Annotated in this window: 110 protein-coding genes, 4 tRNA genes, 6 pseudogenes and 1 riboswitch (1 of these 121 only partly in view); of the genes and pseudogenes, 66 read left to right on the plus strand and 54 right to left on the minus strand. The window is 64.4% G+C overall.

What is annotated here, in order from left to right; genetic code table 11:
• Positions 1 to 2,564, plus strand: a 2,564-nt coding sequence (gene fdhF / locus HDG37_RS27680) for a formate dehydrogenase subunit alpha (RefSeq protein ID WP_184052982.1), incomplete at its 5' end; no start/stop codon positions are given.
• A gap of 8 nt (positions 2,565 to 2,572) precedes the next feature.
• Positions 2,573 to 2,833, plus strand: coding sequence for a formate dehydrogenase subunit delta (locus tag HDG37_RS27685; RefSeq protein WP_184027626.1), 261 nt, complete (start codon positions 2,573 to 2,575; stop codon positions 2,831 to 2,833).
• Between the two features lie 86 nt (positions 2,834 to 2,919).
• Here HDG37_RS27685 and HDG37_RS27690 read toward each other — a convergent pair whose 3' ends face one another.
• Positions 2,920 to 4,644: an FAD-dependent monooxygenase gene (locus HDG37_RS27690; protein WP_184052984.1), complete on the minus strand. Its 1,725-nt coding sequence runs from the start codon at positions 4,642 to 4,644 to the stop codon at positions 2,920 to 2,922.
• Between the two features lie 211 nt (positions 4,645 to 4,855).
• Here HDG37_RS27690 and HDG37_RS27695 point away from each other — a divergent pair, with 211 nt between their 5' ends.
• Positions 4,856 to 6,703 carry a tetratricopeptide repeat protein gene (locus tag HDG37_RS27695; protein ID WP_184052986.1) on the plus strand — a complete coding sequence of 616 codons (1,848 nt, stop codon included), beginning with the start codon at positions 4,856 to 4,858 and terminating at the stop codon, positions 6,701 to 6,703.
• A gap of 74 nt (positions 6,704 to 6,777) precedes the next feature.
• Here HDG37_RS27695 and HDG37_RS27700 read toward each other — a convergent pair whose 3' ends face one another.
• The gene (locus HDG37_RS27700; protein ID WP_184052988.1) at positions 6,778 to 8,079 is read right to left on the minus strand and encodes an MFS transporter; all 1,302 of its coding nucleotides are present in this window, start codon (positions 8,077 to 8,079) and stop codon (positions 6,778 to 6,780) included.
• Positions 8,080 to 8,402: 323 nt separating this feature from the next.
• Here HDG37_RS27700 and HDG37_RS27705 point away from each other — a divergent pair, with 323 nt between their 5' ends.
• Positions 8,403 to 8,927, plus strand: coding sequence for a GNAT family N-acetyltransferase (locus HDG37_RS27705; protein ID WP_184052990.1), 525 nt, complete (start codon positions 8,403 to 8,405; stop codon positions 8,925 to 8,927).
• A gap of 200 nt (positions 8,928 to 9,127) precedes the next feature.
• Positions 9,128 to 10,153 (plus strand): hypothetical protein, encoded by a 1,026-nt coding sequence (locus tag HDG37_RS27710; protein WP_184052992.1) that lies wholly within the window; start codon positions 9,128 to 9,130, stop codon positions 10,151 to 10,153.
• 9 nt (positions 10,154 to 10,162) lie between these two features.
• Here HDG37_RS27710 and HDG37_RS27715 read toward each other — a convergent pair whose 3' ends face one another.
• The 3 genes from HDG37_RS27715 to HDG37_RS27725 form a co-directional block, all read right to left on the minus strand.
• The gene (locus tag HDG37_RS27715; RefSeq protein WP_184052994.1) at positions 10,163 to 10,876 is read right to left on the minus strand and encodes a DUF2968 domain-containing protein; all 714 of its coding nucleotides are present in this window, start codon (positions 10,874 to 10,876) and stop codon (positions 10,163 to 10,165) included.
• A gap of 345 nt (positions 10,877 to 11,221) precedes the next feature.
• A complete protein-coding gene (locus HDG37_RS27720) occupies positions 11,222 to 12,673 on the minus strand; it encodes a gamma-glutamyl-gamma-aminobutyrate hydrolase family protein (protein WP_184052997.1) in 1,452 nt (483 codons plus the stop codon).
• A gap of 128 nt (positions 12,674 to 12,801) precedes the next feature.
• Complete coding sequence (locus HDG37_RS27725; protein ID WP_184053000.1) at positions 12,802 to 14,559, minus strand: cation:proton antiporter; 1,758 nt, start codon at positions 14,557 to 14,559, stop codon at positions 12,802 to 12,804.
• A gap of 214 nt (positions 14,560 to 14,773) precedes the next feature.
• On the opposite strand from HDG37_RS27725, the gene HDG37_RS27730 reads away from it, so the two are divergent.
• The 7 genes from HDG37_RS27730 (at position 14,774) to guaD (ending at position 24,834) form a co-directional block, all read left to right on the plus strand.
• Complete coding sequence (locus tag HDG37_RS27730) at positions 14,774 to 16,153, plus strand: amidase (RefSeq protein WP_184053003.1); 1,380 nt, start codon at positions 14,774 to 14,776, stop codon at positions 16,151 to 16,153.
• Between the two features lie 128 nt (positions 16,154 to 16,281).
• The gene (locus tag HDG37_RS27735; protein ID WP_184053006.1) at positions 16,282 to 16,791 is read left to right on the plus strand and encodes a disulfide bond formation protein B; all 510 of its coding nucleotides are present in this window, start codon (positions 16,282 to 16,284) and stop codon (positions 16,789 to 16,791) included.
• Between the two features lie 385 nt (positions 16,792 to 17,176).
• Complete coding sequence (gene xdhA, locus HDG37_RS27740; protein ID WP_184053009.1) at positions 17,177 to 18,721, plus strand: xanthine dehydrogenase small subunit; 1,545 nt, start codon at positions 17,177 to 17,179, stop codon at positions 18,719 to 18,721.
• Complete coding sequence (gene xdhB / locus HDG37_RS27745; RefSeq protein WP_184053012.1) at positions 18,721 to 21,210, plus strand: xanthine dehydrogenase molybdopterin binding subunit; 2,490 nt, start codon at positions 18,721 to 18,723, stop codon at positions 21,208 to 21,210. Before xdhA ends, xdhB begins: the two co-directional genes overlap by 1 nt.
• Positions 21,191 to 22,207, plus strand: a complete 1,017-nt coding sequence (xdhC, locus tag HDG37_RS27750; RefSeq protein ID WP_184053015.1) for a xanthine dehydrogenase accessory protein XdhC — start codon at positions 21,191 to 21,193, stop codon at positions 22,205 to 22,207. Before xdhB ends, xdhC begins: the two co-directional genes overlap by 20 nt.
• Before the next feature lie 47 nt (positions 22,208 to 22,254).
• The gene (locus tag HDG37_RS27755; protein WP_184053018.1) at positions 22,255 to 23,304 is read left to right on the plus strand and encodes an adenosine deaminase; all 1,050 of its coding nucleotides are present in this window, start codon (positions 22,255 to 22,257) and stop codon (positions 23,302 to 23,304) included.
• Between the two features lie 165 nt (positions 23,305 to 23,469).
• A complete protein-coding gene (gene guaD / locus HDG37_RS27760) occupies positions 23,470 to 24,834 on the plus strand; it encodes a guanine deaminase (protein ID WP_184053021.1) in 1,365 nt (454 codons plus the stop codon).
• Positions 24,835 to 24,880: 46 nt separating this feature from the next.
• Here the strand turns inward: guaD and HDG37_RS27765 are convergent, their stop codons facing one another.
• From HDG37_RS27765 to HDG37_RS27845, 17 genes are read right to left on the minus strand one after another with little or no spacing between them, the layout of a single operon-like run.
• Positions 24,881 to 26,125, minus strand: a complete 1,245-nt coding sequence (locus tag HDG37_RS27765) for an NAD(P)/FAD-dependent oxidoreductase (protein ID WP_184053024.1) — start codon at positions 26,123 to 26,125, stop codon at positions 24,881 to 24,883.
• Positions 26,122 to 27,402, minus strand: a complete 1,281-nt coding sequence (locus HDG37_RS27770; protein ID WP_184053027.1) for a beta-ketoacyl synthase — start codon at positions 27,400 to 27,402, stop codon at positions 26,122 to 26,124. The genes HDG37_RS27765 and HDG37_RS27770 overlap by 4 nt, the downstream gene beginning before the upstream one ends.
• Positions 27,399 to 28,625, minus strand: coding sequence for a beta-ketoacyl-ACP synthase (locus HDG37_RS27775; RefSeq protein ID WP_184053031.1), 1,227 nt, complete (start codon positions 28,623 to 28,625; stop codon positions 27,399 to 27,401). The genes HDG37_RS27770 and HDG37_RS27775 overlap by 4 nt, the downstream gene beginning before the upstream one ends.
• Positions 28,625 to 29,350, minus strand: coding sequence for a 3-ketoacyl-ACP reductase FabG2 (locus HDG37_RS27780; RefSeq protein WP_090801376.1), 726 nt, complete (start codon positions 29,348 to 29,350; stop codon positions 28,625 to 28,627). The genes HDG37_RS27775 and HDG37_RS27780 overlap by 1 nt, the downstream gene beginning before the upstream one ends.
• Positions 29,347 to 29,835, minus strand: a complete 489-nt coding sequence (locus HDG37_RS27785; protein ID WP_184053034.1) for a hotdog family protein — start codon at positions 29,833 to 29,835, stop codon at positions 29,347 to 29,349. The genes HDG37_RS27780 and HDG37_RS27785 overlap by 4 nt, the downstream gene beginning before the upstream one ends.
• Before the next feature lie 5 nt (positions 29,836 to 29,840).
• Entirely contained in the window at positions 29,841 to 31,025 is a 1,185-nt protein-coding gene (locus tag HDG37_RS27790; protein WP_184053037.1) for a beta-ketoacyl-[acyl-carrier-protein] synthase family protein, read from the minus strand.
• Entirely contained in the window at positions 31,022 to 33,481 is a 2,460-nt protein-coding gene (locus HDG37_RS27795) for an MMPL family transporter (protein ID WP_184053040.1), read from the minus strand. Before HDG37_RS27795 ends, HDG37_RS27790 begins: the two co-directional genes overlap by 4 nt.
• Positions 33,481 to 34,191, minus strand: a complete 711-nt coding sequence (locus tag HDG37_RS27800) for an outer membrane lipoprotein carrier protein LolA (RefSeq protein ID WP_184053043.1) — start codon at positions 34,189 to 34,191, stop codon at positions 33,481 to 33,483. Before HDG37_RS27800 ends, HDG37_RS27795 begins: the two co-directional genes overlap by 1 nt.
• Complete coding sequence (locus HDG37_RS27805) at positions 34,179 to 34,619, minus strand: thioesterase family protein (protein WP_184053046.1); 441 nt, start codon at positions 34,617 to 34,619, stop codon at positions 34,179 to 34,181. The genes HDG37_RS27800 and HDG37_RS27805 overlap by 13 nt, the downstream gene beginning before the upstream one ends.
• Positions 34,616 to 36,253: a histidine ammonia-lyase gene (gene hutH, locus HDG37_RS27810; protein ID WP_184053049.1), complete on the minus strand. Its 1,638-nt coding sequence runs from the start codon at positions 36,251 to 36,253 to the stop codon at positions 34,616 to 34,618. Before hutH ends, HDG37_RS27805 begins: the two co-directional genes overlap by 4 nt.
• A complete protein-coding gene (locus HDG37_RS27815) occupies positions 36,240 to 37,964 on the minus strand; it encodes a glycosyltransferase (RefSeq protein WP_184053052.1) in 1,725 nt (574 codons plus the stop codon). Before HDG37_RS27815 ends, hutH begins: the two co-directional genes overlap by 14 nt.
• Complete coding sequence (locus HDG37_RS27820; protein ID WP_184053056.1) at positions 37,964 to 39,688, minus strand: AMP-binding protein; 1,725 nt, start codon at positions 39,686 to 39,688, stop codon at positions 37,964 to 37,966. The genes HDG37_RS27815 and HDG37_RS27820 overlap by 1 nt, the downstream gene beginning before the upstream one ends.
• Complete coding sequence (locus tag HDG37_RS27825; RefSeq protein ID WP_184053058.1) at positions 39,688 to 40,356, minus strand: hypothetical protein; 669 nt, start codon at positions 40,354 to 40,356, stop codon at positions 39,688 to 39,690. The genes HDG37_RS27820 and HDG37_RS27825 overlap by 1 nt, the downstream gene beginning before the upstream one ends.
• Positions 40,356 to 40,607, minus strand: a complete 252-nt coding sequence (locus tag HDG37_RS27830; protein ID WP_184053061.1) for an acyl carrier protein — start codon at positions 40,605 to 40,607, stop codon at positions 40,356 to 40,358. Before HDG37_RS27830 ends, HDG37_RS27825 begins: the two co-directional genes overlap by 1 nt.
• A 2-nt stretch (positions 40,608 to 40,609) precedes the next feature.
• Positions 40,610 to 40,909, minus strand: coding sequence for a phosphopantetheine-binding protein (locus HDG37_RS27835; RefSeq protein ID WP_184053064.1), 300 nt, complete (start codon positions 40,907 to 40,909; stop codon positions 40,610 to 40,612).
• Positions 40,884 to 41,678: a 1-acyl-sn-glycerol-3-phosphate acyltransferase gene (locus HDG37_RS27840; RefSeq protein ID WP_184053066.1), complete on the minus strand. Its 795-nt coding sequence runs from the start codon at positions 41,676 to 41,678 to the stop codon at positions 40,884 to 40,886. Before HDG37_RS27840 ends, HDG37_RS27835 begins: the two co-directional genes overlap by 26 nt.
• The gene (locus HDG37_RS27845; RefSeq protein ID WP_184053069.1) at positions 41,662 to 42,387 is read right to left on the minus strand and encodes a beta-ketoacyl synthase chain length factor; all 726 of its coding nucleotides are present in this window, start codon (positions 42,385 to 42,387) and stop codon (positions 41,662 to 41,664) included. Before HDG37_RS27845 ends, HDG37_RS27840 begins: the two co-directional genes overlap by 17 nt.
• A 493-nt stretch (positions 42,388 to 42,880) precedes the next feature.
• A riboswitch (yybP-ykoY riboswitch) is annotated at positions 42,881 to 43,093 on the plus strand.
• A gap of 11 nt (positions 43,094 to 43,104) precedes the next feature.
• Here HDG37_RS27845 and HDG37_RS27850 point away from each other — a divergent pair.
• Positions 43,105 to 43,677: a TMEM165/GDT1 family protein gene (locus HDG37_RS27850; protein WP_184053072.1), complete on the plus strand. Its 573-nt coding sequence runs from the start codon at positions 43,105 to 43,107 to the stop codon at positions 43,675 to 43,677.
• A 1-nt stretch (position 43,678) separates the two neighbouring features.
• Here the strand turns inward: HDG37_RS27850 and HDG37_RS27855 are convergent, their stop codons facing one another.
• Positions 43,679 to 44,374 carry a DUF4136 domain-containing protein gene (locus HDG37_RS27855; RefSeq protein WP_184053075.1) on the minus strand — a complete coding sequence of 232 codons (696 nt, stop codon included), beginning with the start codon at positions 44,372 to 44,374 and terminating at the stop codon, positions 43,679 to 43,681.
• 323 nt (positions 44,375 to 44,697) lie between these two features.
• Here HDG37_RS27855 and pepN point away from each other — a divergent pair, with 323 nt between their 5' ends.
• The 5 genes from pepN to HDG37_RS27880 all read left to right on the plus strand — a co-directional run bounded on the left by pepN (position 44,698) and on the right by HDG37_RS27880 (position 49,593).
• Complete coding sequence (pepN, locus tag HDG37_RS27860; protein WP_184053078.1) at positions 44,698 to 47,394, plus strand: aminopeptidase N; 2,697 nt, start codon at positions 44,698 to 44,700, stop codon at positions 47,392 to 47,394.
• Positions 47,395 to 47,591: 197 nt separating this feature from the next.
• Positions 47,592 to 47,873, plus strand: a complete 282-nt coding sequence (locus HDG37_RS27865) for a type II toxin-antitoxin system RelE/ParE family toxin (protein WP_184053081.1) — start codon at positions 47,592 to 47,594, stop codon at positions 47,871 to 47,873.
• A 16-nt stretch (positions 47,874 to 47,889) separates the two neighbouring features.
• Positions 47,890 to 48,342, plus strand: coding sequence for a HigA family addiction module antitoxin (locus HDG37_RS27870; RefSeq protein ID WP_090801406.1), 453 nt, complete (start codon positions 47,890 to 47,892; stop codon positions 48,340 to 48,342).
• A gap of 85 nt (positions 48,343 to 48,427) precedes the next feature.
• Positions 48,428 to 49,444, plus strand: a complete 1,017-nt coding sequence (locus HDG37_RS27875; RefSeq protein WP_184053084.1) for a class 1 fructose-bisphosphatase — start codon at positions 48,428 to 48,430, stop codon at positions 49,442 to 49,444.
• 73 nt (positions 49,445 to 49,517) lie between these two features.
• Positions 49,518 to 49,593 (plus strand) — tRNA-Thr (locus tag HDG37_RS27880).
• An 831-nt stretch (positions 49,594 to 50,424) separates the two neighbouring features.
• On the opposite strand, the pseudogene HDG37_RS27885 reads toward HDG37_RS27880, so the two are convergent.
• A pseudogene (locus HDG37_RS27885) lies at positions 50,425 to 50,964 on the minus strand (short chain dehydrogenase); the annotation flags it as partial.
• A 65-nt stretch (positions 50,965 to 51,029) separates the two neighbouring features.
• On the opposite strand from HDG37_RS27885, the gene HDG37_RS27890 reads away from it, so the two are divergent.
• Positions 51,030 to 51,692, plus strand: a complete 663-nt coding sequence (locus tag HDG37_RS27890) for a LysR substrate-binding domain-containing protein (protein ID WP_311541608.1) — start codon at positions 51,030 to 51,032, stop codon at positions 51,690 to 51,692.
• 309 nt (positions 51,693 to 52,001) lie between these two features.
• On the opposite strand, the gene HDG37_RS27895 is transcribed toward HDG37_RS27890, so the two are convergent.
• Complete coding sequence (locus tag HDG37_RS27895; protein WP_184053090.1) at positions 52,002 to 53,207, minus strand: hypothetical protein; 1,206 nt, start codon at positions 53,205 to 53,207, stop codon at positions 52,002 to 52,004.
• Between the two features lie 513 nt (positions 53,208 to 53,720).
• Between HDG37_RS27895 and HDG37_RS27900 the strand changes: the two genes are divergently transcribed.
• Positions 53,721 to 54,404: an ureidoglycolate lyase gene (locus tag HDG37_RS27900; RefSeq protein ID WP_184053093.1), complete on the plus strand. Its 684-nt coding sequence runs from the start codon at positions 53,721 to 53,723 to the stop codon at positions 54,402 to 54,404.
• A 198-nt stretch (positions 54,405 to 54,602) separates the two neighbouring features.
• Here the strand turns inward: HDG37_RS27900 and HDG37_RS27905 are convergent, their stop codons facing one another.
• From HDG37_RS27905 to HDG37_RS40435, 3 genes and pseudogenes are all read right to left on the minus strand, one after another.
• The gene (locus tag HDG37_RS27905) at positions 54,603 to 55,634 is read right to left on the minus strand and encodes an AI-2E family transporter (RefSeq protein ID WP_184053096.1); all 1,032 of its coding nucleotides are present in this window, start codon (positions 55,632 to 55,634) and stop codon (positions 54,603 to 54,605) included.
• A gap of 47 nt (positions 55,635 to 55,681) precedes the next feature.
• The gene (locus HDG37_RS27910) at positions 55,682 to 56,353 is read right to left on the minus strand and encodes a DedA family protein (protein ID WP_184053099.1); all 672 of its coding nucleotides are present in this window, start codon (positions 56,351 to 56,353) and stop codon (positions 55,682 to 55,684) included.
• Positions 56,354 to 57,001: 648 nt separating this feature from the next.
• Positions 57,002 to 57,865: pseudogene (locus HDG37_RS40435) on the minus strand (pseudouridine-5'-phosphate glycosidase).
• Positions 57,866 to 57,929: 64 nt separating this feature from the next.
• Here HDG37_RS40435 and HDG37_RS27920 point away from each other — a divergent pair.
• The 3 genes and pseudogenes from HDG37_RS27920 to HDG37_RS27930 all read left to right on the plus strand — a co-directional run bounded on the left by HDG37_RS27920 (position 57,930) and on the right by HDG37_RS27930 (position 58,994).
• Positions 57,930 to 58,094 carry a hypothetical protein gene (locus HDG37_RS27920; protein ID WP_184053102.1) on the plus strand — a complete coding sequence of 55 codons (165 nt, stop codon included), beginning with the start codon at positions 57,930 to 57,932 and terminating at the stop codon, positions 58,092 to 58,094.
• A gap of 45 nt (positions 58,095 to 58,139) precedes the next feature.
• Positions 58,140 to 58,391: pseudogene (locus HDG37_RS27925) on the plus strand (hypothetical protein); the annotation flags it as partial.
• Positions 58,392 to 58,535: 144 nt separating this feature from the next.
• Positions 58,536 to 58,994, plus strand: coding sequence for a hypothetical protein (locus tag HDG37_RS27930; RefSeq protein ID WP_184053105.1), 459 nt, complete (start codon positions 58,536 to 58,538; stop codon positions 58,992 to 58,994).
• Positions 58,995 to 59,219: 225 nt separating this feature from the next.
• On the opposite strand, the gene HDG37_RS27935 is transcribed toward HDG37_RS27930, so the two are convergent.
• The 5 genes and pseudogenes from HDG37_RS27935 to HDG37_RS27945 form a co-directional block, all read right to left on the minus strand.
• Positions 59,220 to 59,603 (minus strand): hypothetical protein, encoded by a 384-nt coding sequence (locus HDG37_RS27935; protein ID WP_184053107.1) that lies wholly within the window; start codon positions 59,601 to 59,603, stop codon positions 59,220 to 59,222.
• Positions 59,604 to 59,775: 172 nt separating this feature from the next.
• Positions 59,776 to 60,016 (minus strand): annotated as a pseudogene (locus HDG37_RS39565) (nitrate reductase); the annotation flags it as partial.
• A gap of 87 nt (positions 60,017 to 60,103) precedes the next feature.
• Positions 60,104 to 60,520, minus strand: coding sequence for a hypothetical protein (locus HDG37_RS27940; RefSeq protein ID WP_311541609.1), 417 nt, complete (start codon positions 60,518 to 60,520; stop codon positions 60,104 to 60,106).
• Entirely contained in the window at positions 60,517 to 60,732 is a 216-nt protein-coding gene (locus HDG37_RS39570) for an autotransporter outer membrane beta-barrel domain-containing protein (RefSeq protein WP_260335080.1), read from the minus strand. Before HDG37_RS39570 ends, HDG37_RS27940 begins: the two co-directional genes overlap by 4 nt.
• Positions 60,733 to 61,951: 1,219 nt before the next feature.
• Entirely contained in the window at positions 61,952 to 62,203 is a 252-nt protein-coding gene (locus HDG37_RS27945) for a hypothetical protein (protein WP_184053110.1), read from the minus strand.
• A gap of 665 nt (positions 62,204 to 62,868) precedes the next feature.
• On the opposite strand from HDG37_RS27945, the gene HDG37_RS27950 reads away from it, so the two are divergent.
• Positions 62,869 to 63,018 carry a hypothetical protein gene (locus HDG37_RS27950; RefSeq protein WP_018421453.1) on the plus strand — a complete coding sequence of 50 codons (150 nt, stop codon included), beginning with the start codon at positions 62,869 to 62,871 and terminating at the stop codon, positions 63,016 to 63,018.
• A 279-nt stretch (positions 63,019 to 63,297) separates the two neighbouring features.
• Positions 63,298 to 63,894, plus strand: coding sequence for a chorismate mutase (locus HDG37_RS27955; RefSeq protein WP_184023301.1), 597 nt, complete (start codon positions 63,298 to 63,300; stop codon positions 63,892 to 63,894).
• Between the two features lie 38 nt (positions 63,895 to 63,932).
• On the opposite strand, the gene HDG37_RS27960 is transcribed toward HDG37_RS27955, so the two are convergent.
• Both HDG37_RS27960 and HDG37_RS27965 read right to left on the minus strand, forming a co-directional pair.
• On the minus strand, positions 63,933 to 65,081 hold the full coding sequence (locus tag HDG37_RS27960; protein ID WP_184053113.1) for an exonuclease domain-containing protein: 1,149 nt from the start codon (positions 65,079 to 65,081) through the stop codon (positions 63,933 to 63,935).
• A gap of 331 nt (positions 65,082 to 65,412) precedes the next feature.
• Entirely contained in the window at positions 65,413 to 65,616 is a 204-nt protein-coding gene (locus HDG37_RS27965) for a cold-shock protein (protein ID WP_018421456.1), read from the minus strand.
• Between the two features lie 408 nt (positions 65,617 to 66,024).
• Here HDG37_RS27965 and HDG37_RS27970 point away from each other — a divergent pair, with 408 nt between their 5' ends.
• On the plus strand, positions 66,025 to 66,273 hold the full coding sequence (locus tag HDG37_RS27970; RefSeq protein WP_184053116.1) for a hypothetical protein: 249 nt from the start codon (positions 66,025 to 66,027) through the stop codon (positions 66,271 to 66,273).
• A 525-nt stretch (positions 66,274 to 66,798) separates the two neighbouring features.
• The gene (locus HDG37_RS27975) at positions 66,799 to 67,968 is read left to right on the plus strand and encodes a porin (RefSeq protein WP_184011084.1); all 1,170 of its coding nucleotides are present in this window, start codon (positions 66,799 to 66,801) and stop codon (positions 67,966 to 67,968) included.
• Between the two features lie 133 nt (positions 67,969 to 68,101).
• On the opposite strand, the gene greB is transcribed toward HDG37_RS27975, so the two are convergent.
• Positions 68,102 to 68,671, minus strand: a complete 570-nt coding sequence (greB, locus tag HDG37_RS27980; RefSeq protein WP_184053119.1) for a transcription elongation factor GreB — start codon at positions 68,669 to 68,671, stop codon at positions 68,102 to 68,104.
• Between the two features lie 125 nt (positions 68,672 to 68,796).
• On the opposite strand from greB, the gene HDG37_RS27985 reads away from it, so the two are divergent.
• Positions 68,797 to 68,873: transfer RNA gene (locus HDG37_RS27985), tRNA-Arg, on the plus strand.
• Positions 68,874 to 68,947: 74 nt separating this feature from the next.
• Positions 68,948 to 69,024: transfer RNA gene (locus tag HDG37_RS27990), tRNA-Arg, on the plus strand.
• Positions 69,025 to 69,098: 74 nt separating this feature from the next.
• Here HDG37_RS27990 and HDG37_RS27995 read toward each other — a convergent pair.
• The 5 genes from HDG37_RS27995 to HDG37_RS28015 all read right to left on the minus strand — a co-directional run bounded on the left by HDG37_RS27995 (position 69,099) and on the right by HDG37_RS28015 (position 74,057).
• Complete coding sequence (locus HDG37_RS27995; protein WP_184053122.1) at positions 69,099 to 69,584, minus strand: phage protein NinX family protein; 486 nt, start codon at positions 69,582 to 69,584, stop codon at positions 69,099 to 69,101.
• A gap of 123 nt (positions 69,585 to 69,707) precedes the next feature.
• Positions 69,708 to 72,068, minus strand: coding sequence for a bifunctional (p)ppGpp synthetase/guanosine-3',5'-bis(diphosphate) 3'-pyrophosphohydrolase (locus tag HDG37_RS28000; RefSeq protein WP_184053126.1), 2,361 nt, complete (start codon positions 72,066 to 72,068; stop codon positions 69,708 to 69,710).
• A 98-nt stretch (positions 72,069 to 72,166) separates the two neighbouring features.
• The gene (rpoZ, locus tag HDG37_RS28005) at positions 72,167 to 72,370 is read right to left on the minus strand and encodes a DNA-directed RNA polymerase subunit omega (protein WP_008921215.1); all 204 of its coding nucleotides are present in this window, start codon (positions 72,368 to 72,370) and stop codon (positions 72,167 to 72,169) included.
• 60 nt (positions 72,371 to 72,430) lie between these two features.
• A complete protein-coding gene (gene gmk / locus HDG37_RS28010) occupies positions 72,431 to 73,114 on the minus strand; it encodes a guanylate kinase (RefSeq protein ID WP_184053129.1) in 684 nt (227 codons plus the stop codon).
• Between the two features lie 19 nt (positions 73,115 to 73,133).
• Positions 73,134 to 74,057 carry a YicC/YloC family endoribonuclease gene (locus HDG37_RS28015; RefSeq protein WP_184053132.1) on the minus strand — a complete coding sequence of 308 codons (924 nt, stop codon included), beginning with the start codon at positions 74,055 to 74,057 and terminating at the stop codon, positions 73,134 to 73,136.
• Positions 74,058 to 74,257: 200 nt separating this feature from the next.
• Here HDG37_RS28015 and rph point away from each other — a divergent pair, with 200 nt between their 5' ends.
• From rph to HDG37_RS28150, 27 genes are all read left to right on the plus strand, one after another.
• Positions 74,258 to 74,995, plus strand: coding sequence for a ribonuclease PH (gene rph, locus HDG37_RS28020; protein ID WP_090801456.1), 738 nt, complete (start codon positions 74,258 to 74,260; stop codon positions 74,993 to 74,995).
• Complete coding sequence (rdgB, locus tag HDG37_RS28025; RefSeq protein WP_409260251.1) at positions 74,992 to 75,654, plus strand: RdgB/HAM1 family non-canonical purine NTP pyrophosphatase; 663 nt, start codon at positions 74,992 to 74,994, stop codon at positions 75,652 to 75,654. The genes rph and rdgB overlap by 4 nt, the downstream gene beginning before the upstream one ends.
• On the plus strand, positions 75,651 to 76,880 hold the full coding sequence (hemW, locus tag HDG37_RS28030; protein ID WP_184053138.1) for a radical SAM family heme chaperone HemW: 1,230 nt from the start codon (positions 75,651 to 75,653) through the stop codon (positions 76,878 to 76,880). The genes rdgB and hemW overlap by 4 nt, the downstream gene beginning before the upstream one ends.
• Before the next feature lie 54 nt (positions 76,881 to 76,934).
• Positions 76,935 to 77,024: transfer RNA gene (locus HDG37_RS28035), tRNA-Ser, on the plus strand.
• Positions 77,025 to 77,236: 212 nt separating this feature from the next.
• Positions 77,237 to 78,490 (plus strand): site-specific integrase, encoded by a 1,254-nt coding sequence (locus HDG37_RS28040; protein ID WP_184053141.1) that lies wholly within the window; start codon positions 77,237 to 77,239, stop codon positions 78,488 to 78,490.
• Positions 78,487 to 79,137 (plus strand): hypothetical protein, encoded by a 651-nt coding sequence (locus HDG37_RS28045; RefSeq protein WP_184053144.1) that lies wholly within the window; start codon positions 78,487 to 78,489, stop codon positions 79,135 to 79,137. Before HDG37_RS28040 ends, HDG37_RS28045 begins: the two co-directional genes overlap by 4 nt.
• A 110-nt stretch (positions 79,138 to 79,247) precedes the next feature.
• Positions 79,248 to 79,511 (plus strand): AlpA family transcriptional regulator, encoded by a 264-nt coding sequence (locus HDG37_RS28050; RefSeq protein WP_184053147.1) that lies wholly within the window; start codon positions 79,248 to 79,250, stop codon positions 79,509 to 79,511.
• 3 nt (positions 79,512 to 79,514) lie between these two features.
• Positions 79,515 to 80,249 carry a KilA-N domain-containing protein gene (locus HDG37_RS28055; protein WP_184053150.1) on the plus strand — a complete coding sequence of 245 codons (735 nt, stop codon included), beginning with the start codon at positions 79,515 to 79,517 and terminating at the stop codon, positions 80,247 to 80,249.
• Entirely contained in the window at positions 80,246 to 80,482 is a 237-nt protein-coding gene (locus HDG37_RS28060; protein ID WP_184053153.1) for a transcriptional coactivator p15/PC4 family protein, read from the plus strand. Before HDG37_RS28055 ends, HDG37_RS28060 begins: the two co-directional genes overlap by 4 nt.
• A 171-nt stretch (positions 80,483 to 80,653) precedes the next feature.
• Positions 80,654 to 80,920, plus strand: a complete 267-nt coding sequence (locus HDG37_RS28065; protein WP_184053157.1) for an XRE family transcriptional regulator — start codon at positions 80,654 to 80,656, stop codon at positions 80,918 to 80,920.
• Positions 80,921 to 81,148: 228 nt separating this feature from the next.
• On the plus strand, positions 81,149 to 81,370 hold the full coding sequence (locus HDG37_RS28070) for a hypothetical protein (protein WP_184053160.1): 222 nt from the start codon (positions 81,149 to 81,151) through the stop codon (positions 81,368 to 81,370).
• Positions 81,363 to 81,596 (plus strand): hypothetical protein, encoded by a 234-nt coding sequence (locus HDG37_RS28075; RefSeq protein ID WP_184053163.1) that lies wholly within the window; start codon positions 81,363 to 81,365, stop codon positions 81,594 to 81,596. Before HDG37_RS28070 ends, HDG37_RS28075 begins: the two co-directional genes overlap by 8 nt.
• On the plus strand, positions 81,589 to 81,876 hold the full coding sequence (locus tag HDG37_RS28080; protein ID WP_184053165.1) for a hypothetical protein: 288 nt from the start codon (positions 81,589 to 81,591) through the stop codon (positions 81,874 to 81,876). The genes HDG37_RS28075 and HDG37_RS28080 overlap by 8 nt, the downstream gene beginning before the upstream one ends.
• On the plus strand, positions 81,869 to 82,054 hold the full coding sequence (locus HDG37_RS28085; protein ID WP_184053168.1) for a hypothetical protein: 186 nt from the start codon (positions 81,869 to 81,871) through the stop codon (positions 82,052 to 82,054). The genes HDG37_RS28080 and HDG37_RS28085 overlap by 8 nt, the downstream gene beginning before the upstream one ends.
• Positions 82,044 to 82,316, plus strand: a complete 273-nt coding sequence (locus HDG37_RS28090) for a hypothetical protein (RefSeq protein WP_184053171.1) — start codon at positions 82,044 to 82,046, stop codon at positions 82,314 to 82,316. The genes HDG37_RS28085 and HDG37_RS28090 overlap by 11 nt, the downstream gene beginning before the upstream one ends.
• A complete protein-coding gene (locus HDG37_RS28095; RefSeq protein WP_184053174.1) occupies positions 82,306 to 82,701 on the plus strand; it encodes a hypothetical protein in 396 nt (131 codons plus the stop codon). Before HDG37_RS28090 ends, HDG37_RS28095 begins: the two co-directional genes overlap by 11 nt.
• Positions 82,698 to 83,045 carry a hypothetical protein gene (locus HDG37_RS28100; protein ID WP_184053177.1) on the plus strand — a complete coding sequence of 116 codons (348 nt, stop codon included), beginning with the start codon at positions 82,698 to 82,700 and terminating at the stop codon, positions 83,043 to 83,045. The genes HDG37_RS28095 and HDG37_RS28100 overlap by 4 nt, the downstream gene beginning before the upstream one ends.
• Positions 83,042 to 84,967: a DUF927 domain-containing protein gene (locus tag HDG37_RS40105; protein WP_184053180.1), complete on the plus strand. Its 1,926-nt coding sequence runs from the start codon at positions 83,042 to 83,044 to the stop codon at positions 84,965 to 84,967. Before HDG37_RS28100 ends, HDG37_RS40105 begins: the two co-directional genes overlap by 4 nt.
• Positions 84,939 to 85,274 (plus strand): hypothetical protein, encoded by a 336-nt coding sequence (locus HDG37_RS28110; RefSeq protein WP_184053183.1) that lies wholly within the window; start codon positions 84,939 to 84,941, stop codon positions 85,272 to 85,274. Before HDG37_RS40105 ends, HDG37_RS28110 begins: the two co-directional genes overlap by 29 nt.
• Positions 85,267 to 85,578, plus strand: a complete 312-nt coding sequence (locus HDG37_RS28115; protein WP_184053186.1) for a hypothetical protein — start codon at positions 85,267 to 85,269, stop codon at positions 85,576 to 85,578. The genes HDG37_RS28110 and HDG37_RS28115 overlap by 8 nt, the downstream gene beginning before the upstream one ends.
• A 303-nt stretch (positions 85,579 to 85,881) precedes the next feature.
• On the plus strand, positions 85,882 to 86,727 hold the full coding sequence (locus HDG37_RS28120; protein ID WP_184053189.1) for a hypothetical protein: 846 nt from the start codon (positions 85,882 to 85,884) through the stop codon (positions 86,725 to 86,727).
• Between the two features lie 160 nt (positions 86,728 to 86,887).
• Positions 86,888 to 87,388: a hypothetical protein gene (locus tag HDG37_RS28125; RefSeq protein WP_184053190.1), complete on the plus strand. Its 501-nt coding sequence runs from the start codon at positions 86,888 to 86,890 to the stop codon at positions 87,386 to 87,388.
• 850 nt (positions 87,389 to 88,238) lie between these two features.
• Positions 88,239 to 89,195, plus strand: a complete 957-nt coding sequence (locus tag HDG37_RS28130) for a HipA domain-containing protein (protein WP_184053193.1) — start codon at positions 88,239 to 88,241, stop codon at positions 89,193 to 89,195.
• Entirely contained in the window at positions 89,192 to 89,893 is a 702-nt protein-coding gene (locus tag HDG37_RS28135) for a hypothetical protein (protein WP_184053196.1), read from the plus strand. Before HDG37_RS28130 ends, HDG37_RS28135 begins: the two co-directional genes overlap by 4 nt.
• Positions 89,894 to 90,142: 249 nt before the next feature.
• Positions 90,143 to 90,907: a hypothetical protein gene (locus HDG37_RS28140; protein WP_184053199.1), complete on the plus strand. Its 765-nt coding sequence runs from the start codon at positions 90,143 to 90,145 to the stop codon at positions 90,905 to 90,907.
• 211 nt (positions 90,908 to 91,118) lie between these two features.
• The gene (locus HDG37_RS28145) at positions 91,119 to 91,571 is read left to right on the plus strand and encodes a hypothetical protein (protein WP_184053202.1); all 453 of its coding nucleotides are present in this window, start codon (positions 91,119 to 91,121) and stop codon (positions 91,569 to 91,571) included.
• Between the two features lie 481 nt (positions 91,572 to 92,052).
• Complete coding sequence (locus HDG37_RS28150) at positions 92,053 to 92,430, plus strand: Ltp family lipoprotein (protein WP_184053205.1); 378 nt, start codon at positions 92,053 to 92,055, stop codon at positions 92,428 to 92,430.
• Positions 92,431 to 92,778: 348 nt separating this feature from the next.
• Here HDG37_RS28150 and HDG37_RS28155 read toward each other — a convergent pair whose 3' ends face one another.
• Complete coding sequence (locus HDG37_RS28155) at positions 92,779 to 93,096, minus strand: hypothetical protein (protein ID WP_184053208.1); 318 nt, start codon at positions 93,094 to 93,096, stop codon at positions 92,779 to 92,781.
• 362 nt (positions 93,097 to 93,458) lie between these two features.
• Between HDG37_RS28155 and HDG37_RS28160 the strand changes: the two genes are divergently transcribed.
• Both HDG37_RS28160 and HDG37_RS28165 read left to right on the plus strand, forming a co-directional pair.
• Positions 93,459 to 93,680, plus strand: coding sequence for a hypothetical protein (locus HDG37_RS28160; RefSeq protein WP_221312157.1), 222 nt, complete (start codon positions 93,459 to 93,461; stop codon positions 93,678 to 93,680).
• A 324-nt stretch (positions 93,681 to 94,004) separates the two neighbouring features.
• Positions 94,005 to 94,646 carry a hypothetical protein gene (locus tag HDG37_RS28165; protein WP_184053211.1) on the plus strand — a complete coding sequence of 214 codons (642 nt, stop codon included), beginning with the start codon at positions 94,005 to 94,007 and terminating at the stop codon, positions 94,644 to 94,646.
• Between the two features lie 17 nt (positions 94,647 to 94,663).
• Here the strand turns inward: HDG37_RS28165 and HDG37_RS28170 are convergent, their stop codons facing one another.
• Positions 94,664 to 95,032: a hypothetical protein gene (locus HDG37_RS28170; RefSeq protein WP_184053213.1), complete on the minus strand. Its 369-nt coding sequence runs from the start codon at positions 95,030 to 95,032 to the stop codon at positions 94,664 to 94,666.
• Positions 95,033 to 95,291: 259 nt separating this feature from the next.
• Between HDG37_RS28170 and HDG37_RS28175 the strand changes: the two genes are divergently transcribed.
• Both HDG37_RS28175 and HDG37_RS28180 read left to right on the plus strand, forming a co-directional pair.
• On the plus strand, positions 95,292 to 95,615 hold the full coding sequence (locus tag HDG37_RS28175) for a L,D-transpeptidase (protein ID WP_184053216.1): 324 nt from the start codon (positions 95,292 to 95,294) through the stop codon (positions 95,613 to 95,615).
• Positions 95,608 to 96,057: a hypothetical protein gene (locus HDG37_RS28180; RefSeq protein ID WP_221312158.1), complete on the plus strand. Its 450-nt coding sequence runs from the start codon at positions 95,608 to 95,610 to the stop codon at positions 96,055 to 96,057. The genes HDG37_RS28175 and HDG37_RS28180 overlap by 8 nt, the downstream gene beginning before the upstream one ends.
• 25 nt (positions 96,058 to 96,082) lie before the next feature.
• Here HDG37_RS28180 and HDG37_RS28185 read toward each other — a convergent pair whose 3' ends face one another.
• From HDG37_RS28185 to HDG37_RS28195, 3 genes are all read right to left on the minus strand, one after another.
• On the minus strand, positions 96,083 to 96,487 hold the full coding sequence (locus tag HDG37_RS28185) for a RidA family protein (RefSeq protein ID WP_090801464.1): 405 nt from the start codon (positions 96,485 to 96,487) through the stop codon (positions 96,083 to 96,085).
• 82 nt (positions 96,488 to 96,569) lie between these two features.
• Positions 96,570 to 96,800 (minus strand): hypothetical protein, encoded by a 231-nt coding sequence (locus HDG37_RS28190; protein ID WP_184053220.1) that lies wholly within the window; start codon positions 96,798 to 96,800, stop codon positions 96,570 to 96,572.
• Between the two features lie 214 nt (positions 96,801 to 97,014).
• Entirely contained in the window at positions 97,015 to 98,235 is a 1,221-nt protein-coding gene (locus tag HDG37_RS28195; RefSeq protein ID WP_184053223.1) for a Bcr/CflA family multidrug efflux MFS transporter, read from the minus strand.
• Between the two features lie 283 nt (positions 98,236 to 98,518).
• On the opposite strand from HDG37_RS28195, the gene HDG37_RS28200 reads away from it, so the two are divergent.
• The 5 genes and pseudogenes from HDG37_RS28200 to HDG37_RS40440 form a co-directional block, all read left to right on the plus strand.
• Positions 98,519 to 98,989 (plus strand): hypothetical protein, encoded by a 471-nt coding sequence (locus HDG37_RS28200; protein ID WP_090801467.1) that lies wholly within the window; start codon positions 98,519 to 98,521, stop codon positions 98,987 to 98,989.
• Between the two features lie 161 nt (positions 98,990 to 99,150).
• Positions 99,151 to 100,434 (plus strand): glutamate-1-semialdehyde 2,1-aminomutase, encoded by a 1,284-nt coding sequence (gene hemL / locus HDG37_RS28205; RefSeq protein ID WP_184053226.1) that lies wholly within the window; start codon positions 99,151 to 99,153, stop codon positions 100,432 to 100,434.
• 63 nt (positions 100,435 to 100,497) lie between these two features.
• Positions 100,498 to 101,649 (plus strand): bifunctional diaminohydroxyphosphoribosylaminopyrimidine deaminase/5-amino-6-(5-phosphoribosylamino)uracil reductase RibD, encoded by a 1,152-nt coding sequence (ribD, locus tag HDG37_RS28210; RefSeq protein WP_184053230.1) that lies wholly within the window; start codon positions 100,498 to 100,500, stop codon positions 101,647 to 101,649.
• Positions 101,650 to 101,664: 15 nt separating this feature from the next.
• Positions 101,665 to 102,300, plus strand: coding sequence for a riboflavin synthase (locus tag HDG37_RS28215; RefSeq protein WP_184053233.1), 636 nt, complete (start codon positions 101,665 to 101,667; stop codon positions 102,298 to 102,300).
• 216 nt (positions 102,301 to 102,516) lie between these two features.
• Positions 102,517 to 102,633: pseudogene (locus HDG37_RS40440) on the plus strand (energy transducer TonB); the annotation flags it as partial.
• Positions 102,634 to 102,804: 171 nt separating this feature from the next.
• Here HDG37_RS40440 and HDG37_RS39585 read toward each other — a convergent pair.
• The 8 genes and pseudogenes from HDG37_RS39585 to HDG37_RS28255 form a co-directional block, all read right to left on the minus strand.
• Positions 102,805 to 103,380, minus strand: a pseudogene (locus HDG37_RS39585) (hypothetical protein); the annotation flags it as partial.
• A gap of 94 nt (positions 103,381 to 103,474) precedes the next feature.
• Positions 103,475 to 104,410 (minus strand): catechol 1,2-dioxygenase, encoded by a 936-nt coding sequence (catA, locus tag HDG37_RS28225; protein WP_184053239.1) that lies wholly within the window; start codon positions 104,408 to 104,410, stop codon positions 103,475 to 103,477.
• 78 nt (positions 104,411 to 104,488) lie between these two features.
• Positions 104,489 to 104,779: a muconolactone Delta-isomerase gene (catC, locus tag HDG37_RS28230; RefSeq protein WP_026225988.1), complete on the minus strand. Its 291-nt coding sequence runs from the start codon at positions 104,777 to 104,779 to the stop codon at positions 104,489 to 104,491.
• A gap of 27 nt (positions 104,780 to 104,806) precedes the next feature.
• Complete coding sequence (locus HDG37_RS28235; protein WP_184053242.1) at positions 104,807 to 105,943, minus strand: muconate/chloromuconate family cycloisomerase; 1,137 nt, start codon at positions 105,941 to 105,943, stop codon at positions 104,807 to 104,809.
• A gap of 305 nt (positions 105,944 to 106,248) precedes the next feature.
• Positions 106,249 to 107,892, minus strand: coding sequence for a GMC family oxidoreductase (locus HDG37_RS28240; protein ID WP_184053245.1), 1,644 nt, complete (start codon positions 107,890 to 107,892; stop codon positions 106,249 to 106,251).
• Complete coding sequence (locus tag HDG37_RS28245) at positions 107,882 to 108,547, minus strand: gluconate 2-dehydrogenase subunit 3 family protein (protein ID WP_184053248.1); 666 nt, start codon at positions 108,545 to 108,547, stop codon at positions 107,882 to 107,884. The genes HDG37_RS28240 and HDG37_RS28245 overlap by 11 nt, the downstream gene beginning before the upstream one ends.
• Complete coding sequence (locus tag HDG37_RS28250; protein ID WP_184053251.1) at positions 108,544 to 109,581, minus strand: hypothetical protein; 1,038 nt, start codon at positions 109,579 to 109,581, stop codon at positions 108,544 to 108,546. Before HDG37_RS28250 ends, HDG37_RS28245 begins: the two co-directional genes overlap by 4 nt.
• A 28-nt stretch (positions 109,582 to 109,609) precedes the next feature.
• Positions 109,610 to 110,731 carry an enolase C-terminal domain-like protein gene (locus HDG37_RS28255; RefSeq protein ID WP_184053254.1) on the minus strand — a complete coding sequence of 374 codons (1,122 nt, stop codon included), beginning with the start codon at positions 110,729 to 110,731 and terminating at the stop codon, positions 109,610 to 109,612.
• Between the two features lie 328 nt (positions 110,732 to 111,059).
• Here HDG37_RS28255 and ribBA point away from each other — a divergent pair, with 328 nt between their 5' ends.
• A protein-coding gene (gene ribBA, locus HDG37_RS28260) for a bifunctional 3,4-dihydroxy-2-butanone-4-phosphate synthase/GTP cyclohydrolase II (protein WP_184053257.1) crosses the window boundary here: on the plus strand, positions 111,060 to 111,657 show its 5' portion. The gene runs 536 nt beyond the window's last position; 598 of the gene's 1,134 nt are visible here — the first part of the coding sequence; its start codon is at positions 111,060 to 111,062; its stop codon lies off the right edge, out of view.

Consider the following 111,657-nt stretch of genomic DNA (forward strand, 5'->3'; position numbering starts at 1 on the left):
TGATGGAGCTGTACATCTCCGACCATCCGCTCGATTGCCTGACCTGCCCCGCCAACGGCGACTGCGAACTGCAGGACATGGCGGGCGTGACCGGCCTGCGCGAAGTGCGCTACGGCTTCGACGGCGCGAATCATCTGAAGGACCAGAAGGACGAATCGAATCCGTACTTCACGTACGACCCGGCGAAGTGCATCGTCTGCAATCGCTGCGTGCGCGCGTGCGAGGAAACCCAGGGCACGTTCGCGCTGACGATCACCGGACGCGGCTTCGAATCTCGCGTCGCGGCCAGCGAGAACCAGCCGTTCATGGAGTCGGAGTGCGTGTCGTGCGGCGCCTGCGTGGCCGCGTGCCCGACCGCGACGCTGCAGGAAAAGTCCGTCGTGATGCTCGGCCAGCCCGAGCACTCGGTCGTCACCACCTGTGCGTATTGCGGCGTCGGCTGCTCGTTCAAGGCAGAGATGAAGGGCAACCAGGTCGTGCGGATGGTGCCGCACAAGAACGGCCAGGCCAACGAAGGTCATGCATGCGTGAAGGGCCGCTTCGCGTGGGGCTATGCGACGCACAAGGACCGCATCACGAAACCGATGATCCGCGCGACGATCACCGACCCGTGGCGCGAAGTCAGCTGGGACGAGGCGATCTCGTACGCGGCATCGGAATTCCGTCGCATCCAGGCGAAGCATGGGCGCGATTCGATCGGCGGCATCACGTCGTCGCGCTGCACGAACGAAGAGACTTACCTCGTGCAGAAGCTCGTGCGCGCCGCGTTCGGCAACAACAACGTCGACACCTGCGCGCGCGTGTGCCATTCGCCGACCGGCTACGGTCTGAAAACCACGATCGGCGAATCGGCGGGCACCCAGACGTTCGCATCGGTCGATAAGGCCGACGTCATCATGGTGATCGGCGCGAATCCGACCGATGGCCACCCGGTGTTCGCCTCGCGTCTGAAGCGACGCGTGCGCGAGGGTGCGAAGCTGATCGTCGTCGATCCGCGCCGGATCGACATCGTCGATACGCCGCACGTGAAGGCGTCGCATCACCTGCAATTGCGGCCCGGCACCAACGTCGCGATCGTCAACGCGCTCGCGCATGTGATCGTCACCGAAGGCCTGCTCGACGCAGCGTTCGTCGCCGAGCGCTGCGAAACCCGCGCGTTCGAACAGTGGCGCGATTTCGTCGCGCTGCCGGAGAACTCGCCGGAAGCGACCGAAGCGGCGACCGGCGTGCCCGCGCAACAGGTACGCGAAGCCGCGCGCATCTACGCGAGCGCCGGCAACGCCGCGATCTACTACGGCCTCGGCGTCACCGAACACGCGCAAGGCTCGACGATGGTGATCGGCATCGCGAACCTGGCGATGGCGACCGGCAACATCGGCCGCGAAGGTGTCGGCGTGAATCCGCTGCGCGGCCAGAACAACGTGCAGGGTTCGTGCGACATGGGCTCGTTCCCGCACGAGCTGCCCGGTTATCGTCACATCGGCGATCCGCTCGTGCGCACGCAGTTCGAAAACGCCTGGGCCGTCACACTGCAACCGGAACCTGGCCTGCGCATTCCGAACATGTTCGACGCCGCGCTGCACGGCAGTTTCAAGGGTCTGTACTGCCAGGGCGAGGACATCGTGCAGTCGGACCCGAACACGCATCATGTGGCGGCGGCGCTGTCGTCGATGGAATGCATCGTCGTGCAGGACATCTTCCTGAACGAGACCGCCAAGTATGCACACGTGCTGCTGCCCGGCTCGTCGTTCCTCGAAAAGGACGGCACCTTCACCAACGCGGAGCGCCGCATCTCGCGCGTGCGCAAGGTGATGCCGCCGCTTGGCGGCTACGCGGACTGGGAAGTCACGTTGCTGCTGTCGCGCGCGCTCGGCTACGAGATGGACTACACGCATCCGTCCGAGATCATGGACGAAATCGCGCGGCTCACACCGACCTTCCACGGCGTGTCGTACCAGAAGATCGACGAAATGGGCAGCATCCAGTGGCCATGCAACGAGGACGCACCCGACGGCACGCCGACGATGCACGTCGACACCTTCGTGCGCGGCAAGGGCAGGTTCGTGATCACGAAGTTCATCGCATCGCCGGAGAAGGTCACGCGCAAGTATCCGTTGCTGCTGACGACCGGGCGCATTCTGACGCAATACAACGTCGGCGCGCAGACACGCCGCACCGAGAACTCGCGCTGGCATGACGAAGACCGGCTCGAACTGCATCCGCACGATGCCGAGGAACGCGGCATCAAAACCGGCGACTGGGTCGGCATCGAATCGCGCGCGGGGCAGACCGTGTTGCGCGCGAAGGTGACGGAGCGGATGCAGCCGGGCGTCGTCTATACGACGTTCCACTTCCCCGAATCGGGCGCGAACGTGATCACGACCGACAGCTCCGACTGGGCGACCAACTGCCCCGAATACAAGGTGACCGCGGTGCAGGTGATGCCGGTCGAGCAGCCGTCGCAATGGCAGAAGGACTATTCGCGCTTCAATAGCGAACAGCTCGAACTGCTGAAGCAGCGCGAGCTGGCCAATGCGGCCGCGGCCGTCACCGCGGGCAAGTGAGGCGAGCCATGGACAATCGGAATCTGATCGACATGGCGAACCGGATCGGCGACTTCTTCGAGTCGATGCCCGACCACGAGGAAGCGCTGACCGGCGTCGCCGAACACATCCGCCGCTTCTGGGAGCCGCGCATGCGGCGCGCGCTGCTCGCGACGCTCGACGAAGCGCCGGACACGTATGACATCGCGCTATCGGACTTCACGCGCGAGGCGATCGTCAGGTATCGCGAGAAGTTGACGCCGGCGCCGGCCCAGGCGCCGGCGGCTTAGGCTCGGGCGGTTTCCCCAATCAACCAGGCGCGGCGGCGCGATCCGCTGCCGCGTGCGTGCCCATGCCACGCAACAGGCGGCGCCAATCACAACGTCGCCTGTTCCGATATCTCTCCCCCAACCGTAAACCACACTTCGCAGTGCCGTACGAGACCGTGCAGGTCCGAGCCGGTGCGTCCGCGCGCGCTGATGTAGCCGTCGGGCCGCACCAGATAAAACGACGGCCGCGTGCGCCCATACGATTCGGACAACGCCGGGCCGCCGTCGCCGCTCGTATCGGTGACGCGCCAGATCCGCACCGCGTTCGGCAGCAGCCGCTCGACCTCGGCGGCGAGCTTTTCTACTTCGGGGTCCGGCGGCGGCGCATGTTTCGCGGCGGGATCGAGCGGCGTGCCATCGACGGGCAGCGGCGGCAACAGCAGAAACAGCGAGAAGAACGCCGGATCGTGCAGATCGAAAATGCAGCCGACGCCCGGCGCGCGCCCGAGCGGACCGTCGACGACGTGCACGAGCGCATCGGGTGCGCGCTCGCCCGCGCGCGGGCCGCCGTCGAGCACGCGTTCGAGCGTCAGCGGACTGCGCCGGTACTGGATCGACAGCTCGCTGATCGTCTCGCGTGCGGCATCGCGCAGCGGACCGAACGCGGCCAGCACCGGCATCACGCGCTCGCGCAGCAGCTTCATCGGTCCGTGATCGGCCTCGGCCATCTGCGTGATGAAACCGGTCTGCCGCAGCACCTCGCGCTCGATCGGATGTCGCTCGGCGTGATACGTGTCGAGCAGACGATCCGGCGCCGCGCCGCCGATTACGCGCGCGAGCTTCCAGCCGAGATTGAGCGCTTCCTGGATGCCGGTGTTCATGCCTTGCGCGGCCGCGGGGCTGTGTACGTGCGCGGCATCGCCGGCGAGGAAGATGCGGCCCACGCGCAGCCGATCGACCATCCGGCTGTTCACGTGGAAGTACGCCGACCACGCCAGATCCGACACGTCGACGCGCTCGCGCACGCGTCGCGCGATCAGCGCCTTGCATTGTTCGAGCGATGGCGCCGGCGCCCGCTCCAGCGGCGGCTCGCCGAGCACCGCGGGGGGCGGCGGCGCGGCGCTGCCGGACGGCTCGACCGCATGATCGGCGATCAGACGATGGCGGCCGTGGCCCATCGGAAACAGCCCGACGAGACCCTCGCCCGACGCGAAGATTTGGAACTCGTCGTCGGGCCAGTCGGTTTCGGCGTGCAGGTCGGCGAGCAGAAAGGTCTGGTCGAAGGTCTTGCCCTCGAAGTTCAGGCCGAGGCGGTGGCGAATCGAACTGTGCGCGCCATCGGCCGCGATCAGATACGACGGGCGCATGGCTTCCGTGCGGCCGTCCGCGCGGCGCAAGGTCGCCTGAACGCTCGCGGAGCCTTGCATGAACGCCACGAGCTCGACGCCGCGCTCGACCTTCACGCCGAGCGTCGCCAGATGCTCGGTCAGGAGCCGCTCGGTCACCGACTGGTCGAGAAACAGCAGATAGGGATAGCGCGTGTGCAACGGGTCGAAATCGAGCTGCGCGAGCCGCATGCCGTTCGAAAACAGATTCGCCACGCGCGCGCGATGGCCGAGCTCGAGAAACGGTTCGACCAGCCGATGCTGCTCGAGCAGTTCGAGCGTACGTGCCTGAATGCCGATCGCGCGCGAGTAAGGGTTCGGCTGCGGCGCCTTGTCGATCAGGCGCACGGGGATGTGGGCGCGCGCGAGACTCATCGCTGCGGCAAGTCCGGTGGGACCGGCCCCGACGATCAGCACCGGCGACGCGTCGTAAGCGGCAGCGTCCATGCGGAACTCCGGAGGCAACAATGCGTTCTAGTGTACGCCGCCGCTCTTGCGCACACGGGTGCGCTGCATCAATCGCGCGTCGGCAAGACGGGGCGCGCGGGGGTTCCATCCGTCGTTGCCCATGAACTCACGCTCCGCGCAAATCCGGGCCGCTTGCGCAAGTATGGGAAAATGCGCCCTCAGTCTGATTGATCCAAATGCCCTCCCCGTCATGCAACCTGTATTTGACCGCGCGTTCGCGGCGCATCGTGACGGCCGCCTCGACGACGCCGAACGCGGCTACCGCGCCACGCTCGACCACGACCCCAGCCACGTCGACGCACTGCATCTGCTCGGCGTGCTGCGCCATCAGCAGGGCCAGCACGCCGAAGCCGCGGCGCTGGTGCGGCGCGCGGTCGATCTGCGCCCCGAAGACGCGGCGCTGCAGCTGAACCTCGGCAATGCGCTGAAGGCGCTCGGCCAGATCGACGCCGCGATCGAGCAGTTCCGCAACGCGCTGACGCTCGCGCCGACCTTCCCGATGGCGCACTACAACCTCGGCAACGCGTACGCGTCGCAAGGCCGTCACGAAGACGCCGCCGATGCGTTCGAACGTTCGCTGCGCCTGCAGCCGAACGACGCGTCGTCGCACAACAATCTCGGCAACGCGCTGCACGCGCTCGGCCGTCACGCGGACGCGATCGCGTCGTTCCGGCGCGCGCTCGAGCTGCGCCCCGGTCACGCGGGCGCGCTGAACAACATGGGCATGTCGCTGAACGCGCTCGATCGACCGAACGAGGCGGTGCCCTGCTTCGAGGCCGCGCTCGCCGCCGAGCCGCGCTTCGTCGCCGCGCACTTCAATCTCGCGAATACGTTCGATGCGACCGGCCGCCATGCGCGGGCAGTCGCGTCATTTGAAGCGGCGCTGCGTCTGCAGCCGAACCTGCCGCCCGCGATCTATGGCATGGGCAACGCGCTCGCGGCGCTCGGCCGTGCCGAACAGGCGCTACCGTATCTGGAGCGCGCGGTCGGGCTCGATCCGCAATTCGCGCTCGCGTGGCTTGCGCTCGGCACCGCGCACCAGGCGCTCGGCGCGCACGCGGCCGCGGTGCGCGCGCTCGATCAGGCGTTGCGGCTGCGCCCGGATCTCGCGTCCGCGCATATGAACCGTGCGCTCGCGTGGCTCGCGATGCGCGACTTCGAGCGCGGGCTGCCCGAATACGAATGGCGCTTGCAAACCGTCGCGCAACCGGTGATCCAGACGTTGCCGCGCTGGCACGGCGAGTCGATCGAAAATTACACGCTGCTGATCCATGCCGAACAGGGTTTCGGCGACACGCTGCAGTTCGTGCGCTTCGTACCGCGCGCAGCGCTTCGCGCCGCGCGCGTCGTGCTGGAAGTGCAGCCGCAGTTGGTGCCGCTCTTCGCGCCCGTCGCGCAGGCATGGCGCGTCTCGCTGATCGCGCAGGGCCAGCCGCGCCCCGCCGCCGATCTGCAGATTCCGCTCTTGAGCCTGCCGCTGGCGCTCGGCACGCGCTACGACACGATTGACGCGAGCACGCCCTATCTGAGCGTGCCGCCGGCCTATGGCCGCAAATGGCGCGGCTCGCTCGGCGGTCAGGCGAAGCGCAAGATCGGGCTCGCATGGTCGGGGCGCATCCAGCGCAACGAAACCCGCACGATGCCGCTCGCCGCGCTGGAGCCGCTGTTCGCACTGGATGGCATCGACTGGATCGTGTTGCAGCCCGATCTGTCCGAGGACGACCGCGCGGCGCTCGACGCGCATCCGCGCGCGGCCGCGATCCATCGCTTCGACCACCGCACCGGCGACTTCGCGGATACCGCGGCGATCGTCGAGCGGCTCGACGCGGTGGTGTCGATCGACACGTCGATCGCGCACCTCGCGGGCGCGCTGCGCAAGCCGCTGTGGCTGATGCTGCCGTTCGCCGCCGACTGGCGCTGGTTCGACGGCGACACGCGCAGCCCGTGGTATCCCGGCGCGACGCTCGTGCGTCAGCCGCGGCCGGGCGCGTGGGATGAAGTCGTCGAGGTGGTCGCTAACGAATTGCGGCACGGGTAGCCACAGACCACACGCCGCAAACAAAAGACCCCGCTAGCGCGGGGTCTTTTGTTTTCAGAACACGAAGTGAACCGTCAGGCCGCCCGATACTGACTGCGTGACTCCGGCGTGCGATACAGGAACAGCGTCGCGAGCAGACCGCAGATTGCCGCCACGCCGAGGACCAGGCCCGGCGCCGCCTTGTTGCTGGTCACGTGAATCAGCAGCGTGGCGATGGCCGGCGTGAAGCCGCCGATCGTCGTCGCGAGACTGTACGCGAGCGAGAAGCCAGCGGTTCGCACTTCGACCGGCATCACTTCGGTCAGCGCGACGACCATCGCGCCGTTGTAGCAGCCGTACAGAAACGACAACCACAGTTGCACGGCGAGCAGACGCGCGAACGACGGTTCGGCGACGAGCCATTGCAGCGCCGGATACGCGGTGAGGATCGTCAGGATCGTGAACGCGAGCAGCACCGGACGGCGGCCGATGCGGTCCGACAACGCGCCGGACAACGGCAGCCAGATCAGATTCGAGATACCGACGCAGACGGTGACGACGAGCGCGTCGATCGCCGACAGCTTCAGCACTTCCTTGCCGAAGGTCGGCGTGTAAGCGGTGATCATGTAGAACGACACGGTCGTCATGACGACCATGCCCATGCCGCCCAGCACGATCGGGTAGTTCGCGAGCATCGACTTCAGGATCTCGCCCACGCTCGGACGATGCTTGCGCGCCGTGAACTCCTCGGTTTCCTGCAGCGAGCGGCGGATGATGAACAGGAACGGCACGATCAGACAGCCGATCAGGAACGGCACGCGCCAGCCCCACGCGAACATCTGCTCGGCGGGCAGAATCTTGTTGAGCATCACGCCGATCAGCGCGGCGAATACCACCGCGACCTGCTGGCTGCCCGACTGCCACGAGCAATAGAAGCCCTTGTTGCCCTTCGTCGCGATCTCCGACAGATACACCGACACGCCGCCGAGCTCAGCGCCGGCGGAGAAGCCTTGCAGCAGCCGGCCGAGCAGCACCAGCACGGGCGCCACGAGCCCGATGGTCGCGTAGCCCGGTATCGTCGCGACCGTCAGCGTGCCGAGCGCCATCAGGCTCAGTGTGAGGATCAGGCCTTTGCGACGGCCGTGATGGTCGATGTAGGCGCCGAGCACGATCGCGCCGAGCGGACGCATCAGGAAGCCCGCGCCGAACACGGACAGCGACAGCATCAGCGACGCGAAATCGCTGCCGCCAGGAAAGTAGGTCTTGGCGATCGCGGAAGCGTAGTAGCCATAGACCATGAAGTCGTACATTTCAAGAAAGTTGCCGCTGACAACGCGGAACACTGTCTTGACCTTGGATTCTTCGGTGGTGGAAGCGGCGTGGGTCGCTGTAGACATGACACTCTCGGATAGGCCCGCCGCCCTGTCGGACGGATCGACGCGGACGGTGACGAGCGGGCAGTTGAAACGATCCACTGCGTTTGGTAAGCGGATGCTGCAGGCGGACGCACAGGTATAAGCAAGTGCGCCCGGGGGCGCCGCATTCTGCTGCTCACGGCGCTCATTCGATATGAGGGTAAACGCTGAGCTCGATGTCGGGCCGATGCCACGTAATGTTTACTGCTGATAGGGTCGACGCGAAACGCATACAGTTTGCTTACGCGCGACACCCGCGGGCGGCCGTAGACTGTCCGCGCGAGGCCATTCAGTCGATTACTCCGATGCGAACCACCCCTGCTCTTTCCCTGCGCCCCGCCACGCTCGAGGATGCCGCGCTGATTGCGTCGATCCACAGCGCCAGTTGGCAGGCGACCTATCGCGGTCTGTTGCCCGACGCGTTCCTCGACGGCGAAGTCACGCGCGAACGCGCCGCCTATTGGGAAGCACGTCTCGGCGCGCCGGGCGGCGAGCGCCGCATCGTGCTGATCGCCGAGCTGGCCGGCGAGCCGGCCGGCTTCGTATGTGTCGAGCGCCAGCCCGAGTCCGCGTGGGGCGTGCTGCTCGACAACCTGCATGCGCTGCCCGGTTATCAGGGCATCGGCGTCGGCAAAACACTGATGCACGCAGCCGTAGACTGGACGCGCGCGCAAGGCGAGGCACAGCTGTATCTGTACGTGCTCGAGGGCAATACGGCGGCGATCGGCTTTTACGAGCGACACGGCTGGCAGTTGGTCGGCGCGGAGCCCGATCAGATGGGCGGCTTGGATATCACCGCGTTGCGCTACGTGTACCGGTTGAAGGCTTGAACGCCGTGGTTGAGGGTGCGTGATGCGCGTGGCGTCGCGGGGACGGCGCGCGCCGGCAGCGTCCCTGTTTTCGGAATCATCTGAACGGTGGACGACGTAGTTTCGAGGCATGATTTTCTGTTGCCGATGGCTTCATCGGCCCCCTACAGATTCCGTCACTGCCGCACCGGTGTGACTGTCCGAGACACCGGAAGAAACCGATGACCAGCACGCCGCTCATCTCGATCGAAGGCGCATTCGCGCTACCCCATCTCCGTGCGCTCGACCACCTGCCCGAACCGTTCGGCCGCGACTGGGCGTTGCTATCCGGCGCTCAGCGCTGGCGAACCGGGCTTGATTCGCTGTATGCCGCGCTGCTGCGCACCGTGTGCGTCAGAGATCAGCAGTTGCTGTCGTATGGGCAGTGGGTGTCGATCGACGGCGTGCTGACCGACATGAAGCGGCCGGCAGAGACGCCCGTCGCGGACACCACGCAGCCTGCCGGGGAACCGTCGAATACCGCGACGGCGGCGCATCCCGCTATGCAACGGAAGGTGCCTCAGGGTCCAATGCGAATCGCGCTCAAGGCCCGCTCGCCGCGAATCGCGCAGCGGCGCACTGTGCGGCATCGGCGAACGGTCGCGGCGAGTGCCGGCGTAATCGGCTGCGTCGCGGTGCTGGCGTGGTGGATCGTCGATCAGCCTCCGGCGCCGCGGCATATGGCCTCCGACATGCTGAAATCGGCGCAAGCTCTGATGCCCCGTCGTGACGCGCCGGCGCCGGTAGAAAAGCGTCGTGCGCAGCATCTGGTTGCGAGTCCCGAGGCAGCGGTGATTGCGGAGGCCGTCACACCGGCTCCTGTGCTTCCGCCATTACCTGTCGACATGGCCGCCACCGCACCCGCGCGCATCGTGGCTTTGCCTCAGGGCACCGCCACGCGACATGCGCCCACCCCGCGTGACGCGATTCGCTCATCGCCTGCGCGTCGTGCGCTTCGCGTGCAAACGCATCCGCTTCCGGTAAATCGCCATGCCGCGAATGACTCATCGCATGAAGCGCGCGTTCATACCCGGTTCGGCGAAGACGGATACGCTGATGTGACGACGTTCGCCAGGATGTCTTTGCGCGACCTCGCGCCGCTGCCGCGCTCCACCGTGTCGAACAATCTGCCGGCAAATAGCACCGAGTGGATGAACCACATATCGCAGCGTCGCGTCACCGAAATCCCGGAACAATTCGCGCAATGAGCGCCGCCGTTACTTCGACGCAGGCAAACCCGCTTCCGTCTGCTGCTGCAAGCGCGTGACCGCGCTCTGAAGCTGACGCAATTGCGCCTGCGCGTTGTCGCGCTCCGCGCGCAGCGCGAGCGCCTCGTCGCGCGTCTGCCGTTGCCGGTCGTGGACCTTCGCCTGCTGCGTGCGGGCGACGTCGAGATCGGTCTGCAGCCGTTGCGCCTGCTGCTGCGATATCGCGATGCTGCCCTGCAGATACGCATTCTGCGCCTGCAACCGCGTGCGATGAATCTCGACGTCCGCGAGTTGCTGCGTCTGCTGCGCGAAACCGGCGTAGATCGCTTCCGCGCGCTCTGCCGAATCGCTCCTGATCACGCGCCAGAAATGCTTGTTCTGAAACAACGCGACGTAGTACGTCATCCGCGGCGGATGGAAGAACAGGCTCGCACCGTAGCTGCCGTTGTAGGTCGTGCGCAGTTCGCTGAGGTTCGCGTCGTGGATCAACTGGATCAAATCGGCGACGTCGCCGCGCGCGGCGGCGGGCGTATTCGCGGACACCTCGGGCTCAGCGACGGACTGGGGGCCAGCCTCTCGCGGCGCCAACTCCCCTGGAGCCGGCCGCGTGCCCGCCAGCGGCGCGCTCACGCTGTCCTGCTGTGCCACCGCAACACTCGTATGCCACAACGCATAGACACCGGCGAGCAACATAGCGCGCCGGATAACCAAGGAGTACTTCATATGCCTGCTCCACGCCGATCGAGAATGACGTTGGATTATCGCGCGGATTTAGCGCGACGCGAAGCTCGTGGGCACTGTATGGACACGCTCGAAATCGAGATAGACGGTTGGCGCAGCGAATCACTCCATCCAAAATCACAGTCGCAAAATAAAGACGCCACCCAGCTCGCACTCCTGATTATTTCGAGAGAAGAAAACGCACTGCCACATAACGTGACAGTGCGTCAGATGGATGGAATGGCTCCGTCGGGCTGCGGAAAACAGCGAAAGCGCGGGACCGATGCGCAACCACGCCGCGGACTCAACCTCGACCGCGCACGCCGCGCCAACGCAAACCCGCCATGCTTAAAACCGCGTCTCCCGCGCGACCCGCAGGAACGTATCGAGCAACGGCGTGCAATCGAGCAGCTCCGGTCCGCCCGCGCGATGAAACTCCGGGTGCCACTGCACGCCCATCACGAACGGCGCGCGCCGGTAGCGCACGGCCTCGATGATGCCGTCCGACGCCGACACCGCCTCGATATTCAGATCGCGGCCCAGCGTCTTTACCGCCTGATGGTGGATCGAGTTGACGATCGCGTCGCGCCGTCCGGGGAACATGTTCAGCAGCGTCGAGCCATCCGGAAAATGCACGCCGTGCCGGTGCTGATCGTAGTTTTCGTTGACGTGGACGTTCGCGGTGGGCACTTCGGTCGCGATGTCCTGATATAGCGTGCCGCCGAACGCGACATTGATCAGCTGACAGCCGCGGCACACGCCGAGCACCGGCTTGCCCGATTCGACGAACTCGTGCAGCAGTTCGAGCTCGTACATGTCGCGCACGCGGTCACCGGGCCATTCGTGGCTGGCCGCCGATTCCGCATACGTCTGCGGCGACACGTCGGCGCCGCCTTGCAGCAGCAGGCCATCGAGATGCTTCGCATAGTCGCGCAGGCGGATGTTGCTCGGGTGCAGCATGCCCTGATGACCAACGGTCGGGATCATGAACACCAGCACGTCGCGCGACATCACCCAGTGCGCGACCGACTCCTCCAGATACTGCAGCGTCTTGCCGCGCAAGCCCTTCGCGCCCGGTTCCGGGTGGAAGATGCGCGCCGACACGCCGATGCGCAACGTGCGCTGCGTGATCCGCTGCCCCGCGCGATCGAACAACTGCCGCGCGCGCGCCGCGATGATGCGGCCGAACACGCTCCACGCGGAGTCGCTCTGCTTCAGATAACGCGGTGGCGACGGCGGCAGCGCGTTGGGTGGCGGCGGGTTCGTGGCGCTGAAATCGGGTGCCGCGCCGAAACCGGGCGGCGGCGAGCCGGGCGCACGCGCCGCGGGTGCGGCGGCTGCCTCGGTGGCGATTTCGTCTTCGGTGGCGAGGTCCGCGGCGCTAATGCCGCCCGCGTGCGGCTCGCCGGCGGCCACCGTCGGTTTCGCGAGCGGCTCGGGTTTCACCATGGTCGCGCCGCCGGTGTACGTACCAGCGCGCGGCGCTTCGCGCTCGTGCACCTTGGCTTCCTGCCGCGCGGTCGATTCGGCGGCGGCGCTGCGCGCCTCGGCCGCGTCGCGCAGCCGCGCCGTGCGCGGATCTTCGGGCGTAAGTGCCGATGCGCTGAGCGGATCGTCGGTCGACGACCTCGCGATCGCCTCCTCGGCCGTGGGGCTCGTGTCTTTGGCGGCCGACCGGGTGGCATCTTCATGCGACGGAGGAAGCGAGGCGGACGGTTCGGCCGGCGCGCTGCTCGGCGCGGACGAGGCCGGCTGCGGACTGCCGGTCGTGCCGGCGTTTTCGGGTTTGTTTTCGCTCATGACTGTCGGACGGGCGCCTTACACGCGAACGAATGAATATGCCCTGATTATCCGTCAGTGCTGCAGGCCCCGCAAACCCGCACACAATTGCTCACATTGTTGCGAAGCGTTACACCGACCCCGCTGAGTCAAGGATCCGGCCGCTCTTCGAAGGTTTCCCGCAACGCGATCTGCATCGACGCATGAATCTTCACGCACCAGCGCCACACGAGCGCGAGCAGCAGCGCGGCGCACACGAGCACCGCGACGAGCAGGCCAGTCGGCGGCAGGATGCTGCCCGACAGCGCTGCCACCAGCAGAAACACGCCGATCATCGATACGATCGGCACGAGATCGGCGATCGCGTGACGCAGCGCGCTCGTGAAGCGTCCCGCGGTGGTCGCCTGCACGCCGACTTCGGCGAGCAGCAGCGCGAGCGACTTGGTCTTGCGATACACGGCCACGAGAAACGGCAGCGAAACGACGAGCGCGACGCTCCACTGCACGACGCGTTGCAGCGGCTCGTCGTCGAGCCAGTGCGCGAGCAGCCGGCCGCTATGCGGCGCGCTATACGACACGGCCAGGAAAATAGCCGCGACGAGCGCCAGATTCACCGCGATCTGCAATACGATCCGCCGCGTCATGCTGATGAGCGTCGGCTCGCCGCGCGCCGTGATCAAACTGCGCAGCCATTGCCCGTACATGCCGAACACGTTGGACAACGTGGCGGGCATCGCCTGCCCGATGCGGCGCGTGAGCGGATCGGCGACGCGGATCAGGTATGGCGTCGTCAGCGTCGTCAATGCCGACACGGCGACCGCGATCGGATACAGAAACCCGCTCGTCACCTTCAACGTCAGACCGAGCGTCGCGATGATGAACGAGAACTCGCCGATCTGCGACACGGTCATGCCGACGCGCATCGAGGTGCGCGCGTCCTGCCCCGACAGAAACGTGCCGAGCCCGCACGACACGATCTTGCCGACGATCACCGCGAGCGTGATCACGGCGATCGGCCACGCGTAGTCGAGCATCACGGCCGGGTTCAGCATCAGTCCGATCGTCACGAAGAAGATCGCGGAAAACGCGTCGCGCAGCGGCGCGATCAGATGCTCGATCCGACGCAGATGACGCGACTCGGCCATGATCGCGCCGATCAGGAACGCGCCGAGCGCGATGCTGTAATCGAGCTTGACGACCAGCAGACAGAAGCCGAAGCAGAAGCCGAGCACGGACACGAGCATCATCTCGTCGCTGCCCGTGCGCGCGACGTAGTTCAGCGCGCGCGGCACGAGCAGCACGCCGACCAGCAGCGACACCGTCATGAACAGCAGCAGCTTGCCGAGCGTGACGGCCGCGAGCCCGGCCGACAGCTGCCCGGTCTGCGCGATGCCGGTCAGCAGCACGAGCATCGCGATACCGAGAATGTCCTCGACGATCAGAATGCCGAACACGAGCTGCGCGAAGCTTTCGCGTTTGAGTCCGAGATCGGACAGCGCCTTCACGATGATCGTCGTCGACGAGATCGCGAGGATCGCGCCGAGGAACAGCGAGTCCATCGGAGTCCAGCCGAACGCGCGGCCGATCTCGTAGCCGATCCACAGCATCAGCACGATTTCGGACAGCGCGGCGACGATCGCCGTCGCGCCGACCTTGAACAGCTTGCGCAGGCTGAATTCGAGGCCCAGCGAAAACATCAGGAACACGACGCCCAGCTCGCCGAGCGTCTGGATCGTCTGTTCGTCGCGGATCAATTGGAACGGCGGCGTGTACGGTCCGATGATCACGCCGGCCGCGATATAGCCGAGCACCACCGGCTGCTTCAGGCGATGGAACAGCACGGTGACGACGCCGGCCAGCGCCATCACGACGGCCAGATCCTGGATGAAGCCGATGCCATGGTGCATGAGCGCTTTCCTTACAAACAGTAATCCCGAAAAGCGCAGTGTAGCAAACGAACCGGCCATCTTTTTGGCGAATTCGCGCGCCGCGCCGCGCCGCCAGTAGCAGGCCGCTCGGCCGCAAAACCTTGCTCTACAATGCGGACGGACCATTCCCTTTGGCTCCGCACTGCTTCGCTCATGCGCCCGCGCTGCGCTCAACCGGATTTCTACCGACATCATGGCCACTGAATTCGCCCCCTTCCCGCCGCTTGCCCAGCTTGCCGCCGATCTCGCCGCCGGCCGCACGACGAGCCGCGCGCTCGTCGAAACCGCGCTGGACCGGATCGCCGATCCGGCCGGCCAGGGCGCCGCCGTCTTCATGCACGTCGACACCGACGCCGCGCGCGCCGCCGCCGACGCGCACGACCGCCTGCGCGCGGCCGGCACCGTGCTGTCGCCGCTCGCCGGGATTCCGGTGTCGGTCAAGGACCTGTTCGACATCGAAGGCCAGCCGACCCGCGCGGGCTCCGTCGTGCTCGCCGACGCGCCCGCCGCGAAGGCCGACGCGGTCGCGGTCGCGCGTCTGAAGCGGGCCGGCGCCGTGATCGTCGGGCGGACCAACATGAGCGAGTTCGCATTTTCCGGACTCGGCCTGAATCCGCACTACGGCCATCCGCTGTCGCCGTACCGGCGCGGCGTGAAGGGCGACGAGCGGATTTCGGGCGGCTCGTCGTCGGGCGCGGGCGCATCGGTCGCCGACGGCATGGCCGCGGTCGCGCTCGGCACCGACACCGGCGGCTCGATCCGCATCCCGGCCGCCTTGTGCGGGCTGACCGGCTTCAAGCCGACCGCCGCGCGCATCCCGAAGCAGGGCGGCGTGCCGCTGTCGTCGACGCTCGATTCGTTCGGGCCGATCGGCGTGTCGGTCGCATGCTGCGCGCTGCTCGACCGGATGCTCGCCGGGCTCGAGCCGCGCATCCCGGCCGCGCGGCCGCTCGAAGGGGTGCGCCTCGGTGTGCTGACCAATTTCGTGACCGACGGCGTCGAGCCCGAAGTCGCGCGCGCGATCGATACCGCGCTCAAGCATCTGGAGGCGGCCGGCGCGATCGTCAGCGAGGTGCGCTTCGCGCCGCTCGACCGGCTGCCGGAGATCAACCGCTTCGGCTTTTCGTCGATCGAGGCGTATGCGTGGCATCGTCCGCTGCTCGACAAGTATCGCGAGCAGTACGATCCGCGCGTGCTCGTGCGCATCATGAAGGGGCAGCCGGCCAGCGCGGTCGATTATCTGGACCTCGTCGCCGAGCGCGGCGCGATGCTCGATGAAGCCGCGCGCACGCTGTGGCAGCGTTTCGACGCGGTCGTCGCGCCGACCGTGCCGGTCGTGCCGCCGCGCCTCGCCGACCTGCTCAACGACGACGACGCGTTCGGTCGCACCAATGCGCTGATCCTGCGCAATCCGAGCGCGTTCAACTTCCTCGATAGCTGCGCGCTGTCGCTGCCGTGCCATCTGCGCGGCGACGCGCCGGTCGGCCTGATGCTGGCGGGCGCACCGCACGCCGACGACGCGCTGCTCGCGATCGGCCGCGCGGCCGAGGCAGTGCTGAAGGCGATCCGGTAAAGCGCGCCGGGGTTGGCCGCCCGGCGCGGTCGCCGCCGCGCCAATGTTCAGGCAATAAGTGGCGCGGCGGGGGTTCGCGCTAGAATCGCGGGCACCCGCCCTTTCGTCTCCAGACCAATTGATGATCCATGACTAACGACTCCGCAATGCTGCGCCGCGAGCGCACCCTGCTGGTTCTGCTCGGCCTGATCTGCCTCGCCCTCGTGGGCGGTGCGTTGTATCTGCAGTTCGGCCTGCGCGAAGACCCGTGCCCGCTGTGCATCATCCAGCGCTATTTCTTCCTGCTGATCGCGATCTTCGCGTTCCTCGGCGCGCGCTTCAGGCACTGGCGCGGCGTGCGCCTGCTCGAAGTGATGGCGGCGCTGTCGGCGCTCGCCGGCATCGCGACCGCGGCGCGCCACGTGTACATCCAGGCGAATCCTGGCTTCAGCTGCGGCTTCGACGCACTGCAGCCGGTGGTCGACGGCCTGCCCCCCGCGCACTGGCTGCCGAGCGTGTTCAAGGTCGCGGGCCTGTGCGAAACCGCCTATCCGCCGATTCTCGGGCTGACGCTGCCGATGTGGTCGGGCGTCGCGTTTATCGTCGCGTTCGTCGCGCTGGTGCTGAGTCTGGTGCGCAATCGCCATCGGGTGTCCTGACGGCGGGCAACCTGGCCGAGCGAGCTTCGAACGCAGCCTGAAGCGCCGAACTCGCCGCCAGGACGCTTACCGATTCGCATCGCCGATTACGCCGGACTTCGTGTTGTCCATGCCGGGCACCGAAGTCCGGCGTTTTTTCTGCGCGACGTTCCGCGATCGCGCGCCGTTCCTGTCGGTCTCCGCTCCGCGCACGCAACTTCTCGCCTCGGCGCGAATCGTACCCGGATCATGACCGCCGCCGCATGAGCTTCATGCGACACGGGAAATATTTTCGGGCCGGGGTAGTGCTATCTTCGGGTATGGATGGCGATCTACGTGCGCGAGGCCGGCTTTTTGCGACCCCATGCGTAACGCGCGCCCGGTCCGCACTGTCTTCCGATTCGCCATGACAACGCAAACCATCCGCTTCTACCATCAGGGGTCCGTCCGCGAGGTCGCGGGCGTGCCGGCGACGCGCACCGTGCTGCAGCACCTGCGCGAGGACTTACGCTGCACCGGCACCAAGGAAGGCTGCGCGGAAGGCGACTGCGGCGCATGCACGGTCGTGATCGGCGAACTCGATGCGCGCGGCGACCTCACGTTGAAGGCGGTCAACGCCTGCATCCAGTTCCTGCCGACACTCGACGGCCGCGCCCTCTTCACCGTCGAAGACCTGCGCGCCGCGAACGGCGCGCTGCATCCGGTGCAGCAAGCGTTGGTCGACTGCCACGGTTCGCAATGCGGCTTCTGCACGCCCGGCTTCGTCATGTCGATGTGGGCGCTCTACGAGAACCAGCCCGTCAGCGCCGGGCTGCCGACCCGCCATGAAATCGACGCCGCGCTGTCCGGCAATCTGTGCCGCTGCACGGGCTACCGGCCGATCATCGACGCCGCGCAGAAGATGTTCGACTACGCGCAGCATCCGCGCGTCGCGCTCGACCGCGACGCGATCGCCGCCACGCTGCGCACACTGCAACGCGAAGACACGTTCGAATACAGCGCGCCCGGCACCCGCGGCGCCGCCTTCGGCTCGCCCACCTTCCACGCCCCGCTCACGCTCGACGCGTTCGCGACGCTGCGCGCGCAGCACCCGGACGCGCGCATCGTCGCGGGCAGCACCGACGTTGGCTTGTGGGTCACCAAGCAGTTCCGCGATCTCGGCGATCTGCTGTACACCGGCAACGTCGCGGAACTGAAGACGATCGCGCGCGACGCGCAAACGCTGACCATCGGAGCGGCGGTCACGCTCGAGGACGCGTACGCGGCGCTCACCGCCGACTACCCCGAGCTCGCCGAACTATGGACGCGCTTCGCATCGCTGCCGATCCGCAATGCGGGCACGCTCGGCGGCAACGTCGCGAACGGCTCGCCGATCGGCGATTCGATGCCGGCACTGCTCGCGCTCGGCGCCGACGTCGAGGTGCGCCGCGATCGCACGACGCGCACCGTGCCGCTCGACGCGTTCTACCTCGGCTATCAGAAGACCGCGCTCGCGGAAGGCGAATTCGTCAGCGCGCTGCGCGTGCCTCGCCCGGCCGGCGCGCTGCGGTTTCGCACCTACAAGGTGGCGAAGCGTTACGACCAGGACATCTCGGCGGTGTGCGCGGCGTTTGCGCTGCACGTCGCGGAAGATGGCACGATCCGCGCGGCGCGGGTCGCGTTCGGCGGCATGGCGGCGACGCCGAAGCGGGCCGCGCATGCCGAAGCCGCGCTCAACGCCGCGGCGTGGAACGAACCGACGGCCCGTCGCGCGATGGCCGCGCTCGCCGCCGACTACCAGCCGCTCACCGACATGCGCGCGTCGAGCGCGTATCGGCTGAGGGTCGCGCGCAATCTGCTGTGGCGCTTCTACCTCGAAACGCGCGACGACGCGCCGCTCGCGCTCTGCGACGTGAACGCGTTCGCGTTCGCGTTCGAGGCCAACGCAATCGTCGTGAAGGAGTCGCCGTGATGAACCGGACCGATGCCTTTATTGAACCCGCGGGCGCGCGTGCCGATCAACGCGAGGACGCGTCGATCGGCGTACCGCTGCCGCACGAATCCGCCGCGCTGCACGTGAGCGGCGAAGCGACCTATACGGACGACATCGCCGAGCTGCACGGCACGCTGCACGCGGCGCTCGGCCTGTCGCGCCATGCGCATGCGCGCATCGTGTCGATGGATCTCGACGCGGTGAGAAACGCGCCCGGCGTGATCGCGGTGCTGAGTGCCGACGATATCCCCGGCGAAAACAATTGCGGCCCGGTGCTACACGACGATCCGATCCTCGCCGACGGCGAAGTGCTTTATCTGGGCCAGCCGGTCTTCGCGGTGATCGCCGAGAGCCACGAACTCGCACGTCGCGCCGCCGCGCTCGCGAAAAGCGACGACGTGATCCGCTACGAGCCGCTCGACGCGATCCTCACCGCCGCCGATGCGAAAGCCGCGAAGCAGTTCGTGCTGCCGCCACTGCATCTGCGGCGCGGCAACCCCGACGCGAAGATCGCCGCCGCGCCGCATCGGCTCGCCGGCAGGTTCGAGGTCGGCGGCCAGGAGCAGTTCTATCTCGAAGGCCAGATCGCCTATGCGGTGCCGAAGGAAATGGACGGCATGCTCGTCTACAGCTCGACGCAGCATCCGAGCGAGATGCAGCAGGTCGTCGCGCACATGCTCGACTGGCCCGCGCATAACGTCGTCTGCGAATGCCGGCGCATGGGCGGCGGCTTCGGCGGCAAGGAATCGCAATCGGCGCTGTTCGCGTGCGTGGCCGCGCTTGCGGCGCAACGCCTGCGTCGCCCGGTCAAGCTGCGCGCCGATCGCGACGACGACTTTCTGATCACCGGCAAGCGCCACGATGCGGTCTACGAGTACGAAGCGGGCTTCGACGAGCAAGGCCGCCTGCTTGGCGTGCGCGTCGAAATCGCATTGCGGGCCGGCTATTCCGCGGATCTGTCCGGCGCGGTCGCGACGCGCGCGGTGTGCCACTTCGACAACGCGTACTACCTGTCCGACGTCGACATCGTCGCGCTGTGCTGCAAGACCAATACGCAGTCGAACACCGCGTTTCGCGGCTTCGGCGGACCGCAGGGCGCGCTCGTGATGGAGGTGCTGCTCGACGGCATCGCGCGCGAGCTGCGGCTCGATCCGCTCGACGTGCGGCTCGCGAATTACTACGGCGTCGGCGAACGGGATACGACGCCGTACGGACAACGCGTCGAAGACAACATCATCGCGCCGCTGACCGACGCGCTGCTAGATTCGAGTGACTACCGCGCGCGTCGCGCGGCACTCGCCGAATTCAATGCGAAGAGTCCCGTGCTCAAACGCGGCCTCGCGTTTTCGCCGGTCAAGTTCGGCATCTCGTTCAACGTGCCGTTCCTGAATCAGGCCGGCGCGCTCGTGCACGTGTACAAGGACGGCTCCGTGCTCGTCAATCACGGCGGCACCGAGATGGGCCAGGGGCTCAACACGAAAGTCGCGCAGGTGGTCGCGAATCAGTTCGGCTTGCCGTTATCGCGCGTCCGGGTGAGCGCGACCGATACCTCGAAGATCGCCAACACGTCGGCGACCGCGGCCTCGACCGGCAGCGACCTGAACGGCATGGCCGCCCAAGCCGCCGCGCAGACGATCCGCGCGCGGCTCGCGGAACTCGCGGCGCGCCAGCTCGGTGGCGACGCCAACGACGTGCAATTCGCGCGCGCCAGCGTGTCGGTGAACGGCGGCGCGCTGCCGTTCGAAGAGCTCGTCAACGCCGCGTATCTCGCGCGCGTGCAGTTGTGGTCGGACGGCTTCTACGCGACGCCGAAAGTGCATTGGGATGCGAAGTCGCTGACCGGTCATCCGTTCTACTACTTCGCGTATGGTGCGGCGGTGTCGGAGGTCGTCGTCGATACGCTGACCGGCGAGTGGAAGCTCCTGCGCGCGGACTTGCTGCACGACGCGGGCCAGTCGATCAATCCGGCGATCGATCTCGGCCAGATCGAAGGCGGCTTCATTCAGGGCATGGGCTGGCTCACCACTGAAGAGCTATGGTGGAGCCGCGACGGCCGCCTGATGACGCACGCGCCGTCGACGTACAAGATTCCCGCGGTCAGCGACACGCCCGCCGCGTTCCACGTTCGGCTCTACGACAACAGCAACGCCGAGCCGACCGTGTTCCACTCGAAGGCGGTCGGCGAGCCGCCGTTGCTGCTGCCGTTTTCGGTGTTTCTCGCGATTCGCGACGCGATCGCGGCCGCAGTGCCGGGCGCGCGACATGCTCCGCCGTTGCGCGCGCCGGCGACGCCCGAGGCGATACTCGATGCGCTGGACGCGTTGAGTGCGATGAACGCGTCGCAGACCGCAGATCCGACCGAAGCCGCCGCGCACCCCGATAGCACCGACACAAACACGCAACCCGCCGCGCAAACGCCCCACGCGGCCCCCCACGGAGAATCGCCGGATGCAAGCCTGGCTCACTGACCTGCAACATCTGCTCGCGCATGGCGACGCCGCCGTGCTGGTGACGGTCGCGCGCGTCGAAGGTTCGGCGCCGCGCGAAGCCGGCACGAAGATGATCGTCACGCGCGAGGCGGCCAGGCATACGATTGGCGGTGGCCACCTCGAATGGAAGGCGATCGAGACCGCGCGCCAGGTGCTGCGCGACGGCATGCGCGCGCCCCACATGCGGCGGCTCGAACGCTTCGCGCTGGGGCCGAGCCTCGGCCAGTGCTGCGGCGGCGCCGTGATCCTCGCGTTCGAGCGGCTCGACGTCGGCGATCTCGGCTGGCTCACGTCGCTCGCCAAGCGCCTCGCGGCGGGGCAATCGACGGTGCGTAGCGTATCATTCGGCCCCGCGCCGGATGCGGTGATGCTGTCCGAGCCCGAGCCCGGCATCGACGGCGCCGACTGTCTGCTGTGGGACGGCGCCGGTTTCGACGACAGCAGCGCGCTCCTGACCGAAACCATCGCGCCGGGCGAATTCGCCGTCGTGCTGTTCGGCGCCGGTCACGTCGGCGCGGCGCTCGTGCGCGTGCTGGCGACACTACCTTGCACGGTGCGCTGGGTCGACGAGCGCGACGCGCAGTTTGCGTCGCTCGATGCGCTGCACGCGCCGAACGTGACGATCGACGCGAACGACGCACCCGACGAGGCGATCGATCAGGCCGCGCCGAACACGTACTTCGTCGTGATGACGCACAACCACGCGCGCGATCTCGAACTGGCCGAACGCATCCTGCGGCGCGGCGACTTCGCGTTCTTCGGCATGATCGGCTCGCATACCAAGCGCAAGCAGTTCGAGCATCGGCTCGCGGCTCGCGGCATCGATCCGGCGCGGATCGCGCGGATGAAATGTCCGCTCGGCGTCGACGGCATCGTCGACAAGTCGCCCGAGGTCATCGCGATCTCGGCGGCCGCGCAGGTGCTGCAGGCCGTCGAGGCGAACGCGGGTGCGCGCCACCCGACGCAGGCGGTTTGATACGCGGCCTGCGCCGCTCGTTACCCAACACACGATTCCAAACCACGATGAACCCGACAACCGCTACCCCTGTTTCCTCCGTTACGCTCGCCGACAAAACCGCGCGCGCACCGAAGGCCGAGTTGCATATCCACATCGAAGGCTCGCTCGAACCCGAGCTGATTTTCGCGCTCGCTCAACGCAACGGCGTGAAGCTCGCCTACGACTCGGTGGAAGCCTTGCGCGCCGCCTATGCGTTCACCGACCTGCAATCGTTCCTCGACATCTACTACGCGGGCGCGAGCGTGCTGCTGCACGAGCAGGACTTCTACGACATGACGATGGCCTACGTCGAGCGCTGTCTCGCCGACAACGTCGTGCATAGCGAAATCTTCTTCGACCCGCAGACGCATACCGAGCGCGGCGTGCGGATCGCGACCGTCGTGGCCGGCATCGAACGCGCGCTCGCCGACGCGGAGAAGCGCGGCATGTCGAGCAAGCTGATCCTGTGTTTCCTGCGCCATCTGTCCGAGGACGATGCGCTCGCCACCTTCGACGAAGCGCTGCCGCTGTTCGAGCGGTACGAGCATCGGCTGATCGGCGTGGGGCTCGATTCGTCGGAACGCGGCCATCCGCCGTCGAAGTTCGAGCGCGTGTTCGCGAAGGCGCGCGCGCTCGGTCTGAAGCTCGTCGCGCATGCGGGCGAGGAAGGCCCGCCGTCCTACATCTACGAAGCGCTCGACGTGCTGAAGGTCGACCGCGTCGATCACGGCGTGCGCAGCATCGAGGACCCCGCGCTCGTTACGCGTCTCGCCGATACGCGCGTCGCGCTGACCGTGTGCCCGCTGTCGAACCTGAAGCTGTGCGTGTTCGACGACCTGACCAGGCACACGCTGAAAGACCTGCTCGATCGCGGCGTCGCGGTGACCGTCAATTCCGACGATCCGGCCTATTTCGGCGGCTACGTGAACGCGAACTATCTGGCGACGATCGACGCGCTGAAGCTCGACGACGCCGAGGTCTACACGATCATCCGCAACGGCTTCGAGGCGTCGTTCGTGACGCCCGAGGAATGCGCCATGCTGATCGGTAAGCTCGACGCGTATTGGCGGCACTGAGTGGCGGCACTGAGCCGCGCGCCGACGGATTTCAACTGACGGGCCTCGACCGACGTCGGCGGCCGGCGGCTTCGCTTCGTTCGGGCAAACGGCAACGACCCGAACCGGGAAGCCGCTGCCGCTGCCTGCGCCACCCAGCTTTCAACATTCGGAGACAGCTTTTCCATGACTGAATCGGCTCATACCGCGCAAGCGGCGCAAGCGGCATTCCGCGCCCCTCTGCTGACCTTCAACGGCGATCCGGCGCACGCGCCGAACGCCGTGGTGTTCCACGAGGACGGTCTCCTGATCGTGGAAGACGGCCGCGTCGTCGCGGCGGACGCGTATGCGGCGCTCGCGTCGCGGCTCGCGCCCAGCACGCAGGTCGTGGAGCGGCGCGACAAGCTGATCGTGCCGGGCTTCATCGATACCCACATCCACTATCCGCAGACCGACATGATCGCGTCGCCGGCGCCGGGTCTGCTGCCGTGGCTCGACACGTACACGTTCCCAACCGAGCGCCGCTTCGCCGACATCGCGCACGCCCGCGACACGGCGAGCTTTTTCCTCGACGAACTGCTCGCCTGCGGCACGACGACCGCGCTCGTGTACTGCACGGTGCACAAGGAATCCGCCGACGCCCTCTTCGCCGAGAGCGAAGCGCGCAATCTGCGCATGGTCGCGGGCAAGGTGCTGATGGACCGCCACTGCCCCGCGTTCCTGCGCGACACCGCGCAATCGGGCTACGACGACAGCGCCGAGCTGATCGGCCGCTGGCACGATCGCGGCCGCCAGATGTACGCGCTGACGCCGCGCTTCGCGCCGACCTCGACCGAGGCGCAGCTCGAAGCATGCGGCGCGCTCGCGCGGCTGCATCCGGACGTGTTCGTTCAGAGCCACGTCGCCGAGAACACCGACGAGGTGAAATGGGTCGCCGAGCTGTTCCCCGGCCACCGCAGCTATCTCGACATCTACGATCACTATGGGCTCTTGCGCCGTCGCGCGGTGTACGGCCATTGCATCTACCTCGACGACGAGGACCGCAGGCGCATGGCGCAAACCGGCGCGCTCGCCTCGCACTGCCCGACCTCGAACCTGTTCCTCGGCAGCGGCCTGTTCGACTTCGACAAGGCCGACTCGGCCGGCATGCCGATCGCCCTCGCGACCGATGTCGGCGGCGGCACGTCGTTCTCGATGCTGCAGACGATGAACGAAGCGCACAAGGTTGCGCGCCTCGGCGGCCATCATCTGACGGCGACGCGCATGTTCTATCTCGCGACCGCCGGCGCGGCCGAAGCGCTCGATCTCGGCGACAAGATCGGCACGCTGAGGGACGGCTCGGAAGCGGACTTCGTCGTGCTCGATCCGCAGGCGACGCCGCTGCTCGCGCGCCGCACCGCGCGGCGCGAATCGCTCGAGGAGCTGCTGTTCGCGTTCGCGCTGCTCGGTGACGATCGCGCCGTGTATGAAACGTATGCGGCCGGCAAGTGCGTGCATCATCGCGACGACGCGCGCCAGCGTGTGCCGGGGCGCGCGAAGATCGCGGCTTGAGGCTGGCTCGAAGCTGCGTTGCCGCTGACTGGAGGCGAGGCCCGCCTCAGCCCGCCTTGCACACCTCGTGCAACGCGTTGAGGCGCCGCACCGGATCCGCGACGTACGGATTCGACTCGTCCCACGCGTAACCGGCGAGCACCGCGCAGATCATGCGGCGGATCGGCGTCGCCGGTTCCGGGTAGTAGATGATGTCCTGCAGCTCGCCCGTGTACCAGCGCTCGACGAATGCCCGGAACGTATCGATGCCCTTGCGCAACGGCACGTCGTAATCGGCTGACCAGTCGACCGTCGCGCCGTCGAGCTGCCGGTTCAGCGCGCGCGCCGCCAGATGCGCGCAGCGCAGCGCGATCGTCACGCCCGAGGAAAACACCGGATCGAGAAACTCGCCCGCATTGCCGAGCAGCGCATAGCCCGGCCCATGCAGACTCGCGACATTCGCCGCGTAGCCGCCGATCTGCCGCACCGGCATCAGGAATGGCGCCTGCCCGATCAGCCGGTTCAGCGTCGGCTCCTGCCGGATCAGCGCGCGCAGCGTCGCCTCGCGCTGTGCCTCCGGCACGTCGAGAAAACTCGCCTCGGCGACGCATCCCACCGAACAACGGCCGCCCGCGAGCGGAATCATCCAGAACCACACGTCGCGACGCTCGGGATGCGTCGCGATGCAGATCTTGTTGCGATCGATGTCGTCGAGCGCGAGCCCGTCGCACACGTGCGTGAACAATGCGGCGCGCGTCGGCATGCGCGTCGGCGTCTCCAGCTTCAGCAGGCGCGGCAGCACGCGCCCGAAGCCGCTCGCATCGAGCACGAAACGCGCTTCGACCCGATACGCGTCGGCACTTTCATCGACGACGTCGAGCACCGGTGCCGCGCCCGTGCGCACCGCGCTCACGGTGTGGCCGAACCGCACGTCGGCACCCTGCGCGGCCGCGCAGCGAATCAGCACGTCGTCGAACAGCGCGCGCTCGACCTGGTACGTGGTGCCCCAGCCCGGCGAATGCTTGTCGCGAAAGTCGAACGACGAGCTCTGGTCGCGATATACGAAGCGCGCGCCGTTCTTGTACTGGAAGCCCGCCTCGACGACGGCCTGCAGCATGCCGGCCTCTTCGAGGTACGCCATGCTTTGCGGCAACAGGCTCTCGCCGATCGAGAAGCGCGGAAAGTGCTGACGCTCCAGCACCAGCACCGAGCGGCCCGCCTTACGCAGCAGCGCGGCGGCCACCGCGCCGGCGGGACCCGCGCCGATGATCGCGACGTCGACCACGGTCCGCTTTGAAGAATCGCTGTTCAAATCACTCCTCCAACGGTTTGCGTGCGTTGCCGCGCCGTATGCGAGCCTCGCCACGCTTCGAACATCAGGCTCGCGCAACTCCCGCCGAACCCGAAAGAAACCGACATCGCCGTGTCGATGCGCGCGTCGCGCGTCACGCGCACGAGCGGCATGTTCCGCACTTGCGGCTCCGGCGTATCGACCAGCGCGGTCGCCGCGATAAAGCCGTCGCGCATCATCAACAGCGTATAGATCGCTTCGTGCGCGCCGCACGCGCCGAGCGAATGCCCGGTCATGCCCTTGGTCGACGAAAACGCGGGCAACCCTTGCGCCGATGCACCGAACACGTCGCGCAACGCGTGCAGCTCTTCGAGATCGCCGAGCGGGGTGGACGGCGCCTGCGTGTTCACGTAGTCGGGACGCCGGCCCGCCTGCTCGAGCGCGCCGCGCATCGCGCGCGCGATGCCGGCCGCATGCGGCGCGACCATGCCCGCGCGATCGGTGCAATCGCCGAAGCCGCTCAGCTCCGCGTAGATGCGCGCGCCGCGCGCGAGCGCACGGTCGAGCGCTTCGAGCACGAGCACGCCGCCGCCCGACGCGATCACGAAACCGTCGCGCTGCGTGTCGTACGGCCGCGATGCACTGTGGGGCGTGTCGTTGAAGCGGCGCGACAGCGCGCCCATCGCGTCGAACATCAGCGTCGTGTTGTCGTGCAGCGCTTCGCTGCCGCCCGCGAGCACGATCTGCTGGCGGCCGGTCTGGATCAGCTGCATCGCCTGCCCGATCGCGAGCGCCGACGTCGTGCATGCCGATGACGGCGAATAGCTGACGCCTTCGAGCCCGAACATCTGCGCGACGTTCGCCGACGCGGTGCTGCTCATCGTATGCGGCACCGTGTACGGCGGCACCTTGTCGACGCCGCGCGTGTGCGCGATCGCGAGCGCCGCGTCGTAGCTCGCCATCGTGCCGACGCCCGAGCCGATCACGACACCCGCGCGCGGCGACTGCAATGAAGCGAGGTCGAGCCTTGCATCGTCGATCGCGCGTCGCGCCGCGTGGCACGCAAAGCGCGCGGTGTCGCCCATGAAGCGTTCGAGCTTGCGCTCGAACGGCGCCTCGTGCGCGACCGACGCCACGCCCGCGACTTGCGATGCAAACCCGCGCTCGCGCCACGCATCGATACGCTCGACGCGTGAGCGCCCCGCGCGCAACGCAGCGCAGACTTCGTCGAGCGTATTGCCGAGACACGACACGATGCCCATGCCGGTCACGACCACGCGTTGCAGGCCTGTGCTCATCGAACGCGCCGGAAAATCAGCGACGTGTTGATGCCGCCGAACGCGAAGTTGTTGCTCATCACGTACTCGGCGTCGATCTCGCGCGCGCCGCCGACGATGTAATCCAGCGGCGCGCAAGCCGGATCGAGGTGGTCGAGATTCAGGGTGGGCACGTACCAGTTGCGCTTCATCATCTCGATCGTCCACCACGCCTCGATCGCGCCGCACGCGCCTAGCGTATGGCCCACATAGCTTTTCAGCGAGCTGATCGGCATGCGCGCGCCGAAGGTCTGCGCGGTCGCATGGCTTTCGGCGATGTCGCCGCGATCGGTCGACGTACCGTGCGCGTTCACGTAGGCAATCGCTTCGGGCGGCAATTGCGCGTCGCGCAGCGCGAGTTGCATCGCGAGCGCCATCGTGTCGGCGGTGGGTTGCGTCATGTGCGCGCCGTCCGAGTTGCAGCCGAAGCCGACCACTTCCGCATGAATCCGCGCGCCGCGCGCCAGCGCATGCTCGTATTCTTCGAGGACGAGCGTCGCCGCGCCCTCGCCGACCACGAGGCCGTCGCGCGCGGCATCGAACGGACGCGGCGTCAGATGCGGCTCGTCGTTGCGCGTGCTGGTCGCGTACAGCGTGTCGAACACGGCGACCGCGGGACCCGACAGCTCTTCCGCGCCGCCCGCGAGCATCAGTGTCTGTTTGCCGGACTGGATCGCCTCGTACGCATAGCCGATCGCCTGGCTGCCCGACGCGCACGCGCACGAGGTCGGGATGATGCGGCCTTTGAGGTCCCAGAACAGGCTCACGTTGACGGCCGTCGTGTGCGGCATCATCTGCACGTAGCTGTTCGACGTGACGTTGCTCATCAAGCCGGTTTCGAGCATCGTGCCGAACGCGCGGATCGGCTGCACCGAGCCCGACGACGAACCGTACGCGACGCCCATGCGGCCATCCGCGATGCTCGTGTCGTCGGCGAGGCCCGCGTCGGCGAGCGCGAGTTCGCTCGCGCGCACCGAGTACAGCGACACCGGGCCCATCGAACGCACTCTCTTGCGCGGGTAATGCGCGGGGATCGTGAACCCGGGCAGCGGACACGCGAGCCGCGTATGCAGCGACTCGAAGTAATCCCACTCGGACATGCGCCGCACCGCGTTCTCGCCGCGCTTCAGGCGCGCTTGAACCGCGTCCCAGCTATCGCCGAACGCGCTCACGCCGCCCATGCCGGTGATGACGACGCGCTTCATCAGACCATCCCGCCGTTCACGCCGATCACCTGGCGCGTCACATACGACGCGCCATCCGACATCAGAAAGCTCACCACCGACGCGACCTCCGCCGGCTGGCCGACGCGGTTCATCGGCACGGTCTTCAGCGCGTGATCGAGCGTCACCTGTTCGAGCATGCCGGTTTCGATCAACCCCGGCGCGACGCAATTGACGGTGATGTTGCGCGACGCGAGCTCGACCGCGAGCGCCTTGGTCGCGCCGATCAGTCCCGCTTTCGCGGCGCTGTAATTGACCTGGCCGCGATTGCCCATCACGCCCGACACCGACGCGATCGTGACGATACGACCGCCCTGGCGCGCGCGCACCATCGGCATCGTCAGCGGATGCACGACGTTGTAGAAGGCATCGAGGCCGGTTTCGATCACGACGTCCCAGTCTTCTCCGGTGAGGGCCGGAAACGCCGCGTCGCGCGTGACACCCGCGCTGCACACGATGCCGTAGTACGGACCGTGCGCGGCGACGTCGGCTTCGAGCGCCTCGCGGCACACCGCGCGCTCGCGCACGTCGAATTGCAGCACGCGCGCCGTGCCGCCCTGTGCGGCGATGCCCGTCGCGACCGCGTCGGCTTCGCTGCGTCCGGTGCGGCAATGCACGGTCACGGCGAACCCGTCGGCGGCCAACTTGTACGCAATCGCGCGGCCGATGCCGCGGCTTGCGCCGGTAACGAGAACTCGCCGGCTCATGAACTCATACTCCCTTCGATGAATGACTGGAAATCGGGCGGTTGAAACACCTTGATCACCGCTTCGGCACAGCGCGCGTCGCCGTCGTCGATCGTGCATTCGTAGGCACTGTGGCCTGCGTCGCTGCGCAGCAGCTCGCTCACGTGAACGCGCAAACGCGCGCCGCTTTGGAACACCGGCTGCAAGGCCTGATAGCTGCGCGAGCCGAGCAGCACGCCGGGACGCGCATGACCGCCGCCGCGCATCGCGACGAGCGCGATGTGCGCGGCGATCGCCTGCGCCATCAGCTCGATGCCGATCCACGCGGGCATCGCGCCGGCGGCGTCGGCATACCATGCGTGCGGGTCGACCTTGGCGATGGCGCTCAGCGTGGTGTCGGCGAACGTGTCGATCGCATCGAGCAGCAGCATGCTGCCGCGATGCGGGATGATCGCCTCGATCGGCTGACGCACGAGTTGCTCGACAGTGAGTGGCGGAGTCGTCATGCGCTTTACCGGGCGAGAATCAGGCTGACATTGCTGCCGCCGAACGCGAACGAATTGCTCATCGCGTACTGCGTGCCCGTGCCGCGCGGCAGATGGCGCGCGCCCGCGACGAGATCGAGCGCGGGCAGCGCGGGATCGGCCTCGCCGTCCCATAGATGCGGCGGCAGCGTCGCGTTCTGGCGCGCAAGCGTGAGCCACGCGAAGCCGAGTTCGGTCGCGCCGGCCGCGCCGAGCTGGTGGCCGGTCAACGGCTTGGTGCCGCTCGCGGCGACGCCGCCGGGGAACACGCGCGCCATCAGATGCGCTTCGATTTCGTCGTTCTTCTGCGTGGCGGTCGCGTGCAGATTCACATAGCCGACCGCCGAGGCCGCGATGCCCGCGTCCGCGAGCGCTTCGCGAAGCGCGAGTTCGCCACCGACGCCCTGCGGGTCCGGCGCCGAAATATGATGCGCGTCGCTCGATTCGCCGAGGCCCGCGAGCCGCACCGCCGCTTCGTCGCGGCTCATCAGGAACACGGCCGCGCCCTCGCCGACGTTGATGCCGCGGCGATTGCGGCTCATCGGATTGGTGCGCGCGCTGCTGGTCGATTCGAGCGACGCAAAGCCCTGCACCGTCAATTCGCATAGCGAATCGACACCACCGACGACGACCGCATCGCATAGCTGCAATTGCAGCAGCCGACGCGCCGACGCGAACGCCTTCGCGCTCGACGTGCACGCGGTCGAAATCGTAAACGCCGGCCCGTGCACGCCGAGCGCGGCGGCAGCGAACGGCGCGGCGGTGCCGATTTCCATTTGCCGATAGTTGAAGTTGGCCGGCAACGCGCCGGCTCGTGCGTGATAGACGAACGCGGTTTCGGCCGCCTCGATGCCCGACGTGCTGGTGCCGAGCACGACGCCGATGCGCTGCGGGCCGTAGCGCTCGCGCGCGGCTTCGAGCGCGGGCGCGATCTGCGCGAGCGCCGCGAGCAGCAGCCGGTTGTTGCGGCAGTCGTAGCGCGCGAGGTCGGCGCGCGGCGCGAGATCGAGCGGCGCGAGGACGCTGCCGACGAACGCGTCACCGATGCCGGTATGCACATTGCCCATGCCGGGCGAGCGCGCGGCGGCGAGCGCCGGCACGATCTCGTCGACGTCGCCGCCGAGCGCGTTGATCATGCCTAGAGTGTGCAAATAAACTGTTGGCGCTTTCATGCCGCCCTCCGTGGTTCCGATGACTTGCCCGAGCGCGCTGCCGATGGCATGCCGAGAGGCGCGAGCAGCACCGCCACCGCGATGCCGAGCGCGAGCGTGGTGCCGAAGCTTTTGAGCGCGGGCATCGCGCTCACGCCGAGCATGCCGAACGACAACAACGTGGTCGCCGCCGACAGCAGCACGCCGGTCCACACCGCGCCGAGATCCGCCTCTGCGCGCGCGCAGCCTTCGCGCAGGAACACCGCATAGTTTGCGCCGACGCCAAGCACCAGCATCAGCGCGAGCCAGTTGAACAGATTGAGCGGCACGCCCGCGTAGCCGAACACCGCCAGCGCGACGCCGACCGCGAACAGCACGGGCAAGGTCGTGGCGATACCCCCGCGCGCGCCGTAGCGCAGCATCAGCAGCACGCACACGAGCACGAGCGCGCCGCCGAGCCACCAGCCGCTATCCACGCGATACGCGCCGAACAGCCTCGACACGCTCGCGGCCTTATCGACGAACACGACGCCGGGCAGGCCGCGCGCGAGCGCGATCAGCGCGGGCTCGTTGCGCGGCGTCACGCCTTGCGGGATCACGACGGCCGCGTAGCCAGGTTGACGAGCCCGATTCTTGTCGTTCGATCCCACCGCGCCGAGCCACAGATGCCGATACGGCTGCGACCAAGGCGCCGCGAGCCAGCGCTCGACGGTGAGCGGCGCGGGCGGCTTGGCGAAGCCGGCGAGCCACGCATCGGCGACTTCGTCCTTGAAGCCCGCTTGCAGCAGCGTCGCACGCAACGCTGCGAAGTCGCCGAACACATGCCGCGCGAGCAGCGCGCGATCCTCGCGCTGACGTTGCGCGGACGGCACGAACTGCGCGACCGACTGGTAGCCGCCGACGCTATCGGCGCTGCCGTTCAGCGCATCGAGCTTCGCACCGAGCGCTTCGGCGCGTTGCAGCACCGCTTCCTGGGTCGCGCCGCGCACGACGAAAAACTGCGCGCTGTTATCGACGCCGACCGCCTCGCGCACCGTGTCTTCCTGCGCGGCCAGCGACGCATCACGCTGGATCAGCAGATGGATGTCGTCGTCGCTGCTCAGACGCAGCCAGCCGGGCACCGACGCGATCAGCAGCAGCGCGGCGACCAGCCAAGCGCGCTTGCCGCCGAGCGCATGCTGCCAGCGCGCGAGCAGCCGCGCCGCGCCCGCGAACAGGCGCCGAGGGCTGTGCTTCGGCGCGCGCGTGAGCAGCGCGGGCAGCAGCCACAGCACCGACGCGAACGCGGTCGTGATGCCCACCATCGCGAAGCACGCGATCTGCTTCAACGCGGGGAACGGCACCCACATCAGGATCGCGTAGCCGAGCAAACTCGTCGCCAGCGCAACGCCCAGCGCGGGCCGTACCCTCCGCGCGCCGAGCCGTGCATCCCAGTCGCGGCCCGCGCCGAGATAGACGACGAAATACTGGATCGAGTAATCGACGGCCTCGCCGATCAGGCTCGCGCCGAACACGAGCGTCAACAGATGCAGCTTGCCGAAAATCAGCAGCGTCGCCGCGAGCGCGCAGACGATGCCGAGCGCGGTCGATACGAAGCCGAGCAGCAACAGACGCGGCGAGCGGAACACCCACATCATCAGCAGCGCGATGCCGGCGAGCGACGCCATGCCGATCACGTGCACCTCGCGTTCGGAAGCGCTGCGCGCGGCCTCGGCGTAGAACACGGCGCCCGTGCGTGCAACCGATACGTCGGGGAACGTCTGACGCAACGCGCTTTCCGCATCGGCGAGCGCCGCGTGTACCGCGCGCTGCGTCTTTGTTGCGTAGGCGGAGCCCGGCAGCGTCGCGATGACCAGCACGCTGGTCATGTCGCCATGCGCGTCGTGACGATGCGACACCAGCAGGTTGTCCTCGACTTCAAGATTCGACGTCGCGAGCGGCAGATTGCCGAGCCAGCGTTCGAGCCAGCCGAACGGATCGTCGGCGAGTTGCGTGCTGAGGCCGCCTTGCAGCGGACTGTAGATGCGCTGCGCGAGCATGTCGTGCAGCGTCGTCGCGCGCGCGGTCGTGAGCGCGGTGCGATCGGCCGGCGCGAGCAGGCCGAAGCGGTATGGCAGATACAGCGCCGAGATCTGCGACAGGTCGAACGGCGGCAGTTCGGCCGTCACCGAGGCGAATGCGCCGCTCTTTTGCAGCGACGCGCCCAGCTGCTTCGCGGCCGCTTTCGCGTGCGCATCGTCGCGGCTCGTGACGAGCAGCACGGTGCGATCGCCGAGCGCGCTCGCGAGCGTGTCGACCGCTTTCTCGGCGACCGGGTCCGCTTCGGTCGCGGGCAGCAGCGCGAGCAGATTGGTTTCGAGCGGCGACGCTCCGGCGAAGCGCCAGCCGCAATACAGCGCCGCCAGCAGCGCGAGCACGAGCCATGCGGCGCGCACGCCCCACGCATGTTTCGCGGTTCGCTGCTGCGGCATGTCCATCACGGCGCTCCGAACAGGCTGCGCTCGTCCGGCGTCGGCTCGGCAACGGCCGTGCTGTTCGCGAACTCGAGCTTCGTCACGTCGCCGTTCGCGAGCGTGATGCGCAGGTTTTGCAGATACTCGCCGCCGCTCATGTCGAGGCCCTTGATCGATTGCGCGAGCTGCGGTTGATTCGGCGTGAGTCGCATGCGCCATTGCGCGGCGCTGCCTTCGGCGCTCACGTCGAACTGCGAGTACAGCGCCGACAGATCGCCGCCGAGCATCGCGCGCATCATCTTCGACACTTGCGCGACGCCGCGGCTGCCCTGCGCGCTATGCGTGCTCACGCGGCGGCCGCTGGCGTCGAGTTGCGCAACACCAGCGTCGGTGATCACGTAGGTGGCCTTGTACGGCGTGTCGATCCGCCAGATCACGCCGCGCTCGCGGAAGAACAGCAAGGTGCCGTTGCTGACGAGCGGCTGCTTCATCGCGGCAAGCGTCTGCGTCTGCGTGAATTGCGCGCGCACGCCCTTGGGCTGCGCGAGATGCGCGGCGATCTGCGAGACGAGCGCGGCGTTGGCGTTGCCGGCGGCGTCGGCGGCTGGAGCCGTATTGCTGGCGGTGGCCGCATCGGCCGACGCCGCTGCCAATGCAAGCGCCCCTATTGCGACGATCGCCCCCGCCAGCCGCGACACGAGCGCTCCCAGCGCGCACCGGTTCACCGTCCCCATACGCGCTCCAGCTTTTCGAATACGACCGGCGGCGACACGAACTGCAATTCCTCGGTGGCGGCGTCGACGGCGACCTGGATCGTATAGCCCTTCGTGAGCCGCGCGCCCGACGCGCAATCGACGATTTCATAGCCTATTTTCAGGCGGTTTTCGTATTCGAGCAGTTGCGCGCGCACCTCGATCTTCTGTCCGTACACGGCGGCCCGCACGTACCTCAGATGCGCCTCGACGATCGGCCACAGATAGCCGGACGCCCGCATCTCGCGATAGTCGTAGTCGAACGCGCGCAACAGCGCCGCGCGGCCCAGCTCGAAGTACTTCAGATAATTGCCGTGCCAGCACACGTTCATCGCGTCGACGTCGTGAAACGGCACTTCGACGGTCGCGCTCGCGGCGAGCACGTGCTGCGTTTTCGCGGGCTCGCTCATGCGTTGACTCCTTGGCGATCGTCCACCATGTCCAGCAGTTCGCACGCGGCAATGCGCGCGCTCAGCGCGCGCAGCTCGCCTTCGAGCGCGCGGTCCTCGCCGACGAAGGGCGAGTACGCGCCCACCTCGTCGATGAATACGCGCAGCGGCGCGGGCACCGGCGTCGCGCTGTCGATGCGCAAGCGCAAATGCACGGCCTGCACGGTCGCGAGCGTGTGCGCGGCGGCGACCTGCTCCGTCAATTCGAGCACGCGCAGGCAGTCGCGCGCGGCGATCGTGCCCATGCTGACCTTGTCCTGATTGTGCGCCTCGGTCGAGCGCGAAAACACGCTCGCGGGCATCGTGTTCTTCAGCGCCTCGGCGGTCCATGCGGACGTCGAAATCTGCACGGCCTTGAAGCCGTGATTGATCGCCGCGCGTTCGGGCGCCGCGCCCGACAGATTGCGCGGCAAGCCGTTGTTGAAGTTGACATCGACGAGCAACGCGAGCTGCCGGTCCATCAGATCCGCCAGATTGGCGACGGCGACCTTCAGCGCATCCATCGCGAACGCGATATGGCCGCCATAGAAGTTGCCCCCGTGCAAGATGCGTTCGTTGTCGGGATCAACGAGCGGATTGTCGTTCGCGCTGTTCAGCTCGTTTTCGACGTCGCGGCGCACCCAGCCCAGCGCATCGCGCGCGACGCCGATCACGTGCGGCGCGCAGCGAATCGAATAGCGGTCCTGCAGGCGATGCCCGGGCGTGTCGGCGCGGCCGGCCAGATCGGCGCGGATCCACGCGGCCGCTTCGGCCTGGCCCGCGTGCGGCTTCACGTCGAACAGCGTCGCGTCGAAGTGCGCGGCGCGGCCGTCGAGCGCGACGGTCGCCATTGCGGTCAAACGCGCGGCAAGCCGCGTCAGATGTTCCGCACGCGCCACCGCGAGACACGCGAGGCCCGTCATCACGGCCGTGCCGTTCATCAGCGCGAGGCCTTCCTTCGGCGCGAGCGTCAGCGGCTCGACACCGAGCTCGGTCCACACTTCGCGCGCCGCGCGCAGCGCACCGGCGTACTGCACGTCGCGCTCGCCCGCGAGCGCCGCCGCCACGTACGACAGCGGCGTGAGATCGCCGCTCGCGCCGACCGAACCCTCGGACGGAATGCGCGGCAACACGCGATGATTGATCAAGGCCGCGAGGCGTTCGAGCAGCACCGTACGCACGCCCGAAAAACCGTACGCGAGCGAATTGAGACGCGCGGCGATCACGGCAAGGGTTTGCGCATCGTCGAGATACGCGCCCATGCCGCAGCCGTGATAACGCGTCAGTTGCAGCGGCAACGCCTCGACGAGCGCCATCGGCACCTCGACCACGCAGGCGTCGCCATAACCGGTGTTGACGCCGTACACGGTCGCGCCGGCAGCCAACTGGCGGCGCAGGAACGCCGCGCCGCGCTCGATGCGCGCACGCCATGCGGGATCGTCGCTCACCGCGACGCACGCACGTTGCCGCGCAATCGCGACAACCTCTTCTATCGTCAGTCGGCGCGCACCGACGACGACCGGCGCGCGATCGGCAGCGGCACCGGCATCCACATGCGCCGCGGCACTCGTAACAGCGCGTGCGTGCCGCACATCGTTCAGATCATGGTCGGCCATTTGCGCCTCGCTCGGGGCTGGCCCAGAAATCGAAGAAATTGAACCATTGGTAAGGGGCCTTGCGGCAATAGTGTTCGAGGCGCAGCGCGTAGCGTTGCGCCCACGCTGCCAGATGCTGCGCGCGTTCGCGGCGCGGCAGCTCGATGCGCTCGGCGAACGGCTCGAAATACATGCGATAACCGTCGCGTTCCTTCAGGCAGAAGAACAGGTAGACCGGACAGCCGAGCGCATGCGCGAGCACGTAGGGTCCTTGCGCGAACCGCGCGCTCGCGCCCAGAAATTGCGCGTCGGTGGTGCGTCCCGCCTCGCGCGCCGGCACCCGATCGCCGACGATCACCAGCAGCTCGCCCGCATCGATGCGCTGCTGCATCAGCACCGCCGTCTCGGGACCGAAGTCGCCGACTTCGAGCAGATGCCGCGCGAAGTCGCGATTCGACGACGCCAGCACCTCATTGAAGCGGCGCGCGTGCCCGGTGTAGACGACCGCCGTGACCTTCGCGTGTTCGCCGCGGATGGCGAGCGCGCGCATCATCTCCAGATTGCCGAGGTGCGCGCCGATCACGAGCGCGCCCTTGCCGCTCGCGAGCAGTGCTTCGAACGCCGCAGGATCGTCGAACGTGACGTCGGTCTCGTCGACGCGGCCGGTCCATGCGGCGAGCTTGTCGAAGCCCGATTGCGCGAACGCGAGCATATGGCGATACGCGGACAGCCAGCCCGGGCGCGGCGTATCCGCCGACGGCGCGACCGCGCTCAGATGCGCGAAGTAGTTGTCCGACGCGGCGCGCGCCGCGCGGCCCGTCAGCAGAAAATACGCGACGACCGGATGCAGCCACAGCGCGGTGAAGCGGCGGCCGAACAGCTTGCAGCTCAGCGCGAGCAGGGTCATGCCGAGGCGGCTGCCGCGTTCGGCGATGCGCCACCAGGCTTCGGGCCGGGCTTCATCGGCGGCGTCGGCCAGCGCGCCGCGGCGCGGCATCAGCTTGTGCGCGAGCAGCATCGGCAGACGCCACAGCATCCCGAACACGAGCCGCGTATGGCTGCGGCTGATTCGGACGTTGTCCCACAGCACGTCGAAATGCGACACGCCGTCGGCCGCGTAGGTCACGCGCGTCGGGATCGAGCGGAACGCGGCGCGGCGCCAGTAGAGACGCACGAGGATCTCGATGTCGAAGTCCATGCGCGTGGGTAGTCGCACGCTGTCGATCAGCTCGCACGCGAGCGCGAGCGGATACAGACGAAAGCCGCACATCGAATCGCGAATCGTCAGCGATAACGTCTCGATCCACACCCACACGTGGGTCAGATAGCGGCCGTACAGACGTGCCTTCGGCACGCTGTCGTCGTAGACCGGACGGCCGAGAATCACCGCGCCGGGTTCGGCGCGCGCGGCATCGATGAAGCGCGGCACATCGGTCGCATCGTGCTGGCCGTCGGCGTCGATCTGCAGCGCGTGCGTGTAGCCCGCGGCGCGCGCCGCGCGCAGGCCCGCCATCACTGCCGCGCCCTTGCCGCCGTTTGCCGGCAGACGCAACAGCGTCATCTGCTGCGCGTATTGCAGCGCGAGCGCGGCGAGTACCCGCTGGGTCGGCGCGTCGCTGCCGTCGTCGACGACGAAGAGCGGCAGGCCGTGCACCGCGAGATGCGCGACGCTCGCTCCGATCGCGTCCTTGTGGTTGTAGATCGGAATGACGATGCAGGGCGCGAACGTCATCACGCGTCCTCCCGATGCACGAGCAAGCCCGACGCGCATTCGCGTCCGTCGAGCCGGTACGCGAACTGCACACACCGGCGCGCGGCATCATAGGCGAGCGTGAGTTCGAGCACCGCACCGGGCAACACCGGCGCCATGAACTTCAGACGATCGACCGATGCCACCTCTCGCACACGCGGCCAATGCCCGGCCGCGAGCCGCGCTGCCCAGTCGACCTGCACGACGCCCGGCAGAATCGGCAGACCCGGAAAGTGGCCGGCGAAATGCTGGAGTGACTGCGGCACGCGCAGCACGTAGTGCAGCGTGTCGCAGACGCGCATGTCGCAGACGCGCATGTCGCCGACGCGCGTTTCGGCGAGCACTTCCATGCCCTCGGCGAGCGGCGCGAACGCGGCCGCAACCGCGCTCGCGGGCAGCTTGCCGCGCGCGTCGAATGGCAGGCTCACGCGAAAACGCCAATGACGCGGCAGCACGACCGCATCGAAGTAATCGGCCAGATGCCGGCGCAGCGTTTTCGCCAGCGCGACGCGGCCTTCGTCGCACAACGCAGCGCCGCCCGCCTCGGTCAGCGCGACCACCGCGCCGACGCGTTCGCGCGACGCGCCTATGAGCGGCACCAGCGCCGCCTGCGCGACATACGGATGCAGCGCGAGACGCGCCTCGAGTTCCGGCAGCGAGACGCGCTTGCCGCCGAGCTTCAGCACGCGGTCGAGGCGCCCTTGCAAGCGGAAGCGCCCGTCGGCATCGAACGCGATGCGATCGCCGGTGCGATGCCAGCCGTCGTGGTCGAGATGCGGCGAGCGCACGCACAGCGCGCCGTCGTCGTCGCGGCGCACCTCGGCGCCGGCGACCGGCTGCCATGCGTCGCCCTGATCCTGACGCCGCCACGCGATCCCGCCGGTTTCCGTGCTGCCGTAGATTTCGAGCGGCGCCGCGCCGTAGCTCGCCGCAAAGGCCTGCGCGGCGTCGGCCGCGAGCGGGCCACCCGACGAAAAGAACGCGCGCGGCGCGGGCGTAAGCGCGGCGAAGCCCGGCAATGCGGGCCAACGCGACAGCTGCGCGGGCGTCGACACCACCGCCGTCGCGCCGCATTGCGCGATGCGCGCCTGCAGCTGCAGCGGCTCGACGCCGATCGCGCGATCGAAGGCGCGGCCGGCCGCGAGCGGCCACAACACGCGAAACAGCAAACCGTAGATGTGGTGATGCGGCACGCTCGCGAGCATCGTCGCGTCGCCGAGCAATGCGCCCCATTGCCGTTCGAGCGTGTGGACTTCGGCGTTGAATTGCGCGAGCGTCTTGCGGATCGGCTTCGGCATGCCGCTGCTGCCGGATGTGTAGAGCGTCATCGGCGCATGGGCGTCGATCGGGTGGGCGGTGTGAGCCGTGCGATGCGTCGCTGCGACGAACGGCGGCAGATCCGCATCCGTCAGCAGGAAGTCGTAGGCGTGCGCGAGATCGGCGAGATAGCCCGGCGTTGCATTGGCCGGAATCACCGGCTCCTTGCCGCACGCGAACAGCGCGAACAATGCGCAGGCGAACTCGAACGGATCGTCGATGCAAAGCGCGCAGCGCCGCGCGTCGGGCGTTCGCACGAGCTCGATCAAGCCCTCGACGCGCGCGCGAAACGCCGCGCGATCGAGCAGCACGGCGCCATCGCGGCACACCGGTGCGGCGGACGTCGCAAGCGCGGCATCGGCCGACAGCAGATCATGCAACGCGAGCATCAGGCGGCCTCCGAATCCGCTCGCGCGGCGCGCGGCAGCACGAACAGACGTCGCCATACGTATTCGCCCGCCAGCAGCGCGCCGATCAGTCCGTAGGCGATCGCGCCGTTGTACAGCGACCAGGCCGCGCGGCTCCAATAGAGCGCGGTGTAGACGGAAAACGCGCCGTTCAGCACGAAGAAAACGCACCAGACCTGGGTCACGCGCCGCGTATAGCGCACTGCACCCGGCGGCAGATCGGGACTGCCGAGGCGCGCAAATTTTTCGATCATCGATGGCCCGCGCACGAGCGTCGCGCCGAACGCGATCAGCAAACCGAGATTGACGAGCGACGGATAGAAGCGCAGCAGCAGCTCGCTATCGGTGACGACGATCGTCGCCGATGCGCAGCTCAGCATCGCCACCACGCTCCAGTCGAGCTTGGAAAGCTGCCGCAGCGACATCGCAACCGGACCGCCGCCGGCCCAGCGCTGCAGCCATAAAGTCACCAGCAGCATGCCGCCGACGAGACGCGGCGCGTCCCAGCGCCATGCGCACAAGATCAGCGCGGGGTAAGCGAGTTTCAGCAGCACCTGCACGACGGTCCTGCTCCAGTGAGGCCGCGCGCCGGATTCGCTCGCGGCGGGACGTGGCTGCGACATCTGCGTGCGCGGGTGCGCGACCGGCATCAGCCTTGCGCCGCGAGCAGCGATTCGACCGCGCCGATCACGTCGCCGACCGTGCGCACGGATTTGAAGTTCTCCGGCTTGATGCGGCGGCCGGTCATCTCCTGCAGCTTGATCGCGAGATCGACCGCGTCGATGCTGTCGAGATCGAGGTCTTCGAACAGGTGAGCGTCGGGCGTCACGCGCTGCGGCTCGATCGCGAAGTTTTCCTGAAAGATCGCGCGGATGCGCTCAAGAATCTCAGTCTCGGACACGATTAAACCCCCTTCCTTGCGGTTTCGTTCGCAGCGTGCGCCGCTTCGCGCTGACTCTCGACCAACGCGGCAAGCGTGTTGATCGAGCGAAAGTGCTCGCGCGTGCGTTCGTCGTTCGCCGCGATGGTCAATTGGTATTGTTTGCGCAGCACGATGCCGATTTCGAGCGCGTCGATCGAATCGAGACCGATGCCGTCGGAACCGAACAACGGGGCGTCGTCGTCGATATCGGCGGGGCTCAGGTCTTCGAGATCGAGGGCTTCGATCAGAAGCGTTTTAATTTCCAGTTTTAAAGAATCCATAGTCGAACAGGTGCTGGGTAATGTGGGCTTCCACGGCATTCGTCACGCTGCGCGCCGCAATTGCCGCGGTGGTGTCGTGCGCGGCCAGCTCGGCGACGCCAAGCGGCGCGAGCACGTTCACGCGCATCCGGAAAGCGCGCGCCGGCACGTCGTACCAGCGCATCTGCCGCGTGAACGCGGGCGGATCGCAATCCATCAATACCGGCACGATCGGCGCGCCGGCCTTCAGCGCCATGTGCGCGAATCCGCGCGAGAACGCGTGCAGCCGGTTCGGCGCCGGGCTGCGCGTGCCTTCCGGAAAAATGATCATCGTATAGCCGGCCGCGAGCTGCTTCGCGCCGGCCTCGACGAGCGCGATCGCGTCCGCGTTGCTCACGTATTCGGCCGCGCGCACGATGCCCCAGAAACACGGGTTGTGCCAGTGCGCGTGCTTCACGACGCAGCACGCGCGCGGCGTCAACGACAGCAGAACCATCACGTCGAGGTAAGTCGGGTGATTCGCGACGACGATCGCCGGCCCGCCCGCGCGCAACGCCTCGGCGCCGGACACTTCGAGTTCCATCACCCCGAGACCGCGCAGCACCGCGACGAGCGCGCGGAAAAACCGGTGAATCACGACGGTGACCGCGCGCTGCCGCGACGCGCGATGCGGCCACAGCCACGCGAGCGGAAACACGAGTACCGAAAACAGCACGCCGCACACGCCGAACGCGACGAAAGCGAGGCCAGTCGCGCAAAAACGCCACGCGTAATCAAGCCGCGCGCTCATCCCACCTCCAGTGCCACAGCGCGCCGGCGCGCTGCCAGCGCGCGGGCTGGCCGGTTTCGAGGCAGTGCAGCAGCGCCTGGCTCTGGGTCGGAAAGCTCGGGGCGTCGCTCAACGCGGATCGCGGCTCGGGGCGTCGCTCGGCCACCTCCTCGTCAGCGCGGGTCAAAGAGCAAACAACGTGCCCAGCCGTCGCATCTTTGTCGAGCAACACCGCGATCGCACCGCCGTGCACTTCGTCTTCGATCGTGCCGTACGCGAGATCGGCCGGTTCGTCGGCATACACGAGCAGCACCGGCGCATCCGGTTGCGTCGCGTATTGCGCGTACGCTTCGAGCAGCGCATAGCCGAGCGTCTGCGCTCCAGCCGATACCGCGCTCGCGGCCGAGCGGTCGCCGCGCGCAATCCCGAACACGCCGGTCATCGCGTTCAACACCGACAGGCTGAAGGCCGTCGGCGATACCGGCTCGCCGGCGCTGATGCTGCGCAGGATGTCGGTGGTACGCCGCAACTCCCCGTGCCGCGAAGCGAACACCACGCGCGCGGGTTCCTGCGCGACGCAGTCGTGCGCGACCTTGAGCGCCAGCTTGGACAGCGTGCTGAGACGCCGCCGCACGATCGGCTCGATGAAGCCGATATCGGGTGCGGCAGACGAGGTAGCCGGCCAGCTAGACCAGCGACCGACCGGAATGGTCCAGTGCAGATCGGGCATATTGGTGTTCGCGCGTGGAAACGGGGAAGGGGCTCAAGCGCCTGACGGAATACACAGCCGTCACGGCGAGCGCCGCCGCGCGGATCGGGAAGTTCCAACCCGGGACCGACCAGTCTGCCTGTCAGGGAATGCAGCACCGGCGATCGGGCCGATTTGTCAGGCGCCCCTGACAATCGGTGTAGTGGATAGCGGCTCAGGCTCCTTTTGTGGCCGAATAGTACCGGGTATTTTGAATCAGATCGACGAGGAAAGACGTATCCATCTGTATCCGCGCCTGTCACGCAACACATTGTTAGGCGATTTGACAATACCGGCTGCGACGACGCACCGGAAGGCGATCTCGTGCGTCGGCGCTGGCGCGACAATGCCGCCGGAACCGACGAAAAACCTTTCATTCGTCTTTCTTCGAATGCACCGCAGAGCGAAGACACCGACGCCGCGTCGTCGGTGCAAACAACATTCGTGGCAACGATGCGCCCGCGCCTGCTATACTCCGGCCCTCATTGGGGAGTAGCCGCCCCGCGGCACGTCCGCACCGCTTCGCCGGTGCGTCGCACGTGTGGTTCGCGGGGGCGACTGTCAACAGACTTGGCCTGCACGGCCGTGGCAGTCGCAGCCTCTGGCCTGGCGAGACCGATGATCCACACGCGCCGCAACAGGGCCCGGCGTGTCGTGGGTCGTCGCTCGTTCATCTTCGGCCCGAGGAATCCATTCAACGTGAATCAAGCTTTTCTGATTTCGACCGGAGCGGTCGCGCTCGCCGAGATCGGCGACAAGACGCAACTGCTCTCGCTCGTGCTGGCCGCGCGCTATCGCAAGCCCGTGCCGATCATTTTCGGCGTGCTCGCGGCGACGCTGATCAATCACGCGGGCGCCGGCGCGCTCGGCGCGTGGCTCGGCTCGATGCTGACGCCGACCATCATGCGCTGGGCGCTGGCGGCGTCGTTTATCGGCATGGGGCTGTGGATTCTCGTGCCCGACAAGCTCGACGAAGAGGAAGCCAACACGAACCGCACGCACTTCGGGGTGTTCGGCGCGACGGTCGTCACGTTCTTCCTCGCGGAAATGGGCGACAAGACGCAGATTGCGACGGTCGCCCTCGCCGCGCGCTTTCACGATTTCTTCGGCGTGGTGGCCGGCACGACGCTCGGCATGATGATCGCGAACGTGCCGGCGATCCTGCTCGGCGACCGCTTCGCGCATCGTCTGCCGACCAGGCTCGTGCACGGCATCGCCGCGGTGATGTTCGTCGTGCTGGGCGCGATGGCGTTGTTCGGGGTCGGGGTCTGAGCTACTGCGCGGCCTTCGGCGCCGACGCCGCGCCCGCGGGGGGCGTGGCCGCCGGCAGCGACACTTCGTTGGCGTCCGCGCCGCCACCGCCGCCGAGCGGAATCTTCACGGTGTGCACCGCGCCGTTGGCCAGCGGGAAATCAGCCAGCGCGCTACGCGCCAGATATGGCATTGCCCGCACCAGCGACGACTCCTCGCCGACATTGCGCGCCGTGACGTTATAGACCTCCCGGCCGCTCGCGCGCTCGGTGATCCGGATGCCGAGAAGATGCGTGAACACCGGGTAGCTCTGGTTCACGTACGTCGCCGGGAAAGGCCCCCACGGTCCCCACGTATCGAACGGCCGGCCCCAGTAAGGACCGGGCCACGGGTTGTAGTAGACCGGCTGCGCGACGGTTACGATGTCCGAGCGGATGCCATAGGCGAGCTCGACCAGATAGCGCGCGTCGTCGTGCGAGACTTCGCGGAACGCGTGCAAGGCGAGCTCGTTCGCGACGATCCGCTCGTACGCGCTCAGCTCGAGATTGTTCTTCTGATCCTCGTGCCGCGTGAACGCATAGGTGCGCGTCGCGTCGCTTCCGCTCCAGTCCGAGAACGCCGTGACCTGCGTGGTCACGTAGGTCGTGCAACCGGACAGCAGCGCCGTCAGCGCGACGAACAGCAGCGCGACGCGGCGGGTCCATCGATCGATGTTCATGGTCTGCCTCGTGATGCCTCTGATTGCATCTATTCTGCTTCAGTTAAAACTCTGCTTCAGTCGAGATTATTCCGTCGCGCAATCCGCTGCCCGGCGGACGATGCCGGCGCTCCGCCACGCGCGGCGCCCGATAATACGCTGACCTCGCCAGCCGGTAAAAGGTTCTTCCCCTGTCCGTCGAAAGCGGCAGCGCTACCCGGCGCCGAGACTCGGCCCCCTTCCCTTCCGCACGATTGCCCGAGGCTTTGTACAATGAGTCGACCAAGCCCGGCTCGCGCGCCGTTTGCGCGCCCGACCGCTCGAGTACACCACCACAGAACGCCATGGCCGATACCGCAACGCCCAATCTGATCCGCCGCGCCGATTACGCGCCGCCCGCCTTCCTGATCGACACCGTCGCGCTGGAGTTCGATCTGGTCCCCGAACGCACGGTCGTCAGGAACACGATGCGTGTTCGCCGCAACCCGGATGCGTCGCGCGCCGCGCATCTCGAACTGATGGGCGAGCAACTGGAGTTCGTCAGCGCCGCGATCGACGGCAAGCGATTCCCGAACGCGCACCCCCACGAGCACGGCCTGCTGCTCGACGAGGTGCCGGACAGCTTCGAGCTGACCCTCACCAGCATCTGCAATCCCGCGGAAAACACCACGCTGTCGGGGCTGTATGTGTCGAGCGGCAACTTCTTCACGCAGTGCGAGGCCGAAGGCTTTCGCCGCATCACCTATTTCCTTGACCGCCCCGACGTGATGGCGAGCTTCACGGTCACGCTGCGCGCGAGCAAGGCCGACTATCCGGTGCTGCTGTCGAACGGCAATCTTCTCGAACAAGGCGAATTGCCCGACGGCCGCCATTTCGCGCGCTGGGAAGACCCGTTCAGGAAGCCGAGCTATCTGTTCGCGCTCGTCGCGGGCAAGCTCGTCGCGCTCGAAGAACGCGTGAAGACCGGCTCAGGCAAGGAAAAGCTGCTGCAGGTCTGGGTCGAGCCGCACGATCTTGACAAGACCCGTCACGCGATGGATTCGCTGATCCACTCGATTCGCTGGGACGAACAGCGCTTCGGGCTCGAGCTCGATCTGGACCGCTTCATGATCGTCGCGGTCAGCGACTTCAACATGGGCGCGATGGAGAACAAGGGGCTCAACATCTTCAACACGAAGTACGTGCTCGCGAACCCCGAAACGGCCACCGACACCGACTTCTCGAACATCGAGGCGGTGGTCGGCCACGAGTACTTCCACAACTGGACCGGCAATCGCGTGACCTGCCGCGACTGGTTCCAGTTGAGCCTGAAGGAAGGCCTGACGGTGTTTCGCGATCAGGAGTTCTCGGCCGACATGGCGGGCGGCGCCACCGACGAAGCCGCTCGCGCGACCAAGCGCATCGAGGACGTGCGGGTGCTGCGCCAGATGCAGTTCGCCGAGGACGCGGGCCCGATGGCGCATCCGGTGCGCCCGGAAAGCTACGTCGAGATCAACAACTTCTACACGATGACCGTCTACGAGAAAGGCTCGGAAGTCGTGCGGATGTATCAGACGCTGTTCGGCCGCGACGGCTTTCGCCACGGCATGGACCTGTACTTCAAGCGTCACGACGGCCAGGCCGTGACCTGCGACGACTTCCGTCACGCGCTCGCCGACGCGAACGGCCGCGACCTCGCGCAGTTCGAGCGCTGGTATAGCCAGGCCGGCACGCCGCGCGTGTCGGTGCGCACGCGCTACGACGCCGCGCAGCAGCGCTACAGCGTGACACTGCGCCAGGGCTACGGCGATGCCGTGCCGGCCGCGCGCGAAACGCAGAAGGGGCCGCTGCTGATTCCGTTCGCGATCGGTCTGATCGGCAAGGACGGCCGCGATCTGCCGCTGCAGCTCGACGGCGAGCCGAAGGCGTCGGAGTCGACCACGCGCGTGCTCGAATTCACGCAGACCGAGCAGACCTTCACGTTCGTCAACGTTGGGCAGGAACCGCTGCCGTCGCTGCTGCGCAATTTCTCGGCGCCGGTGATCGTCGAATACGACTACACGGGCGAACAGCTCGCGTTCCTGCTCGCGCACGACAGCGATCCGTTCAACCGCTGGGAAGCCGGCCAGCGGCTTGCCACGCGCGAGTTGCTCGCGCTGGCCGCGCGCGCGGCCACGGGCGCGGCGCTGCAGTTCGACGACTCGGTGGTCGCCGCGTTCGCGCGCGTTTTGACCGACGAGACGCTGTCGCCGGCGTTCCGCGAGCTCGCACTGATGCTGCCGTCCGAAGCGTATCTCGCCGAGCAGATGGCCGAATCGAATCCGGCCGCGGTGCACGCGGCACGGCAGTTCGTGCGCAAGCGCCTCGCGAATGCGCTGCGTGACGACTGGCTGAAGGTCTACGAGCAGCATCGCACGCCGGGCGCCTATGAAACGACGCCCGAGGCCGCCGGTCATCGCGCGCTGAAGAATCTGGCGCTGTCGTATCTGACCGAACTCGACGACTCCGCGGACGCCGTGCGTCTCGCGGCCGCGCAATATGAAACCGCGAACAACATGACCGACCGCGCCGCCGCGCTGTCGGCACTGCTCAACGCGGCCGCACCGCAAGGCGGCAGCCCCGAGGCGCAGCACGCGCTCGACGACTTCTATCGACGCTTCGAGAAGGAGCCGCTCGTCATCGACAAATGGTTCGCGTTGCAGGCCACCCAGCGCGGCGGCGCACGACATCCGGTGATCGATACGGTGCGCAAGCTGATGACGCATCCGGCCTTCAACCTGAAGAACCCGAACCGGGCGCGTTCGCTGATTTTCAGCTTCTGCGCGGCCAACCCCGCGCAGTTCCACGCGGCAGATGGCTCCGGCTACGCATTCTGGGCCGACCAGGTGATCGCGCTCGACGCGCTCAATCCGCAGGTGGCCGCGCGCCTCGCGCGCTCGCTCGAACTGTGGCGACGCTTCACGCCGGCGCTGCGCGACAGCATGCGCGCGGCGCTCGAGAAAGTGGCCGCACAGGTCAAGTCGCGCGACGTGCGCGAGATCGTCGAGAAGGCGTTGGCGTGATGCCTCTCTGAGTTCCCGAGTCACATCGGAAAGCCGGCACGCGTTGCCGGCTTTTTTTTCGCGTTGTTTTCAGCAGCGTTCACGCGCTCGTGTCGCGCCGTTAGCCGTTTGGCCGACTGTTCATCGGACCTCGCCGGGCAGAAAGTATACGTACAGGTTTGATGGTTTACATTTAACGCCGTACGTTATACGATTCGATGATCACGACATTCGCAGACAAGGCCACCGCAAGAATTTTCCAGGGCAGGTTCGTGCATTCGTTGCCACGCTCGATCCAGGCGCTAGCGCATCGCAAGTTGCTGATGATCGACGCCGCGAGCTCCGTCTCGAATTTGCACGCGCCGCCCGGAAACCGGCTCGAAGCCTTGCAAGGCCAGCGCAGCGGGCAATGGAGCATCCGCATCAATGGGCAGTGGCGCATCTGTTTTCACTTCGTCGGCGAGGACGCGCTGAATGTCGAGATCATCGACTATCACTGACTACTGGGAGACCGACATGGTCATCAAACGCTCCGCGCTCAACAGCATCGATTTCTCCGACATCGATACGGGCGCGGCGATTGCCGAGATCCATCCGGGCGAAATTCTGCGCAGCGAGTTCCTCGAGCCGCTCGGCATGTCCGTCAACGCGCTCGCGCTCGCGCTGCGGGTGCCGGCGCCGCGCATCAACGACGTCGTGCGCGGCCGCCGCGCAATCTCCGCCGATACCGCGCTGCGGCTCGAGCGCTACTTCGGCGCCAGCGCGCAGTTCTGGCTCAATCTGCAAATCGCCTACGACCTGCGCGTCGCCACCGCCGCCGCCGGCGAGCAGATCGAACGGGAAATCGAACCGATGCCGCGCGCCGAGCGCCCGAAACTGCCCCGCGTGCCGGCCGGACACGCCCGGGCCGCGGCCCTCGCGGCCAGCGTCAGCGGCACCGTCTCGGCCAAGGCGCGCCGCAAGACCTGAAGCCGGCCGTGCGACCAAAAGCACGGAGCCGACACAAACGAGCGGTTAAAATCCCATCATTCTTCTAGCCTTCCGGAGTACAGCAATGTCTTTGCAACGTCGTACCACTCTCACGAAGTACCTGATCGAGCAGCAGCGCGAAACCAACAACCTGCCCGCCGACCTGCGCCTGCTGATCGAAGTCGTCGCGCGCGCGTGCAAGGCGATCAGCTACCACGTCAGCAAGGGCGCGCTTGGCGATGCGCTCGGCTCGGCGGGCAGCGAAAACGTCCAGGGCGAAGTGCAGAAGAAGCTCGACATCCTCTCGAACGAAATTCTGCTCGAGGCGAACGAATGGGGCGGCAATCTCGCGGGCATGGCCTCCGAGGAAATGGAACAATTCTTCCCGATTCCGGCCAACTATCCGAAGGGCGAATATCTGCTCGTGTTCGATCCGCTCGACGGCTCGTCGAACATCGACGTGAACGTGTCGATCGGTACGATCTTCTCGGTGCTGCGCTGCCCGGACGGCCATCAGGCCACCGAGCAATCGTTCCTGCAGCCGGGCACGCAGCAGGTCGCCGCGGGCTATGCGGTGTACGGCCCGCAAACGGTGCTCGTGCTGACCACCGGTAACGGCGTGAACTGCTTCACGCTCGATCGCGAGCTCGGCTCGTGGGTGCTCACGCAAAGCGACATGCGCATTCCCGTCGAAACGCGCGAGTACGCGATCAACGCGTCGAACGAACGCCACTGGTATCCGCCGGTTCAGCAATACATCGGCGAGCTGAAGGCGGGTAAGGACGGCTCGCGGCAGGCCGACTTCAACATGCGCTGGATCGCGTCGATGGTCTCCGACGTGCATCGCATCCTGAATCGCGGCGGCATCTTCATGTACCCGGCCGACAAGCGCACGCCGGACAAGCCGGGCAAGCTGCGTCTGATGTACGAAGCGAATCCGATGGCGTTCATCGTCGAGCAGGCGGGCGGCGCCGCAACCAACGGCGAGAAGCGCATTCTCGACGTCCAGCCGAAGAGCCTGCACGAGCGCGTCGCGGTGTTCCTCGGCTCGAAGAACGAGGTCGATCGCGTGACCCGCTATCACCTCGAAGCGAAGAAGTGATCTCGAAAGAAAAAAATGCCTCAAGGGGCTTGTCAAGGCACTAAAGTAGTCCCTATAATTTCGTTTCTCCGATGCCGGAATAGCTCAGACGGTAGAGCAGCGCATTCGTAATGCGAAGGTCGGGGGTTCGATTCCTCTTTCCGGCACCAACAAGTTTCAAGCAAAAGCCCAGTCCTCGCGACTGGGCTTTTTGTTTTCTGGAGTCTGTGTAGGCGCTGTGTAGGCATTTCACGTCCCACAAGACGGAACTTACAATAGAGCAGCCCTTTGTCGAGATTGTGAATCGGGATTTGTACCTCGAGTCCAGAGCGTCACCGCGCCTCGTAGCAACGGAATGCGATATGACTGTTTTTCGCTACGGTGAACGGTTCTTGGCATGGGAGCTTTTCAATTGCTTGAAATGGCTATGACGCGGAGACTACACCGCTGCGAAGCGGTATCCGGTCAAGCCAGGAAAAGCGATCGAGGCGTCAGAGGAAGCGATAGATCGCCTCGCTAATGCGTTCCAGAACGCATTGTTGACAATCCAGCCCGCCGTGTCGAACGGTCGAAAGGGCCGGGCCCGGACGGTCGACCTGCGTTGCTGCGGTTGCGCCGCAGCATCGCCGCCAACTCCCGTAGCCGACCCACTGCTGCCGGTCGCCATCGCGCGACCCTTGTGGCCCGTTTGAAGTATAGCGGCCATTCGCGGGATGAATTTGCGCGGCAACAGCAGCAGACAGGGGCGGTCAGCCGCCATCGCCAACAAGGATTCGTTTGCGTTTCACGAGATCGGGGTGCCGTCAAGATTCGGACGTTTACGTACGTAACGGCGAAACGGTCAGATTTGATCCTGAGACTTTTCAGCGCCCGGCGATGAAGTACAGCTCAACCGGACAGATCGACGTTTGGCAGGCATCAATCGCGTCTGCCCTCTCAGTTTGTTTTTGGTGTTGTCGTGGCAGTTGAGGCGCACCACAAAGTGCCGCGAGCCCTTTACTTCAATGACCAACCCGATATACGCGGCCGCTATGCACGCCCTCCACGCTGCGTCGATAGGCCATTGCCACACGTGTCGCCGGCACGCTTTCGTAGCCGGGAAAGAACGGACCAAACCGGTCCATAGATTCCGTCAGCAATGTCGGGCTAACGGCATTGATACGGATGCCCCGTGGAAAATCGCACGCAGCGGCACGCACGAACCCTTCAATCCCAGCATTCGACGCTGCGGCATTGGAACCCTGCGCAATCGGATCATCGACAGCGATGCCAGAGGTCAGCGTGATCGACCCGCCGGCGTTCAGGTAATGCTGACCAACGAGCGCGACGCGCACCTGACTTAGCAGCTTGTCCTGCAAGCCTTTGTTGAAGTCGGCTGCTGTCATCTTTTCGATTGGAGCCAGAATTACATTACCTGCGGCAGCAATGATGGCGTCGATCTGTCCGATCTTCTTGAACAACGCGCCCACGTTGTCATCACTGGTGATGTCAACCTGATAGTCACCTTGGGTGCGACCGACGCGAATAATTTCGTGTTTGCCAGAGCCTGACTGATGCTGGTCGCGTTTTTTGCGAAGACGCCAAGCGTGCGCTTGAACAGGTGCGTATGGCCGAGACGTCGATCGAACGGTTGCGCGCATCGCCATCCGGCACGTTGCGCGTGAGTGCCCCAACCACCTTTGGTGCGTGTGTCGTCGCTCCTTTGGCGGCGACTTTCCAGCAGATGTATCCGCTTGTGCGCGTCGAATTGGAATTGAACAATCGCAACGTCGACCTTATTGACGAGGGTTTCGATCTGGCGATCCGCATTGGTGAATTGGGCGATGCCGACCTGATTGCAAAACCGTTGACCATGTATCGCATGGTCATCTGTGCGTCGCCGGGCTATCTCGCTCAACACGGGCGTCCAGAGACGCCGCTGGACTTGAGCGCGCATCACTGCCTGTCTCACACGGTGTGGCATAGCCGTAACGGCTGGAAGCTCGGAGGCTGGGACAGTCCGCACTTTTCGACGGAGCCAGTGTTCACATGCAATGATGGAAACGGCCTACGCAACGCCGCCATCGCAGGTGCAGGATTGCTGCTGCAGCCGGAGGTCTTGGTGGCCAACGATCTGGCAAGCGGGACGTTGGTGCAGGTGCTGCAAGCCTACTTGCCCAAGCCACACCCTATCCATATCGTCTATCGCCGCGACCGGCGACCGCTGCCGAAGCTCACACGCTTTGTTGCGCATTTGCTCGAGCATGTGGCAGAGCGAGAAACGTCCTAGCGTTCTTTTTCCAGCGTATTGCGCGCACGAAAAATAGTGCTCCGCTTCGGCTGACAGAGGCCCAAGGCTAGAACGTAGACATCCGCTTTCAGAGACGCAACTTGCGCTCGCCTCAGCACCATAAGGTATGAGGCGGCCTCGGCGAGCGAATGACCGCTTGCCGAGTGGAACTGTCATGTGAATCTCTGAACGACGCCGGGTGATCCAAAGTAGCCTGCTGGCCAGCAGGCTGCCCTCGTCTTTTCAGCATCCGGCGCAGGCGCGCGCGCGATCATCTGCGCGCGCGATACTGGCGTAACGAAAGCAGTGTCACCACCACCATGGAAGCAACGCACCGCCATCTTTCCGATCGGTGCGATCACTGCGGCGCCCCGCATCGCCGCCGTCGCGGTCCTCATCACGTTCTTCGCAGCGGCGCCCGGCTTTCGGCAGGCCACTTACCTTGCGAATGTACCCCGAGCTCCCCTCAGCTTCAGCAAAGAACAGATCGCCCTCGGGTCCAAACGCGAGCCCCCTGGGACCACCACCTATGCTAGCTTGAGTGGCAAGGCCGCCGTCGCCGCCGTAAGAGTCCTGCCCGTTGCCGGCAATCGTCGTGATGATGCCGGTTTGCCTATCCACCTGGCGTACGCGGAAGTTGAAGGTATCGCTGATCGTCAGGTTGCCCGCACAGTCGAATGCGATGTGCGTCGGGAAGTTCAAAAACGCGTCGGTCGCCAGAATGCCATCTCCGTTGTAGCACGCCGGGCTCCCAACCTGCTGGCAGGAGCCCCCCGCGCCGGCTACCTTGGCGACAACTCCAGTTCTTGCGTCAAATCGGACGACATTTGGCGGAGCGGGATCGACCACGTATAGGCCGCCGTGCGGGTCGAAGGCCATGGTCACGATGTAGGTGTTACCCAGGTCGACGACGGTCGAGATAATTCCTGTTTGATGGTCCACGCGCCGGATGCGGCCGACCGCCGAATCGGCAATGTACAGATCGCCTTCCCGATTCACGGCGACATCGTTTGCATACATGGTTGCTTGCGTGGCCGGCCCACCGTCGCCGCGATTGGGCACGTCGGGAGCACCCGGGCCAGCAACCGTGGTAATGACGCCGGTGTCCCGATCGACCTTTCGCACTACATGGGCGAACGGTTCGGCAATGAATACGTTCCCTGCCCTGTCAAGCGCAACCCCTGTCGGATAGTCGAGCATGGCCTGCGTCGCAGGGCCGCCGTCGCCGCTATAGCCTTCTTGCCCGGTGCCGGCAATGATAGTCACCGTTCCGTTTTTGTGATCGATGCGTCGAACAACGCGATATGTAGGTTCGGCTGTATATATGTTTCCCCATCGGTCCGCCGTGATGGCTTCGGCCTGGATTCCGGGCGCGCCCACGCCGCCGAGACCGGGGCCGGCGAAGGTGCTGATGATCTGCGCTGCGGCGGGGTGCGCTATTGCGATCAGCAGTAGTGCGTAAAGGCCGCGCAACATGACCGCGATGCTCGGACAGGTCTGCGTTCCGTGTGACATACATCCTCCTCTTCGGTGTCACCGAATTGTCACGACTATTCAGAAAAAGTCGTTGTCGCGGAACGCAGGATGTTGCGACCAGGAAAGCAAGCCCGAAAGCCGCCAAACCGCCCAACACTTCATCTTAGTAGTGCGTTTCGAAAAGCAAATAAATGTTTAGGCTCCTCCCTTCAGGACGGACACAATTTGCCGTGCTGTTGGGAAACGGAAATAGCTGGGCTTGGGCAAGCTTGGCTAGACTCGAACGCACGGAAAACGCTGGACTTCGCCGCCGAGTTACGTTCTTATGGCCAGCTGGTTTGAGCATTGAAGTTTCGGTGGCCAAAGTGCTGAACCATCAGACTTCATACTCTTGCCATCGCGCCGCCTGATGGCCGCGACGGGCTGCACTCGACCCACTTCCGACGTCAGGTCCGACGTTGCGCCAGTGGCCGTTTCCACGTGGACAAGCGGCGGTCAAACTCTTGTTCGACCATCGGCAGTCGGTACGTTCTACTCCTGTAGACTGCCGCAATGACCCAAGAAATCGATTACCTCAATCCCAGCCTTCCTTCTGGCCTTCGGCGCGTGTCAATGCCCGTGGTCGATGCGACCCCCACAACGCTTGATGGATTCGGCAGGCTTGTAGCAGACCCGAGCGAGTGTTCGATCGAGATTGTGCAGTGGCCGGCAGTGGGTGCAAGGCCCGTTGACCCTGGAACCGGTGATGAGGCAGGCACGACCGAAGGCACATTTGTGAGCGAATGGCGCGGGGACATTCTGTACGGTCGAAACGAGGCTGTGGGCGGCAACTACATCCTTGCGTACGCAGTGGAGCCTGAAGCAGCCAGTGACGAGAACACCAATGTACCGGAGCGCATGTTGCTTTGGCACGCGAACTACCACCCAGACGGTGGACAACTGTTCTTTCCTCTCGACCATCGCCCGTTCTACGTTCCCTTGGCGCTGCCCGGGGACGACATAGCGCCAGAGAAGTTCGTGTGCTTTCGCTTTGATGGACAGCAGGGCCTCTACATCCATCCAAACATCTGGCATGAAGGCGTGTTCACTCTCGAAGGAATCCAGCGGTTCTTTGACAAGCAGGGCGCCGTCCACGCGCGCGTCTCTGTCGACTTTGCCCGCGAGTTTCGGTGTCTCCTCGAGGCACCGATTGCCCGCGACGCCCAACCCCTTCGAGGCGGCGGCCTACATCTGTAGCGCGAAGGGAACACCCGCTCCCGACCCGATATAGCGGTTGGCCATCGCACAACGGGCGCCAGCGTCCCCATCTAAAGGTCCAGCGGACATACGTCCTCGGTTCGCCAGTATCGCATCCCGTTATGAGAGTGATGAGGCGCGCGCCACGCGCACGAAGTATCCCTGGAATTAACGGACGTCACCGACAGGCGAACAACGTTAGTCATCGTTCGTCAGGAGAACTGCGAAACGACTTGTCGATTCGAACGTGGAAAACGCAATGACCAGGCCGACGGTGATCGGCACTGCGAGGAAGGCGCCCGCGATGCCCCAGATCGACGACCACACCGCCAGTCTGATCAGGATCACCGCGGGGCTCAGGTTCAGTGAGCCGCCCATCAGCCACGGGTCGAGGAGATGGCCGACCACGAAGTTCGCGAGCGTGAGCGAGATGAACAGCACGATCGCCGCGTTCCACTGGCCGAACTGCAGCGCGGCGAGCAGCGTCGGCACCGCGACCGAGATCCACGAGCCCGCATACGGGATGAAGTTCAGCAGGCCGGCCAGCACCGCCCAAAGCTCCGCGAATTCGAGTCCGACGAGCCGCATGCAGGCCCAGCTCGCGATGCCAAGGATCGCGCCCAGCAGGGTCTTCATCGCGAGATAGACGCCGATCTTCGAGTTGATCTCGTCGATTACCGACACGATCCGCGTCGAGTCGCCCGCGAAGTTCACGAGCTTGCGGCGGTATTTCGCGTGCTCGATGAGAAAGAACGTCGCATATAGCAGCACGACGATGATCGCCGCGAGCAGCGACGACACCGACGACAGCGTGGCGGTTATGATCGCCTGCACGTTGACGCTCGCTAACAGGTCGCGGCGGATCGCAGCCCAGTTGGCCTCCGTTTCGATGTGCAGCAGCGCGGCGAACTTCGTAAACAGTACGAGCAGCGTCGCCTCGTACTTCGGCGCGACGGCCATCAGCCGGTCCCTGTCGGAGAGCAGCAGGTCGACCGACAGGTAGACCGTGAAGAGCATCAGCGTCGCAGCGATCGCGTGGCGCAGGCCGTCCCGCAGGCGTGCACCGAGGTAGGGAATGCGGCGCAGCAGGTTGGCGAGACCGAAGACCACGTACGTCGCGATGATGCCGAACGCAATCGGCACCAGCACGGGGCGGCCGACATACAGTCCCCACCCGAGCAGTGTGGCGAGCACGGCCGCACATGTGCATTTCAGCAGACGCGGGTTCATGCGTTTCCTCGCGAGCAGCGCTGCCTGGCGGGTTGTGGGCCACCGCGTCAGTCGCAGCGGGACTTTTCGTCGGGTAGCGCCGGGTCGGTGGTGCGGCGCTTGCGCCGTCCTCGCCAAAGCAGGCTGACGACGAACGCGACGACGCCCGCGCCGATCACGATCGCCATCGCAGCCGGCAGGTGCGAGCGGACCCACGGCACGTTGCCGAAAAAATACCCGGGACCCGCAAGTGAGCATATCCAGATCACCGCGCCACCGGTCGCGAAGCGCACGAAGCGGCGAAACGGCATCTTCGTCGCGCCGGCGAGCGCGGGCGCGACCGCCCGGACAATTACGATGAACGGAGAGTACAGCAGCAGCGCGGCGCCGTGACGTACGTAGAGCGCGCGCGTTCGCGCAGTCACCTTGTCGATCCAGCCGCTGCGCTTCGGGTTCCATACAGACGCGACGGCACGTGCCAGCGCATAGTTGAACACTTTTCCTGCAACCGCGGCCGCGACCAGCAACGGCGCGAGCCACACAGGCTGCAGCACGCCGACGGCAGCGAGCGCGCCGGACAGGAACAGGAGCATGTCCGCGGGCAGAATGACGAGCGGCAGTACGCCGACACTGCAGAAGACGATCGCCCCGAGGATTGCGTAGGCCAACGGCCCATGCTGGACCAGCAGCGCTTCGAGGTCCTGGTCCAGTTGCAAGACGAATTGCACGAACGTGGCCATGTGTGCCGGCTACGTGTCCGTTGGTGGAGGGGGAAGTATAGCGGCAAGCGCGCAGCAGTCCCGCACGGTGTGGCTGGCGGGCGCAATCGCGTTGCGCATCTTGACGTCGCGAGCAGCCGGCCACGGCTGTATGGTCGCATCTTTCGCGCGTTTCTCAACGCCGGGCCCTGCCGGCGACGGAAACCGTCGGGGCAATGCTTTCGTGCCGGTCGCCCCGCCGTTCGCGTGCAGCCGCATCGCGAGATTTTGGTAGTACGCCAACTTTACCGAGTAGGGGTGAAAGCCGCGCAGACAGGGCCGCGCCGAAATCAGCAGTTTGACAGCTTCCTGCGGGGCATTACAGAGGGCAGAGACACATCAAGGAATCGGAAGCGCCGCGCAGAAATGAGTCTGTGATCGACCGTTAACTGATCGAAGCCGACATCTCAATGTCCTAATTACGACCTTTGCGAAAGGCCGCTCCTGGCCGAGTCCGGTCCGATGATGAAGCGACAAAGCCGCTCGCCGCCGCCCGGACTGTGACTGTCGCAAGCTGGCGTTTGCCGGGCGGGACTTGCATGCTGGAAAATGCCGCCTTTGCACGGCGCACGCCAGAAGCGTTCGTACGAAGCTGACGCGAAGCTTGGTGAAGAGCGGACGTCCCGGCGGCTACGCGGCGCCCGCCCCGCGCCCCGCGTGTGCCAACGCCAGCGCCAGCCTTGCCCCCACCCCGGCATTGTTTTTCACGAGCGCGATATTTGTCGCCAGGCTGCGTCCACCCGTCAGCGCCTTGATGCGAGCCAGCAGGAAGGGTGTCACGGCCTTACCGGTGATGCCTTGCGCCGTGGCCTCGGCGGGCGCCTGCTGGGTCAGCGCGTCGATCTCTTCGAACGCTATCGCTGCCGCTTCCGGCACCGGAGTGCTCAACACCACACCGCCCACGAGTCCCAGATCCCACTTGGCGCGGATGAAGCGTGCCTGCTCCGCTGCGTGGTCCACGCCTGAAGAACGCGCGAAAGCTGCTGTCGCGCGTGTAGAACGCAGCGAAATTGTCTTGCTCGAAACTCAGCACCGGCACAGACCACCGCCACCGAGGTCTTCGCCAGCTCCTGCAGGTCGGCCGAGATGTCAAAGGATTGCTGCGCGCCCCGGTGCACCCCGCCAATGCCTCCGGTGACGAAGACCTCGATGCCAGCCACTGTCGTGGCGCCGAGCCCGTCGCCGGCCAGCACGGCCGGCAGGCCGCGGCGGCTAACCTTGTGTACCTGGTCAGAGCGGCCGAGCAGTTCCAGCTCGTCGTCCGTAAGACCGATGTGGATTCATTCGCCCACCGATCAGTGCGATAGTCGCGGGTTCAGCTCCCCCCAGGTCACGGATCAAGGCCTCCACTTCGCGCGCAGTGCGAACGTTCTCTGGGTAGGGCATACCGGGGGCGATGATGGTCGATTCCAGCGCCACGAGCGGGCGGCCGGCGTGCAGCACAAGGCTGGTCCACGGCTCGTAGTGCAAGCGCGCGTGGCCGTGCTCCCGCAGCGAACGACCGCGCCCGGCGAATCAGATCTACCCTGACAACACGCACGGACATCAGCGGTGGTGAATGCACGCTAAACTGGGTGCGCTACGCAAAACATCGATGGATCGGGCTCAAGCGATGAAGTTCACCGGGATGATGCTGCGCCTCACCGTCGCGTGCCTGATCGTGTTCGCAGGAGTCGCCATCATGCAGGAGCGTTTTATCTGCTTCCCTGCGCCTTCGCATTGAAATATGAAAGCACGCTCCGTCCCGTCGAGCTGGAAACGCTTCTAGTGGTCGCGCTGGATGACTGAGAACGAACTGATCTTCCGCCGCACGTTGCTGGACGAATCCGGCGTGACGGCCACGACCCGCTTCCGCGGTGTGTCCGAACCGAAAACCGGGGAGGGTTCGCTATTCGTGACGCGCATCGCCGGAATGGAAGCGCGAGACAACACGAGCTACGGAGCACGTACGCTCGATGAGGCGCTGGAGCAGCATGAGCGCATCGTGCAGAAAATCCTCCGGATGCTGACCGCACGGTGATCGCCACAGCGCGACGATTCTCCGCGAGACGCAAATGCCACAGAAGACGCAAGGGCGTGTAGATTAGGATCTTGTTGCGACCCGCCACTGTGTCTTCGAATCGGTCGCCATCCGAACCAGTCCTGAAGTTGCACAGGAGCCGGCATGAACACGAAGCACAGCAAGAAAGGTCATCTCGAAGCCGCGGCGTCACACCACGAGCAGGCCGCGCGACATCACCGCGAGGCGTCGCGGCATTTCGATGACGGTCAAGACTTTGCCCACGCCGCACATCAGGCGATGATGGCCCATGGCCACACGTTGCATGCGATCGATCAGGCACACGACGCTGGCGCGCACAGCGCCAATACGCCATCAATAACGCCTCCATCGACCGGCTCAGGCGCAAGTGCCGCGGACGTGGCAAAACATCATGCGGCGGCCGTGGAGCTTCACACGCAGGCGGCGCAGCATATGCGCCACGCCGTCAAGCTCTTCGATCAGGATCGTAGCGCGGCCTCCCACGACGCACAGCTAGCGCTCTCCCTTGCACTGCGCGCTTTGTCCCATGGCAACGAAGCAGCCAGACTATTTGTCAAGCTCGCTGCCAGTGGTGCATCGTGAGTTAAGGCCGGTTGAATTCAAGCCAGTCACATCTTATTTGGTGGAGTATTGGGAGTGGTGCGGTATCCGCTTATACCGATTCTTGAGCGCACCGAAAGCTGAATCGCTTTCTGCACGGCATGCACGCCGTACCGCACCAGGTTGTCGCGCGGATCTACGGTCGTGGGCCTGCCGCAAAGATCCGCGCATTGATAGGTATGGCGCAATCCAGCGCGCCACTCGCGACTAGGCCTTTCGCTCCAGCAGGTCTGTTGCGAAAGACTTCGCATGCGCTAAGGCCTCTTGCACGTCGAGGAATACACCGAGCTGATCCCAGTGCTCTTCGACCGCGTACGTTCCTTTCATACCGAGTGCCCTCTGAACGCGCAATTGCGCTGCGTACCTGCCGTCCTCCAATGGTCGGGCAGTCGCTATTACCTTGTGCGGAAGGTCGGATCTTTCTGGCTGAACCAACTCGACAGGACCGCCAGGTACGCCGATATCTTTCAACTCGTTCCTGACTTTGCAGTCCGGGCAGTAGAAGCACCACCCCTCGTCCTCGTGATTCGATCTGACCTGCCCGCGAGCCAGCACGGCGCGACATTCAACGTTTTCGCAGATGAACGGCATGGCAGTTTCCGGAGTTGTTTGAAACAAATCCTAGCATGTCCGCCGAGGGCCAACCATCGGCATTGTTGCCGTGCCTGAGGCGAAGGAAAACCCTCAAGCGCGACCCGGCGAGGTCGGGTTGCGCGGCCGCAGCGTCACCATAATCAGGTATAGAACGCCGCCGATTGCCACAGTAGGCGATCCAGGTCGAGCCAACGGCCATTAGCGCCCAGAACGGGACCCGCTCGCCGTCGACGCCGGCCTCCTGGGTTTTGTCGAGCACCCGCTCATCGGAATGCGGTGGCTGAACGAGAAGCCGTCGGACCGGCGCAGTCCTGGAATTTGCGCACCGTCTCAATGCCCTTCTGGATGATGAGCACGTGCAGCGCCCAAATGACTACGTGGCAGATCACCTCCAGACCGGAGTGGCCGAGCAAGCGTTGAAAGACCGTATGCCGGGCGCTCGATCGCCTGAACTGTCCGCGCCGCCAGCGGCCGTCGTGAGCGTATCGTCAATGCGCTCATGCAGCGTGCCGAGCATTTCCAGGCCCAGCTGCCGCGCGATCGGCTGCACGACTCCATAGGTGGCGAGCTCCGGTCCAATGATGGGCCATATGCCTGGTGGCAGGTGGTCGGGCGGTGAATGAATGCCGATCTCCGATCTCCTCTTCCGGAAGCGTTCCCGCCCCGTTGCCGTTGCCGCCGTTGCCGCCGTTCCTGCCGTTCCCTTTCCCGCCGTTGCCGTTGCCGCCGTTCCCGTTCCCGTTGCCGTTCTCCGGCGCCACTTCGAACGATGACCGAAGGAACCAGTCCTGTGGATTACTACCGTTCAGACCGCCGCGAAACAGAAAATAGTAAAACGCGCCACTGCGCACTTCGCCCGCGAGCGCGAACGCGAACGCACTCGCAGTCGTTGCGGCGCCGCCGATCGCATTCACCACCGCGATTCCGTCGCCGGTGGTCCTTGCCCCAGGCCCTCCAGCATAGGTGATGTGCGCAGCAGGGTATCTCCGCTCGCGGTTCCGCCGTTGATGATGAGCCGGTCCGATGGCGAACCGTCGGCACCAAGAAATGTGTTGAGGCTGATAGTGCCGTTGACCCCAGTGTAGGACGCCGTCGTCAGCGTTTTAATAGATTTCAGGCGCCTCATCGCGCCCCGTCCTGCGCTTCGCTGTCCGACGCATCAATGCACGCATATGCGACCCACGTACGAGATTTGCCGAAACCGCCGCATTGGCATCGCGGAGCGCAGTGGCCAGTTCGTGCGCAAATACGCGTTGAAACACCGCCAGCGCTCCTTCATTTCCTCTACCACCCGTTGCGAATAGCCAGCGAGCGAGTCACGACAACCAATTGCGGTATCGCGCTCGAACAACTCATCCGCTATCCGCTGCGCCGCCGTTTGCCAGTTATCCCGATTCGCCGGTTCACGAGCCTCGGTGGGTAGTTTCGCATCGCACACTGGGAGCGCCATTTCGTCGGGCAAGTCATCCCAGATGTCCCGCGCCACGCCCGCAACACGATCCGTAGCACACCGAATGTGGTCGGCCCGACATCGCCGTCGTTATAGAGGAAGCAGTACACGCACAACGTCAGCAAGCACAACAGCACGATCACACCGAAAGTCACGCGCGACAGCCGGCTCAGCACTCTCGCGCACAGCGAAAACAGAAACAGAACGGCAAACCATTCGGCGCTGATCGACCACGACACGAAGTTCCAGCTCGCTTCGCGACGAAACATCGGCCGACGAACACCAGAAACGTCACCAGATACAGCGGATACACGCGCGCAAACCGCTTGACGATAAACAATCGATAGTCGACCCAGCCGAACGCGGTCGCTCGCGAAGGAAGATACGTATAGGCAAGGATGAAGCCGCGCAGCATGAAAAAGATGTCAACACCCCAGACCCAGTTATCGAGTTGCACAATGCCCGGTGGCAGCCCCCTTCGTTGTCGGCAAAGTGATGAACGACGGCGAGCAACGCCGCGAACGCACGCGGTCCAGTCAGGCCGTAGATCTTTCCCATTGAATTGCCTGGCACGCAAGTGAGCACGACGCAGCGCCAGGTAAAAGAGGTGCGGCCACGCGATGCGCGGCTCCCAGCGGCAAATAGTGTTGACGCAACGATGTTGCGAGACAGGCTTACCCTCCTCGCGCAGCCAGCCTTCGGTATCGGCTGTTTGCAGACTGATGCGGGTGTGGTTGCCGGTTCGCCCGACAACGGGTGAGAGGCCGACGGCAGCACGGCAATTGCATCGTATAAGTTCGCCGCAACGCGGTGTGTGCGCTAACAGCCCACTTGATCGGTAAGATCTCGGGGGTGCGCCGACGAGTCGCTTCGGGCCCGATACGGCCGTTTGCGGTCAGCGTTGCGCCGCGTCCGGCGCGACGTCGTGGCGCAACGCATGGCCAGCCTGGTCGGGAACGTGGAGCGGGTCGTACGACCGTGGCATCGCGAGGTTGCGCGCAACGACGGTATCGGCCTGTGCGCTCGGCTGCTGGCGTGGCGCGCCGTATGCGGCTATCGCTTGCGCGGGTGCCGACGCGAACCACAGGATCCTGCCGGCGCATTCGATGCCAACCTGACGTCCGTTCCAGTAGACAGCGTTTTCCATCGCGACCTCTCCCCGAACATGAAGAACGTCATCATCCGCGCTGCGCCTCGCGTGTCCGTCTGCCAGCGCACGTCGAGCCATCAGTAGTCGCTTCAATCATAGGTGGCCCGGTGCGCTGCGCATGACTTGTCACCACATGAGGTCCTTTTGTCACAGCAATGCGGGAATGCGTTTGCCAACCCCTGTCAGTCAGTTGATTACGACAAAATCTTTAAATAGTGTTTTGCGCGGTCAACGCGATGGGGAATGGGTCGTTTACAAAGAATTAGACTGCGGGTTATGCAATCGGCAAATTGCGTACGTTCAGTTCAGGAAAAGCGAAAAATCTGTCGATGCGGCAATGCACAAGTCTGTCACGTTTTGGTCATGCGAAAACGTTAGATGCAGCGCAGCGACAATATCGATCGATCGTGCTGAAGCCTAGGCTGAGCAAGGCTCGAGAGGGACCGGCAGAAGGAGCGGGAAAGAGATGATTTCGCGCTGGCAATTAAGCGGATCAAGCAGACCGCGAAACGCAGGCGATAGTCAGACGATAAATTTTATTCAATCCCTCCGCTGGTGTGTCGGCTTGTGCCGTTAAAGCAACAGAGTGTGTATGAGTCGCATCGGACACTGGTGCGATGCAGGGAACGAGGCCGATAATCGATTCGCAAAGGAGAAAGATCATGGATGCCAAACCACCGAAGATTCCGACCCCGGACAAAGTTCTTTACCCGGATCCGGAACCTGTGGCCGTCGAGTTTTTGGGAGCCGAGCTGCCCGAGCATGTGCGCGCTTTCTTTGACGAACAACGCAAGTCGTGCGATCCGAAGTAACGGTCCCTTGGCGCGGCGCAGCATTCGCGCTCGTTGATTTCACGCGCGGCGAAGATTCGCGCCCTCATTACGCGTCCGACATCTCCGTTATGACGGTGGTTCAGTTCGCCTGAGTACAGCAGTTGCACTGGGCCACGCGGCTCGAGCGCGTGCACACGCGCGTCCTTCTCTCGCCCACTTCCCCTGACGATCCGTTGAATCAGCCCGGCGCTCGCAGTTTGCGGCGCATCATTTATTCTTCTGTTTTTCCGTCAACGGCCGCCCGGCCACGTCCACCTCATGAATCATTTGCATCGCTTCGGCGCGTCATGCGCGCTCGTCATCGCCGCCGCCTTCGCCTTCTCGCCGGCCCCCGCCCTCGCCGACGGTGACGACACCGCGCTCACGAGCCTGATCGCGCTGGTTTCGCAGCGCCTTGCACTCGCGGAACCGGTCGCACGCTGGAAGTGGGCGAACCACCAGCCGATCACCGATACGCCGCGTGAAAACGCGCTGCTGGCCGAGGTGGAAAAGCGCGCCGCGGCGGCAAACGTCGACCCGGCGTTCGCCCGCGCGTTCTTCCAGGATCAGATCGATGCGAGCAAAGACGTGCAGAACGCGCTCTTCGCGAACTGGCGTCGCACCCAGCCACCGCAAGGTCCCGCACCCGATCTCGCAACCAGCACCCGACCGCAGCTCGACAAGCTGACACAATCGTTGATGGCGAGTCTGGCCCGCGTGCAGCCGCTGCGCGCGGCGGACGATTGTCCGTCCCGGGTCGCGCAGTCGCTGGCTAACTGGAAGGCGCTGACGCGCTATGACTCTGCGCATTCGAGCGCGTTGACGCACGCACTAGGTCACGTGTGCGAGACGGGCGGAGTCGGCGCCACCGGCTGATTCCGGTAACGCCACGGCGCGCGCACGTCGCATAAGTGTCACGCGACGATGCTCGACTCAGGGCTGTCACGCGCCACGCTCAACGGCATCACGCGCAGGCCTCGCGCCAGATGGCTTTGCAGGATACGGTACGTCGGGAGTTCGAACGACCCAGCCAGCGTCGACGCATGCAGCTGCGCCGCCGCGACGAGCGACGGCGCGTGTCCGAGGTAGCGCCAGCGATCGACCACGTGGAAGATACCCTGCGCGTCCTCACGCTCCTCGAACACGATGGGCCCCTCGAACGGCCACGGCGCGTTCGCGGGATCGCTCTTCGTCACGCGCGGCAAGCGGTTGTGGCCCGGCCGCAGCGTTGCGATCCACTGCGCCTCCGCGAGCATCGCGCCGAGCTCTCCGCCAGTCGCGCGCCATTCGACGCGTCGCACGAGCTGCGCTAGCCGCATATCCTTCGACGAGCGCCGCTCGCCAGTCAGATGCGAGCGCAGCCGCTGACGCACGCGCACGCTGCGACCGACATACAGCGGCGCATCGTCTTCGCCATAAAACGCATACACGCCACAGCCAGCCGGCGCGGTGTCGAGCAAATCTTCGGTGATGTCGCCGGCGAGCCGGTAGCGACGCGTCGTGCGCTCGATCTGCGCGCGCAGCGCTTCCAGCGGCACGAGCGTCGGCAGACGCTGCCAGAACTGCCAGATCAGATCGGCATCGGCGAGCGCGCGGTGGCGGTCGGACGGCACCAGCGCATGGCGTTCGACCAGCGCATCGAGACCGTGGCGCTTTTCGCCGGGAAACAGCGCGCGCGACAGCCGCACCGTGCACAGCACGTCCGGATCGAACGCGATTCCCGCGCGACGAAATTCGCTGCGTAAAAATCCGCGATCGAAACTCGCGTTGTGCGCGACGAACAGCTTGCCGTTCAAACGCTCGAACAACGCGGGCGCGATCGACTCGAACGTCGGTGCGCCGCGCACCATGTCGTTCGTGATGCCGGTCAGCTGTTGGATGAACGACGGAATCGGCTGCTGCGGGTCGATCAGGCTGCTCCAGCGCGAGACGCCGGCCAGCCCGACTTCGACGACGCCAACCTCAGTAATGCGGTGCTCGCTCGTGGAGCCGCCGGTCGTTTCGAGATCTACGAAAACGATGGGTGCATCGAGTGCCGGTTCCGGCGAAAGCAGTTCAGACATGGGGCAAGGGATTCGGGCGCATGAATTTGCGGCAAGTATGCACCAGTTGGACGTTGCGCATCCAGACCCCGCCGCGTGCGCAGCTGGAAGCTGCGTCGGCATGGGCCGTCGATTTTGCGCTGAAATCCCGCAGACGCTTAAACCAGACCATTAATCCAGACGTAGTCAATTCGTTTCAATGGATTATCTTCCCACAATAATGCGTAGTGTTGAACCATGCAGTTACCGAAGATCCGACCTGGGAGACATCTAGATAAAAATAAAAACCCTCGCGCGACGGCGAGGGTTTTTCGCTCCCGACTGCGCGGGCGGCGCGCCCAGCCCAGCGCATTTACAGCGGCTGAATGTTGGCCGCCTGCTTGCCCTTCGGGCTGGTCTTGACTTCAAAAGACACGCGCTGATTTTCCTTCAACGACTTGAAGCCCTCGCTGCGGATCTCCGAAAAGTGCGCGAACAGATCCTCGCCACCCACGTCCGACGTGATGAAGCCAAAACCCTTAGCATCGTTGAACCATTTGACGACACCAGTTTCCATTTCCTGTTTTCCCTCTGTGATTTATCCAAAGCGGGCGTTGCCCTTGAATCGATCCAACCCCGATTCAATTGCCTATATCTGATCAAGGCAGAAATCTGATCAAGACAGAAACAGCCAATCAAGTTCGGCTTTGCCGTTATACGGGGAACAGAGAATGACCGTCAAGTATACTTTTCATATGCGTTTAGCGTATAAAAAGATAAGACTTCAAACTACACGGATATAGGTCGGCGCGTCAAATTTACCTGAACGAAAATAATCCGAGTCCGCAAACGGGAAAATTTGCGAAAATATGCACTACGAATGTAACAAAGTCTATCTTTGCGTAAGTGTTTGTCCGACTTGTTGCGGCGCCGCCTCACTCGCATGATGGAAGTCAGTTGTAGCGATGCGCTTCAGGAGGTTGCCATGCTGTCCAAGGAAATTCACCGTCTGTTCACCTGGCTCACTCATTCGCACGCAAAGGTCATATCAGACCAGCCCGCACAGACCGGGGATCCATGCACCGTTTTCGACTTCGATCCGATGTGGCACGGAGACCACTGGCAAAACCTGCTCTCCTCGCCAATGGATGCGCGCCGTTATGTGATGGAAGACTGGAGCGTGCCTGCGCAGGCGGACTGGGACGACGCGGAAGGTGCTGCGCCCGCTCATTAGAGACATTCGCGAAACTCGTCCGCCATAAAAAAAGCGCGACTGGAAGGTCGCGCTGACAAAGGTTTGGAGATCTTTTTCGTCAACGAAAAAGTCTGCTTCGGAAAGCAGAAATTACAGTATAGCGGTCATATGCAAGTTCGATTATTCACACAATTAACAATCGTCTATTGCCGCCACAACAACAATCGTTTTCCCGCATTTCTTCCCGTTGTTTTTCCGCATCGTTCGGTGTCGCGAATCAGCAACGCGCTTTAGGAAAATTCAGACGCCGAATCCGCCCAGTCGGCGCAAAGCCTTTATCCATAAGGCTCGAATGGCGATTAACGATCGTTTCTCCTCGCGTAATACTTTATTGCGCGAATCGGAACGCCAACTCCCGGAAGTGTCTCTCTACACTCTGCCTAATCGGAAACCGGCGCGGATCTGGTCAACGCGCTTCTCACGCGGATTCCGCTTCTCGCAGCGCTCGCGTGAAGGTCTCCTAAGCCAGGGTTTTATACCTCTCTCGCTCTCGGAGTTATATCAATGAAGAAGACACTCATGGTCGCTGCCCTGTCGGGCGTTTTCGTAACGGCAGCGCACGCGCAAAGTAGCGTCACCCTATATGGCCTGATCGACGCCGGAATCACTTATACGAACAACCAGCATCCGAATCCGAGTAGTAACCAGCACGGCGCCAACGTGGCGATGACGAGCGGCTCGGTGAACGGCAGCCGTTTCGGGCTGCGTGGCGCTGAAGATCTGGGCGGCGGTCTGAAGGCCATCTTCACGTTGGAGAACGGCTTCGGCATCAATGACGGCACGCTCAAGCAGAACAGCCGTCTGTTCGGCCGTCAGGCCTTCGTCGGTCTGTCGAGCGACCAGTTCGGTGCCGTGACCCTCGGCCGTCAATACGACAGCATGGTCGACTATGTCGGCCCGCTGGCACTGACCGGCACGCAGTACGGCGGCACGCAGTTCGCGCACCCGTTCGACAACGACAACTTGAACAACTCGTTCCGTATCAACAATTCGGCCAAATTCCAGAGCGCGAACTATGGCGGCTTCAAGTTTGGCGGCTTGTACGGCTTCTCGAACCAGGCTGCCGGCTTCGCCAACAACCGCGCTTACAGTGCGGGCGCGTCGTATAACTGGGGCGGCCTGAACGTTGCCGCTGCGTACATGCAACTGAACAGCAATGGCGCGAACAGCGCAGCCGCTGCGTTCAACTCGGGTGGCGCGGTGTCGGGCGACAACACGTTCTTCGCTCAGCGTCAGCAAACGTGGGGCGCAGGCGCCAACTACGCGTTCGGCCCGGCAACGGTCGGCCTCGTGTACTCGCAGACGAACCTGCATGGCTTGGCAGGTATCAGCGCGGCCGCATCGGGCATAACGGGCGGCGTCGGCTTCCCGACCAACAGCGCTCAGTTCCAGAACTTTGAAGCCAACGCCCGTTACGCGCTGACGCCGGCAATCAGCATCGCTGGCGCGTACACGTACACCCGCGCCAACCTCTCCAGCTCGCACGTGCACTGGAACCAAGTCAACCTGCAAACCGCGTACGCATTGTCCAAGCGTACCGACGTGTATCTGCAAGGCGTGTATCAGGCAGCAAACGAAGACTCGATCGTTAACGCCTACATCAATGGCGTGGGCGGTGCTTCGGGCAACAACAAGCAAGTCGCTGTGACCGCAGGTCTGCGTCACCGCTTCTAAGCACTGCGCAAGGACTGGCAGTAGAGAAGGCGCCGTTCGCGGCGCCTTTTTTATCTCCGTGCCGACGTGGGTTTTTGCCGCTTTGTGCGCAGGCCTGCGTGCGTGCACGTGAGCCCACGTCCTCGCCAGAGGCCTAGCGGCCGCTATCAGGCAGCGGATACTTGACGTCGAGAATGTCGATCGACTGCGGACCGGCCGGCGTGAACAGCGTGACCGTATCGCCGACTTTAGCCTTTAGCAGCGCACGCGCAATGGGCGAAATCCAGCTTACGTGCCCGATGTCCAGGTCGACCTCGTCGACACCGACGATCGTCACCTGATGCTCTTCGCCGTCCTCGGTCGCATAGTCGACCGTCGCGCCGAAAAACACCTGGTCGACGTTTTCCTGCCGGCTGCTATCGACAACCTCGGCTAGATCGAGCCGCTTGGTCAGAAAACGGATGCGCCGGTCGATTTCCCGCAGACGGCGTTTGCCGTAGATGTAGTCGCCATTCTCCGAGCGGTCGCCGTTCGACGCCGCCCACGACACCAGCTTGACAACCTCGGGCCGCTCGACGTCGATCAGATGCAGCAATTCATCACGCATACGCCGATGACCGGCGGGAGTCATGTAGTTTTTGGTGCCTGCGGGCACGTCGGGCTGGGCGATGTCGAGATCGTCATCGTTGTCTTCGCTCGACTCTTTGACAAAGGCCTTGTTCATAAAATCATCCATTAACAGCAACTAGCAACAATCTCATAAAAGGTTACACGATCGGGCCGGCGACACAAATCGCCGTGATGGGCTTCCGTTTTTCAAATCTGTTGGCTATAATCTCGTTTCTGTGTGCGGCTGTAGCTCAGTTGGATAGAGTACTTGGCTACGAACCAAGGGGTCGTGGGTTCGAATCCTGCCAGCCGCACCACCTTATTCGAGAGCGCCCTTACAGGGAGCTCTCAGGTTTCATCAGTTTTTATACTAAGCATCACCGTTTTGCGTGCGGCTGTAGCTCAGTTGGATAGAGTACTTGGCTACGAACCAAGGGGTCGTGGGTTCGAATCCTGCCAGCCGCACCACCTATGAAGGGCCTTCCAACCGGAAGGCCCTTTGTTTTTTCTGGCGCACCATGCCGTGCCCGTGCGCCAGCAACTCATCGCGGCGGCGACTGGATATCCCCAATTTGCCCATCCGGGTGCGGCAAGTCCTCGACGACCCCGCCCACCGTTTGCTCGCTGATCCTGTCGGTCCGCATGCCGGTCAGTGTCTGGCGCTCGCGCAGCACGTCGTCGACGGTATCGCCGAAACGGCTCACGACAAACGCCCGCAGCAAAGCAATGCGCAGCGAGTCGCCCGTTCCCTCCGAGGCTCGCTGCCCGCCCTTGAACTCAGCGACGCATACCGCGCCTTTATCGCTCTGCTCGCGCACGTCGAGCCGCATCGCGCGCTCGAGCACAACGGCAGCCGCCTCCCATGATGCGGAAGGCGTGAAACGCCCGTCCCACGGACGACCACGATCGTTGCCGCGGATCGCAACAGTCTCGCCACTATCGGTAAAGTAGATTTCGCGCACGAAGTCGTGCAGGCTGCGCGCCACCCAGTAATCGAGCGCCACGCCAGCAAGGTCGGACACGTTCATCTGCGTTCCCCCTGGAGTTCAGGTGAGACCTGCCTTGAGTTGTATCCTGAGCCGCCGCACGAAAGATGCCTGACTGGCGTGAAGCGCCAGTCCAAGCCGCGCCGACGCCCAGCCGGAAGCCGTTCAATAATCCGCGCGCTCGCGGTCGATGCGCATGCCGCCGTCGTGGCGGTGATGCCCCTCTTCGCTCGGCCGCTCACGCGTGATGCGCATCACATCGGGATTCGTGCGCACGCGCCGCATCACGTTGGCCAGATGCACCCGGTCGCTGACCTGGATCACGAAGCGCAGAATCGTGGATTCCTGCGACAGATCTTCGTCCATCGCGATATGGACGATGTTCGCGTCCGCCGATGTGATGTCGGCCGCTACGCGGGCGAACACGCCCTTGGTGTTCTTGACCAGCACCTTGACCGCGACATCGAACAGCCGCCCCGGCTGCGGCGCCCACGCGACGTCGATCCAGCGGCCCGGATCGCGTCGGTGGATACGCTGCGCGACGCGGCAGTCGGTGGTATGAATCGCCATGCCGAGACCGATGCCGATATAGCCCATGATGTCGTCGCCCGGAATCGGACGGCAACACGCGGACAGCTGCACCGACATGCCCTCGGTACCGGTGATGACGACCGGCGGCGCGTGCGGCGTCGAACCGGACTCGGAGCGCGAGCCGTCGTCGTCGGCGTCGCGCCCGCTCATCAGCACTTCGATGCGCTTGGCCATCACCGCGGCGACCCGCCGGCCGAGACCGATGTCCGCGAAAATTTCCTGACGGTTCTTGTTGCCCGTCCACTGTACGAGCTTTTCCCACGCCTCCGGCGTCACATCCGATAGCGCAAGGCCATAGCCCTTCAACGCCTGATCGACGAGACGCTCGCCGAGCTGCACCGACTCGTTCAGACGCATCGTCTTCAGATAATGACGGATCGCCGAGCGCGCCTTGCCGCTGCGCACGAAGCCGAGCCATGCGGGGTTCGGCTTCGAATACGGCGCCGTGATGACTTCGACGATGTCGCCGCTCTTCAGCTCGGTACGCAACGGCAACAGCTCGTTGTTGATCTTCACCGCGACGCACTGGTTGCCGAGGTCGCTGTGGATCGAGTACGCGAAGTCGAGCGCGGTGGCGCCGCGCGGCAGCGCCATGATCTTCGACTTCGGCGTGAACACGTAGACCGCATCCGGGAACAGGTCGATCTTCACGTGCTCGAGGAATTCGCTCGAATCGCCCGCTTCGCTCTGAATGTCGAGCAGCGACTTCAGCCACTGGTGCGCACGCATCTGCACGTCGTTCAGATCCGCGCTGCCGTTCTTGTACAGCCAGTGCGCGGCGACGCCCGCCTCGGCGATCTCGTGCATCTTGCGCGTGCGCACCTGAAACTCGATCGGTGCGCCGAACGGGCCGACGAGCGTGGTGTGCAGCGACTGATAGCCGTTCACCTTCGGGATCGCGATGTAATCCTTGAACTTGCCCGGAACAGGCTTGAAGAGCGCATGCAACGCGCCGATGCAGGTATAACACTCGAGCGCGCTCTCGACGACCACGCGAAAACCATACACGTCGAGCACCTGCGAAAACGACAGCTGCTTGTCGCGCATCTTCTTGTAAATGCTGAAGATGGTTTTCTCGCGACCGGAGACTTCGGCGTCGAGCTTCGCGTCCGCAATCGCGCGCTGCACCGATTCGAGAATCTTGCCGACCACCTCGCGACGATTGCCGCGCGCCGCCTTCACGGCTTTTTCGAGTGTCGCGTAACGGTGCGGGTTGAAGTTCGCGAAACTCAGGTCCTGCAGCTCGCGATAGGTATTATTCAGGCCGAGCCGGTGAGCGATCGGCGCGTAAATGTCTAGCGTTTCGCGCGCGACACGGCGACGTTTCTCCGACGGCACCGCGCCGAGCGTGCGCATGTTGTGCAGCCGGTCGGCGAGCTTCACGAGGATTACGCGCACGTCGCGCGCCATCGCGAGCAGCATCTTGCGGAAGTTCTCCGCTTGCGCTTCCTCGCGATTGCGAAACTCCATCTTGTCCAGCTTGGACAACCCGTCGACCAGCTCCGCGACCTTCGCGCCGAAGCGCTCGGCGAGCTCCGCCTTGGTCACGCCCTGGTCTTCCATCACGTCGTGCAGCAGCGCCGCCATGATCGCCTGGGCGTCGAGATTCCAGCCCGCGCAGATTTCCGCGACGGCGACCGGATGCGTGATGTAGGGCTCGCCGCTCTGGCGATACTGGCCGAGGTGGGCTTCGTCGCCGAAGTGGAACGCCGCCTTGATGTCCTTGATCTCTTCCGGCTGCAGATAGCCGGACAGCGCAGACGTCAGATTGGCGATGGAGACGACGTCATGCCGGCGCGGCTGCTCCGGCGTGGCGGTCGGCCCGAACAGATGGCGAAACGATTGCTCGAGGACCGCGTCGATGTACTTGCGTGCAGAGGACGGCGAGTCGGTGTCGTGCTCCGCTTCCGTGGCGGTGGGCGGGGTAGCACTCATGGTCGCCTCCGGTAGCGGTCAGGGTTGGACGCAGTTCTGCACGTTGAGCAATCCGGTGTGGCGAATACCGGCAAGTCGAAAACGAAAATCCGTGGGCCTTAGACCGGCACCTTCTTCAGCATTTCGACGCCGACCTGACCCGATGCGATTTCACGCAGCGCGAGGACGGTGGGCTTGTCGCGGCTTTCGATTTTCGGCGTGTGGCCTTGAGCGAGCTGACGCGCGCGATAGGTTGCGGCAAGCGCGAGTTCGAAACGGTTCGGGATCTGTTTGAGGCAGTCTTCGACGGTAATGCGGGCCATGTTGGGTTCCTTCTCAGTATGTTGCTCATTCTACCTTATGTGCTTGACACCACGCCGCGCTCACGCGTGCGGCAGGTGGATGCCGAGCTGCATGAAAAGCTGCGTGTGACGCGCGTACTGCGACGCGAAGCGCGAGCGCGTCGCGCCGACGAGGCACTGCAACTCCGCCAGCGCGCGATCGAAGTTCTCGTTGATCACGACGTACTCCGCTTCGGCCGCGTGCGCGATCTCGCCGCCCGCCGCGAGCAAGCGTCGCGTGATTACGTTCGGCTGGTCCTGGCCGCGCTTTTTCAGACGCTCTTCGAGCGCTTCGAGCGACGGCGGCAGAATGAAAATCTCCACCGCGTTGTTGAATTGCTTCTTCACCTGCTGCGCACCCTGCCAGTCGATTTCGAGCAGCACGTCATGGCCGTTTTTCATCTGCTCCTCGATCCACACGCGCGACGTGCCGTAATAGTTGCCGTGCACTTCCGCGCTTTCGAGAAACTCGCCCGCGTCGTGACGCTGCATGAAATCTTCGACGCTCGTGAAGTGATAGTGCTCGCCGTCCTGCTCCTTCGGACGCGGCGGGCGCGTCGTGTAGGAGATCGACAGACGGATCGCGTCGTCGCTCGCGAGCAACGCGTTCACGAGCGTCGACTTGCCCGCGCCCGACGGCGCGACGACCATGAACAGGTTGCCGGGATAAGCGCCGGCGTACGAATGGCGCGCCGCGCCGGTTTCGCGTGGATGGTGGTCGGTCATGATGTGTGGTGCTCCAGCCTTATTCGAGATTCTGTACCTGCTCGCGCATCTGTTCGATCAAGAGCTTCAGCGTCATCGACGAATCCGCGAGTTCCTTCGCCGCCGCCTTCGAACCGAGCGTGTTCGCTTCGCGGTTCAGCTCCTGCATCATGAAGTCGAGCCGCTTGCCGACCTTGCCGCCCTTCTCGATCACGTGACGCGTTTCGTTCAGGTGCGCGGTGAGGCGCGACAGCTCTTCGGCGATGTCGATGCGAATGCCGTACATCGTCACTTCCTGGCGAATCCGCTCGTTGATCTCTTCGCGCGACACGATCGTCACGGCCGCATCCGGCGCGGCGATGCCGAGCGCTTCCTGCAGACGCTCGACGATTTTCTGCTGATGTCGCGCAATCAGCTCGGGCACGAGCGGGGTGATCTTCACGACGATCGTCTCCATTTCGGTGACGTTGGCGAGCAGCATCGTCGCGAGTTGCGCGCCTTCACGCGCGCGCACGTCGATCAGGTCCGCGATCGCCTGCTTGCCGCATCCGAGCACCGCTTCGCGCAGCGTCTCGGGCGCGATGCCGCTTTCGGCGAGCACGCCCGGCCAGCGCAGAATTTCGCCGGTGCGCAGACGGCCGGCTTCAGGAAACGTGCCGAGCACCGTGCGTTCCAGCTGCGCGAGTTGCGCGAGCGCGTCGCGGTTGAGCGCGCCCGCGTTCGCCGACTGCTCGCTGCGCTGCAGATTCACGCGAATGTCGACCTTGCCGCGCGACAGCTTGTTCATCAGCATCTCGCGCAGCGTCGGTTCGACGACGCGCACGTCTTCCGGCATGCGGAAGTTCAGATCAAGAAAGCGCGAGTTCACCGTGCGCAATTCGACCGACACGCTGACGCCACCCGTGCCCGAGGCTGCCACGAGTTCGCGCGTGGCGCTCGCATAGCCAGTCATGCTGTAGATCATCGTATTTCTCGCGATTGGGGCCATGCGGTAGACGATGGCCTGAGAAGCGGATCGCCCGGCGTGTACGAGACGCGGGGCGGGGAATCGGCATTATCCCATTTTTGTCGCAGCCATCCGTATGGGCAACCGCCCTATCCGATCGGCGGTAAAATTAGTGTTTTTCCTCCGCCCTCCTCCAGCCCATCCCGACCCATTCCGACATGAGCAACGACACCCAACGCCCCAGCGGCCGCCAGCCCCACCAGTTGCGCGACGTGCGCATCACGCGTCACTACACGAAGCATGCGGAGGGCTCGGTGCTGGTCGAATTCGGCGACACCAAGGTGATCTGCACCGCGAGCGTCAGCGAGAGCGTACCGCCGTTTCTGCGCGATCGCGGCCAGGGCTGGCTCACCGCCGAATACGGCATGCTGCCGCGCGCCACGCATACCCGCAGCGACCGTGAAGCCGCGCGCGGCAAACAAACCGGCCGCACGCAGGAAATCCAGCGGCTGATCGGCCGCGCGCTGCGCTCGGTGTTCGATCTCGAGAAGCTCGGCGCGCGCACGCTCAATCTCGACTGCGACGTGATCCAGGCCGATGGCGGCACACGCACCGCGAGCATTACCGGCGCGTTCGTCGCCGCGCATGATGCGGTCGCCAGATTGCTTGCTACGGGCCGCATCGAAAGCTCGCCGATCCTGGATTACGTCGCCGCGATTTCGGTCGGCGTGTACGACGGCGTGCCGGTGCTCGACCTCGACTACGACGAAGACTCGCAGTGCGACACCGACATGAACGTCGTAATGACGGGGGCGGGCGGCTTCGTCGAAATTCAGGGCACCGCGGAAGGTGTGCCGTTCTCGCGCGAAGAAATGAATGCGCTGCTCGATCTCGCGAGCGACGGCATCAGCACGCTGATCGCGAAGCAGAAAGAGGCGCTGGGAGTGCAGCAGTGAATGAGGTTCGTCAGGACGGTGGCGGGAACAATGCTCACGGCGTAACGTCGGGAATGCCGCTGAAAAAGGTCGTGCTCGCGTCGAACAACGCGGGCAAGCTGCGCGAATTTGCGGCGCTGCTTGGCGCGGCCGGCATCGAGTTGATCGCGCAAGGTGAGCTCAACGTGCCGGAAGCGGAAGAACCGCATCCCACCTTCGTCGAAAACGCGCTGACGAAGGCCCGTCACGCTGCGCGGCTCACCGGCCTGCCCGCGCTCGCCGACGACTCGGGCCTTTGCGTGCGCGCGCTGCGCGGCGCGCCGGGCGTCTACTCGGCCCGCTTCGCGCAAATCGCCGGCGGCGAGAAAAGCGACGCGGCGAACAACGCGCGCCTCGTCGACGAACTGCGGGACGTGAACGACCGCCGCGGCTATTACTACTGCGTGCTCGCACTCGTGCGTCACGCGGACGATCCCGAACCGCTGATCGCCGAAGGCCGCTGGCACGGCGAAATCCTGAACGCGCCGCGCGGCGAGCATGGCTTCGGTTACGACCCGTACTTCTATCTGCCGTCGCTGAACGCGAGCGCCGCCGAACTCGAGCCGGCGGTCAAGAACGCGAGCAGCCATCGCGCGATCGCGCTGCGGCAACTGCTCGCGCGTCTGTCGGAGGAAGCGTGATTCCGATCCGATCGACGCCGGCGGACATCGGCAAGGGTGTCGTCAGTGCGTTCACGTCGCCGGGCAGCATCCGTTTGACGTCGCTGCCGCCACTTGCGCTGTACGTGCATTTCCCGTGGTGCGTGCGCAAGTGCCCCTACTGCGACTTCAATTCGCACGAGTGGAAAGGCGAGACGTTCCCGGAGAACGACTACCTCGCCGCGTTGCGCGCCGACCTGGAAATGGCCTTGCCGCTGATCTGGGGCCGCCAGGTGCATACGGTGTTCATCGGCGGGGGCACGCCTAGTTTGCTGTCGGCGGCGGGGCTCGATCGGATGCTGTCGGATATACGCGCGCTACTGCCGCTCGACGCCGACGCGGAAATCACGCTCGAAGCGAACCCCGGCACGTTCGAAGCCGACAAGTTCGCGCAGTTTCGCGCGAGCGGCGTGAACCGGCTGTCGGTGGGCATCCAGAGTTTCAACGAAACGCATCTGAAGGCGCTCGGCCGCATTCACGACGCGGCGCAGGCACGCCACGCGGTCGAAGTCGCCGCGACCACGTTCGACAACTTCAACCTCGACCTGATGTTCGCGCTGCCCAGGCAAACGCTCGCCGAATGTCAGGCCGACGTGGAAACGGCGTTGTCGTTTGCCCCGCCGCATCTGTCGCTGTATCACCTGACGCTCGAACCGAATACGCTATTCGCCAGGTTTCCGCCCGCGTTGCCCGACGATGACGCGTCCGCAGACATGCAGGACTGGATTCATCAACGCACTGCCGAGGCCGGCTACGGGCGCTACGAGGTGTCCGCGTATGCGCAGCCGCATCGGCAGAGCAAACACAATCTGAACTACTGGCGCTTCGGCGACTATCTCGGCATCGGCGCGGGCGCGCATACGAAGCTTTCGTTTCCTAATCGCATCGTGCGCCAGGCGCGCTACAAACATCCGACCACGTTCATCGAGCAGGCCAGGGCTGGTGCAAGCGTGCAGGAAGAGCATGAGGTCGGGCCGCGCGATCTGCCGTTCGAGTTCATGCTGAACGCGCTGCGCCTGGTAGAAGGATTTCCGGTGCATCGGTTCATCGAGCGCACGGGCCTGTCGATCACGACGATCGAGCCGGCGTTGCAGGAAGCGGAACAGCGCAAGCTGATCACACGCGACCACGAACGGATCGCGCCGACGCCGCTTGGGCAGGCGTTCCTGAACGACTTGCAGGCGCTGTTTCTGAAAGATCCGCAATGATGGCGGGTCAGCCGGACTCGCAACGAGGTCTTTTCAGGTTACAATTTGCGGCTTGGAGGTGTGGCCGAGTGGTTTAAGGCACCGGTCTTGAAAACCGGCGAAGGAGCAATCCTTCCGTGAGTTCGAATCTCACCGCCTCCGCCAGGACGCTTGTTTTAATCCGTCCGGATCAATCCGATTCAATCGCGCAAAGCCTTACCAGCTAAGGCTCTCAGCGCAAAACTCCCAAATGTAGTCGTCCGGTTTCGTTGCAATTAATCGCGTTCAGTCGTAAATTTTATGGTGGACTGGATGGTGGACTAGCGTTGGTGGACCAGATGGTGGACTGCCGGTGCGCCGATCGATAACGAGCAACGATGCCAAAGAAAGCCAAGGAACTCGGCCCGCTGGCCGTGAAGCGATTAACGACGCTGGGAAAGCATCCTGTGGGCGGCGTGGACGGCCTGTATCTCAAAGTCGCGAGCGAGAGCTCGCGGTCATGGGTGCTGCGCGTCGCCGTGGCCGGCAAGCGACGCGAGATTGGCTTGGGCGCCTACGCTGAATCTGGCATGGGCGTCGCGGCGGCGCGAGCGAAGGCGCTGGCAGTGCGCGAAGACATCGCCCGCGGCGTCGATCCGATCATGCAGAAGAAGGAGGCCGCGAGCCGTCTACGCGCGAGCCAGGCGCTTGAAATGACGTTCGAGCAAGCGGCGAAGCGCTTCATCACGGCGAAAGAGCCGGAGTGGCGCAACTCCAAGCACGGCGCCCAGTGGACCTACACACTCGAGGAATACGCATACCCGCTCATCGGCAAGATGATGGTCAGACACGTCACGCGTGCGCACGTGACGGAGATCCTTGAGCCAATTTGGACGACGAAGACGGAGACCGCCTCGCGCTTGCGCGGTCGGATCGAGGCGATTCTCGATTGGGCGCGCGTGAAAGGTTTTCGCGATGAAGGCGTGAACCCGGCAGCGTGGCGCGGCAACCTCGACAAGCTACTATCTGCCCCGAAGAAGACCAAGCGCGTGCGCAATCACCCCGCCCTGCCGATCGTGCAGATGGGCGCATTCATGGTGACGCTGCGCTCGACCGAGGGCGTGAGCGCTCGCTGCCTGGAATTTTCGATATTGACCGCGGCGCGCTCCGGCGAGGCACGCTTTGCCGAGTGGGCCGAAATCGACCTGGAGAAAAAGGTCTGGTCTGTGCCCGCCGACAAAATGAAGGCGAAGAAAGAGCACCGCGTACCGCTCTCGCCGGCCGCCGTGCGCCTGCTGGAGTCGATCGAGAGGAAGAAAGACGTTGACCTGGTATTCCCAAGCCCGCGATCGGGCCGCGCGCTGTCCGATATGTCACTGCTGGAATTGATGCGTCGACAAGACCTTGAGGCGACGCCACACGGTTTCCGCTCGACGTTCCGGGACTGGGCAAGCGAGTACACAAACTATCCGCGCGAGCTGGCCGAGGTGGCACTTGCTCACATCAAGGGCGACGCGACAGAAGCGGCGTACTGGCGCGGCGACGTGCTGGAGAAGCGCCGGCGGATGATGGCCGATTGGGCCGAATTCATCGCCAAGCGGATAGAAGGCGGCGACGTGATACCGATCAATAGAGCGGCGAGGCAAGAATGATCGAACGACCAGAGCACAACAATCCCGACGACCGGCTTTATCAAAATGCCGGAAGCTTGATCGTATCCGCTCATCAAATCTGGGATGAGCTTGGCGTGGTAATGGACCTCCAAGACTTCATTGACGGGTTCGTTTACACGACGCGCGATTACGGAGAACCGACGGCGAGGCAGTTCTTTGACGAATACGCCAAAAGCGTCGAAACGACAGGCGAAGAAAATAGCCGAGAGCAACGCTTTGTGCTTGTGCGGCTCGCATGTGCGCACATCGGCGACGCGTTGCGGTTCGCAGACGACGGCTTTCGCGATGATGCGTGGGAAGCCTTGCTTATGGCTCAGCACACAACCGCCACCCTCGAAGGCGTGATCAAGACAGAAAAAAAAAGTCCTGAAATCAGCGGTGGACATATCCATGAGATAGCGCTCGCTAAGGCTCAAACGATCATATCAGAGCGCGCGCGCAACGCCGCAGACAAGCGACACACTGAGAATCGAGCCCTTCGCGATGATGCGATTGAGTGGCTAAAACAACACTATGAAGCCGATAAGTTGACCGACGAGCGGGCCGCAGAGAACCTAGGTCGCATCGTTCCTGTGGGCTTTGATGCACGGCTTGGCTACGTCAAAACCTGGAAAAAAACAAGGTAGTCTGCACGCATGACCTAGGGGCTGCTCGCAAAGAGGCTAATCCCAGCGTTGATTGAGGTAAAGAATCCATATCGACCCCGCCCAATCCCGGGCGTTTCCGAGTCGATACGATGAAAAAATCAGACGCTCACGCCTTTCAAAACTTCGACAGCCTCCCGAACGCCGCCGGTGTCAGTGACACCGTTGTCGCTGGCCTTTGCGGTTGTAACGTCTCCACCGTCTGGGAACGCGCCAAGCGCGGCGCGCTCCCCAAGCCCATCAAAATCGGCGGCTCGACCCGCTGGAACGTCGGCGAGCTGCGTGCGTTGCTCATCGGCACGCATGGCGGCGCGTCGTCTGCATCGGCATCAAGCACCAGCACCGCGGAGGCTTGAGCGATGGACGAAAAAAAAGCCACGCCGAAGCGCAGCTCACAAAAAACAACAGAGGTCCGGACCAAGGTTAACACGGTGCAGACCGATGCGCCAGGCGGCGCGCGCGTCATCGTCGCGGACTTCGACGGCTGGGCCGTGGCTTTCGACAGTTCCGGATGGTTCAACGCTACCTATGCGGCGAAGCGATATAGCAAGCGCCCGACGGACTGGCTGCGCCTGTCTTCTACGGTTGAGTACATGCGAGTACTCCGCGAGGTGCTGGGAATAAGTGAGGAAATCCCACTTATTCGGGCCGTGCGTAACAGCGGCACCTGGTTGTGCCCAGAGCTCGCCGTGTCGTTCGCTCGCTGGTTGAACACCCGCTTTGCCGTTTGGTGTGATGCAACGATCAACCGGATTCTGCGGGGCGGTGCCACGGCTTGGAACAAGCCGCCAGAGGCGCGTAGCGAGACGCCCGACCGCGAAGGGCTGCTTTCCATTGTGGCCGCCATCGTCGCGCGTCACGGGCTGCTGTTCAACACGGTCTACGAATCGCTCAACCTGTATGTCGGCGTAAATCACGCGCGGCAAATGACGTGCGCCCAGGTCGCGGATGCAGCCGCATTCGGTGAGCGCCTGCTGGCGGGTAACGCGACACCTGAAGACTTCGCGCGGATCGAGCGCCACCGCTTGAGGCTCGGCGGCATGCCGGCGCAACTTTCGCTGGGCGGCACGGAACTGACGGGAGGTGACGCATGATCGCATCCGACCTGCCCGTGCTGGATCTGCAGAAGAACGCCCGCGAGCGCCTACGCATCATGCACAAGGTATTCAAGGGCAAGGAATACATCGACTTGCGGGTCTGGTACGCCGACGAGAACGGCGACTATCAGCCATCGCGCAGCGGCGTGAGCATTCGACCGGATCAACTCGCCGAGGTTGTGCGCGGGCTGACGCTTGCCAGCCGCGAACTGCCACAGGGAGGCAACTGATGCTTTCCCGGAAAAATTCATTGACGGTTGGCGGCGTGTGGCTCTTGACGGATAGGCGGAATCCGCCTACATTATCCCGCATGGGCAGCGCATCCGCGCGGCCGCCATCCGAAAGGAACTACACTATGCACCCCTATATTTGCGCCGTCGTGCGCATCGGATTGACTCGTCATGCTCTACGAACCGCCATCCGTGGCGCAACTGAAACAATGGAAGGAGAAGCTCGGCTTTTCCGGCGCGCAGATGGCCAACATTCTCGGCCTGAAGAGCGCACGTCGCTGGCGCGAGTATGCGGAGGAAGCGAAACAACAGGGGATTCCACCAGCGAACCTGTTTATGGCCTGCGCGTTGGTAGCGCTCTCTCCTGCGCAGGTCGATCACGTGCTGACGCTGATGCGCGAAGTGGGCGCAACGATCGACCTGAAAACACCCGAATAACCGCGCCACCTGAGCCCCACCGCGCCCGCGATCGCCGCGCGCAATCCCCAATTCAATCCATCATCACCAACGCCTTGCGCGCCGCCGCGCTCGCGGAGACGTATCAAGACGCGCTCGACATTACCGGCGACGCGCTGCGCTTGCTGGCGGAAATGTCCGCAAATAATCCCGGCGTAATTCGTCGTATCGAAAGCGCTAAGTACTCCTACACGGTAAGCGGAGGCGGCCATGCGTAAGAACACGACTACGCCCGCAGCCCTCACGAATGAGGAAATCGACCGCATCGGCTACGCACTGGCAAAGCAGGTTCCGGACATGGAACGAGGCTTCACGATTCAGACGAGCTACGGCGAACTGCGGATCGACGCCGAGGATGCCCCGCGCTTTGTCGCGCTCGCCCGCAACCTCCTGCAAAAGCAGCTCAAGCGCGCGGAGGTCGGTAATGTCTGAACTCACCACAAAACACGACGCATGCAGCACATACGCGACTGACAAGGCCATTATCCGCGTCGACCAGTTGCAGGCGTTGGCCAGCCTGTTGAGTTTGGAGGAAGTCGCTGAGCAATTCGCCGGCATGTCAACCACCGCGCAAGTCGCGCTTTTCGGCCTGTTCGAAGATAGCCTGGGCGACGTCCGTGCAACCTTGGTGCGCGGCATGGAGGTGGCACATGGCTAACCCGACCCGCACGAAACAGCAACCGGCCGGCGGCGCGAAATCCCATTTCGAGGAAGTCTCTAACGGCATTGCCGATATAAGTGCTGTCGCCATTGAACAGTTCGCGTATGCCAACGCGCTGTTCACAGCCATTCAAAAGCTGGCTGACTCTCCCGCTCAAACAGTTGTTGACCTGGCGAACCTTGGGCGCTGGCTGTCGGAAAGCGCGCTGTCCAACGTCGAAGCCGAAGCCGATCGTGTTCACGCTGTACTTGTGGTGGCGGAGGCGACACGTGGATAAGTTCGATCTCACCATGCAGGCGTGGACAATTTGCAGCGTCGCTGAAGTGCTGCACGCTGCGATGCCTGATGACGCCACAGAAAGCCTTCCGGTTCGCACAATCGTTTTCCACCTGTTCGAGCTGGCGCAAGCGCTCGCTACGACCCTCGACAAGATGGAGGAGAGCCATGTCCACTGAAGCCAGCGCTGCACCACTCGAACCGCGCGACGACAAGGAATTGCTCGCACTGGTGGACGATGCCGGCGACCGCTTTGCGGACATGCACGGTCGCCTTTACGAGCTCTCCAGCCTGTTCCTGATGCTGGCTGGCGGGATGCCCGAATTGTCCCCAGAGCGCACCGTTGCGCAACTCGGCGCGCGGATCGCGGAGCAGGCCGCCGACGAAGCCCATGAGCACTTTGAGCGCTTTACGCTGGAAGCGGAACGCCATGGCTCCTGACCTCTCTACACAGCACGCCAGCGTTTTGATGCTCGCCGATCGCTACCCGAATATCCACCGGGAGCCGGTGAGGCAGACACGCGGCCCCGGCCGCCGTCCAAAGTGCATCCCGAACCCGCTCATCATTCGTCGCGAGCGACGTTGGGCCGAGCAACGCACCGTGGAGCCGGGACGCATCGTAATCGAGACAGCCGCGAACGGGATCTATCACGTCACTTTCGAGGGGCGCTTCGACCACTCACGCGCCGCAGCAATCAAAGCCGCGCGGACGCTGCTGTGCTGGCTGGAGTCGCCCGATACCGAATTCCCGGCGGCGACCATGAACCTGCACGCGTCTTTGCGTAAACATAGCAATGAGGACTCCTCACAGCAGGAGGCTCAATGAGCGAAGTAATGAACATCGAATCGCAGTTCGCGGATGATCCCGCATACCTCAGATTGTCCCGGCCGGCAAAGTTGACGCTTGCTGAGCTGTGCCGTCAAACGCGATTTTTGCCGAATGGACTGCTCGTAATCAATCAGACCTTTGTGAAGTCGATCGGGGAATGCCCCGAACAGCTTTGGTGGATTGAGGACGAACTGGCAAACGCACTTTTCGCCATGCTCACGGGATGGAGTGACGACTTTGCGGAGTACGAATCGGTCCACTTCTTTCGGGTGGCCTGGTTGCCCTGTTCGGTACGCAGATTCCCCAACCTTGACACTACCTTGACGGAGGGCGACGAGTGAGCGCGATTATTGACGAACAACAGCGGATCGAGGCTGCGCTAGCGGTCATTCCGCCGGGTATCGAGCGTGAACAGTGGTGGCGCATCGCCGCGGCGATCAAACATGAGTGCGGCGATGCCGGGTTCGACATTTTCGACGCCTGGAGTCGCGGCGCAGAGTGCTACGAAGCAACGGACGCCCGCGACACGTGGAAATCGCTGCGCGCGGACGGCGGAATCAGGATCGGCACGTTATACGGGATTGCCAGCCATTACGGCTTTGAACCGGCTGCACACGCCGGGCCGGTCGTGGATGCAGCCGTGCTGGAGCAACGCCGCGCGCAGCGCAAGGCGCAGGCGGTGCGAAGCGAGGCGAATACGTTGACCCGGCAGCGCGAGGCCGCGACGCTGGCTATCGCCATCTGGAGCGCGGCCGGGCCGTCCCGCGACGATCATCCGTATCTCGTGCGCAAGGGACTCAACGCCACGCCGATGCTGCGCGAGATCGACGCGCCACGGCTGCATGCGCTGTTAGGCTACCGTCCGAAGCAATCAGGCGAGGAACTGTCCGGGCGCATCCTGATTGCCCGCATCGAGCGGGATGGGCAGGTAACGAGTCTGGAAATGATCGACGTCGACGGGCGGAAATCGGCGCTGGCCAATGGTGTGAAATCGGGTGGGTGCTGGCTGGCATCCGCGCCGACTGGGCGACAACAGCGCATCGCGATTGCCGAGGGAATCGGGAGCGCGCAGACGCATCAACAAGCGTATCCGGATGACCTGGCGGTTGCGGCGCTGTCCGCGGGCAATCTCTCAAAGGTCGCGCAGGCGATGCGCGCCGCGCACCCCGAGGCGGCCATCCTCCTTCTTGGCGAGATCGGCAACGGCGCGGACAAGGCGGTAGAGGCCGCGCGCGCTGTCGGCGGCGCGCTGGCGGTGCCCGACTTCGGTGAAGAACGGCCCGAGGGCGCCACCGACATTAACGACCTGCTCACGCTGCGCGGGGTCGAAGCGGTACGCGCGTGCGTGGGTGCTGCTGCGATGCCGGAACCGACAACATTCCCCGGTATGGACGAGCGTCCATGTTGGAGCGTTTGCCGCAGCGAGTTGGAAATCGACGGCAAGCGCATCAAGCCAGGTGTCTACTACCACGGGGTCAAGCCCGGCAAGGGTGACGAGCGCCCCACGCTCGTAAATCAGTGGATCTCGACCCCGCTCTATGTGCGCGCAATCACGCGCAACCCGCAGGATGGCGACTATGGTCGCCTGCTCGAGTATGTATCACCTTCCGGGCGCTGGAAGAAATGGTCGATGCCGATGTCGATGCTGGCAGGCGACGGCGGAGAAGCGCGCGGCGTACTGCTGTCGGAGGGTGTCATGTTCGACCTCAAGAACCGCGGCGGCGTGCTGGGCTACATTGCCGGTCAGCATCCGGAACAGACGATGCGGGCCGCGACAGTGACCGGCTGGTGCGCGGAGGCTTTCGTACTACCCGATGAGGTTATCGGCGCTGACGATATCTGGTTTCAGTCGATGGGACGCACCGCCCCGTACGGGATTGCGGGAACGTTCGAGGCGTGGAAATCGGGCGTCGCGGCGCTCGCGAAAGGCAATCCGCTACTGATGCTCGCAATCAGCGCGGGGCTCGCTGGTCCGCTACTCGCACTGTTGAACATGGAAGGCGCGGGCCTGCACTTCTATAGCGATTCATCGACCGGCAAGAGTACGTCGCTGTATGCGTCGCTTTCGGCATGGGGTAGTCCCGCCTACAAACGCACGTGGCGGTCGACGTCAAATGGTCTCGAAGCGGCTGGCTCTCTGCACACCGATACGCTGCTCGCGCTTGATGAAATCGGCGAAATCAAGCCCCACGACCTGCACGATACTTGCCCGCAAGTTGCGGGCGAAATGGGCAATGGACGCAGTGACTCAGGCGGAAGCTGAAAACGAACTAAACAAGGGCGTGTTTCTCCCATGGGGCCCATACCTTTCGGCGGATGACGTGCGCCGGATGCGCGCGGAGCTGGTCGGCATGATCGAGGAGTTATCAAGCCTGGAGGGTTGGCCGCAGTTGTACCGAGACGAGGTATTGACCGCTGCTGTGCGCGGCCCGCTCGCCGCGCTGCTGCCGGATCTGCACTACTTCACAGGACGACTGGCCGAGGCGCGGGCCGAAGCGGCGGCGCGCGATGCCGTCAAGCGGCGCACGTGGCGCATGGGCGGCTTTGATGCTCGGAGGCGTGATGCGTGAACCCGGAACGCTGCCCGACTGGATACGCGCGCTGATGAAGGACGGCCGGGCCCGCACGGCCGCGCAGATCGCGGCGGTAATCGATGCGCGCCCGAGAAGTGTTCGGGCGGTGCTATCGAAATGGCTCGAATCCGGCGAAATCCATGTTTGCGCCTCTGTTGGCACGAGCCACGAGCGCCTGTACCGCATCGGCCCAGGCGATGGCACGCTACCGCCTCAACTGCAGGCGCGTGAGGCGTCCGAATCCGCTATGACCGTTCTCGCGGTGGCGATTGACGCAATGGTGCGGGGAGGCAAGCGATGACTACGCTGCAGCATTCCCGCGTCGCTGGAATGCTGCAGCGATACTGGCGGCGACCGCGACAGCGACCGCTATAAGCCTGTCTGCGCTGGCCGGTCGCGTGCGAGCGACGGTCGCGGACATCCGGCGGCATGTGGGATGCTCCCAGAAGCGGGCGCTTGAGCTTCGGCGGCGCGTCAACCGATGCCAACCTGAACAGGAGATAGCGTCCGCTTTGAACTAGAAATTCAGCCATTCGCACACACGCGGATGATGACCAACCGGCGTATAACGTACCCCGTAAGCACTACTAACTGGAGAAAACGTATGGACACGAGTGCAGTACAGGCCGCACAAGCGGCCATTCAACAAAACACGGTTGAAATTTCCACCACGAAGGCGAAGCTCACGCGGGCGCAGGAGACGATCGCGACAGCAACTGCGCACAAGGCTCGCGTTGAAGAACTGCGGGCGCAGCGTAGCCAGATTACAGCTCAGGCGTTCATTGATGAACAGACGCCGGACACGGCAGACATTGACGAAGAATTGAAGCGCCTCGAACGAACGGGCAAGGCCGAAGCCTTGAATCTCGAGGCTGCGACGGGCGCGACTGAACTGATTGAACAACGGCTGACCGCCCTGGGGGCAAAACGTGACCAACTTGTGAATGCCCGCGACCGCGCCGCCTACGAGGCGCTCAAGGGCGAAATGTCGGCGTGCGAACAGGAGGTCAACGCGGCGATAGAAAGTCTTTCCGATGCGGTGTTTCGGTGCGCCGCGGCGGCGCGGTTGCTCCGCCAGTTTGATGAAGCGAACAACGGTAGCGACTATTCGATCGAACGGTTCGCGAAAAAGTTGAAGATCGGATCGGCAGTGGGCGCTCAATCGGAAGTCTATTTCGGCTCCTATGGCAACAAGGCTGTCCTGTCGCACTACGACGCGCTTTTCAGCGAGCTTGAGGCGGTCGGCGCGGTCGTCCGACCGGCTCCGCGTGGGCCCACGTACGCGCAGCGACGAATGGCCGAAATGGAGGAGGCGTCGCGGGCGAAGAACGAACGCAACCGAAGGGAGTCGACAGTGATCCACGCGTTCGGCGATCCGAATGCACCGCCCGAGGGCGAGCCGCGAACGATCCGGCTGAATCTCGATCCGGGAATGGTGCAGGAAGGCTAACGCCTCCAGATGTGACCCGAGGGCGGCCCTGCCATCGCCCGCCTTTGGTATTGCCTCCGTGTCGTTCGCATCATTGACGCGGAGGCGCTAACAGTAACGCACGGCCGTATTGGCGAGCGCAAGGAGCGCCCCTACACCTGAACATTCAAAGGAAGAAATCGTGAGTATTGGACATCCACTTTCTCGGACACGCGGCCTGTCGGGCGCCGCCGCCAAGACAGCGCCGACACAGCTGGAGCTGACGGGCGGGCCGTCCCAATACGCCCCGTCAGAGCACCCGGCAGCACGCGCCGAACGCGAACGAATTTTTGCGATCCTGAACCATCCGCACGCCGCAGCCCAGCCGGACACGGCGCGGGAGCTTGCCTTGACGCCCTGCCTTTCGCCACAGGCCGCGGCGACGATACTGGCGGGCGGAGGCCGGCACCGAAACCCGGATGCGCCGGCAGGGCAGACGTTTGCCACGCGGGCGGCGGAACTGTGGGACAAATACGGGAAGAATCGGGCGGAAACGGGAGCGGAGGAGCCCAGTGCACTTGCGCCGGTCGCACAACCGATCCAGCCGGCAAGCGAGAGATTCACCGAGCGCGCACGCGGGTTGTGGGACAGGTACGGCAAAAATCAGGGGGCGGCCATCGACCCTTTGCACGATGACGGTTGACTGATAGGTCTGGACGATCGACGCACCCATAAAAAAGCCCCGGCTAATGCCGGGGCTTTGTGCCTGCCGCGCCGTGAGTCGAAACTACGGCCGCAGACTCTGCGGGTTTTTGCATGAGGTAACGGGCACTCGCGCAGTAATCCCGCGAACAGTTTACGCCTGTCGTTGCGATGGTGGATTTACCGCCGGTTGCGTCCCGTTGATAGCCGAGGGCGTTTCCGTAAAGGTGGGGCGTGGCCGCTATCTCGCCGCGCGGGGGCCCGCCCGCGATGGGCGCGCGACCGGCGTCCGGGGGGATTGGGAGGATCCTTTTCAAGCCCGGCGGGGTCGCGGGTCCTTCCGGAGGCCCGACGCAGCGCGGGGAATGCTGCAACGCGCGGTCTTTAAGTAATTTTCGGTCCTGAAAGGGGGCCAGTCACACTCACAATCGACTTCATGAGTTTTTTGCATGACCCTTTCGGAGCCTTTCTGCACAAGGCTTGCAGCGATTTTCGACATGCCGGACCGGTCGATTTTTGCCACAAAAGTAGGCGATTAGTTTGACTGGCTTGTGACTGGCCTGTTTTGCGAGTGTGCGCAACGCAACGTGGTTGCCGGTCCGGCAACGCCAAAAATGGCGTTTTGGGTGGCCGGTTTGGCGCTGCATGCTGCCCGAAAACCCTTGATGGGAAAGCCTTCAACGAAATTGAAAGGTAATTGTTAGGAAATCGATTTGTGAAGAAATACCGACGCCAGCCGCTCCCGGCGGGCAGCGAAAACCATTCGCACGGGGCTTCGACGAAGTCTGATAGCATCCTCGCCTCCTACTTCTTCGAGCGACGGCGGGCGTCTGTTGCAAAGGCATCGAGACATGATTCAGCCAATCATCCCGAAGCGACAGCGGCACATTATTGACGTTGTACATTGGGACGCTGATGCCGAGTTCGGTGTGTTTCCGCAGGGCGCGCGAGCCAAAGAAGCAGTGTTCGCGCCGCGCGAGCAAATCGATGAATGCCTCGTGCCGTTGAAGCGGTATCTGTTTAAGCGCTCGAAGCGCAGTTATCCCGACCAGTTCTGGGGCGAAGTCATTGCGTACCGGGTGGGATGCTGCATGGGGCTAGAGGTGCCTCCGGCTTTCGCTGCTGTTAATTCGGGAACGGGGTACTCTGCTGCGCTGATCGAATGGTTTTATGACGATCACCAACGCTTTGTACACGCGGGGGATTTTCTGCAAGCCATCGTTCCGGATTTTGAGCGCACACAAGGCAAACAGCACAACCTGACCGACGCGGCGGGGCTGCTGCGTGCCATGGCCATCGGGAAAATGTTGAAGGGCGACTGGCGACAGTGGCTGGCCGATATGCTGGTGTTTGATGCCGTGATCGGGAACACAGATCGCCACCAGGACAACTGGGGATTCGTTTTTTCTCCCGTCGAGAACGATGTATCCGTGATCTGTCACGTTGCACCTCTCTTCGACAATGGAACCAGTTTGGGGCACGAACGCTTTATTGATCGTGTACAAGGATGGAATGAGGGCGATGTGGACCGATACATCGAGCGCGGCATGCACCACATGGGGAAAACGCGTCTGGAAGGTTTTGCATCTGCCAAGCATGCTGAACTGGTTCGCCACGCGCTAACTGTGTGGCCCGGGACGCGCGAGATTGTCGTCCAACGTCTAAACTTGCTTGAAGCGGGATTGCCGAGGCTGCTGCAGGATCTCATTGAACTCGGCGGGGATGTACCTCTTTCGATTGGACGCGCTGATTTTGTGCGCCGACTGATAGCGCGCAGATTGGCGCTGCTGCGAGCAAATATGTTATGAGCCGCCTTACCTATATTCGTGAGCCGAGCCGGTTGTTGCTGACCTGGCAACCGCCGATCTCCGAACCGCACGCGCGGACGCGGCGAGTCGTCGCCGAGATCGTTCCGAGCGACGAGGGAACCGTATTACGGTACCTGCCCGAGACCGACGATTACAAGGCTGCGGTTGAGTGTGGCTTTGTCGGGTATCCCGCCTTCAGACCAAGCACGGTTGAGCATCGCCACGGCGTGCTCGACGCGTTCACGCGACGCCTGCCACCACGTAGGCGGGAAGATTTCGGCGACTTCCTTGCGAAGCATCGATTACCCGATCCTTTTCCGCTGTCAGACCTTGCCTTGCTGGGATACACCGGAGCTGCTTTGCCCAGTGATGGCTTTGCAGTGGTGCCGGATTTTCCCGACCAGCCAGGCTCATTTGACTATGTCACTGAACTGGCCGGTGTGAGACATGTGCACGGGCTCAACCTGTCCGATGTTTCGGCTGGCGACGAAGTCGAGTTCGCAGTCGATCGCGAAAATCCGATTGAGCGCGACGCCCTTTTTGTCGTCCATCATGGGAAACCGCTTGGTTACGTAAATCGGGCTCTTCGCGCCCGCGTGGCAAAGTGGGCCTCAACGGGACACCTCTCCGCGAAAATAGAACGTCTAAACGGGAAGCCGGAGCGCCCCCTTGTCTATGTCCGACTCGAGTATCGGTAGGTCCGACTCCTAGCCCCGCTATCGACAAGAGAAAGCCGACCCGCGATGGTCGGCTTTTTCATTGGCGCGAGCATCCCAAAAACATAGGCGCCTTGCGATCTGCTAAGTTGACTCCGTCACGAATGAAGCGATCTGGCAAGGTGCCGAATGCAATCACTTAGAGTAGACCTAGGTTCTGACGGCCGCTGCGACCTATATCACCACACGGACTATCGGGGAGCGTCCCGCAAGGCCGACGTCGACGCCTTCTTGCGGGCTTCACTGTCGGATCTCGCGCCGACACCCGGGAATAGTATCGCGCGCAACAATGCGCTGAGCTTCATCCAGTTTCACCGTCTCACTACGGCCGCCGATGACTTGGCGAGCGTGCTTAAAGTCGCAGTGCGTTCCGGCGAGGTGATCGCCGTCATCGAGCCGCTCCACGCAGAACTAACACCAGAAGCAATTGACGCGAAGAACCCGGGAACGGTTAATCAGCTATGGGCAAAGTTCGAGGATCGTATAAAGGACCAGCCTGAGGCGAAGCAGGACAAGCTGCGGGCAGTATTCTCCGACCGTGTACTCGCCCTCTACCAGCGCGAGGTGGTGCGCGAACAGGCGGCTTACATCGCCGAGGCGGTGGCCGGGCGCGAACAGGCCGTCAAGGACGCGCGGCACGCGCTGGCCGAGCACGACAAAGCCCGCCCGTCAGCGTTGCGGCGTCTCGTCAGCGACAAGTGGGAACGGCAGCGCGGAGTGCTCGTGATAGAGGCTGATCGTGCGGCCGATGCGCTTACGTTCATTCGCAAGACGGCGGAGACGTACGGCAAGGGCGACACCACATGGGTACCGGATCTGCCGTTTCCGAGTGCGGTCGCTCAGGAGCGCGTGCGGGACCGACAGCCCGAACTGGCGAAGGCAGCAGTCAAGGCTCAACGACAGGTCAACGAACAGGCCAGTGCCGCGCAGTCTCGTCAGTTCGAACAGCAGCGTCAGAGGAACCGGGGCCGGGATCACGACGAGCCTGAACGCTAGGGCTGAATCGGCTCCTGCGCAGCACTCATGTACTGCTTGATTTTTGACGTTCCAAAGGCGGTCAGGTTAAGCGCCGCAACGCAAGACGCATTTATTGACGGTCGCTCATGAACTCACTGCAATCTGCAAGAGATGAGCGGCTAACGTGACAGTAGTTCGCTGACGTTTTGATTAGGGGCCCACCAATGGCGCCACTCACAGAGGAAAAGTTATGGACCAGCAACTCATTGCGCTTTATGAGCTCAAGCGTCAATCGTTCTTGATCGGATACATCCAGAATCCAGGAAACTTCGACGACGCTCTCGCGTTCGCGTACTTTAAGCGGCTCGCACCGATCTTTCATGAAGACAACATGCGAGAGAAGTATGACGGTGACCCGTTCGCGGAGGTATATGCCGTCAAGGCCGAGTTTATGGCCGAAGTGCTCGGGTATGTGGATGAACGGGATTTGGCAGGCGATCACACTGCAATCGAGTTTTACAATCTCGAAGATAAGTTTGGCGGCTACAAGGCCAACCGGATCGAATTGATTCACACACTGGAGTACGCGCGTATTGATGGTCGCTTTAGTGACGAGGTCTGGAAAGCCGTCGAGCGCAACGCGCCCGCTGAAGCAAATCGCTTGGAGAAAACGTTCTCGCCAAAAGACGTCTCTTTTGGCTAGCCATCCTCAGATTGTGATCTCAGGCCGATGCTGCGGAGCACCGCTGCGGCGCTGCCACGAAGCCACTCGATTGACGACTGAACATCCCTTAACCGATAAGCGAATTCATTTGAATGCGCTCGAGCGAGAAAGAAAAGCCGCGCCGAGCCCGGTTTAGGGGCTGGTGCGCAAAGGGATTGCAAATCTCCGCTTTAAACCTATCGATAAAGACATTGAAGGTAAATTCGAGATCTATATTTTCCCGCGCCGACAAGAGTTTCGAATCGTCTAGCGTGACGGGGAGCAGCGGTTTGATATGCAACACACATAGTCAAATTGGCGTTACAAGCGCCTATGAGATAAATGCAGCCCTCCGACCAAATGGTAAGCTGTACTTCGACTCGTATCACATGACTGACAACGTTCGCGTGCGCCCGCGAAGCCCGTCCGATGCAGGGGCTTCGCGGGCGCCGCACCCATTGCATACATTTGGGAGATTCAAATGAATTTTTTAAAGGTGGCGTTGACTGCCGCTTTGTTTGCTGCCGCGCCCACATGGGCGGGAGATTTAACCGGGCCTCAGAATAATGCCGCTAGATCGGCGAGGCAGTATCTAAGTATGCAAGGGTTCTCACGAAACGGACTTATTGAACAACTCTCATCGGATGCCGGAGATGGTTACAAAGTCGCCGATGCTACGGTAGCGGTGGACAGTCTGAATCGCGATTGGAATCAGGAGGCGGTGAGATCCGCGAAGCAGTACCTCAGTATGCAAGGCTTCTCGTGCAAAGGTCTCATTCAGCAACTTTCCTCGAGTGCGGGAGACCGGTACACCGTTAGCCAAGCAACGTTCGGGGCAAAACAGGCGGGGGCTTGCTGAAACCTCTCGACGGCATGCTCGATTCTCTGCCAATAGCGCCGCCATGGCCGTCTATTCTTGCTCTCGCCCAATCGATTTAACGAACGCACGTTGAGCCGCAGTTGGGAGATCGGCCGCGGCTCTCAGTTGTTCAGACGTGCGTAGTTCGCACAACCAGACGGCAAAGGACCGCCCCTTGCGCGGGCGTTTTGATTCCCGGTTTGATTTCCACGGCCCGATGCGAAATCCAGCCCGAAAGGGCACTCTTCGTTTAGGGGGGAAGGTCGGGGGATTTTTCGAATCACTGGCCACAAACCACCGTCAGTCATACCACCTTGGCGGACACCGCCGGTCAACCTGCGCCAGACATCAGAAATTTTCGTATGCCTTGTCGATAACCTTGCTGTCCCTGAACAAGAACGAGACCTTCTGCGTGCTGGCCTTGCCGCCAACATAGTCCCAGCGCTCCACGCCGCCCGTAGTGGTTGCCTGGTACGGGTAGCCAAGCCGGCCGACAACCTGGCGTTGCGTCGTGCCGTTCGGGTACCGCCTGTCCATCGTTTCCTTGGTCCAGCCGTCTACGTACATCGAGCTGTAGCTTTTCACGCTGTGGCTTTTCGAGCTGCCGCAGCCCGCCAGTCCAGCCAAACACAGGGTAGCCAGCACCGTCACCGCAATTCGTTTCATGTCGCTCACTCCTCAATCACATGACCCGATGATCGCAGCCGGTGAGCGGGACGCACATCAGACCTGTCCCAATCGGCGCGGTGTGCGACAACCCACCGCAGATCGTGCCTGGAATGGGCTTTGTGCACGAAGACTAACCGCCCAAGGCATAGCGATGGCAGTGCACCGCTGATGCACGCGCACGATGACGCGGACCTTATAAAGCCCTTATATTCGGCCGCCGCTCACGGACGCATGGTGGGGGACCACGAACTAAGCGCCGCCCATCGCTGACCTCGCGAGAGTCGCAGCCGGGTACTTTCTAGGCGCTTTCAATCTTTCGCTCTACGATATGAACATGCCCTGCGATAACGGAGCGGGCCATGGCAAAGGATGTACTAGGGGCTGGGCGGCGAGAGGCCATACGGCGAGCCGCATACAGCCTTGCCGACAGCGGCAACTATGCAGACTGTCAGGCGGTTGAAAAAGCGCTTCGCGCCCGTTATGGGGTGCTTGATTCCCGCCAACTGCTCGCCAATCCGATCGTGCGCGCCACAATTGATCAACGCTGCGACGCCGCGCGGCCGAAACATCACGCAGCATGACGAGCAACGAATGCAGACCTAACCGGCAGCCCATGGCCGCATGGCGCGCCTATGTCCTTGCCGCCACCCTTTTCTCGCTGATCGCCATCGGCGTAATTCTGGCCGAGGCTTGAGCATCGCTGGGCGACTGCGGATAGCGAGATCATCGGTATAGCAAAGGCGCGCGCGGATTAAGCTACCCAAGGCCTAAGACAGCCACCCTAGCGCGTCGGACGGCACGCGAGCCACACGAGATGTGACAAAAGACTGGAGGCAATCGAAAAACCGTTCCGGCGATCTTCAAAAGCGTAATGTTTACGCGGCCCACGATAAAAGGACACGAACATGACACCTGATTGGGAAATCGTCACCAAGCTTGTCTTCCCCGTGATAACAGCCGTTGTCGTCGCGGCAATCGCAAAAAGGCTTGAATATCGGCCCAAAGTAATCACCTATATGGCACACGCGGCGGGATTTTCATTACCTCCGGTCGAAGGGCCGCAAACACCTCCTAACGCGCAAACCGGGAAGTCATCAGACACCGCTGGCGCTACGCCCGGCGCGCCGGGAGTACAAGTCAATGTGCATAGCGTCGTTGTCCGAAACACCGGTAAGAAAACGGCATTCAACGTACGCATCGGACACAATATCGCGGTTCGTCACTACGTGATCGAACCGCGCGTGCAGCACGAAACCAATTCCGCGGCATCAGGCGGATGGGAGATTCTCATCCCAGCTCTGGTCCCGAATGAACAGGTCTTGATTTCGTACCTCTACTTTCCACCGCTGACATGGAACCAGATCAACGCCTACACGAAGTCCGATGAAGGGTTGGCTAGGTTCCTGAACGTGCTACCCACACCGCAACCATCTCGATGGCTGCTGGTCGTTTTCCTATTTTTCTTTTACGCTGGCATCGCTGCGGTCACCTACGTTGTCATCGCGTCTACACAGTGGATTCTAGCTGTCTCGCATTTCATGTCGTAGGGCTCACTGATGGTGGTCTAGATGGTGGACTGACCGATCAACCACGCTGAAAAGCCGCGCCAATCATGAACGATTGGCGGACACCGCCTCCGCCAGACATCCAATGAATACGGGCCTTTTGGCCCGTATTTCGTTTCTGCCCCCAAAGAACCCCGCCGAATTCGATCGCGACGCAGATCAACCTGATGCGCCACAGCGGCGAACAGCTGCGGCTGGCGGCGTCGCGCCAACTGCTGGATCGCGCTGTTGGCCGCCCGGCGCTTCACGCCGATATCAAGGCCGAGATAGAAACGAAGGCAATACAGACGCGATAGATAGAGTGCGACTGAGCCCGCTGCCGCCCTGCTTACGACATCAGATCGGCCTTCCTTTAGGAGTTCGCCCATAGCACCTATGCCAGCCGCAAAGCTAGAGTTCCCATTGAATCAATGCAGCGTCGGCCCATCCCACTGATCGTATGCCGCCCGACTCCGCAGCCCTCATTCTTTACAACTCTAGAGGTATGCCACATGTCGAAACTGCTACGGACAGACACATCAAATCTCGTTTATTGATGCCACCGGTAAGACGATCGGTACTTGGGCGGCTTACAACAACGTCGACAGCCACGCGGCAATCCGCCATATTCCGAATGGAACATATAGCGTGCAGGACCAAACCACCCCGCACCATCATGTGGCATCTGCCAATGGCCCGTATGGCTTGTATGGGATCATCCGTTTCAACGTGCCAGGCCATACCGGCATTGGCGTGCATCCGGGCAGAGCTAATGCCCGCTATTTGCCGGGACCTCAGCACCCGACAAAGAGCTGCATCCGCACGTCCGACGACGCCATGAGAGAAATCCGCGAACAGATGCACCGGGACCCGATCACGGCTGTAGAAGCCAACCACAATGATCCCGTGGCCGCGCGCGCGGCAACTGAGCGCAATCGAGCCAGGAATCTTGCGGGACATGCTCATGGATAGACGCAAGTGCACCTATTTTTTTACGCATCTCATGGGTGTGGTCGCCTTCATTGCACTAGCGTGGATGCCGGTTGCGTATGGCAAAACCTGCACGGAGCGTGAGGCAAGTGCGGCGGATGCAGCAATCGATCACCTCGACACGTGGGCAAACGTGAATGAGGCGTTCAACAAGTACGCGCAGTGTGACGATGGCGAAATCGCGGAAGGCAACTCAGAAGCTGTCGCGCGTCTGCCAGTGGATCACTGGCACACTTTGCCGCAACTAGGTGTATTGATAAAAGGTAATCCGTCGTTGAAAGCCTTTGTGCTCCGCCACATCGATACGACGCTAGACACCGACGATCTTTCCAGAATCGCCAAGCTTTCAACGTCATCTTGCCCGATCGGCATGAGTTCTCTATGTCGAGAATTAGCCGCCGCCACAGAGAAAGTCATGCCGTAGTTGCTATATGGCTGTAATGCGGAATTCAAACCACCGCCACCGCCTCAACCTCGATCTTGAACCCATAGTGCAACTGCGGCACCGGCACGACCGCGCGCGCCGGCCTTGCCTCGCCGGCCCAGCCCGCATAGATCTGATTGAAGCTCGCCCAATGTTCGACATCGACGACATACACGCGGACCTGCACCAGTTGCGCGACGCTGCTGCCGACGCTTTCGAGCGCCGCCTTCACATTGGCCAGAACCTGTTCGGCCTGCGCGTCGAACGACGCATCGGCGAGCTTTTCGCCTTGCGCGTTGATCGGCAATTGCCCGGACACGAAGACGAAGCCATTCGCGACCGCGACATGACTGTAGTGGCCGCCGGGTTTCGCCAGCGCGGCCGGATTGTCGGTGTGGGGCAAACGTGAGGCGTGCGTGCTATCGGTCATCAACCACTCCAGAAGTGAAAATCTCGGAGCGATTCATCGCCGTGCTTCGTTCAGCACGAACCCGCGCACGACGCAACACGCATCACGCGTCCGCCATCTCGAGCTTTTCGCGCGCATCCGCGCAACGACGATTCAGATCGCGATGCATCAACTGGCTATCGAGCAGAGCCGATACATCCGTCAAACCGTGATCAAAGCGCAACACGTATTCGACGTCGGTGTAATCGTAATAAGCGCCGCTGTCGGCCAGCCGTTGCGCTTCGGCGAATGCGGCAAATTGCCGTGCGCCGTTCATCAGGTCTTTGATCGCCATGATTGCCGCTCCGAGGAACAGTGACTTCATCATAGCAATGCAAAGCGCGACGCACGGTGGTGCGCGCGCAACACCAGGTGTTTTCCGGAGACGCGTCCGATGAACTCACGCGTCGGCCGATGCCCACAGCCGCAATAGCACGATCGTCATCCAGTTTTCACGCCGTTTTCACAGCGCTCGCGCAGCGCTCACCCTCGATATCCGGACAACACGCTCACACAGCCGCAACCGGCGACTTCGTCCCGTGCCGACGCATCACGAGCATGCGTCCGACAAAGCACAGACAGCCCGCCACGCCGACCACGATACCCATGCCCTTCGGCGTGCCGTCCTGCCACAGTCCGACCGCGAGGCTCGACAGTGCGCCGAGCGCGAGCTGCACCGCGCCGAACACGGCCGCCGCGGCGCCCGCGTTGGCGGGATAGCGATGCATCAGATCGGTCGTGCAGTTGGCGGACAACACGCCCACCACGCTGACGACGAAGAACAGCCCGAACACGATCGACCATAAGCCGCCCCACCCCGTCAGCGACACGACGGACACGAACAGCGACGCGACGAAGCTCACGGTCGCCGCGAACGAGATGATCGGCACCGGCCCGAGCCGGCCGACGAGCCGCGTGTTCAGGTAATTGCCGAACATGATGCCGACGATGTTCAGCGCGAACAGGAATCCATAGTGCTGCGCGGACACGTGGAAATACTCGATGTATACGAACGGCGTCGCCGTGATGTACGCGAACATCGACGCGAACGCCATGCCGCCGCACAACATGTGTCCCCACGCGACCGGATCGCGCAGCAGCGTGCCATACGCGCCGAACGACTTCAGCAGCGCCGACTGCGCGCGCATCTCGCGCGGCCACGTCTCCGGCACCTTCAGGAATGCGGTCACCGCGCACACGGAACCGAACAGCGTCAGCGCGACGAACACGGCGCGCCAGCCGCCCAGCAGCAGCAACTGTCCGCCGATCAGCGGCGCGAGCAGTGGACCGATCGCCGTGACGATCGCGATCATCGACAGGACGCGCGCGGCGTCGCCCGGCTCGTGCGCGTCGCGCGCGATCGCGCGAGCCAGCACCGACGCCGCGCCCGCGCCCAACGCCTGCACGAAGCGGAAACCGACCAGCGAGCCGATCGAGATCGACAGCGAACAGGCGATGCTCGCGAGCGCATACATGATGATGCCGCCAAGCAGGATCGGCCGACGGCCATAGGTATCGGACAGCGGACCGTACAGCAGCATGCCGATCGAAAAGCCGAACATGAAGCTCGTGAGCGTCGATTGCGCGGCGCCCGTGCCGACCGCGAAGGCCTGCGCGATGGTCGGCAGGCTCGGCAGATACATGTCGATGGAAATCGGCCCGCACGCGGCCAGCGCGCCGAGCAACAGGATCAGCCGGCCATCGGGCCGGCGTCTGACGACGTGAGACATGGGAAATCCGGATGGAACGCCGCGCCGGCATCGGCAGCGGAACGGGTGAAGCGGGAACGGCCATCAGTTGACCGGCTCGATTGTACGCGACGGTTAATCCGCTGACGGCGCTCGTGGCCCGCTGCGTGGACGTTGCGCGACAGCGCCGCGCGGCGCAATCAGCCTCGATCGGTTAAGCTGCCGCCAGCATGCCCAACGCGCTTCCGTATGCGCAGCTTGACGGCCCGACATAAAAGCTCGACGTAGCGCAACAGCCTTCCCCCTGATCCCCTTCGAACCCGCGATGACCGCCTTCCTGCTCATCTGGAGCCCCAAAAAATGGCCGTGGCCCGAGTTGCCCGACATCGCGAAACGCGTGGCGGCCGGCGACGCGGTGGCCGACGTGTGGGGCTGCGGCTTTGCGCGCGGCATCCTGCCCGGCGATCGCGTGTTCCTGCATCGCGTCGCGCAGGAGCCGAAGGGCATCTTCGGTTCGGGCTACGTGACGCGCGCGCCCTACGAAGTCCCCGACGCGTCGACCAAACGCGGCTACCGGCTGTGCATCGATTTCGTCTACGACTGGCTCGTCGATGCGCATCACGCGCCGGTCATCACGCGCGATCAGCTGCGTGTGCATCCGTTCTCGGTGCAGACGTGGGATGCGCAAAGCTCGGGCACGATCATCAAGCCGATCGCCGAAGGCGCGCTGGAGAAGCGCTGGGCCGAATTGACCGGCAGGCGCAAGCCGCCGACGATACCCGCACCGGGCAGCTAGGCCAAACACGCGCCGCCGCGGCCGCCCGCCCGCACAGCCCGCCGGCGCCGACTCCGGTACAATTTCTCGATCCATCCCAGCATCGCGCGAAGGGTCCGCGGGAATCGTCCGAGGCCCTTTGCGCCGCTGCGCAACCCCTGCTCCCTATTCCAGCCATCGCCATGTCCAGAAACGAAACCCTCTTCGAACGCGCGCAACGCACGATCCCGGGCGGCGTGAATTCGCCGGTGCGCGCTTTCCGTTCCGTCGGCGGCACACCGCGTTTCATCAAGCGCGCGCAAGGCCCGTACTTCTGGGACGCGGACGGCCAGCGCTATACCGACTACATCGGCTCGTGGGGCCCCATGATCCTCGGCCACGTTCATCCCGAAGTGCTGGAAGCCGTGCAGCGCGCGCTCGTGAATGGCTTTTCGTTCGGCGCGCCGACCGAGTCGGAAGTCGAGATCGCCGAGGAAATCTGCAAGCTGGTGCCGTCGATCGAACAGGTGCGCATGGTGTCGAGCGGCACCGAGGCGACGATGAGCGCGCTGCGTCTCGCGCGCGGCTTCACGAACCGCAGCCGCATCGTCAAGTTCGAAGGCTGCTATCACGGCCACGCGGACAGCCTGCTCGTGAAGGCCGGCTCGGGCCTCCTGACCTTCGGCAATCCGACCTCGGCGGGCGTGCCGGTCGATATCGCGAAGCACACCACCGTGCTCGAATACAACAACGTCGCCGAGCTCGAAGAAGCGTTCAAGGCGTTCGGCAACGAGATCGCCTCGGTGATCGTCGAGCCGGTCGCGGGCAACATGAACCTCGTGCGCGCGACCCCTGAATTCCTGCAGGCGCTGCGGCGCCTGTGCACCGAGTACGGCGCGGTGCTGATTTTCGACGAAGTGATGTGCGGCTTTCGCGTCGCGCTCGGCGGCGCGCAGCAACTCTACGGCATCACGCCGGACCTCACCTGCCTCGGCAAGGTAATCGGCGGCGGCATGCCGGCGGCGGCGTTCGGCGGCCGGCGCGACATCATGGCTCACCTCGCGCCGCTCGGCGGCGTCTATCAGGCGGGCACGCTGTCGGGCAATCCGATCGCGGTCGCGGCCGGCCTGAAGACGCTTCAGCTGATCCAGGCGCCCGGCTTCTACGACACGCTCGCCGCGCGCACCACGCGTCTCGCGCAAGGGCTCGCGCGGGCGGCACGCGAAGCGGACGTGCCGTTCGCGGCCGACGCGCTCGGCGGCATGTTCGGCATCTACTTTCGCGAATCGATCCCGACGAGCTTCGCCGACGTCACGAAGAGCGATGTGCCGCGCTTCAACGCGTTCTTCCACAAGATGCTCGACGCGGGCGTGTACTTCGCGCCGTCCGCGTATGAGGCCGGCTTCGTGTCGAGCGCGCACGACGACGCGGTGATCGACGCGACGATCGACGCCGCGCGCGGCGCGTTCGCAGCGTTGAAGCGCTGAAGCCGGGCCCGAAGCAAAGGCCGCAACTCGCACGCCCCAGACACCGCACCACAACGGACACCGATGTTCTCGCAAACCGATTTCGTCCACATGGAACGCGCGCTCGCGCTCGCGAAGCGCGGCATGTACACGGCCGACCCGAATCCGCGGGTCGGTTGCGTGCTCGTCAGAAACGGCGAGGTGATCGGCGAAGGCTTCACGCAGCCGGCCGGCCAGGATCACGCCGAAATTCGCGCGCTGAAGGACGCGCGCTCGCGCGGCCACGACCTGCGCGGCGCGACCGCCTACGTGACGCTCGAACCGTGCAGCCATTTCGGCCGCACGCCGCCGTGCGCGAACGCGCTGATCGAAGCGCAGATCGGCCGCGTGATCGCCGCGATGGAAGATCCCAACCCGCAGGTCTCCGGCCGCGGTCTCGCGATGCTGCGCGAAGCCGGTATCGAAGTGCGCTGCGGGCTGCTCGCGAACGAAGCGCGGGAGCTGAACGTCGGCTTCGTGTCGCGCATGACGCGCGGCCGTCCGTGGGTGCGCATGAAAGTGGCGGCGTCGCTCGATGGCCGCACCGGCTTGCCGTCGGGTGAGAGCCAGTGGATCACGAGCGCGGCCGCGCGGGCCGACGGTCATGCGTGGCGTGCGCGCGCGTCGGCGATCCTGACCGGCATCGGCACTGTGCGCGAGGATAATCCGCGCATGACCGTGCGCGCGGTCGATACACCGCGCCAACCGCACCGCGTGCTGATCGACAGCCAGCTCGACGTGCCGCTCGACGCGCTGATCCTGGCCGGCGCGCCGACGCTGATCTTCTGCGGCGAGCTCGACACGCGTCTCGAAGAACGCGCGAGCGCGCTGCGCGAGCGCGGCGCCGAGATCGTGCCGCTGCCGAACGCGTTCGGCAAGGTGGATCTCCCGCGCATGCTGAGCATGCTCGGCGAGCGTCACGTCAACGAGCTGCACGTCGAAGCCGGCTACAAGCTGAACGGTTCGCTGCTGCGCGAAGGCTGCGTCGATGAACTGCTGGTCTATCTCGCGCCGAGCCTGCTCGGCGTGGACTCGATGAGCATGTTCAATCTGGACGCGCCCGACCAGCTCGAAGACCGCGTGAAGCTGAATTTCCACACGGTCGAGCGGATCGGCGACGATCTGCGGATCCTCGCGCGTTTCGCGCCGACAGCCTTACCCGGGACCGACACCGTGTCTCCCACCGTTTCGAAATGATCAAGGACTAGCACGATGTTTACAGGAATCGTCGCGGCAGTGGGCCGCATCGAATCAGTCAAGCCGCTCGGCACGGGCGGCGACGCGGGCGTGCGCCTGAACGTCGAGGCGGGCGGGCTCGACCTCGCCGATGTGCAGCTCGGCGACAGCATCACGATCCAGGGCGCCTGCATGACGGTGGTCGCGAAGACCGCTCATTCGTTCGAGGTCGACGTGTCGCGCGAGAGCCTGAACCGCACGGCCGGTCTCGGCGAAACCGGCGAGGTCAATCTCGAGAAAGCGCTGCGCGCGCATGACCGGCTCGGTGGACATATCGTGTCCGGACACGTCGACGGGCTCGGTGTCGTCACGCGTTTCGCGCCAGTCGGCGAATCGCACGAGCTGCGCATTCTCGCGCCGCGCGACATCGGTCGTTATCTCGCGTACAAGGGATCGATTACGGTCAATGGCGTGAGCCTGACCGTGAACTCCGTCGTTGATCGCGACGACGGCTGCGAGTTTTCGATCAATCTGATTCCGCATACCGTGCAGGTGACGGCGCTCAAGCATCTGCACGACGGGGTAAAAGTGAATCTGGAGATCGATCTGATTGCGCGCTATGTGGAGCGGATGCTCAATGCGCCGCGCGATGGCGATCCATCCTCGACGTAACCTGGCCACTTCCCTCGAGACCGTTACGCGATACCAGGAGCGCATGCTCGGTGCGTATCGGGACAGCGATCGATCCGCGCAGCAAGCCGGTTTGAGCGAGGCGAATCCGGGGCCGTGACCCAGCGCGCGTGCACGATCCGAAGCTGACAAACACAATGAAAGAGCCGCACCTGCTCCGGCGCTGCGGTCGCGCACGCGCCGCGTCCCAATGCGATCGTGCGTGCATGGGTCGACGAACGTGGACAGATCAGCGACGCGGTCGTCGAAGTCTCGTCCGGCAATCCGGCGTTCGACAACCTCGCCTTTCAGGCATCGCGGCGTGCCCAGTGCAGCGCTCTCACGGGCATGGACAATCAGCCTGTGGCGGTCGAAACGAATTTCGTTTTCAATCTACCGCACGCGAGCGGCGATACGGCTCGCTCCGGCGCAGGCGTCGTGGCGGCCGCGAGCAACGCGGACTCCCCGCGACGGCCGTCTTCTCCCGCGGGCGCGACCGGTTCTTCGCTGTTGCTCGAGCCTTGCGAGCGCCCCTTGCGACGACTCGCCCAGATCGCCAGGCAACGGCAGCACGTCGCTTTGCAGGCTGCCGAGCACGTTCTCTTCCAGATGATGCAGCAGCACCTCGGCCCGCTTGCGCCGTTTATATGCGAGCGTCGGTCCGGTGATGTCGAGCAACGCGGCGTACAGCCGCTCGAAGCCCGCGTCACTCATGGCCGCCGCGGTCTGCCCAGCCTCGCGCGCCACATACGCGGAAATCGACACCGGCGGCTTCAGCAGCGCCTTGTCGACGCCCATCGCGACGAGCTTGTCTTCCGCTCGCATCTGGACGTCGTGCTCCTGCAGCGCGCGACGCGGCGCGCTCTTGTTGCACAGACACTTGACGAGTCTGCCGTCGATTTCGTCTTCCTCGTACTCGTCGCTACGCGTGACGACCGGCAGCAAAGGCTTGTTCCGGTGCAATTCGCGGCCGAGCTCGTCGAGCTCCTGCTCCTGGCCGGGCGACGTGGAGCTGGTGAGCCACAACACACCATCGGCGCTATCGGTGAAGCGCCGCGTCAACGCGGCGTTGTCCGGCGTCACAACTCCTCGACGCTTCAGGGATTCGGCCAGCAAGACCGCCGGCCGTTGGCAACGAAAGACGGCGGCCATGTCGCCACGGCGCCGCCTCGTGCGATTACGCTTCGGCCGAAGCGCGCAGACGATGGACGAGCTGGTTGTCCTTACCCTGGACCAGCGGCGTGATCGTGAAGTTGAACTCGATCTCCTTGTACGTATCGGCCTTCAGGCCCAGCGCCGCGCCACCGCTTTTCTCGACGACCGGCGGAATCAGCTCTTCGCGCGTTGCATACGCGAAGTCGTCCCAGATCAGCGGATCGCCTTCGATGTTGAACTGCGTGGTCAGCTTGCGATGGCCGTCGCTGCTGACGAAGAAGTGCACGTGCGCCGGACGGTTGCCGTGACGGCCCAGCACGTTCAGCAGCTGCTGCGTCGAGCCGTGCGGCGGGCAGCCGTAGCCTACCGGCATCAGGGTGCGGACCTCGTACTTGCCGTCGGCGCCGGTCTTCACCGCGCCGCGCAGGTTGAAGTCGCTCTGCGCGCCGGTCGGATCGAAGTGCGAGTAGAAGCCCTTCGAGTTCGCGTGCCAGCACTCGACGACCGCGCCGGCGATCGGCTTGCCGTCCAGATCCTTGACCGTGCCGCGAATCACCAGCGGGCCCGCGTCTTCGTCCGGGTTGATGTCGATCTTCGAGACGCCCTCGCGCACCGTCGTGCCGGCGACGTACAGCGGGCCTTCGATCGTACGCGGCGTGCCGCCTTCGAGACCGATCTTCTTGTCCTCGGCGTCCATGCGGATGTCGAGATACTTCTCGAGACCGAGTCCGGCCGCGAGCAGCGCCGCTTCGCCGTCCTGACCGAGCTTGTTCAGATAGTTGACGCCGGCCCAGACTTCGTCGGGCGTGATGTCGAGGTCATCGACTGCCTTGAACAGGTCGCCCAGCAGACGGAAAACGATCTGCTGGAAACGCGCGTTGCCATTCCCGGCATCGACGTTGGAAGCGGCTTTCAGCAGATCCTGCACTTCTTTGGTTTCAAATACTTTGACGCTCACGATGACTGTCTCCAGTTGGTATAGGGGGAAAAGATGGCTTTGGATGCGCTCGCCGTCAAAAGCGCCTGGCCCCTGGGCTCAGATGTCGTCGTCCCGAATCGACGACGGGTGACGACACAGAGGCGTCACCGAAATCTTCATGTACGGGAACAGAGGCAAGCCGGACAGAATGTCGTGAAGTTCGGCATTGCTCTCTACATCGAAGATGCTGTAATTCGCGTACTCGCCAACGAGGCGCCAGATATGACGCCACTTGCCGCTACGCTGGAGCTCCTGCGAGTAAGCCTTCTCGCGGGTCTTGATTTCGTTCGCCACTTCGGCCGGCATGTCGACCGGCAGGTGCACGTCCATTCGTACATGGAAAAGCATCGTTGAATCCTCTTGATCTAAATCCGTTTATCGGGTGACCTTCATCAGCCCGTCTCGCGTGAATCGTTCGACCTTCGCCTCGTCGAGTTCGATGCCGAGACCCGGGCCGTTCGGCACGGTCAGTTCGAAGTCGCTGTAGTCCAGCGGCGTGGTCAGAATTTCTTCGGTGATCAGCAGCGGCCCGAACAGCTCGGTGCCCCATTGCAGATTCGCGAAGCTCGCGAACAGATGCGCCGACGCCACCGTGCTGAACGCGCCTTCGAGCATCGTGCCGCCGTACAGCTCGATGCCGGCGGCATCTGCGATCGCGGCCACGCGCTGCGCGGCGAACAGGCCACCGTTCTGTTCGATCTTGATCGCGAACACATCGGCGCCGCCGTTCTTCGCGATCTCGAACGCGCTGTCCGGGCCTTGCAGGACTTCGTCGGCCATCAGCGCGACCGGGAAGCGGCGCATCAGTCGCGCGAGCGCCGCGGCGGACGCGACCGGCTGCTCGACCAGATCGCAGCCCGCGTCGGCCAGCGCCGGAATCGCCCAGGCGGCCTGGGTCTCGCTCCACGCCATGTTCACGTCGACGCGCACCGCGGCGCGCTCGCCGACCGCTTTCTTGATCTCGGCGACGTGCTTGATGTCGGTCTTCAGTTCCTTCGCGCCGATCTTCAGCTTGAAGACCTTGTGGCGGCGCACGTCGAGCATGTGCTCGGCTTCGGCGATGTCCTTCGCGGTATCGCCCGACGCGAGCGTCCACGCAACCGGCAGGCGCTCACGGCGACGGCCGCCGAGCAGTTCGCTCACCGGCACGCCGAGACGTTTGCCTTGCGCGTCGAGCAGCGCGGTTTCGAGCGCGCTCTTCGAGAAATGATTGACCTTGACCAGCTTGCCGAGGTGCGCCATCAGCGCCTGGATCTGCGTCGCGTCCTTGCCGATCATCGCCGGGGCGAAGTAGGCGTCGATCGCGAGCTTCATTGCTTCGGGGCTTTCCGGGCCATAGGCCATGCCGGCGATCGTGGTGCCTTCGCCAATCCCGACGATGCCGTCGCTGCAGTACACCTTGACCAGCATCAGCGTCTGCCCGTACATCGTGGCGACCGACAGCTTGTGAGGGCGGATCGTCGACAGATCGACGAGGCGGGTTTCGATACGTTCGATGGTCGCTTGGGTCATGGCGGCTGCGGCGGGAAGTGAGTTCATTGGATGTTTTTATACCCTTCGCCCGTTTGGCCCGTCCAATACTTTTCCTGTCCTTTTTCATACCTGCAGGGTATGGTGAGGCCAGCAAGCCCGGCCTTTCTATGGATTTTGCATTGCACCATGCAGGTGGGGCATCGAAAATGAGGCCGGTTTTTGCGCCTCAAAGATGACTTGGGTCAATGTTCGATGCATGGAGAGCATGTTGTGTAACCATCCGGATCGCGCAGTGAGTACTCCATCGTTTCGGACTGCGGTTCATGCGCTTGGGCAACACTCCCCTACAACTCGCCGCGCGCGGCTAGCGCGGCGATGCGCTCGGCGGTGCGACACGCGATCGCCTGAATCGTCAGCGACGGATTCACGCCGCCCACGGTCGGAAACACCGAGCCGTCACACACCCACAGGTTGCGGATGTCCCAACTGCGGCAGTCCGCGTCGACGACGCTCGTCGACGGATCGTCACCCATGCGCGCGGTGCCGTTCAGGTGGCAGGTGTCGTCGGTCTCGCGCCAGATCTCCTTGCCGCCGGCGGCCGCGAGCGCCTGCTCCATGAAGTCGAGCGAATGCGCGATGAGCCGCTTGTCGTTGTCGCACCATGAATAGGTGACGCGCGCGATCGGCAGCCCGTACTGGTCTTTCTCGTCGGCAAGCGTCACGCGGTTGCGCTGCTGCGGCAGCATCTCGCCGACGATCTTCAGCCCCGCCTGGTGGTTGTACTTGAGCATCTCCGCGCCGAGCGCGTCGCCCCACAAGCCGCGGCCATTCTGCACCGCGACCCATCCGTTCGGCAGCGGCCCCTGGCTCATGTAGCAGTAGCCGCCGAAAAAATCTTTGCCCTTGTCTTCGTAGTTCCAGTGCTCGGTGAGCGCGAGCGACGGCGGCCCCTTGTACCAGCGGATGTCTTCATCGAAGGTGCCGTAGACGCCCTGATTCGACTGCGCCATCAGGTATTTGCCCACAAGTCCCGAACTGTTCGCGAGGCCGTCGGGAAAGCGGCTGTTGGCCGACATCAGCAACAGGCGCGGCGTTTCGATCGCGTAGCCGGCCACCACCACGTGCTTCGCGCGCTGGAATCGCCAGCGTCCTTCGCGCAGATATTCGACGCCGGTGGCGAGCCCCGCGTCGTTGGTGACGACGCGGCCGACCATCGCCAGATCGCGCACCTCGGCGCCGGCTCGCAGCGCACGCGGGATCCACGTGACGAGCGCGCTTTGCTTCGCGTTGGTCGCGCAGCCGGACACGCAAAAGCCGCGGTACACGCACGGATGCGCGCGGCCGCGCGGCGCGGAGAGGGTCGCGAGCGGCGTCGGGCTCCAGCCGATCCCGAGCGCCTCGGCGCCGCGCGCGAGCACCAGCGCCGCCGCGTTCAGCTCATGCGCGCGATACGGATAGCGCGGCCGCTTCGGCCCCCACGGATAGTTCACCGGTCCGGAGATTTTCAGCGCGTCCTCGACCTCGCCGTAGTAGTGCCACATCTCGCGCCAGTCGAGCGGCCAGTCGGCGCCATAGCCGAGCACGCTGCGCGACTTGAACCACTCGGGCCGAAAGCGCAGCGACACCATCGCGAAATGGACCGTGCTGCCGCCCACCGCCTTGCCGCTGTTGTTGTTGCCGAGCTTCAGCGGATTGTCGCCGTCGCAGATGCGCTCGTCGGTCCAGAACAGTTTTTCCTGATGCGCTTCGTCAGACGCGAACTCTTCGAGCGGACGCCACCACGCGCCGGCATCGAACGCGACGACCTTGAAGCCTTTTTCCGCAAGCCGGCACGCAAGCGTGCCACCGCCGGCGCCGGTGCCGACGATCGCGAAATCGACCTCCTCGCCGTCAAGGTACGTGCGCATCGGCACCCAGCCGCCGCGCTGGAACACGTCGGGTGCGCGGCCGTCCTTGCCGCGCGGCCGTTGCTGCGCGTCATCGGACACGGCGGTTCTCCTTCGCGGCCTGCTCATGGGTGTCGGGCGTCGCTTCGACCGCCTCCCACGGATCGCGCCGGTTCAGGTACATGCGCACATAGCCGCGCGGATTCGCCGGGCCGCCGAAGCCGATCTCGCTCCACGCGTGCGGGTGCGAGTAGTAGAGCCCGCAGATGTCGTGCAGCACGCGCTCGCCGAAGAACAGCTTCGACGGCATGCCGCGCCACGCGGGGTTCGTCAGTTCGCCGCGCTGCATCTCGCCGAGCAGCGCGATCTGCGTGTCCTCCGCGAGGCTCGCGAACGGCAGGCCGCCGCGCTCGCGGCACTCGGCATCGAGCGCGGCGAGGCCGATGCGCCAAGCGTCGCGCATCGGCGGCAAACGGGCGTCGCGGTAGCCGTCGTTGCCATTGCCGGCGAGCCGCGCGTCGAGCAGGGCGGCGAGCGGCACCACCGGTTGCGCATTCGCTTGCGGCACGATGCGGGCGCACAGCGAGGTGACCGCGAGCCATTCGACCGCGTTGAAAAAGCGCGGCTCGAGCGGTGTCGCGAGGCGTTCGGCAATCACCGCGCGGGTGTGCGCGTCCCACGACGGCGTCGTGCGTTTGTCGAGCACGTCGTAGCCGGGATAGCGGGTGGCTCGGGTCGAGCGTGGTCGGTTGGTCATTTTTCAGTCTCCCGCAGACGCAGTGCGGCGAGCCCGGCGAGCGCCAGCGCGGAAAAGCTCGGCGGCGCGGGCAGCGGCGGCCCGTCGAACAGATTCTGGCTCCAGTTGCGCCAGCCGCCCTGACGACGCGCGATCCCGCGCGCGTGAAAACCCGCGCCGACAAAGCCGAGCACGGTCGTGATGCGTAACCAGAGCCGCGTGTACCAGCGCTCGCGCGGAGCGGACAGCGCGGCATGCGCGAGCAGCGCGGCGGTGATCGGCGCAATACTGACCGGCGCGTACATCGCGCGATGCTGAAACGCGCCACGAAAATGCAGCAGCGCGGCCTCCCCCACCGTGCCGACGAGACCCGCCGCGACCAGCAGACCGAGCGCCTGACCGGCCGGCATGCCTAGCAGTTGCGGGTCGTCCGAGGGCTCGTCGCGCAAGCGTTCGGCGACGGCACCGAGCGCGCCTGACAGCAGCAACGCGCTCGGCGCGCCGAGCGGTGCCGCGTGAAACAGGTTGTTCCAGCTCCAGCCGCCCGGCCGCTTCATCACGTTGTAGAAATGGAAGCCCGTGCCGGCGATGCCCGTCGCCGCCGCGGTCAGATAGATCGCATGGCGCGCGCGATGCGTCTGGCCGCGACGATCCGCGCCACCATGCAGGCCCGCAGCGAGCGACAGACTCGCGCTGACGAGTGGCGTGAACATCGCGGGGTTGTCGAACGAGCCGCGGTAGTGCTCCATCGCGCTATCGGCGAGCACCGACAGCGCGAGCAGCGCGGAGCTGTGGTTGAAGGTGCGGGCCGCTTCGACGTGTGCCTCCACCTCGGCGGTCGGTTCGCTCGCGTGCACGCGCGCCGGCGCGCGCTGACGGCTGCGGGCGGCACACGTCGGGAACGTCACGGATGCCCGATGCTCGTGGTGTTGCGGACCGGTCTCACGCCGTTCGCGATGCAACTCCGGTCTTCCCGCGCGGCGCGCGGCCAACGCCGCGACGGCCGTCAGGGCCGCCGCCGTGTACAGCAATCCGGGTACGCGTGAAGAGCTCATAGATATCGCTTCCGTGTCGTGGCCTGCTTTATTTGATGAGGTAGCGCTCGGCGTCACCATGCTTGAACTCGAGCCCGCAACCGGGCCGCGACAGGTCCGGCTCCATCTGGCCGTCGCGCAAACGCGGCGCACCGTCGAACAGCATGGCTTCGATCCGGGCGTGGTCATGGAACCACTCCTGATGGCGCAAGCGCGGCGCCGCGCACGCGACGTGCAGATGCAGCGCCGGTGCGCAATGCGCGGACAGCGGCACGTGATACGCGTCGCACAGCGCGGCGGCCTGCAGGAAGCCGGTGATGCCGCCGCAACGGCTCGCGTCGGCCTGGAGCACGTCGACGGCCCCCGCCGCGAGCAGGTGGCGGAAGTCGTCGAGCGTGTAGCCGTATTCGCCGGCGGCGATCTCCATGCCGGCCGGCACGCGCTCGCGTACGCCGCGCAGGCCCGCTTCGTCGTCCGAAGACACGGGCTCCTCGAACCAGCTCACCTGGTGCTCGGCGAAACGTTGCGCGTAGTACAGCGCCCGTTGCGGCGTGAACGCGCCGTTCGCGTCGACGAACAGGCCCGCGCCGCCGATCGCCGCGCGCGCCGCCGCGACGCGCGCCGGGTCCTTGTCCGGCTCGCTGCCGATTTTCATCTTTACCCACCGGCAGCCGTCCTGCGCGACCCAGCCGGCGAACTGCTGCTGCAAGCGCTCGTTCGTGTACGTGGTGAAGCCGCCGCTGCCGTAAGCCGGCACGGCCGGGCGCAACGCGCCGAGCAGCCCGACGAGCGGCACGCCGAGCAGCTTCGCCTTCAGGTCCCACAGCGCGCAGTCGATTGCCGAAATGGCTGTCGCGGCCAGTCCCGCGCGGCCGAGATTGCGCACCTGGCGTTGCAACCGTTGCCAATGCGCGCCGACGTCCAATCCGTCGTGATTCAGCACGCAGGCGGTGAGCGCGCCCTGGATCAGCGCGACGATGCAGGCATCGCTGTACGTGTAGCCGATGCCGGTGTGGCCGCCCGCGTCGACCTCGACGACGACCAGCGTGGTCGCGTCCCACGCGAACGTGCCGTCGGCCTCCGGCGCGTCGGTCGGAATGCGGTACGCGCTCGCGCGCAGCGCGCTCACGGGCGCTTGCGACGAGCCCCCGCTCCTGGCGCCGCGCTTCATCGACGCGCTCCTTGCGCGCGCGCGTGACGCCCTTCATTGATGCAACAGCCGACGGTCCCCGACATTCCGGTCTCCAGGTGGTAGTGAGACGAAGCTGCCTGCTGCGTCGCAAGTACCGTTCCGCACTATTGCAATCCGTAAAGCGGGCCGCGCTGGAGCACACTTCGCGTTGCCGCCAACGCCACTCGCGCGCGCGCCCACGGTTTCGACGAGCATGGCAACCCCGCCCGGCTCGTCACAGTCGGCCAAACGGCCTATGTCGTCTGGCAGAGGCGACTTGGGCTCGCGCGTGGCGTAAAATACGCGCTTTCCCGAAAAACTCGCCAACATGACGCTCGCCTCCACCCAAGAGATCATTGCCGAACTGAAAGCCGGCCGGATGGTGATCCTCGTCGACGAAGAAGACCGCGAGAACGAGGGCGACCTCGTGATCGCCGCCGAGTTTGTCACTCCGGAAGCGATCAATTTCATGGCTCGCTACGGCCGCGGCCTGATCTGCCTGACGCTGACCCAGGATCGCTGCAAGCAGCTGAACCTGCCGCTGATGACCTACCGCAACGGCACGCAGTACGGCACCGCGTTCACGGTCAGCATCGAAGCGGCCGAAGGCGTGACGACCGGCATCTCGGCGGCCGACCGGGCCCGCACGATCGCGGCCGCGGTCGCGCCGGACGCCAAGGCCGAGCACATCGTGCAGCCGGGCCATATCTTCCCGATCATGGCCCAGCCGGGCGGCGTGCTGGTGCGCGCCGGCCATACCGAGGCCGGCTGCGACTTCACGAGGCTCGCGGGCCTCACGCCTGCCGCGGTGATCTGCGAAGTGATCAAGGACGACGGCACGATGGCGCGTCTGCCGGACCTGCTCGAGTTCGGCAAGGAGCACGGCCTGAAGACCGGCACGATCGCCGATCTGATTCACTATCGCA

Source organism: Paraburkholderia sp. MM5384-R2, from assembly GCF_014201025.1.
Taxonomy (GTDB): domain Bacteria; phylum Pseudomonadota; class Gammaproteobacteria; order Burkholderiales; family Burkholderiaceae; genus Paraburkholderia; species Paraburkholderia tuberum.

Bases quoted from the DNA above. Each gene is read 5' to 3' on its own strand.
- HDG37_RS27685 (WP_184027626.1), top strand. From the start codon at position 2,573: ATGGACAATCGGAATCTGATCGACATGGCGAACCGGATCGGCGACTTC.
- HDG37_RS27690 (WP_184052984.1), bottom strand. From the start codon at position 4,644: ATGGACGCTGCCGCTTACGACGCGTCGCCGGTGCTGATCGTCGGGGCC.
- HDG37_RS27695 (WP_184052986.1), top strand. From the start codon at position 4,856: ATGCAACCTGTATTTGACCGCGCGTTCGCGGCGCATCGTGACGGCCGC.
- HDG37_RS27700 (WP_184052988.1), bottom strand. From the start codon at position 8,079: ATGTCTACAGCGACCCACGCCGCTTCCACCACCGAAGAATCCAAGGTC.
- HDG37_RS27705 (WP_184052990.1), top strand. From the start codon at position 8,403: ATGCGAACCACCCCTGCTCTTTCCCTGCGCCCCGCCACGCTCGAGGAT.
- HDG37_RS27710 (WP_184052992.1), top strand. From the start codon at position 9,128: ATGACCAGCACGCCGCTCATCTCGATCGAAGGCGCATTCGCGCTACCC.
- HDG37_RS27715 (WP_184052994.1), bottom strand. From the start codon at position 10,876: ATGAAGTACTCCTTGGTTATCCGGCGCGCTATGTTGCTCGCCGGTGTC.
- HDG37_RS27720 (WP_184052997.1), bottom strand. From the start codon at position 12,673: ATGAGCGAAAACAAACCCGAAAACGCCGGCACGACCGGCAGTCCGCAG.
- HDG37_RS27725 (WP_184053000.1), bottom strand. From the start codon at position 14,559: ATGCACCATGGCATCGGCTTCATCCAGGATCTGGCCGTCGTGATGGCG.
- HDG37_RS27730 (WP_184053003.1), top strand. From the start codon at position 14,774: ATGGCCACTGAATTCGCCCCCTTCCCGCCGCTTGCCCAGCTTGCCGCC.
- HDG37_RS27735 (WP_184053006.1), top strand. From the start codon at position 16,282: ATGACTAACGACTCCGCAATGCTGCGCCGCGAGCGCACCCTGCTGGTT.
- xdhA (WP_184053009.1), top strand. From the start codon at position 17,177: ATGACAACGCAAACCATCCGCTTCTACCATCAGGGGTCCGTCCGCGAG.
- xdhB (WP_184053012.1), top strand. From the start codon at position 18,721: ATGAACCGGACCGATGCCTTTATTGAACCCGCGGGCGCGCGTGCCGAT.
- xdhC (WP_184053015.1), top strand. From the start codon at position 21,191: ATGCAAGCCTGGCTCACTGACCTGCAACATCTGCTCGCGCATGGCGAC.
- HDG37_RS27755 (WP_184053018.1), top strand. From the start codon at position 22,255: ATGAACCCGACAACCGCTACCCCTGTTTCCTCCGTTACGCTCGCCGAC.
- guaD (WP_184053021.1), top strand. From the start codon at position 23,470: ATGACTGAATCGGCTCATACCGCGCAAGCGGCGCAAGCGGCATTCCGC.
- HDG37_RS27770 (WP_184053027.1), bottom strand. From the start codon at position 27,402: ATGAGCACAGGCCTGCAACGCGTGGTCGTGACCGGCATGGGCATCGTG.
- HDG37_RS27775 (WP_184053031.1), bottom strand. From the start codon at position 28,625: ATGAAGCGCGTCGTCATCACCGGCATGGGCGGCGTGAGCGCGTTCGGC.
- HDG37_RS27780 (WP_090801376.1), bottom strand. From the start codon at position 29,350: ATGAGCCGGCGAGTTCTCGTTACCGGCGCAAGCCGCGGCATCGGCCGC.
- HDG37_RS27785 (WP_184053034.1), bottom strand. From the start codon at position 29,835: ATGACGACTCCGCCACTCACTGTCGAGCAACTCGTGCGTCAGCCGATC.
- HDG37_RS27790 (WP_184053037.1), bottom strand. From the start codon at position 31,025: ATGAAAGCGCCAACAGTTTATTTGCACACTCTAGGCATGATCAACGCG.
- HDG37_RS27795 (WP_184053040.1), bottom strand. From the start codon at position 33,481: ATGGACATGCCGCAGCAGCGAACCGCGAAACATGCGTGGGGCGTGCGC.
- HDG37_RS27800 (WP_184053043.1), bottom strand. From the start codon at position 34,191: ATGGGGACGGTGAACCGGTGCGCGCTGGGAGCGCTCGTGTCGCGGCTG.
- HDG37_RS27805 (WP_184053046.1), bottom strand. From the start codon at position 34,619: ATGAGCGAGCCCGCGAAAACGCAGCACGTGCTCGCCGCGAGCGCGACC.
- hutH (WP_184053049.1), bottom strand. From the start codon at position 36,253: ATGGCCGACCATGATCTGAACGATGTGCGGCACGCACGCGCTGTTACG.
- HDG37_RS27815 (WP_184053052.1), bottom strand. From the start codon at position 37,964: ATGACGTTCGCGCCCTGCATCGTCATTCCGATCTACAACCACAAGGAC.
- HDG37_RS27820 (WP_184053056.1), bottom strand. From the start codon at position 39,688: ATGCTCGCGTTGCATGATCTGCTGTCGGCCGATGCCGCGCTTGCGACG.
- HDG37_RS27825 (WP_184053058.1), bottom strand. From the start codon at position 40,356: ATGCCGGTCGCGCACCCGCGCACGCAGATGTCGCAGCCACGTCCCGCC.
- HDG37_RS27835 (WP_184053064.1), bottom strand. From the start codon at position 40,909: ATGGATTCTTTAAAACTGGAAATTAAAACGCTTCTGATCGAAGCCCTC.
- HDG37_RS27840 (WP_184053066.1), bottom strand. From the start codon at position 41,678: ATGAGCGCGCGGCTTGATTACGCGTGGCGTTTTTGCGCGACTGGCCTC.
- HDG37_RS27845 (WP_184053069.1), bottom strand. From the start codon at position 42,387: ATGCCCGATCTGCACTGGACCATTCCGGTCGGTCGCTGGTCTAGCTGG.
- HDG37_RS27855 (WP_184053075.1), bottom strand. From the start codon at position 44,374: ATGAACATCGATCGATGGACCCGCCGCGTCGCGCTGCTGTTCGTCGCG.
- pepN (WP_184053078.1), top strand. From the start codon at position 44,698: ATGGCCGATACCGCAACGCCCAATCTGATCCGCCGCGCCGATTACGCG.
- HDG37_RS27865 (WP_184053081.1), top strand. From the start codon at position 47,592: ATGATCACGACATTCGCAGACAAGGCCACCGCAAGAATTTTCCAGGGC.
- HDG37_RS27870 (WP_090801406.1), top strand. From the start codon at position 47,890: ATGGTCATCAAACGCTCCGCGCTCAACAGCATCGATTTCTCCGACATC.
- HDG37_RS27875 (WP_184053084.1), top strand. From the start codon at position 48,428: ATGTCTTTGCAACGTCGTACCACTCTCACGAAGTACCTGATCGAGCAG.
- HDG37_RS27890 (WP_311541608.1), top strand. From the start codon at position 51,030: ATGGCCGAGACGTCGATCGAACGGTTGCGCGCATCGCCATCCGGCACG.
- HDG37_RS27895 (WP_184053090.1), bottom strand. From the start codon at position 53,207: ATGTCACACGGAACGCAGACCTGTCCGAGCATCGCGGTCATGTTGCGC.
- HDG37_RS27900 (WP_184053093.1), top strand. From the start codon at position 53,721: ATGACCCAAGAAATCGATTACCTCAATCCCAGCCTTCCTTCTGGCCTT.
- HDG37_RS27905 (WP_184053096.1), bottom strand. From the start codon at position 55,634: ATGAACCCGCGTCTGCTGAAATGCACATGTGCGGCCGTGCTCGCCACA.
- HDG37_RS27910 (WP_184053099.1), bottom strand. From the start codon at position 56,353: ATGGCCACGTTCGTGCAATTCGTCTTGCAACTGGACCAGGACCTCGAA.
- HDG37_RS27920 (WP_184053102.1), top strand. From the start codon at position 57,930: ATGCACGCTAAACTGGGTGCGCTACGCAAAACATCGATGGATCGGGCT.
- HDG37_RS27930 (WP_184053105.1), top strand. From the start codon at position 58,536: ATGAACACGAAGCACAGCAAGAAAGGTCATCTCGAAGCCGCGGCGTCA.
- HDG37_RS27935 (WP_184053107.1), bottom strand. From the start codon at position 59,603: ATGCCGTTCATCTGCGAAAACGTTGAATGTCGCGCCGTGCTGGCTCGC.
- HDG37_RS39570 (WP_260335080.1), bottom strand. From the start codon at position 60,732: ATGAGGCGCCTGAAATCTATTAAAACGCTGACGACGGCGTCCTACACT.
- HDG37_RS27945 (WP_184053110.1), bottom strand. From the start codon at position 62,203: ATGGAAAACGCTGTCTACTGGAACGGACGTCAGGTTGGCATCGAATGC.
- HDG37_RS27950 (WP_018421453.1), top strand. From the start codon at position 62,869: ATGGATGCCAAACCACCGAAGATTCCGACCCCGGACAAAGTTCTTTAC.
- HDG37_RS27955 (WP_184023301.1), top strand. From the start codon at position 63,298: ATGAATCATTTGCATCGCTTCGGCGCGTCATGCGCGCTCGTCATCGCC.
- HDG37_RS27960 (WP_184053113.1), bottom strand. From the start codon at position 65,081: ATGTCTGAACTGCTTTCGCCGGAACCGGCACTCGATGCACCCATCGTT.
- HDG37_RS27965 (WP_018421456.1), bottom strand. From the start codon at position 65,616: ATGGAAACTGGTGTCGTCAAATGGTTCAACGATGCTAAGGGTTTTGGC.
- HDG37_RS27970 (WP_184053116.1), top strand. From the start codon at position 66,025: ATGCTGTCCAAGGAAATTCACCGTCTGTTCACCTGGCTCACTCATTCG.
- HDG37_RS27975 (WP_184011084.1), top strand. From the start codon at position 66,799: ATGAAGAAGACACTCATGGTCGCTGCCCTGTCGGGCGTTTTCGTAACG.
- greB (WP_184053119.1), bottom strand. From the start codon at position 68,671: ATGAACAAGGCCTTTGTCAAAGAGTCGAGCGAAGACAACGATGACGAT.
- HDG37_RS27995 (WP_184053122.1), bottom strand. From the start codon at position 69,584: ATGAACGTGTCCGACCTTGCTGGCGTGGCGCTCGATTACTGGGTGGCG.
- HDG37_RS28000 (WP_184053126.1), bottom strand. From the start codon at position 72,068: ATGAGTGCTACCCCGCCCACCGCCACGGAAGCGGAGCACGACACCGAC.
- rpoZ (WP_008921215.1), bottom strand. From the start codon at position 72,370: ATGGCCCGCATTACCGTCGAAGACTGCCTCAAACAGATCCCGAACCGT.
- gmk (WP_184053129.1), bottom strand. From the start codon at position 73,114: ATGACCGACCACCATCCACGCGAAACCGGCGCGGCGCGCCATTCGTAC.
- HDG37_RS28015 (WP_184053132.1), bottom strand. From the start codon at position 74,057: ATGATCTACAGCATGACTGGCTATGCGAGCGCCACGCGCGAACTCGTG.
- rph (WP_090801456.1), top strand. From the start codon at position 74,258: ATGAGCAACGACACCCAACGCCCCAGCGGCCGCCAGCCCCACCAGTTG.
- HDG37_RS28040 (WP_184053141.1), top strand. From the start codon at position 77,237: ATGCCAAAGAAAGCCAAGGAACTCGGCCCGCTGGCCGTGAAGCGATTA.
- HDG37_RS28045 (WP_184053144.1), top strand. From the start codon at position 78,487: ATGATCGAACGACCAGAGCACAACAATCCCGACGACCGGCTTTATCAA.
- HDG37_RS28050 (WP_184053147.1), top strand. From the start codon at position 79,248: ATGAAAAAATCAGACGCTCACGCCTTTCAAAACTTCGACAGCCTCCCG.
- HDG37_RS28055 (WP_184053150.1), top strand. From the start codon at position 79,515: ATGGACGAAAAAAAAGCCACGCCGAAGCGCAGCTCACAAAAAACAACA.
- HDG37_RS28060 (WP_184053153.1), top strand. From the start codon at position 80,246: ATGATCGCATCCGACCTGCCCGTGCTGGATCTGCAGAAGAACGCCCGC.
- HDG37_RS28065 (WP_184053157.1), top strand. From the start codon at position 80,654: ATGCTCTACGAACCGCCATCCGTGGCGCAACTGAAACAATGGAAGGAG.
- HDG37_RS28070 (WP_184053160.1), top strand. From the start codon at position 81,149: ATGCGTAAGAACACGACTACGCCCGCAGCCCTCACGAATGAGGAAATC.
- HDG37_RS28075 (WP_184053163.1), top strand. From the start codon at position 81,363: ATGTCTGAACTCACCACAAAACACGACGCATGCAGCACATACGCGACT.
- HDG37_RS28080 (WP_184053165.1), top strand. From the start codon at position 81,589: ATGGCTAACCCGACCCGCACGAAACAGCAACCGGCCGGCGGCGCGAAA.
- HDG37_RS28090 (WP_184053171.1), top strand. From the start codon at position 82,044: ATGTCCACTGAAGCCAGCGCTGCACCACTCGAACCGCGCGACGACAAG.
- HDG37_RS28095 (WP_184053174.1), top strand. From the start codon at position 82,306: ATGGCTCCTGACCTCTCTACACAGCACGCCAGCGTTTTGATGCTCGCC.
- HDG37_RS28100 (WP_184053177.1), top strand. From the start codon at position 82,698: ATGAGCGAAGTAATGAACATCGAATCGCAGTTCGCGGATGATCCCGCA.
- HDG37_RS28110 (WP_184053183.1), top strand. From the start codon at position 84,939: ATGGACGCAGTGACTCAGGCGGAAGCTGAAAACGAACTAAACAAGGGC.
- HDG37_RS28115 (WP_184053186.1), top strand. From the start codon at position 85,267: ATGCGTGAACCCGGAACGCTGCCCGACTGGATACGCGCGCTGATGAAG.
- HDG37_RS28120 (WP_184053189.1), top strand. From the start codon at position 85,882: ATGGACACGAGTGCAGTACAGGCCGCACAAGCGGCCATTCAACAAAAC.
- HDG37_RS28130 (WP_184053193.1), top strand. From the start codon at position 88,239: ATGATTCAGCCAATCATCCCGAAGCGACAGCGGCACATTATTGACGTT.
- HDG37_RS28135 (WP_184053196.1), top strand. From the start codon at position 89,192: ATGAGCCGCCTTACCTATATTCGTGAGCCGAGCCGGTTGTTGCTGACC.
- HDG37_RS28145 (WP_184053202.1), top strand. From the start codon at position 91,119: ATGGACCAGCAACTCATTGCGCTTTATGAGCTCAAGCGTCAATCGTTC.
- HDG37_RS28150 (WP_184053205.1), top strand. From the start codon at position 92,053: ATGAATTTTTTAAAGGTGGCGTTGACTGCCGCTTTGTTTGCTGCCGCG.
- HDG37_RS28155 (WP_184053208.1), bottom strand. From the start codon at position 93,096: ATGAAACGAATTGCGGTGACGGTGCTGGCTACCCTGTGTTTGGCTGGA.
- HDG37_RS28160 (WP_221312157.1), top strand. From the start codon at position 93,459: ATGGCAAAGGATGTACTAGGGGCTGGGCGGCGAGAGGCCATACGGCGA.
- HDG37_RS28165 (WP_184053211.1), top strand. From the start codon at position 94,005: ATGACACCTGATTGGGAAATCGTCACCAAGCTTGTCTTCCCCGTGATA.
- HDG37_RS28170 (WP_184053213.1), bottom strand. From the start codon at position 95,032: ATGGGCGAACTCCTAAAGGAAGGCCGATCTGATGTCGTAAGCAGGGCG.
- HDG37_RS28180 (WP_221312158.1), top strand. From the start codon at position 95,608: ATGGATAGACGCAAGTGCACCTATTTTTTTACGCATCTCATGGGTGTG.
- HDG37_RS28185 (WP_090801464.1), bottom strand. From the start codon at position 96,487: ATGACCGATAGCACGCACGCCTCACGTTTGCCCCACACCGACAATCCG.
- HDG37_RS28190 (WP_184053220.1), bottom strand. From the start codon at position 96,800: ATGGCGATCAAAGACCTGATGAACGGCGCACGGCAATTTGCCGCATTC.
- HDG37_RS28195 (WP_184053223.1), bottom strand. From the start codon at position 98,235: ATGTCTCACGTCGTCAGACGCCGGCCCGATGGCCGGCTGATCCTGTTG.
- HDG37_RS28200 (WP_090801467.1), top strand. From the start codon at position 98,519: ATGACCGCCTTCCTGCTCATCTGGAGCCCCAAAAAATGGCCGTGGCCC.
- hemL (WP_184053226.1), top strand. From the start codon at position 99,151: ATGTCCAGAAACGAAACCCTCTTCGAACGCGCGCAACGCACGATCCCG.
- ribD (WP_184053230.1), top strand. From the start codon at position 100,498: ATGTTCTCGCAAACCGATTTCGTCCACATGGAACGCGCGCTCGCGCTC.
- HDG37_RS28215 (WP_184053233.1), top strand. From the start codon at position 101,665: ATGTTTACAGGAATCGTCGCGGCAGTGGGCCGCATCGAATCAGTCAAG.
- catC (WP_026225988.1), bottom strand. From the start codon at position 104,779: ATGCTTTTCCATGTACGAATGGACGTGCACCTGCCGGTCGACATGCCG.
- HDG37_RS28235 (WP_184053242.1), bottom strand. From the start codon at position 105,943: ATGACCCAAGCGACCATCGAACGTATCGAAACCCGCCTCGTCGATCTG.
- HDG37_RS28245 (WP_184053248.1), bottom strand. From the start codon at position 108,547: ATGACCAACCGACCACGCTCGACCCGAGCCACCCGCTATCCCGGCTAC.
- HDG37_RS28250 (WP_184053251.1), bottom strand. From the start codon at position 109,581: ATGAGCTCTTCACGCGTACCCGGATTGCTGTACACGGCGGCGGCCCTG.
- HDG37_RS28255 (WP_184053254.1), bottom strand. From the start codon at position 110,731: ATGAAGCGCGGCGCCAGGAGCGGGGGCTCGTCGCAAGCGCCCGTGAGC.